The sequence below is a fragment of the Streptomyces sp. bgisy027 genome (genome assembly GCF_057710365.1).
The window spans coordinates 1-81,399 of record NZ_JBYIVZ010000042.1 but is presented as its reverse complement, the minus strand read 5'-3'; the positions used below and the strand labels follow the sequence as shown (position 1 = coordinate 81,399).

Below are 81,399 nucleotides of genomic sequence, written 5' to 3'. Positions count from 1 at the left end.
GCGAGCGTGAGGTCGAGGACCGTGGGCTCGCCCTCTATACCCGCAGGCCCCACCGGCACCAGAGCCTTGGGAAGGCTGTCGGTGTAGGGGCGCAGACGGCGTCCGGCGCCGGCTGCCAGCACAAGGCCGATCATGCGGGTTCTCCTTCATCGTGTACGGCGGGCGCCCCGGAGGACACCCAGAAGCGGATGCTCTCGACGAGCACCACGAGCGCCACGGCCACGGCGAGAGCCGTGAGCGCGACCTTGAACTGCGAGGCGGAGAGCACCGCGGCGAGGACGGTGACGAGCAGCGTCCGCCCTTCGTGCCCCCCGATGGCGCGCACCAGCCAGGCCGGGGGCGCGCCGGCGTCGCCGCGGATGCGGTACACCGTGTCGTAGTGATGGTAGGCGACGGCGGCCACCAGGCCGAAAGCCGCCGGAAGGACTCCGTTTACCCCAGCTTCAACTGCCAGCGCGAGGACGGTGCCGTATTCGGCGGCCCGGAACAACGGCGGGACCAGCCAGTCGAGGGCGCCCTTGAGCGGCCGGGCGACGGCCAGAGCCGAGGTCACGGCATACACCAGCGCGGCCACGACCGCCCAGGGCCCGCCGAAGTCGGTGAGCGCGGCCGTGGCGACGACGACGGCGCCGCCGAGCAGGGCCACGGCGGGGACGGCGAAGCCGGGCAGTCGCCGCGCCCGGCTCTTCAGCGCCCCCGTGAGGCCCTGTGCGAGCGGGCCGCAGTCCGCGAGGTCGGCGAGGGCCTCGGCGGCCCGGTCGGTGCGGCGGGCCTTGCGGGTCAGCGAGCGCAGCACGCGCCCGGCCGTCGTGTACGTGGCGGCGAACGCGCAGCCGACGAGCAGCGCGTAGAAGGTGATGCGCGGCGTCGTGAACGCCGTCAGGATCGCGATCATCGCCCAGCGCTCGCCGATCGGCAGCACGATCATCCGGCGCACCCAGACCGTCCAGCCGACGCTGTCGAGCTTGTCGGAGAGCGCGGCCGTGGGGCTGGTGTTGGCGGTGGCGTCGTGGTTGGCCTCGTTGAAGGAGAAGTCCACGACGTGCCGGCAGGTCTGGAGGACCATCGCGCCGAGGGCGAGGGCCCATACGTCGTCGCCGCCGCGGGCCGCGCCGAGGGCGAGGCCCGCGTAATAGGCGTACTCCTTGGCCCGGTCGAAGGTGGCGTCGAGCCAGGCGCCGAGCGTGGAGTACTGCAAGGAGTAGCGGGCGAGCTGGCCGTCCGTGCAGTCCAGGACGAAGGAGAAGATCAGCAGCAGGCCGGCCGCGACGAACCCGGTCCGGGTGCCGGTGGCCGCGCAGCCCGCCGCGATGAGCGCGGTGATCAGGGAAGCGGTGGTGACCTGGTTGGGGGTCAGGCCCCGGCGGGCGCACCAGCGGGCGATGTAGCGGGAGTAGGGGCTGATGCAGTAGGTCGTGAAGAAGCCGTCGCGGGCCTTCACGGCCGACTTCAGGCGCACGGCCTCGTCATCGACGGACGCGACGGCCTGCCGCGCCTCGTTGCGGGCCTGCGGGTCGGCCGGTACGGCGGCGACCAGGCTGCCGAGTTCGGGGCGGTGGACGTCGGCGCCGTCGTCGTCGAGCGCGGTGGCGACGCGGTCGGCGAGGCTGTCCACGGTGACGGTGGCGGCTCCTCCGTGTTCCGGCGACGCCGGGAACTCGGAGGAGCCGCCCGAGGAGTTCTCGCGGGCCATCGCACGGGTCAGGGCCTGTCGGCCGGCCGCCTGCGCGGTCAGGGCTCCCGGGATCGCCGCCAGCGGGAACCGCGGGTCGGTCAGGCCGAGGCGCAGCGCGTGCTGGTGGCCGACGAAGCGGGCGTCGACCAGGGCTACGCGCTGATCACCGGGTACCTGGGCCAGGAGTGTCTCGGTCTCGGCCGCGTCCGCGGCGACCCGCACGTCGTAGCCGAGGGACCGCAGATCGCCTTCGATCGACGATCCGGGGACCGGCTGACCGGTGAGGATGGCGGTCGACAACCGAACTCACTCCCTGGGTGCCGGCATGTCCGCGCCGGTCGTGTACGTGGGTGGCAGCGCCTGTCGGCGGGGCGGCCGGGCGATGTGTCGGCAGAGGCTATCGGATGATGGGAAGCCAACGTTCACCGGCCGTTTGGCGAAGCGATCAACACGGTTTGCCCGGACCTCCGCCGCGGTCATCATCAGGGATTGCGGGGTCCGCCCACAAACCCGAGCGCACAGAGCGGGGCATCGACGACATTGCGCAGCGTGCGAGAGGCTGCGCATAGGGTGGGCGACCATGACATGGCTGATCACAGGCGGAGCCGGCTACATCGGGGCACATGTGGCGCGGGCCATGACCGGTGCCGGGGAACGCGTGCTCGTACTGGACGACCTCTCGGCCGGGTATCCCGCGCGGCTCCCGCAGGACGTCCCGCTGGTCGAGGGCTCCTCGCTCGACGGTGACCTGCTGAAGCGGGTGTTCGCCGAGCACGCGGTGACGGGCGTGGTGCATCTCGCGGCGCGCAAGCAGGTCGGTGAGTCCGTGGCGCAGCCCACGCGCTACTACCGGGAGAACGTGGGCGGTCTCACCACGCTCCTGGAAGCGGTCGCGAAGGCGGGGATCAAGCGGTTCGTGTTCTCGTCGTCCGCCGCCGTCTACGGCAACCCGGACGTGGATCTCATCACGGAGGACACCGAGTGCGCGCCGGTCAACCCGTACGGCGAGACCAAGCTCGCCGGGGAGTGGCTGGTGCGCGCGGCCGGCCGGGCGCACGGGATCTCCACCGTTTGTCTGCGCTATTTCAACGTCGCCGGCGCCGCTTCGCCCGAGCTGGCCGACACGGGCGTCTTCAACATCGTCCCCATGATCTTCGACCGGCTCACCCGCGGTGAGGCCCCGCGGATCTTCGGCGACGACTACCCGACGCCGGACGGCACCTGTGTCCGTGACTACATTCACGTCGCCGATCTCGCCGAGGCTCATCTGGCGGCGGCCCGGCGCCTCGGCGAGCCGGACGCGAGCGGCGATCTGACGGTCAACATCGGCAGCGGCGAGGGCGTCTCGGTGCGCGAGCTGATCACCGTCATCGGCGAGGTGAGCGGCGACCGGCGACCCGCCGTCGTCGAGCCCCGGCGCCCCGGGGACGCGCCACGGGCCATCGCCTCGGCCGCGCTGGCCGCCGAGCAGCTCGGCTGGACTGCCCGGCGCGGGGTACGCGAGATGGTCGAGTCGGCGTGGGCGGGCTGGCAGCTGCACCACGGCCTCCGATCATGCGCAGCACCCTGACCTGCTTATCGTTTCCGCAGGTCAGGGCAGATGACAACGGTGTTCAGTGCCGCGTTGCCCGATACCCCCCACCCGTAGTTCACTGTGATCCCGGGACGGAAATTCCGATCGCCCGGCGGACTCGGAAGGGCGGCTCTTCATGGGGGCTGGACACGACCACGGGCACTCGCACGCGCCCCCGACCGGTACCGCGGCCGCCGCGTACCGCGGGAGGCTGCGCGTCGCGCTTTCGATCACGCTCGGCGTCATGGTGGTCCAGATCGTCGGCGGTGTCCTCGCGGACTCGCTCGCCCTGATCGCGGACGCGGCGCACATGGCGACCGACGCGCTGGGACTGGGCATGGCCCTCCTCGCGATCCACTTCGCGAACCTTCCGGCGAGCACCAACCGCACCTTCGGCTACGCCCGCGCGGAGATCCTCGCCGCCCTCGCCAACTGTCTGCTCCTGCTGGGTGTCGGCGGTTACGTCCTCTACGAGGCGATCCAGCGGTTCTTCACGCCCGCGGAGACCGAGGGCGGCCTGATGATCGTGTTCGGCGCCATCGGCCTGGTCGCCAACATGATCTCGCTCACGCTGCTGATGCGGGGCCAGAAGGAGAGCCTGAACGTGCGCGGCGCGTTCCTGGAGGTCGCGGCCGACACCCTGGGCTCGCTCACGGTGCTGATCTCCGCCGCGGTGATCCTCACCACCGGCTGGCAGGCGGCCGACCCGATCGCCTCGCTGCTCATCGGCCTCATGATCGTGCCCCGCACGCTGAAGCTGCTGCGCGAAACCCTCGACGTCCTCCTCGAGTCGGCCCCCAAGGACGTCGACATGGCCCAGGTGCGGGCCCACATACTCGCCCTGGACGGTGTCGAGGACGTCCACGACCTGCACGCCTGGACGATCACGTCCGGCATGCCGGTGCTGTCGGCCCATGTGGTGGTGCGCTCCGACGTCCTGAACGCGATCGGCCACGAGAAGATGCTGCACGAGCTCCAGGGCTGCCTCGGCGATCACTTCGACGTGGAGCACTGCACCTTCCAGCTGGAGCCGATCGGGCACGCCGAGCACGAGGCGCGGCTGTGCCACTGACACACCCGCCTCACGCACACCACCAAAACAACCGTACGGTCCGATAAGACGTCAGTACGGACGGAATGCAGCTTTCCGGTGGTCCGTCGCGTCCTCATGCTCACAGCCCCTCGTCGGACGGTTCCGTGCCCGCCGCGCCGGGCACGATCAACTGCCGGGAGTGCCGCATGAGTACGGCACACTTGGGGCGCAAGACCGATGTGAAGGATGGGTATGCCGATCACACCTGCCACCACGACGCACAGTCCGTCGAACGGCACCGCTGACGCGATTTTGCTGGAGCTCGTCGACGAGAACGGTGTGACGATCGGCACCGCGGAGAAGCTCGCCGCCCATCAGCCACCCGGACAGCTGCACCGGGCCTTCTCGGTGTTCCTCTTCGACGAGCAGGGCCGCCTGCTGCTCCAGCAGCGCGCGCTCGGCAAGTACCACTCCCCCGGTGTCTGGTCCAACACCTGCTGCGGCCACCCCTACCCCGGCGAGGCCCCGTTCGCGGCCGCGGCCCGGCGGACGTTCGAGGAGCTCGGCGTCTCCCCGACGCTGCTCGCCGAGGCGGGCACGGTCCGCTACAACCACCCGGACCCGGCCTCGGGACTGGTGGAGCAGGAGTACAACCACCTCTTCGTCGGCATGGTGCAGTCGGCGCTGCACCCGGACCCGGAGGAGGTCGGCGAGACGGCCTTCGTGACGCCGGCCGAGCTGGCCGAGCGCCACGCGAAGGACACCTTCTCGGCATGGTTCATGACGGTGCTGGACTCGGCCCGTCCCGCGATCCGCGAGCTGACGGGCCCGTCGGCCGGCTGGTGACCGTCCCGGGGGTGTCCTGCGGACCCGGGACGGTCCGGTGGGCACCCCCTAGGGCACGTGCACGGGCTTGAGCGGAACGGCGGCCCAGATCACCTTGCCGCCGCTCGCCGTGTGCTCGACGTCGCACACACCGCCCGCCTCGCGGGCCACCTCGCGCACCAGGAGCAGCCCCCGGCCGCCCGTCTGGCCGTGGTCGGCCTCCAGGGCGGTCGGACGGTAGGGGTGGTTGTCCTCCACGGACACCCTGAGCCACTCGGCGCCGACGGCGACCTCCACGGCGAGCATCGGCGACAGCAGCGCCGCGTGCCGGACGGCGTTCGTGACCAGCTCCGACACGATCAGCAACACGCCCTGAACCAGGTCGTCCGGGACCGGCACGCCCTGGCGGTACAGCAGGTCCCGGACGGCGTGCCGGGCCTGCGGGACAGAGGCGTCCACCGCGGGGGCGGTGAACCTCCAGACGCCCTCGTAAGGCAGGGAATTCGGCGGCCGCGGATCGACGGGCTCGTTCGCGCCGTCTGCTGGGCGTGGGCCGGACCCGCGCCCGTGGTTCTCCATCGTCCGGTCGCCACCCTCGCGCTCGATTGTCACCACAGCTCGAGTGTTGGTAACACGCAGGTCCGGACCGTTGAACTGAACAGAAGTCAGCAGATATCGAGCGTTTCTGACCGTTGGCGTATGACGCGGTCAGTTGTGGGACCGCTCCTGTGCCGCTGGTGCAACCTTGCGGAACTATTCGGGTTGTACGGGTTTGCCGGCACCCTTGGAGACCATGCCGACGATCCGGCGGCCGCCGAAGCCGGTCGCGAGCAGGCCGAGCCCGTCGAAGAGCAGGGCGAGCGAGAAGAGCGTGCCCATCACATAGCGGCTGCTGGGCCAGGTGCTCAGCACCAGGATGCCGAGGAACAGGTCGAAGGTGCCCTGGAGCAGGGTCCAGCCCATCTGCGGCCCGCGCACCACCAGACTGCCGGCCAGCCGGAACAGCCCGCCCGTCAGGAACAGCAGGGCGCCGAACATGGCCAGCGCCTCGGCCGTCGCCTCCGGTCTGCGGATCACCACCACGCCGGCCGCGATGTTCAGTGCCGCGACCACCACGCCGAGCCAGAAGAAGCTGGTGCCGCGCGCCTGGACCGCGTGCAGCAGCCCGACGAGCCCGCCGACCAGCAGCAGCCAGCCGAACAGCAGCATCGTCGTCAGGGTCGCGAAGGCGGTGTACAGGAGCCCGATCACCCCGCCGATGACGAGCAGTACGCCGAGGGCGGCCAGCAGGCCGAAGCCACGCCGGAGTTTCGCCGCCTCGCCCGTGGGCTTGGTGGACCTTGCCATCGGCGCCTCCTGGATCGCTCGTCTCCTGCTGTCCCTCTTCGAACCCTGGGTCGTGATCGACTTCACGGCCCTTCGTGATCGGCCGTTCGGCGCAAGCGGATAGCATCCGCCGCATGGAGCCCCAGCTGCTGCACGAGGTCACCGACTCGGTGGCCACCGTCGTCGTCCACCATCCGGCCAAGCGCAACGCGATGACGGCCGCGATGTGGCGCGCGCTGCCGCCGCTGCTGGAGACGCTGGCCGCGGACCCCGGCGTACGGGTGCTGGTGCTGACCGGTGAGGGCGGGACGTTCTGTGCGGGCGCCGACATCTCCACGCTCCAGGGGTCGCCGCAGGAGGCGCAGGAGCTGGCGGTTGCCGCTGAGGAGGCGCTGGCCGCGTTCCCGAAGCCGACGCTGGCCGCGATCCGGGGGCACTGCGTGGGCGGGGGCTCGCAGCTGGCGGCGGCCTGTGATCTGCGGTTCGCCGAGGAGGGGTCGCTGTTCGGGGTGACGCCCGCGAAGCTCGGGATCGTGTACCCGGCGTCCTCCACCCGGCGGCTGGTGTCGCTGGTGGGGCCGGCCGCGGCCAAGTACCTGCTGTTCTCCGGCGAGTTGATCGACGCGGCGCGGGCACTGCGGACGGGCCTGGTGGACGAGGTGCTGCCGGAGGGGGAACTCGGCGAGCGGGTGGCGGACTTCACCCGGATCCTGGCGTCGCGTTCGCAGCTGACGCAGGCCGCGGCGAAGGAGTTCGCGAACGGGCGCACCGGCCGTGACGCCCACTGGACGGACCAGGCACGCGGAAGCGGCGACACCGCGGAGGGGGTCGCCGCGTTCCTGGAGCGCAGGCAGCCTCGGTTCACCTGGACCGTGCCTACGCCAGGCTGAACCTGCTGTTCGTGCGGAACTCCTCGACCAGGTGCGCGGGCGCCTTCTGCGGCGATCCGGCGTCGTAGGGCGGCTGCGGATCGTACTCGGTCAGCAGTTGCACGGCCTGCGCGTGCTCGTCGCCGGCGATCCTGCCGACCAGGGTCAGGCCCATGTCGATGCCGGAGGAGACACCGGCCGCGGTGACGTACTTCCCGTCGGGCACCACCCGCTCGCCCGTGGGTTCGGCGCCGTACTGCGCCAGGAAGTCGAGGGTGAGCCAGTGGGTCGTGGCGCGGCGGCCGTCGAGGAGGCCCGCGGCGGCCAGGAGCAGCGAGCCGGTGCAGACGGAGGTCGTCCAGGTGCTCGTGCCGTCGGCGGTCCGCAGCCACTCCAGGAAGGTCTCGTTCTCGATCTGGGCGAACGTTCCGGGGCCGCCGGGCACCACGACGATGTCGGGACCCGGTACGTCGGCGAGCGCCTTGTCGGCCGTGATGGCCAGGAAACCGGTGTCGGCCCGCACGGGTCCCGCGGTCTCGGCGACGAAGACGACCTCCGCGTCCGGGAGCCGGCTCAGTGCCTCGTAGGGCCCGACGATGTCGAGGGCGGTGAAACGGTCGTAGAGGACCATCGCGATCTGCACGGGTCTGCCTTTCGGTTGTGGTTCCGGTAGGTCGGTGGGTTCAGCGGGCCGGTGCCGGGCGGAACCGGCGGCGGTACTCGGCCGGGGCCGCGCCGAGAGCTTTGACGAAGGCCCGGCGCATGGCTTCCGGGGTGCCGTAGCCACTGGCCCGGGAGATCTCCTCGATGCCGTCGGTGCTGTCCTCCAGGAGCCGGCGGGCGTGTTCGAGGCGGACCCGGTCGACGTACCGGCCGGGGGTCGTGCCGGTCTCGGCCTGGAAGGCGCGGGCGAAGTGGCGCGGCGAGAGGCTCGCGCGGTCGGCCAGCGACTCGACGCTGAGATCGGCGTCGGGGTGCTCGTTGATCCAGCGCTGGACCTCCCTCAGGGGCTCGCGCCGGGCGGTCTGGGCGGCGAGCTGGGCGCTGAACTGGGCCTGGTTCCCCGGCCGGCGCAGGAAGACGACGAGATGGCGTGCGATGCCGAGGGCCACCTCCCGGCCCAGGTCCTCCTCGACCAGGGCGAGGGCGAGGTCGATGCCGGAGGTCACACCGGCGGAGGTGGCGACATGTCCGTCGCGCACATAGATGGGGTCCGGGTCGACCTCGACGTCCGGGTGGTCGCGGGCGAGCTTGTCGCAGTACGCCCAGTGGGTGGTCGCGCGGCGGCCGTCCAGCAGGCCCGCGGCGGCGAGCAGGATCGCGCCGGTGCAGACGGAGACCAGCCGCTCGGCGCGAGGGCCGTGCTCGCGCAGCCAGCCGACCAGGGCGGGGTCCGGGGTGCGGGTGCCCTGGCCGCCGGGGACGACGAGGGTGTGCGCGGCGAGCGGGTCGTCGAGGGCCTGGTCCGGTACGAGGGTCAGGCCGCTGGAAGTGCGTACGGGAGCGCCGTCCAGGGAGGCGGTGCGGATGCGGTACGTGCCCGGAGCATGTTGCTCCGCCCCCATGAAGACCTCTAGCGGCCCCGTGACGTCGAGGCTCTGCACCGCGTCGAAGAGTACGAAGAGAACGGTTCGCTGCGCCATGTCCTCAATTCTTCGGCGCCCACGGAGTGGCCGCAATGACGGGCTTCCCACCTTTCCTGCCATCATGCGCTCGGGCCGGAGCAACGTACCAAGCGGTTGGTAACCTGCCGGGCATGACTACTGCCGCCCTTGAGCCCCGTGCCGGCCGCCGCTGCCACAACATGCTCAACTCCCTGCACACGACGTCGTACTTCGCTCCCGAGCTGGGCAGGGAGCTGGCCGCTCTCGGGATCACGCAGCCGCGGGCCGTCAACTTCGCGGTACGGGCCGCCGCGCTGGGGCCGGTCGGCGCGGGCGCGGTGACGGCGACGTTCTACAACTACAAGCACGAGCTGGTCGCCCGGCACGTCCCTGCCGTGTGGGCGATCGCCTCGCCCGAGGACGTGCTCGCGGCACGCGTGCGTGCGGTCGACTCGGCGCTGCGGCGGCTGCTCGGCGAGGAGACGCTGACGTCCGCGGAGATGGCGGAGGCCGCGGGGCTCGCGCTGCGGGCGACCGAGGCGTGTTCGCGCAGCGCCCGGCCGTTGTACTCGGCGCACGCGGATCTTCCGGTGCCGGAGGAACCGCATCTGGCGTACTTCCATGCCACGACGCTGCTGCGTGAGCACCGCGGTGACGGGCATCTCGCCGTGCTGCTGGCCGCCGGGCTCGACGGGCTGGAGGCGGTGGTCACCCATACGGCGACCGGCAAGGGGATGACGCCGAAGTGGGTCTTCTCCACGCGGGGTTGGACGCAGGAGGACTGGGACGCGGCGGGTGAGCGGCTGCGCGGGCGAGGGCTGCTGGACGCCGGCGGCGAGCTGACGGCCGAGGGCGTCGCCCTGCGCAAGGAGATCGAGTCCGAGACGGACCGCCTGGACCGGGGGCCGTACGAGCACCTCGGGGCGGAGGGTGTCGCGCGGCTGACCGAGCTCGGGGCCGGGTTCGCGGGGGCGGTGGTGACGGCGGGGGCGTTCCCGGCGGATCTGCTCGGCAAGGCGTGAGCGGAGCGGCGATCGAACGGATGGGGCCCGTGCTGCATGACCTGCCCAGGTCGCGGTACCCGGTCCTCCGTCGGCCGCACCCGGCCGCGAGAGGAAAGGTGGACCACGTGTTTCGCGCAATCGCAGATGTCCTTCGCCAGATCGGCGGCGCCATAGCCACCGTCGTGACCCTGCCGTTCCGGGCTCTGGCGCGGCTGTTCGGCGGTGCTTCGAGCAGCACCCGCAGTCGCCGTGTCTGATTCCGTCCCGCCGCGACGGGCCGGGTCGGTGCCCTGATCCCCGGTTGTCGGTGTCACCTGCCACAATTGCCGCGCAACCTCAGTGAGAAGGCGGGACGGGATCGTGACGACACCCCTCGTAGGGTCCATCGAAGGCAGGATCGCCGCGGAGCTCGGCGTACGGGAGCGGCAGGTGAAGGCTGCCGTGGAGCTGCTCGACGGCGGTTCGACGGTGCCTTTCATCGCCCGCTACCGCAAGGAAGCGACCGAGATGCTCGACGACGCGCAGCTGCGCACGGTCGAGGAGCGGCTGCGCTATCTGCGTGAGCTGGAGGACCGGCGGACGGCGATCCTCGACTCGGTGCGCGAGCAGGGCAAGCTGACCGAGGAGCTTCAGGCCCAGATCCGCGGCGCCGAGACCAAGGCGCGGCTCGAGGACATCTATCTGCCGTACAAGCCCAAGCGGCGGACCAAGGCGCAGATCGCCCGCGAGGCCGGCCTTGAGCCGCTGGCCGAGGGGCTGCTCGGGGACGCGACGGTCGAGCCGCTGGCCGCGGCCGCCGCGTTCGTGGACGCCGACAAGGGCGTGGCCGATCCGCAGGCCGCCCTGGACGGCGCCCGGGCGATCCTGACGGAGCGGTTCTCGGAGGACGCCGACCTGATCGGGGAGCTGCGTGAGCGCATGTGGGTGCGCGGGCGGCTGGCCGCGAAGGTCCGCGAGGGCAAGGAGGAGGCGGGCGCGAAGTTCGCCGACTACTTCGACTTCGCCGAGCCGTTCACCGAGCTGCCCTCGCACCGCATCCTGGCGATGCTGCGCGGCGAGAAGGAGGAGGTCCTCGACCTCGTCCTGGAGCCCGAGGAGCCGACCGACGGTCCTTCGTCGTACGAGGGGATCGTCGCCCACAGGTTCCAGATCGCCGACCGCGGGCGTCCCGCCGACAAGTGGCTGACGGACACGGTCCGCTGGGCCTGGCGGACCAGGATCCTCGTGCACCTCGGCATCGACCTCAGGCTGCGGCTGCGCACCGCCGCCGAGGACGAGGCGGTCGACGTGTTCGCGAAGAACCTGCGCGACCTGCTGCTCGCCGCCCCGGCCGGCACGCGTTCGACGCTGGGCCTGGACCCCGGTTTCCGCACGGGCGTCAAGGTCGCCGTCGTCGACGCCACCGGCAAGGTCGTCGCGACGGACGTCATCCACCCGCACGTCCCGGCGAACAAGTGGGACGAGGCGATCGCCAAGCTGGCACGCCTGGCGAAGGAGCACGCGGTCGAGCTGGTCGCGATCGGCAACGGCACGGCGTCCCGCGAGACCGACAAGCTCGCCGGTGAACTCATCACCAGGCACCCCGAGTTGAAGCTCACCAAGGTGATGGTGTCGGAGGCCGGCGCCTCGGTGTACTCGGCGTCCGCCTTCGCCTCCCAGGAACTGCCCGACATGGACGTGTCGCTGCGCGGCGCGGTGTCGATCGCCCGCCGGCTCCAGGACCCGCTGGCCGAGCTGGTGAAGATCGACCCGAAGTCGATCGGTGTCGGCCAGTACCAGCACGACCTGTCCGAGGTGAAGCTGTCGCGCTCGCTGGACGCGGTGGTGGAGGACTGTGTGAACGGCGTCGGCGTCGACGTCAACACCGCCTCCGCGCCGCTGCTGGCCCGTGTCTCCGGCATCACCTCCGGGCTCGCCGAGAACATCGTGTCCCACCGGGACTCCAACGGCCCGTTCATGTCCCGCTCGCAGCTGAAGAACGTGGCACGGCTCGGCCCCAAGGCGTACGAGCAGTGCGCGGGCTTCCTGCGCATCCGCGGCGGCGACGACCCGCTGGACGCCTCCAGCGTCCACCCGGAGGCCTATCCGGTCGTGCGGCGCATGGTGAAGACGTCGGGCCAGGAGGTGGCCGCGCTCATCGGCAACACGGGCGTGCTGCGCTCGCTGAAGCCGAACGAGTTCGTGGACGAGACGTTCGGCCTGCCGACCGTCACGGACATCCTCAAGGAGCTGGAGAAGCCCGGGCGCGACCCGCGTCCGGCCTTCAAGACGGCCACCTTCAAGGAGGGCGTGGAGAAGATCTCCGACCTGACGTCCGGGATGGTCCTGGAGGGCGTCGTGACGAACGTTGCGGCGTTCGGGGCGTTCATCGACGTCGGTGTCCACCAGGACGGTCTGGCGCATGTCTCCGCGCTGTCGAAGACGTTCGTGAAGGACCCGCGGGACGTCGTGAAGCCCGGTGACATCGTCAAGGTGAAGGTCCTCGACGTCGACATCCCGCGCAAGCGGATCTCCCTGACGCTCCGCCTCGACGACGAAGCCGCCGGCCAGGGCCAGCAGGGCGGTGGCGGCGAGCGCCGGCAGCGCGGCGGGCGGCCGCCGCAGCAGCGGCAGGGCCGCGGCGGCGGAGGCTCCGGTTCCCGTCAGGGCGGTGGCGGTTCCCGTCAGGCGCCCCCGCCGGCCAACAGCGCCATGGCCGACGCGCTGCGCCGCGCGGGCCTGCTCGACCCGAAGAAGGGCAAGCGCTGACCCGACCCCCGAAAGGGGCGACGCCGACCCGGCACAAGGGCCCGGCCCCTCCGGTACGACTCGGAGGGGCCAGGCCCTTTCGCGGCTGGGGTGACGGGCCGTCCTAGCGTTCCGTCACCTTGCCGTCGGCGACCTCCAGGCGGCGGGTGACATGGACCGCGTCGAGCATGCGCCGGTCGTGGGTGACCAGGAGCAGCGTGCCCTCGTAGGCGTCCAGGGCCGACTCCAGCTGCTCGATGGCCGGCAGGTCGAGATGGTTGGTCGGCTCGTCCAGGACGAGGAGGTTGACGCCCCTGCCCTGGAGGAGGGCGAGCGCGGCGCGGGTCCGCTCACCCGGGGAGAGAGTGCCGGCGGAGCGCAGGACGTGATCGCTCTTCAGGCCGAACTTGGCCAGCAGGGTGCGGACCTCGACCGGTTCGGTATCGGGGACCGCCGCGCAGAAGGCGTCCAGCAGGGACTCCTGGCCGTGGAACAGCTTGCGGGCCTGGTCGACCTCGCCGATCAGCACACCGGAGCCGAGCGACGCCTGGCCCGAGGTCAGCGGGACGCGGCCCAGCAGGGCGCCCAGCAGCGTGGACTTGCCCGCGCCGTTGGCGCCGGTGACGGCCACGCGGTCCGCCCAGTCGATCTGGAGGGAGGCCGGGCCGAGGGTGAAGCCGCCGCGTCGTACCTCGGCCTCGCGCAAGGTCGCGACCACGGCGCCCGAGCGGGGCGCCGAGGCGATCTCCATGCGCAGTTCCCACTCCTTGCGGGGCTCCTCGACGACCTCCAGGCGCTCGATCATGCGCTGGGTCTGCCGGGCCTTGGCGGCCTGCTTCTCGCTGGCCTCGCTGCGGAACTTGCGGCCGATCTTGTCGTTGTCGTTGCTCGCCCTGCGCCGGGCGTTCTTGACGCCCTTGTCCATCCAGGAGCGCTGCATCTGCGCCCGGTCCTGGAGGGCGGCCTTCTTGTCGGCGTACTCCTCGTAGTCGTCGCGGGCGTGCCGGCGGGCCACGTCGCGCTCTTCGAGGTACGCCTCGTAGCCGCCGCCGTAGAGGTTGATCTGCCGCTGGGCGAGGTCGAGTTCGAGGACCTTGGTGACCGTGCGGGTGAGGAACTCGCGGTCGTGGCTGACGACGACCGTGCCGGCGCGCAGGCCGGAGACGAACCCCTCCAGGCGTTCCAGGCCGTCGAGGTCGAGGTCGTTGGTCGGCTCGTCCAGCAGGAAGACGTCGTAACGGGACAGCAGCAGCGAGGCCAGTCCGGCGCGGGCCGCCTGGCCGCCGGAGAGGGAGGTCATCGGCTGGTCCAGGTCCACGGCGAGGCCCAGCGAGTCGGCGGTCTCCTCCGCCCGCTCGTCCAGGTCGGCGCCGCCCAGGTCCAGCCAGCGCTCCAGGCTGGTGGCGTAGGCGTCGTCCGCGCCCGGCGCCCCGTCCACCAGCGCCTGGGTGGCCTCGTCCATGGTCCGCTGGGCCTCGGCGACTCCGGTGCGGCGGGCCAGGAACTGCCGTACGGTCTCGCCGGGGCGCCGCTCCGGCTCCTGCGGGAGGTGACCGACGGTCGCGGTCGGCGGGGACAGCCGCAGCTCGCCCTCCTCCGGCGCGGTCAGCCCGGCGAGCAGGCGCAGCAGCGTGGACTTGCCCGCGCCGTTGGCCCCGACCAGGCCGATCACGTCTCCGGGTGCGACGACGAGGTCGAGCCCGCTGAACAGGGAGCGGTCACCGTGGCCGGCGGCGAGGTTCTTGGCGACGAGGGTGGCAGTCACAGAGGGCGATCCTAATCGCCCCGCCGGGCCCCGAGCACCTCCGTTTCATCGCGCCATGGCCTCCACCAGCACGCTCCCGGACGTCCGCGCCACGACGAACGACTCTCCCTTCACCGCCTTCGCGTCCAGCGCGATGCGGTGCCGGCCCGCCTCCAGGACGCCGTCGAAGACCTCGTGGGTGTGGGTGCGGTAGAGGCGGTCGAGGCGGTACGCGGTCAGGCGCACTCGGCAGGGCGAGGTGACCTCGACGCCCGCCTCCCCGTCGACCGCGACGAGCCGGGTCAGTCGGCGCTGTTCGACCGGGCTGCGGTCCAGGGCGTGTTCGATCTGCGCGACGAGCAGCGGCACGATGGGCGCGAGGCCGTCGACGTACACCACCTCCACCCCGGCGTCGGTGAAGGCGCGGCGTACGGCGGCGCGCTGTTCCGCGCCGATGGCGCGGCCGAAGGCGACGGCGCCGTAGGCGCGCAGTTCGTCGGCGGGGACGCCGCCGAGTTCGTGGGTGATGTCGGCGCCGATGCCGATGGTGCGCAGTGCGGCGGCGAGCTTGGCGAGGAGGGCGACGCGCGCGCCGATGAGGAGCACCCGGCGGCGGGGGGCCTCCGCGGTCTCCCCGAGCAGGGCGCCCAGGGCGGCGCGGTACTCGGCGCCCTGGAAGCGGAAGGGGCCGATGCCGTGGTAGCCGTTGAGCTCCAGGTCGGCGTGTTCGTCGGTCTGCCAGGCGAAGTCCTGCCAGATGTAGTCGTCGTCCTCCTTGTCGATGACCGCGGTGACGGCGCCGCAGGCGAGGTCGGCGCACTCGGGGCAGCCGTAGATGACGTACCGCCCGCCCGGCAGCGGGGGTTCCGCCTCCAGCAGCAGGCTGCGGACCTGTGCGGTGAAGATGGCGGGCGGGACGTCGGAGGCGAGCGGGGAGACGGCGTCGAGGTCGGAGAGCTGGAACAGCAGCGGGCGTCCGTCGACGATGAAGTCCACGAAGTCCCGGTGCACCTGGAAGTCACCGTTGGCGAGGACGCCACCGGCACGCATCGCCGGTGCCAGGCCGAAGGTCGCGTACTCGGCAGACATGCTGTGAGTATCCCCAGAGCGCGACCGATATGAGCGCGGCATGACATATTCCGCTACGTCCAGGCTTGCGAAACAAACAGGTGGCCGAGGTTGTCGCCGTAAAGAGGGAGCGTGAAGGCGTGCGGGGCGGAGGCGTTCAGACTCGCCTCCGCCCCGCGCGTGCGCGTCACTCAGACGTGGTCGTGCCCCAGCGGGTCGCCCTCCGCCCCGGTGCCCGCGCCCGGACCGATCTTGATCTCGAACTCGCCGTCGTACTCCTTGTGACCGGCGATCACGGCGAGTTCGACGGCCTCGGAGCCCATCTCGCCGCGCACGATGACCGGGTCCCGGCGCAGATCGCGCATGAGGGCGAAGCACATCCCGATCATCACGAGCACGAACGGCGCGGCGGCCAGGATCGTGAGGTTCTGCAGGCCCGTGAGCGCGTCGCCCTGGCCGCTGCCGACGAGCAGCATGATGGCGGCGACCGCGCCGGTCACCACACCCCAGAACACCACGACGAACCGGCCGGGTTCGAGGGCGCCCTTCTGGGAGAGCGTGCCCATCACGATGGAGGCGGCGTCGGCCCCGGAGACGAAGAAGATGCCGACCAGGATCATCACGAGCAGGCTGGTGACCGTGGCGATGGGGAACTCCTGGAGAAGGCCGAAGAGTTGGCCCTCGGGTGTGTCCTCGCCGCCGAGCCCGCCGCCCTCCTTCACCTTCATGGCCGTACCGCCGAAGATCGCGAACCAGATGAGGCTGACGGTGCTGGGCACGAGGATGACGCCGCCGACGAACTGCCGGATGGTGCGGCCGCGGCTGATGCGGGCGATGAACATGCCGACGAAGGGCGTCCAGGAGATCCACCAGGCCCAGTAGAAGACGGTCCAGCTGCCCAGCCAGTCCGCCACGCCCTCGCCGCCGCTGGCCTCGGTGCGGCCGGCGAGCTGGGGCAGATCACCGAGGTAGGCGAAGATCGACGTCGGCAACAGGTCGAGCACGATGATCGCGGGTCCCGCGATGAACACGAAGACCGCGAGGATCAGCGCCAGCACCATGTTGATGTTGGACAGCCACTGGATGCCCCGCTCGATGCCGGAGATGGCCGAGGCGACGAACGCCAGGGTGAGCACGGCGATGATGGCGACGAGCAGGCCGGTGCTCACGTCGTCCATCCAGTCCAGCTCCTGGAAGCCGGAGCCGATCTGGAGCGCGCCGAGGCCCAGCGAGGCCGCGGAGCCGAAGACGGTGGCGATGATCGCGAGGATGTCGATCACCCGCCCGCCGGCGCCGTTGGCGTGCTTCTCACCGATCAGCGGGGTGAACACCGCGCTGATGGTCTGGCGGCGGCGCTTGCGGAAGGTGCTGTAGGCGATGGCCAGTCCCACCACCGCGTAGATCGCCCAGGGGTGCAGCGTCCAGTGGAAGAGGGTGGTGGCCATCGCCGTCTCCATGCGTTCGCCGGAGTTGGCGGGGTCCGTGCCGGGCGGCGGGGTCGTGTAGTGCGCGAGCGGCTCGCTGACGCCGTAGAACATCAGGCCGATGCCCATGCCGGCGCTGAACATCATCGCGACCCACGACACCGTGCGGAACTCGGGCTCCTCGCCCTCGGCGCCCAGGTGGATGCGGCCGTAGCGGCTGACGGCGAGCCACAGCGCGAAGACCACGAAACCGGAGGCGGCCAGCATGAAGGCCCAGCCGCCGTTGTGGATCAGGCCGTTGAGCATCTTCGTGGACGCGCTCTCCAGCGAGTCCGTACCTGCCCAGCCCCAGATCACGAACGCCAGCGTGATGGCGGCCGTGACCCCGAACACCACTTGATCGGTGTGGCGGCCGGAAGCCTCGGCGTGCACTTCCGGCTCGCCACCCCTCTTCTTCAGATCGTCAGTCATCAGCGGCACCTTCCCCTGGAACCCGTGGATACGCCGGCTTCCACGTCGTTTCCCAGGACCTACCACAGATCCCGCCGATCACAGCAGCTCAGCAGTCGGTGTCGGGCTCCCCGGCCGTGAGGTGGTACGGGGCGCGCTCGTCGAGGAGCAGCGGGACGAGGGCGCGCAGGGACTGGCGGAGCGGGACATAGGTGCCGTGGGTCCGTACTCCGTGCAGGGCCAGTTCGTCCTTCACCCGGGCGTACTGGTCGTCGGTGAGCCGGTAGCCGCAGGGCGGGTCCTGGATCACCTCCGTGGTCTCGGGCGGGTCGTTGTCGGCTCCGCCCACGTACACGGGCCCGGTGTCGGCATAGCCGGTCAGGCGGGCCAGGCCGGTCGCCGCCTCGATCCGGCCGCGCCGGTCGTCGGTGAAGTCGAGCAGGCCGCCCAGCGCGGCGAGTTGGGAGTGCACCCGGCGCCGGTTGTTCAGGGCCTCGTCGGCCTTCTCCGCCTCGGTGAGGGGGTCGACGCGGCTCTCGATGAGCAGGCCGACCGAGTGCTTGACGCCGGACATGTTCCGCAGGATGCGTTCCTGGCCGTCACCGGCGACCTGCCGGATCGGATCGCCCGTCTCGGGGTCGGTCCAGATGCCGTAGGTGCCGGTCGAGTAGCCGCTGTCCGCTGCGGCCGGGCGGACGTACGACTCGGACAGGGCCCGCGCCTCGTCGTGGACGTCGCCGTCCGTGTTGAGGTTGCGGGGCCACAGGTCGAACAGGTCCTTGTCGTAGTACGGGGGTGTGGCGCCGTACTCGTGCAGGTCGTAGATGACGTCGGGCCGGCGGTCGCGGACGAGGGCGGCCAGGGCGCGTCCCTCGGCGGTCGCCAGCGCCAGGTGGTCGCGGTTGATGTCGATCCCGTCGCTGTTGCCGCGTGTGTCGGCGGCCCGGCCGTCCGGGTTGGCGGTGGGCACGACCAGCAGGGTGGTGCGCTCCAGGAAGCGCCGGGTCTGCCGGTGCTTGGCGTAGGCGAGGTCGCGGACGGTGGACAGGCACGCCTCACGGCCGGAGGGTTCGTCGCCGTGCTGGCTGCACACGAGGAGCACCTTGTTCGCCGTGGGGCGTTCGCCGATCCGGACCAGTTGGAGGGGGCGGCCCTGCTTGGTCGTCCCGATCCGGTCGACGGAGACCCGGCTGCTCGCCCTGTCGACGGCGGCCAGGAAGTCCTGTTCCTCGGGCTGGCTTGTCCAGCGGGCCCCGTTCGTCTGCTCGAAGCCGGTGCGGGGCGCGGAGTCGGCTGCTTGGGCGGGCACGGTCACCAAGGACGCGGCGAGGGCCGCCGCCGTCAGGGTGAGGGCTCGGACGCGGTTCACCGGGCTCCCTCCGGGATGCGGTGGGCGGGTCGCGGCGCGCTCGTCACGCCGTCGAGGGGCTCGGCCGCGGGTGCGGCCGACGGGGCGCCTGCGGTGGCGCGTGCGAAGGCGCCGGCGCCGCCGACCAGCGGGACGCGGGCCTTGGTGCGGGAGAGGTCGAGGGTGAGGGTCGGCCTGGTCGACGGCGGGTCGATGAGGTCCTTGTCCGTACCCGCGACGATCAGCGCCAGGCGGTGACCGGCCGGCACGACGTGGTCGGTGGCGGCCAGGTCGAGGGTGATCGTGTACGCCTTGCCCGGGGTGAGCGGTACGCCCTGGCGGTCCGAGGCGTGGTTGCCGAGGTCGGCCCAGCCGCGGCTGACGACCGTGTGGTCGACGTCGGCGGTCCTGGCCTTCGTCTCCTTGAAGCAGGCACTGTCGCCCGAGGTGCTCGCGCCCCAGCAGGTGCGGTCGGTGAGCGTGGTGATGCCCTCGCCGCTCGCCGCGTAGTCGCGGATGGTGTCGGGGCCGAGGTCGACCAGGACGGCGGAGAGATGGGCCGTCGAGGTGGACGGGGTGGCGGTGACGGTGACCTCGGAGGAGCCGGACAGGCGCAGGTCCCGGGTGAGCGGGCCGGTCGTGAAGCCCACCTTGTCCGGGGTGGGCGCGTCGATCCGCGTGGCCCAGTCGGTCTCGCTGCGCTGCGGGTCGTCGGTGAAGGTCTCGGTGCCCTTGCCCCGGCGCAGGCCGAGGGTGCCGACGCCGGCCTCGGTGCCCTTGGCGGGCCGCAGGGTGGCGGTGCCGGTGCCGCGCGGCGGCCAGAGAGCGGAGGTGACCCACTGGTCGGGGTGGCGCTCGATGTCGGCCATCGGCTCGCGGTCGATGCCGTTGTCGTAGCCGAGGAGTTCGTGGTCGAACCAGCGGTGCAGGGTCTTGACCCAGTCGGCGCGGCGGAAGTCGAAGGGGTCGACGTGACCGGTCTGGGAGAGCCAGATCTTGCGCTCGACGCCGTTCTTCGCGAGGGCGTCCCACCACTGGCCGAGGTGCTTCATCCGGACGTTGAGGTCCTGCATGCCGTGGATCGCGAAGACGCTGGCCTTCACCTTGCGGGCGTCCTTGACGTAGTCGCGCTCGGTCCACAGCGGCGTCCAGTCGCCGGTGCGCGGGGCGCCGTCGACGAGCATCTGCTGGACGGGGCCGCACCTGGCGCGGGCGTCGGGGCTGTCGACGTAGTCGGAGAGCCAGTCGGGGCCGGAGTCGTAGAGCGGGGCGCCCTGCTGGAAGTAGTAGTCGTACCAGGAGGAGATGGCGCTGATCGGGACGATCGTCTTCAGTCCCTTGACGCCGGTCGCGGCGACGCCGTTGGCGATGGTGCCGTCCCAGCTCTTGCCGATCATGCCGGTTCTGCCGTTGGTCCAGGTCGCCTTGGCGGTGGTGGTGCCGGTGCGGGTCGTGTACGCCTTCGCGCGGCCGTTCAGCCAGTCGACGACGGCCTTGGCGGAGAGGATGTCGGAGCGGCCCCCGACGTCCACGCAGCCGTCGGAGCGGTTGGTGCCGGCGAGGTCGACCCCGACGAACGCGTAGCCGCGGGGCACGAAGTAGTTGTCGTAGTACAGCGGCGCCTGGACCAGGTTGCCGCTCGCGTCGTACGTCTTCCTCTGGCTCTCGTTGCCGCGTCCGCAGCAGGAGTAGTACGGGCTGGCGTCCATGACGACGGGCACCTTGCGGCCCTCGGCGGCCGCTTCGCGGGGCCGGACGATGTCGGTGGCGACGCGGTCGTGGCTGCCGTCGCCGTCGAGGTCGAGTCCGGTGTCCACCCAGACGGCCTCGCGGACGGCGTTGTCGTAGGAGTAGACGGGTGTGCTCTCCTGCGGGCCACTCGCCCCGGGGCCGGCTTGTGCCGTCGTGGGCACGAGGAACATGGCCATCAGGGCGGCTGCGGCCGTCGTCGCGAGCGGTCTCCAGATCGTGAAGCGCGTGCGTTTCGGCATGCGCGGACGGTACATCGGTCAACTCCTGTGCAGAAGAGGGCGACTGACGCCGTATGAGGCCACGGATGGCCGATAAACACCCTTGCGGCGGATCCACTCATGTCGGCCGAATGGCGATCGTGTGACACGGGTGGTCATGGACACGCAGGAGGCACAGGTACTCAATAGGCTCCGGACAGACTCCACCCCCTACGACTTGGAGCTTTCGTGCACCGCAGAATCATGGCGCCGGGCGCACTGGCTGCTGCCTCGCTGATGCTGGCGATCCCGGCGTCGGCGGCGAGCGTCTCCCCCGGAGCCCCGGGCATCGGCGACCCCTACTACCCGGCCTACGGCAACGGCGGCTACGACGTCTCCCACTACGACCTCCGGCTGAAGTACCAGCCGGCCACGGACGAGCTGGAGGGCACGGCGACGCTGCTGGCGAAGACCACGCAGGACCTCTCCCGGTTCAACCTGGACTTCCTGCTGGACGTCAGCGAGGTGCGGGTGAACGGTGCGAAGGCGTCGTTCACGACCTCGGGCGAGCACGAGCTGGAGATCACGCCGAACAAGGCGCTGGCCGAGGACACGTCCGTCACCGTCGTCGTGCGCTACCGCGGGGTGCCGTCGACGAAGGAGGCGTACGGCTTCAACGCGTGGCTGCGCACGTCGGACGGCGGTGTCGCCGCGGGTGAGCCCGAGGGGGCGTGGTGGTGGTTCCCGAGCAACGACCACCCGCTCGACAAGGCGACGTACGACGTGTCGGTGCAGGTGCCGAACGGTACGCAGTTCATCTCCAACGGGACGCTGCAGTCGACGAGTTCGCGGGCGGGATGGACCCGTTACAACTGGCGTTCCAACAAGCCGCAGGCCACCTATCTGGCCACGTTCGCGGCGGGCCGCTTCGACATCACCACGGGGACGTCCGAGAGTGGAATTCCGGTCATCAACGCCTACAGCAAGGATCTCGGCGAGCGGACCGGGGCGGCGCGGGCGAGCATCGAGCGGACCGGTGAGATCGCCGACTGGCTGAGCGAGTACTTCGGGCCGTATCCGTACAACGCGCTCGGCGGGTATGTGCCGAACACGAACACCGGGTACGCGCTGGAGACGCAGACCCGGCCGTTCTACAGCCCTTCGAACTTCGCGAACGGGTCGAACACCTCCGTCGTCGTGCATGAGCTGGCCCACCAGTGGTGGGGCGACCTGGTGTCCGTGAAGAAGTGGAAGGACATCTGGATCAACGAGGGCTTCGCGCGGTACGCGCAGTGGCTGTGGTCCGAGCACGAGGGTGAGGGGACGGCGCAGGAGATCGCCGACCACGTGTACGCGTCGCGGGCGGCCGGCGACGCGTTCTGGTCGGTCGAGCCCGGGGACCCGGGGCCGGCCAACCAGTTCCACATCGCCGTCTACGACCGGGGGGCGCTGGCGCTTCAGGCGTTGCGCAACGAGATCGGGGACGACGCGTTCTTCGCGATTCTGAAGGGGTGGCCGCAGAAGTACGCCTATGGCAACGCCTCGGTGGCCGACTTCGTGCGGTACGCGGAGGAGGTGTCGGGCAAGCCGCTGGCCGCGCTGTTCGACACGTGGCTGTTCCAGCCGTCGAAGCCGACGGCGGGCACGGCGCGGAGTGCGTCCATCGCCAAGTCGGGGGTGGTGCAGCCGAAGTCGTGGAAGAAGATTGCTGCGACCAATGGTGTGCACGAGCATTGAGTCGCCACTGCAGGTGCCGTGTTGTGTCGTCGGGCGACCGCGGGTGCGTTGTGGTCGATCGCGCCCACGCGGCGGAGCCGCATATCGATACAGCCCCGCGCCCCTCAGGGGGTTGCGGTGAGCCGGAGTAGTGCCTTGAGGTCCATCGCGTTCGTTTCTGTCGACGGGATCGTGCAGGCGTGGGCGCCCGCGATCGTGCCGTACAGGGTGCTGCGGGCCGGGGTCTCCCGGTTGAGCCAGGCGTAGAGGAACGCGGCGGCGAAGGCGTCGCCCGCGCCGTTGGAGTCCACCACCGGCGCGGGCGGGGTCGCCGCCGGCACGTGGGTCAGCTCGTCGTCGGCCAGGAGGTACGCGCCCTTCGCGCCCGCCGTGGCCACGACCACCTCGGCCCGGCCCCGGTCGGCGATGCGGCGCATCGTGCGCTCGGGGTCGGCAAGGGCGGTGGCGGACAGGAAGACCACGTCCGCGGCCTGCGCGAAGGGCTCGTGGTACGGGTTCTCGCCGTCCCAGTCGTGCAGGTCGGTGGAGAGCGTCGCGCCCGACTCGCGCAGGAGGGGCAGGGCGTGGGCGCAGGGCTGGGTGATGGCGACGTGGACGTGGCGGCTCGCGCCGGCCAGGGCCCGCACCGTCGCCTCCGGGAGACGGTCGTCGGCGTGGCCGCGGCTGGTGTCGTACAGCGACAGCCTTCTGCCGTCGGGGCTCACGAGGTTGACGGCCCGCTTCGTCCCCGCGGGCTGCGGGATCGCGGTCAGGGCGATGCCCTTCTCGCGGTGCAGGGCACGGACCAGGTCGCCCTCGGGGTCGTCGCCGAGCATGTCGAGGTGGTGGACCCGCAGGCCGAGCGCGGTCAGGCCCAGGGCGACGAAGTCGCCGGTCTGCCCGGCGCGGGTGCGGATGCCCGAATCGATCATGTAGCTGTCGGCGTACGGCAACGGCAGCTGCGGCACGTACACGATGGTGTCGACGCCCGCCCCGCCCAGCACGAGCACGTCGATGTCGCGGCTCAACTCCGGCCCTCCCCATGGTCGTAGACCGTCACGGCGACGGGACGCCCCGCTGAAGGAGCGGGCCGTCTCGCCGCGGTCCACCCGGTTGGTGGTCACGTGATGGTCGCACGTGGCCGGTCGCGCAGTTCCCCGCGCCCCTTTGGGGCGCATCCGCCGCCGGGGCTACTGCGTGAGCTCGGCCAGTTCCTGGTCCTCCGTGCGGTTCACGCGGCGGCGGGCGGCGTACCAGCCGGTGACCGGCATCGCGGCGATCACCGGGATGAGGAGGAGGGTCTTGCGGCCGACCTCGGGGTCGTTCCACATCATGCCGAGGCAGGCGAGCAGGAAGACGATCGTGGCTGTCTCGGTGACCGGGCTGCCGGGGAGGCGGAAGGACGGGCGGTCCAGCAGGCCGGCCCTGGCGCGGCGGACGGAGATCAGGTGGCAGACCATGATGATCACCCAGGTGGAGATGATGCCGAGGGACGCCACGTTCAGCACGATCTCGAAGGAAGATGCCGACGCACATGAAGCCGACGAGCGTGGCGACCTTGATGATCGCGAACCAGAACTCCATCTCGCCGAAGATCTTCACCGAGATCAGGTTCACGGCCGGCACGACCGCGAGCGCGATGAGGGCCAGCACCCACTGCGGGATGTCGGTGAACAGGCTCCAGTGGTGCGTGTAGAGCGCGATCGCGGTGATGTCGGCGATGCCGGTCGTCGACCAGTTCAGGAAGTACATCCAGCCGGCGACATAGGCACCCTTCTCACCGAGGAACTCACGCGCGTACGACACGAACGAGCCGGACGAGGGGCGGTACAGGACAGGCACAGTCCAAGGGGCCGCCTTCCCCCATGGGACGCGCCTCATGCGATGGCCTGCGTCACAGAGCATTACTTCTCACACAGCCGTCCCACTGGTCCCGGCAGGTGTCACAGCAGTGGTGAGACAGCGATACTGCTGCACATGACGACCGGCACCGAGGAACCGACCCAGCCCACCCTCACGATCGACGAACTGGCCGCGCGCGCCGGGACGACGGTCCGCACGGTGCGGTTCTACGGCACCAAGGGCCTGCTGCCGCCGCCGGTGATCGGCCCGCGCCGGGTGGGGCACTACGGGCGCGAGCACCTGGCCCGGCTGGCGCTCATCGAGGAGCTTCAGCAGCAGGGCATGACGCTGGCGGCGATCGAGCGGTATCTCCAGCAGCTGCCGCCCGATCTGGACGCCCACGATCTCGCCCTGCACCGGGCGGTGGTGGCTTCCTGGGCGCCGGAGACCGTGGAGACGGTGTCGCGGGAGGAGCTTGAGCGGCGGGCGGGGCGCGCCCTCGGCGACGACGACCTGGAGCGGCTGGCCGCGATGGGCGTGGTCGAGGCCGGTCAGGGCGACGGCGAGTACCGCGTGGACCTGGGGCTGCTGCGGCTCGGCGTCGGGCTGCTGGACGTACCGCTCTCCCAGGACGCGATCCTCGCGTCACGCACGGTCCTCATCGAGCACTCGCGGGCGGCGGCGCACGAGCTGTCGCAGCTCTTCCGCGGCGAGGTGTCGGAACGCGACGCGCAGGACGTGAAGTCGCTGTCCGCCTACATGCAACCCGTCATCGTGCAGGCCCTGCTGACGACCTTTCAGCGATCCCTGCGCGAGGAGCTGCGGCAGTGGCTGGGCGGCGGCTCAGAGGAACGCGGATCCGCCTGACACGTTGAGCGTCTGCCCGGTGAGGAAGCCGCTGCCCTCGTCGACGACGTAGAGCAGCGTCGACACCAGGTCGGACGGCTCCTGGGTCCGGGGCACGGCCTGCCGCTCGCGGACCGACTCGAAGCCGCCGCCCGCGCCCACCGTGCGCTCGGCCGTCGCCGTGCGGACCATGCTCGGCGCGATCGCGTTGACCGTGATGCCGCTCGGCGCGAGGGCCGCCGCGAGTGCCCGGGTGAAGCCGATCAGGCCCATCTTCGAGGCGACGTACGGGACCATCGTGGGCGGTGCGGTGAGGACGGCCGCCGAGGCGATGTTGACGACACGGCCCCACCCGGCGGCTTTCAGGTAGGGCAGCGCGACGCGGGTCACCAGGAACGGCGCCTCCAGGTTGACGCGCATGATGCAGCGCCACTCCTCGACCGAGGTCTCCTCGAAGGGCTTCGCCGGGTACACGCCCGCGTTGTTGACGACGACGTGCAGCGTGCCGAAGCGGTCGATGACACGCTCCAGGCCGCGTCGGACCTGGGTCTCGTCGGTGACGTCGGCAGTCAGTTCCACGTAGTCGAGAATCCTTCCCGCGGTCTCCGGCTGGGGGACGAGGTCCAGGCCGGCGACCCGGTAGCCGCGCCCCGCGAGCGCGACGGCGAACTCCTGTCCGAGGCCCTGTGCCGCTCCGGTCACCAGGGCGGTACGCGTCTCCATGGGGCGAGTGTGATGACCCGTCAGCGGTCGGGCAAGGGCGCATTCCACTCGCCGGAACGCCGTTGTTGCCGCCCGGCCCGGCCGGGCCGACGCTGCGGGACGACGCCTCAGCGCCACCGCCGACGCCGCCCCGGCGCAGGCCGTACGTACGGGAGCCGTGCCCGATGACCGATACCGAGCGTGCCGTGGACGACGCCTCGCACGCCCCGCGCGCCCGTGAGAGGGACGGCCGGAAACAGTGGCCGGGTCGGCGCGGGCCGGGGCGGGACGAGCTCGGTGTGCTGCTGGTGCTGGCGCTGCTCGTGGCCGGGATCGGCATTCCGTACCCGGACTTCCTCGACAGCGGCAACCTGCTCTCCACCGCGCACAACTCGGTCTACATCTCCTTGATGGCGTGCGGGATGGTGTTCGCGCTCGCCATGCGCGAGGTCGACCTGTCGGTGGGCGGCGGCTATGCGATGTGCCTGGTCGTCGGGGCGCTGCTGGTGCGCGAGGGCGTGCCGCCCTGGCTGGCCGTGCCGGTGGTCCTGCTCACCGGGATCGTGCTGGGCGTGTTCAACGCGCTGGTCACCACGCTGCTCGCGCTGCCGTCGTTCATCGTCACCCTGGGCACGCTGATGCTGTACCGGGGCGTCGGGCTGGCGCTCGCCGACGGCAGGCAGATCACCGATCTGCCGCTGGACGACTCGTTCTTCACCTTCGCGGGCGGCGATCCCGGCGGGGTGCCGTTCGCCCTGTGGGTGCTGCTGACGGTGGTCGTCGTGCTCGCCGTGGTGCTGGCCCGCACCCGGTTCGGGGCACGGGTGCGGGCGATCGGGTCCAATCCGGACGCCGCCGCGTTCAGCGGCATCCCCGTCGTCCGCACCCGGATCCAGGCACTGGCGCTGTCCGGGTTCACCACCGCCTGCGCCGCCGCGCTCGCCCTCGCCTTCTACGGCGCCGGCGACCCCACCCTGGGCCAGGGCTACGAATTGCAGGCCATCGCCGCGTGCATCATCGGCGGCACCCCGCTGGCCGGCGGACGCGGCTCGGTGGTCGGTGCGGTGGCCGGCGCGATGATCCTCTCGGTCGTGGCCGCCGGACTCGTGTTCTTCGAAGTCCCCATCAACTGGACGTCGTTCGCGACCGGCGGGGTGATCCTCGTCGCGGTCGCGGCGGACAGCGCCCTGCGCCGCAGCGGACGCCGTCGCGAATGAGCCTGGAGGCCGTGATGCAACCCCGATTCCGTACGGTGGCCGCCGCGCTGGTGCTGCTCACCGCCGTCGGCTGCGGCGACAGCGGCCCCGGCGAGGGCGACCGGCTGGACATGGGCATCGCCGTCGCCAACATCTCCCTGAACTTCGCCCACGAGATGGTGCTGGGCGCGCAGAGCGCCGCCGAGAACGCGGGCGACGTCGACTTCAAGGCCGTCGGCCCGCCCAACACCGACGGACCGGCCGAGGTGCAGTTGTTCCAGAACCTCACGACCCGCGCCAAGGACGGCATCGTCCTGGAGAACCTGGACCCGCCGATCTTCACGCGCCCCGCCGCCCGGGCCGTCGACCGGGGCATCCCGATCGTCGCCCTGGACACCGCGCCCACCGAGGGCAGCAAGGTCACCTTCTACGTCGGCAACGACAACCACGCGCTCGGCGAGCTCATGGCGAAGGAGGCCCTGAAGCGGCTCGGCGACGACCCGGAGGGCGAGATCGTCATCGGCGTGCCCAACCCCGGCACGCCCGTACTGGACAGCCGGGCCAAGGGGATCGCCGACACCTTCGCGAAGGAGGCGCCGGGCGTGAAGGTACTCGGCCCCTTCCAGACGTACAGCGATCCCGGGCAGAACCACAGCTCCTGGTCGGCGCAGGTGAACGCGCACCCGGACGCGCTCGCCTTCCTCGGCGTCGGTGACGCCGACAGCTACAACCTCGCCAAGATCAAGAAGGCGAAGGGCGGGAAGTGGCTGACCGCCGGTTTCGATGTCGATCCCAAGACGCTCGAAGCGGTCGAGGACGGCTCGAACTTCGTCACCATCGACCCGCAGCACTTCCTCAAGGGCTACCTGTCCACGGCGATGCTGATCGAGTCGGTGCGCGAGAAGGACGGCAAGCTGCCCGACGGCTGGTTCCTCTCCCCCGGCGGCGTCGTCGACTCCGGCAACATCGACGAGATCATCGCCCGGCAGAAATCGGCGAAGGCGGCCTACGACTGGTACCGGCCGGCGATCGACGAGCTGCTCGGCGACCGGGCGGGCAACATGCACCCGCTCGGGGACGCCCGCTGAGATGACATACGACGACGTCCTCGTGGCGCAGGGGCTGGTCAAGTCCTACGGCGGTGTACGGGCGCTGGACGGGGCCGGCATCCGGCTGCGGGGCGGTGAGGTGCACGCGCTGGTCGGGGAGAACGGCGCGGGCAAGTCGACGCTGGTGCGGATCCTGTCGGGGACGCGGGCGGCGGACGCGGGTGCCGTGCGCACGGCCCCGGGGACCCGGATCGGCGTGGTGTCACAGGAGTTGAGTCTCTTCCCGGACCTCACGGTGCGGGAGAACCTCTTCCCGCACCGGCCACCGCGCCGGCACGGCCTGCTCGACCGCGCCGCCATGGACCGGGCGGCCCGGCCCGTCCTCGACGAGCTGGGGCTCGACGTCGACCTCGATGCACGGCTGGATGAACTCCCGCTCGCCGACCAGCAGTTGACGGAGATCACCCGGGCTCTGCTGCGCGACCCCGGGCTCCTCGTCCTCGACGAGCCGACCTCGGCGCTCCCGGCCGCCGCCGTCGACCGGCTCGAACGGGTCCTGCACGCCCTCACCGGACGCGGGATCGCCGTCCTGTACGTCACCCATTTCCTGGCCGAGGTGATGCGGTTCGCGCACCGGGTCACGGTCCTGCGCGACGGGCGGGTCGCGCTGGCGGGGGTGCGCCGGCAGGAGGTCGACGTGCCCGAGCTGGTGGCCACGATGCTCGGCGGCCGTCCCGAGCAGCCGGAGCGCCGGGCCCGGACCGTGGTCGATGCGGCGCCGCCGGTGGCACTGTCGCAGGTGAGCGTGGAGGGCAGGCTGGCGGACGTGACGTTCACGGTGCGGGCCGGCGAGGTGGTGGGGGTCGCCGGGCTGCAGGGTGCCGGGCATCTCGACGCGCTGGAGGTGGTGTGCGGCCGTACGGCCGTCTCGGCGGGCCGGGTGGACGTCGGCGGCCGTGGTCTGCCGCACTCGCTGCGGGACGCGATCCGCGCGGGCGTCGCTTTCGTGCCGAGCGACCGCAAACGGTACGGGCTGATGACGGACCGCATGGTGTGGGAGAACGTCACCGCGGTGAGCTGGCTGGGCCCGGGGCGTGGGGGCGTCATGCCGTCACGGGCCGAACTCGTGCGTCGTACGGCCGAGTTGACGGAGCGGCTCCGGCTGCGCGGCGGCCCGTACGACGTGGTGGCCCGGTTGTCCGGCGGCAACCAGCAGAAGGTCGTCTTCGCCAAATGGCTGGCGACCGAGCCCAGGATCGTGGTGCTGGACGATCCGACGCGGGGCGTGGACGTCGGCGTGCGGGGCGAGATGCACCGCATCATCGGCGAGCTGGCGGCGGGTGGGGCGGCCGTGCTGATCGCCTCGACGGATCTCGCGGAGCTGACGGAGGTCTGCGACCGGGTGCTGGTGTTCGTGCGCGGGCAGGTCATCGGTGAGGTGAGCGGGAGCCGGCTGACGGAGCGCTCGCTGGCGGTCGCGATGCAGCGGCCGGGTCGCGGCTGAGGCGGACGGGCCCCGCACGTGTCGTCAGTGGCGACGGCGTCACGCGCTGCCCTATCTCGGAGACCTGCACGACGCCACCCAGGAGAACGTGCACCTGGCCGTCCCCGACGGCACCGACACCCTGTTCCTGGAGAAGGTCACCGGCCGCCGTGCCACGCCCATCGTGTCCCGCACCGGGGGCCGGCTGCCCGCCCACTGCACCGCCACCGGCAAGGTGTTCCTCGGCCTCGAACCAGGACACGGTGTCGTCGAAGTTCCAGATGCAGCCGTTCTCGGTGCCCGATCCCGAGGCGGAGAGGGACCTCGGTCCGGTATCCCCGCCCCACCCGTCCTGGTCGGTCGCCCGCAGGTACATCCGGGCGCCGTGCGCGTCGGCGTTGGTGTCGCGGACGTTCACCTTGGCGTAGTACCGCCCGCCGGACAGGCTGACGGTGCCCCAGGCGTGCACGCCCGCGGGGCGCCCTGGGTGTACTGGAGGTCCCGGCCCGACGCGGCGTTGGCGGTGCCCGCCGAGACACCGGCGGAGAGTGCGGACCCGGCGGCGGCCACTCCGACTGAACGCGTGATCCCCGCTCAGGCCGACAGCGCCCGGGTCAGTGCCCGTGCCGCCGCGCACACCCGGGCGCCGATGCGGTCCACGTCGAGCCGGCGGGTGCCGCCGGTGACGGAGATCGCGGCGATGGGGCGGGAGTCACGGCCGCGCGCGTAGACCGGGGCGGCCACGGCCGAGACGCCGACCTCGGCCTCCTCCAGGTTGACGCCGAAGCCGCGGGCCCGGGTCAACGCCAGGTCGCGGGCGAGCTGGCCGGGCAGGACGAGGGTGCGCGGGGTGAGGCGGGGCAGGGCGCGGTGCGGTGGACGGCGGTCCTCGGCGAGGGCGAGGAACACCTTGCCGGTGGCGGTGCAGTGGGCGGGCAGCCGGCCCCCGGTGCGGGACACGATGGGCGTGGCACGGCGGCCGGTGACCTTCTCCAGGAACAGGGTGTCGGTGCCGTCGGGGACGGCCAGGTGCACGTTCTCCTGGGTGGCGTCGTGCAGGTCTCCGAGGTAGGGCAGCGCGGCGTCGCACAGCTCGCGCACGGACGGCGCCGACTGGCCGAGGACGAAGAGGCCGAGCCCGATGCGGTAGGTGCCCTCGGGTGTGCGCTCGACGAGGCCGAGCCGGACCAGCTCCCCGATCAGTCGGTGCGCGGTCGGCTTGGGCAGCCCGGTGCGCAGGGCGAGTTCGGCGAGGGTGAGGGCGGTGTCGGAGCCACCGCAGGCGCGCAGCAGCAGGGCGCCGCGCGCGAGCACGGACTTGGGCAGCGGGCCGTCCGTCATGGACCGATGGTGGGGGCTCGGGGGTGCGGTGACAAGGTGCGGGTGCCTGTGAGTCGCCGTCACGCGCGCAGCGGTACGTCGACCAGCAGCGGTCCGCTCAAGCGGCCCGCGCCGCCTACCAGTTCGCGCAGGTGGGCCGCGCTCCGGGCGCGTACCGCGTCGACGCCGAAGAAGCCGGCGGCACGGGTGAAGTCCAGCTGCCCGAGGTCGGTGCCGGGGCAGACGCCCTTGCCGCCCATCGCCTCGTAGGTGTCCTGGAGGGTGCGGTAGGCGCCGTTGCCCATCACCACGAACAGCACGGGAACGGCCTGCCGTGCCGCGCTCCACAGACCCTGGAGGCCGAACAGGGCGCCGCCGTCGCCGAGGACGGCGACCACGGGCCGGCCGGGTTCGGCGAGTGCGCGGCCGACGGCGGCGCCGATGCCCCAGCCGAGTCCGCCGCCGACGGTGTGGGTGTAGCTGCCGGATCGCTCCAGGCGCATCATGCGGCGTAACAACAGGCCGACGGTGATGGCCTCTTCGACGACCACGGCATCGGGCGGCAGGCCGGCGGCCACGGCATGCGCGGCGGCCCAGGGGGCGAGCGGGGCCGGGGAGTAGGCGGCGCGGGCGGCGGCCTCGGCGCGGTCGCGCTCGACGGCGTGCCGTTCGCCCGCGCGCCGGATGCGGCCCTTGGCGGTGTGCTCGGGGACACGGTCCGCCAGCAGCGTGGCGAGCCGGTGCAGGGAGGGGCCGAGAGCGCCGACGAGCCCGGCGTCGGCAGGGAAGTTGCGGCCGATCTCCTCCGGGTCGGAGTCGAGCTGTACGACGGTGAGGCCGGGCGGCAGCGCGGGGCCGGGAGTGTAGTGGTGCGGGGTGAAGGCGTGGGCGCCGGCGATGAGCACGGTGTCGTGGGCGGCGAGCGCGGAGCGGATGGCGTCGTGGCGCGGCGGCAGCATCCCGGCGTACAGGGGGTGCGTGGTCGGGAAGTTCAGGCCGTCGCTCATCGGCTGGTGAAAGACGGTCGCACCGCAGGCCTCCGCCGTGCGCACGAGCGCGCCGAGCGCGTCCTCGCGGCCCACGCCGTCGCCCGCGACGATCGCCGGGCGGGCCGCGTCGCCGAGCAGGAGGGCCGCGCGTTCCAGACCGGGGGCGGGTCCCTGGGCGGGTGCGGGGGTGCGGGCCGGGACCTCGATCTCGGTGTCCTCGGCGAGCAGGTCCATGGGGACGGAGAGGAACACCGGCCCGGCGGGCGGCCGTACGGCGAGCGCGAAGGCCCGGCGCAGGGCGAGCGGCAGGTCATGGGCGTGCCGGAGGTCGTACGCCGCCTTGACCGCAGGGGCCGCCAGGGCCGTCAGGTCGCCGGCGAGCATCGGGTCCTGCTGGAGGTGCCGGCGGTCCTGCTGGCCGGCCGTGACCACCAGCGGGGTGCGGGAGCGGCGGGCGTTGAGCAGGCCGATCAGGCCGTTGGCGAGACCCGCCGCGATGTGCAGGCTGACGAACGCGGGGCGGCCGGTGCCGCGCGCGTAGCCGTCGGCCATCGACACGACGGCGCCCTCGTGCACGCCGAGGACATAATCGGGCGCGTCGGCGGTCTCCGACAGCGCTGCCAGGAAGGGCAGTTCGGTCGTGCCGGGGTTGCCGAAGACGCGGTCCACGCCCTCGCCGCGCAGGATGTCCAGCAGGGCGAGGGCGGGGCGGGATCCCATGGGGGCTCCTCGGGGAAGGGGACCGGTGCGGGAGGACGGTTCGTCCGCCAGCTTCGGTGCCCCGTTCCCCGGGGAGCAAGGTCGGCGTGTCGCTGAACGGTATGGGGCGCTGCGGCGTCAGTCGCCGAAGGTCTCCCCGTTCTGCGCCTTCTCCACCAGCAGCGCGGGCGGCGTGAACCGCTCTCCGTACGTCTGCGCCAGCTCACGTGCACGTGCCGTGAAGCCGGCGACTCCGCCCTCGTAGCCGTTGATGTACTGCAGGACACCGCCCGTCCAGCCGGGGAAGCCGATGCCGAGGACGGAGCCGATGTTGGCGTCGGCGACGGAGGTGAGGACCCCCTCCTCCAGCAGCCGGACCGTGTCCAGGGCCTCGGCGAAGAGCATGCGTTCCTGCATGTCGCGGAACGGGATCTGCGCGCCCTCACGGGTGAAGTGCTCGCGCAGGCCCGGCCACAGGGCGGCCCGCTTGCCGTTCTCGTCGTAGTCGTAGAAGCCGGCTCCGCCGCTGCGGCCGGGGCGCTCGAACTCGTCGACCATGCGGTCGATGACGGCCTCGGCGGGGTGCGCCGCCCAGGTACCGCCCGACTCCTGCACGGCCCGCTTGGACTCGTTGCGGATCTTGCGGGGCAGCGTGAGCGTGAGTTCGTCCATCAGGGACAGGACCTTGGCGGGGTAGCCCGCCTGGGCCGCCGCCTGCTCGACCGACGCGGGCTCGATGCCCTCGCCGACCATCGCCACGCCCTCGTTGATGAAGTGGCCGATGACGCGTGAGGTGAAGAAACCGCGGGAGTCGTTGACGACGATCGGCGTCTTGTTGATCTGCCGGACCAGGTCGAACGCGCGGGCCAGCGCCTCGTCGCCGGTCCGCGCGCCCTTGATGATCTCGACGAGCGGCATCTTGTCGACGGGCGAGAAGAAGTGCAGTCCGATGAAGTCGGCCTGGCGCTCCACGCCTTCGGCGAGGACGGTGATCGGCAGGGTCGAGGTGTTGGAGCACAGCAGCGCGTCCGGCTCGACGATCCCCTGGATCTCCTGGAAGACCTTGTGCTTGAGCTCCGGGTTCTCGAAGACGGCCTCGATCACCGCGTCGCAGCCGGCCACGTCCTGCGGGTCGCCGGTCGGCGTGATGCGGGCGAGCAGCGCGTCGGCCTTCTCCTGCGTCGTACGGCCCCGGGAGACCGCCTTGGCGCACAGCTTCTCCGAGTAGGCCTTGCCCTTGGCGGCGGCCTCAGCCGACACGTCCTTGAGGACGACGTCGATGCCCGCGCGGGCGCAGGAGTAGGCGATGCCGGCGCCCATCATGCCGGCGCCCAGGACGGCGACCTTGCGGACCTTGCGGGGCTCGATGCCCCCCGGGCGGTTCGCGCCGGAGTTGACGGCCTGGAGGTCGAAGAAGAACGCCTGGATCATGTTCTTCGAGGTCTGGCCCGCCGCCAGCTCCACGAAGTAGCGCGCCTCGATGACCTGCGCGGTCTCGAAGTCGACCTGGGAGCCCTCGACGGCGGCCGCGAGGATGTTGCGCGGAGCCGGGTAGGGCGCACCGGCAGTCTGCTTGCGCAGGCTGGCCGGGAAGGCGGGCAGGTTCGCGGCGAACTTGGGGTTGGCGGGCGTGCCGCCGGGGATGCGGTAGCCCGGCCTGTCCCAGGGCTGCTGCGACTCGGGGTGGGCCTCGATGAACGCGCGTGCCTTGGCGAGCAGTTCGTCCTGCGTGGTGGCCACGTCGTCGATCAGGCCGTTCTGCAGGGCGCGCTGCGGGTTGTACTGGGTGCCCTGGAGGAGGACCTTCAGCAGGGCGTCGGCGATGCCGAGGAGTCGGACGGTGCGGACGACGCCGCCGCCGCCCGGCAAGAGACCGAGGGTGACCTCGGGGCAGCCGATCTTGGAGCCGGGCGCGTCGAGGGCGACGCGGTGGTGGCAGGCGAGGGCGATCTCGTAGCCGCCGCCCAGGGCCGCGCCGTTCATCGCGGCGACGACCGGCTTGCCCAGGGTCTCGATGCGGCGCAGCTGGCGCTTGATGGCCATGCCGCCCTCGAAGAGGTCCTGCGCGGTCTCGGGGGTGACCCGGATGAGGTCGCGCAGGTCGCCGCCGGCGAAGAAGGTCTTCTTGGCGGAGGTGATGATGACACCGCGGATGGTGTCCTTCTCCGCCTCCAGCCGGTCCGTGACCACGGCGAGCGAGTCGCGGAACGCCTGGTTCATGGTGTTCGCGGACTGGTTCGGGTCGTCCAGGACGAGGGTGACGACGCCGTCGCGGTCCTGTTCCCAGCGGATGGTGGTGGATTCAGTGCTCATGTGGAGGTGCTCCGTGTGATCCGTCGGGAGGGGGTCAGATGCGCTCGACGATGGTGGCGATGCCCATGCCGCCGCCGACGCAGAGCGTGGCGAGGCCGTACCGCTTGTCCTGGCGCTCCAGCTCGTCGACGAGCGAGCCGAGGATCATGGCGCCGGTCGCGCCGAGCGGGTGGCCCAGCGCGATGGCGCCGCCGTTGACGTTGACCTTGTCCAGGGACAGTCCCATGTCCTTGACGAAGCGCAGGACGACCGCCGCGAACGCCTCGTTGATCTCGACGAGGTCGATGTCGTCGATGGTCAGGCCGGCCTTCTTCAGGGCCTTGCGGGTGGCGGGCGCCGGGCCGGTGAGCATGATGGTGGGCTCGGAGCCGGAGACGGCGGCGGAGACGATCCGGGCGCGCGGGGTGAGACCGCCTCGCTCGCCGGCCTCCTTGTTGCCGATGGCGACCAGGGAGGCGCCGTCGACGATGCCGGAGGAGTTGCCCGCGTGGTGGACGTGGTCGATCTTCTCGACCCAGTGGTACTTCTGCAGCGCGACGGCGTCGAAGCCGCCCAGGTCGCCGATGTCCGCGAAGGACGCCTTCAGCCCCGCGAGGGAGTCGGCGGTGGTGCCGGGGCGCATGTGCTCGTCGTGATCGAGGACGACCAGGCCGCTGCGGTCCCTGACCGGGACGACGGACCGGTCGAAGCGGCCCTCCTTCCAGGCCGTGGCCGCCCGCTCCTGGGAGAGCGCCGCGTACTCGTCGACGTCACGGCGGGAGAAGCCCTCGATGGTGGCGATGAGGTCGGCGCCGATGCCCTGCGGCACGAAGTTGGTGGCGAGGTTGGTCATCGGGTCGTTGAACCAGGCGCCGCCGTCGGAGGCCATCGGCACCCGGGACATCGACTCGACGCCGCCCGCGAGGACGAGGTCCTCGAAGCCCGAACGGACCTTGGCGGCGGCCATGTTGACGGCCTCCAGGCCGGAGGCACAGAAGCGGTTCTCCTGGACGCCCGCGACCGTGTCCGGCAGGCCGGCGGCGATGGCGGCGATACGGGCGATGTCGGAACCCTGGTCGCCGACCGGGCCGACGACGCCGAGCACGATGTCGTCGATCTCCGCCGGGTCCAGGCCGGGGAAGCGGTCACGGATCTCGTGGATGAGTCCTACGACCAGGTCGATGGGCTTGGTGCCGTGCAAGGAGCCGTTCGCCTTGCCGCGGCCGCGCGGGGTGCGGATCGCGTCGTACACATACGCTTCGGTGCTCACTGGAAAGCCTTTCAACGAGGGTTAGCCGAGCAGGGAACGACCGATGATCTCCTTCATGATCTCGGTCGTCCCGCCGTAGATGGTCTGGATGCGGCCGTCGGTGAAGGCCTTGGCGACGGGGTACTCGCTCATGTAGCCGTAGCCGCCGTGCAGTTGCAGACAGCGGTCGGCGACGCGCTTTTGGAGTTCGGTCGCCCACCACTTGGCCATGGAGGCGTGGACGGCGTCGAGTTCCCCGTTGGCGTGGTCCTCGATGCAGCGGTCGAGGAAGGTGCGGGTGACCGCGCACTCGGTGGCCATCTCGGCCACCTCGAAGCGGATGTGCTGCTTGGTCGCCAGCGGCCGTCCGAACGCCTCGCGCTCCTTGACGTACTCGGTGGTGATCTCCAGCAGGTGCTCGGCGGCGGCGATCGCGGCGACGGCGATGCTCAGGCGCTCCTGCGCGAGGTTCGTCATCAGGTGCACGAAGGCGCCGTCGAGGTCACCGAGGAGGTTGGCCTTGGGCACCTTGACGTCGTGGAAGAACAGCTCGGCGGTGTCCTGCGACTTCTGGCCGATCTTGTCGAGGTTGCGGCCGCGTTCGAAGCCTTCCATGCCCCGCTCGACGACGAGCAGCGAAAGGCCGCGCGCGCCGCCCTCGGGCGTGGTCTTCGCCACGACGATCACCAGGTCGGCGAGGATGCCGTTGGAGATGAACGTCTTGGAGCCGTTCAGCACCCAGTGGTCGCCGTGGTCCTCGGCCTGGGTGCGGATGCCCTGGAGGTCGGAGCCGGCACCGGGTTCGGTCATGGCGATGGCGGTGATGACCGAGCCGTCGCAGAAGCCGGGCAGCCAGCGGCGCTTCTGCTCGTCGGTGGCGAGGCTCGTCAGATAGGGGCCGATGATGTCGTTGTGCAGGCCGAGGGCGAGGCCCGGGGCGCCCGCGCGGGTGAACTCCTCGGCGAGGACGGCGCTGTAGCGGAAGTCGTCGGTGCCGCCGCCTCCGTACTCCTCGGGCACGGCGAAGCCGAGCAGGCCCTGCTTGCCGGCCGCGCGCCAGGCGTCGCGGGAGACGATGCCGTCCTTCTCCCACTGCTCGTAGTGCGGCAGCACCTCCCGGTCCAGGAAGCTGCGCACGGTCGCGCGGAACGCGTCGTGCTCGGGGGCGAAGATCTGCCGCTTCATTCGGGGCCCTTCGTGGGTTGCTGGTGCTTCGCAAGGTCGGGTACGTCCCAGTCGCGCGCCACGTCGGCGGTGTCCGCGCCGGGCTGGGCCGGGCCCGTCCGCACGGCCGTCGGGGTCGCGGAGAACCGGGGCGCCGGGGCGGGCTGGATGGTGCCGCCGTGGTCGGTGAAGGTGCCGCGGGCGGCGAGGTGCGGGTGCCGCGGGGCCTCGCGCAGGGACAGGACGGGGGCCACACAGGCGTCGGAGTCCTCGAAGACGGCCGTCCACTCGTCCCTGGTGCGGGACTTGAAGCGGGCGGCGACGGCGTCGCGCAGCTCGCCCCAGCGGGAGAAGTCCTTGCGGGCGGAGGCGAAGTCCTCGACGCCGAGCAGGCGGAGGAACTCGTCGTAGAACTGCGGTTCCAGGGCGCCGACCGCCATGTACCGGCCGTCGGCGGTCTCGTAGGTGCCGTAGTACGGGCAGCCGCCGTCCAGGAGGTTGGCGCCGCGCCGGTCCTGCCAGCCGCCGGCCGCGAGCATGCCGTGGATCATCGCGGAGAGGTGGGAGGTGCCGTCGACGATCGCGGCGTCGACGACCTGTCCGGCGCCGGTGGCGCGCGCGTGGTGCAGGGCGGCGAGGACGCCGACGACGAGGTAGAGGGCGCCGCCCGCGTAGTCGCCGACCAGGTTGGCGGGGACGGCGGGTGGTTCGTCGGGGTCGCCGATCATGCCGAGGGTGCCGGTGACCGCGATGTACGCGATGTCGTGGCCGGCGCGCTCGGCGAGCGGTCCGTCCTGGCCCCAGCCGGTCATCCGGCCGTAGACCAGCGCCGGGTTGCGGGCGTGGCAGGCCTCGGGGCCGACGCCGAGGCGTTCGGCGACGCCGGGGCGGTAGCCCTCGATGAGGATGTCGGCACGGGCGGCGAGGTCGAGGACGCGCGCGGGGCCGTCCGGGGACTTCAGGTCGACGATCACCGAGCGCTTGTTGCGGTTGGTGATGTCGTACTCGGTGTCGATGGCCAGCCCGGTGCCGCCGGGCCGGTCGACGCGGACGACGTCGGCGCCGAGGTCGGCGAGGAGCATGGCGGCGAACGGGCCTGGCCCGATCCCGGCCAGCTCGACCACGCGCACGCCGGTCAGCGGGCCCTGTCCTGGCGTCGTCGCCATCCTGCCCCCAGGGGTTTGACACTACTGCTGTAACACCGGTGATGCTAAGAAAGTGTCCCGGCGGACACAAGAGCAAGCGCTTAGGAAGTTACTCGCCGGAAGCCTGACCGCGAACCCAACCGGCCAATCAGCGCGCGTCGAGCTCCACTGTCAGCCGCTTCGGCGCGATCGTGCCGTAGCTCTCCTCGCCCCAGTCGCACAGCAGGTCAGGGCGTGCGCGTGGGCCGCCGCGCCCTTGAGCTTCACGGTGACGCCCGTCGGACAGCTGCCGTCGCTGACGCCGAGGAAGACGAACACCTTCTTGCTGACCTTCACGACCGTCTCGCCCCGGGCTGTTTCGATATGCGGCTCCGCCGCGTCGCCTCGACCGCGCCGGGCATGCCGAGCGCGAACTCGCGCGCTTTTTCCCACTTCTTCAGGGCAGATCTGGGCACGGCCACCGCATACCTCCGGGCTCGTCGTCGGGCTCCGCACACCTCACGCTAGCCTCGGCCACCGACAACGGCGCGTGGTGCGGGACCGAGGGGTGTCATGAGCAGGCTGAGCAGGACGGACCGTCCGTACGACATCGTGCTCTTCGGAGCGACGGGCTTCGTCGGGGTACTCACCGCGGAGTACCTCGCGCAGAACGCGCCCGAGGACCTGCGCTGGGCGATCGCCGGGCGCAGCGCCGAGAAGCTTCAGCGGCTGCGCGAGTCGCTGCCGGGCGGCGAGGGGGTCGGGGTGCTGGAGGCGGACGTCGCCGATCCGGCCTCGATGCGGCGGCTCGCCGAGCAGGCGCGCGTGGTGGCCACGACGGTGGGCCCGTATGTGAAGTACGGCGGGGATCTCGTCGCCGCCTGCGCGGACACCGGCGCCGACTACCTCGACCTCTCCGGTGAGCCGGAGTTCGTGGACCTGACGTACGTCCGGCACGACGCACGCGCGCGTGAGACGGGTGCGCGGCTGGTGCACGCCTGTGGCTTCGACTCGATCCCGCACGACCTGGGCGCGTACTTCACCGTGCAGCAGCTGCCGCAGGACGTGCCGCTGGCGGTGGACGGGTACGTGACGGCCGACGCCACCTTCTCGGGCGGTACGTTCGCCTCGGCGCTCAACCAGTTCGCGCGCGGGCGCCGGATGATCGCCGCCGCACGCGACCGGGCCCGTCACGAGCCGCGTCTGATGGGGCGCAGGGCGCAGGCGCCGACCGGGGCGCCCCGGTTCGCGGGGGAGGTGGGCGCCTGGGCGCTGCCGCTGCCCACGATCGACCCGCAGATCGTCAAACGCTCGGCGCGCGCCCTGGACCGCTACGGTCCGGACTTCCGCTACCGCCACTACGCCGCCGTACGGACCCTTCCCGTCGCGGTCGGCGGGGTCGCGGCGATGGGCGCGCTCTTCTCGGCCGCCCAGCTGCCGCCGGCCCGGCGCTGGCTGTCGGACCGGCTCAAGCCCGGCGAGGGACCGGGGCCGGAGAAGCGCGCACGCAGCTGGTTCTCGGTCCGCTTCGTCGGCGAGGGCGGCGGCAGGCGCGTCTTCACGGAGGTCTCCGGAGGCGACCCCGGCTACGGCGAGACGGCGAAGATGTTCGCCGAGTCCGCCCTCTGCCTCGCCTTCGACGAACTGCCCCCGACAGCCGGCCAGGTCACCACGGCCGTCGCGATGGGCAACACCCTCATCGAACGCCTGCGCACGGCAGGCATCACCTTCAGGGTGGCCGCCACCCGCTGACCCTCTACAGCGGCCACCCGGCAATGGTGTAGATCATCCCCGCGATCCACCCCAGCCCGGCCAGGGTGGCCACCACCAGCGCAGCCGTCACGGCACGCTCAACGGGACGGTCGGGATCGGCGAGGGGCTTCGGGGAGCGGTGTGTCGTCATGCGCCCCACCCTGCCGATCGCCGCGGGGCGGCGGCATCCGTACGGGTACTCAGTCCCGGTACTCAGATCCCGCCGTGCCGCCCCGTCAGGGAGCCGCCTCCTTCAGCGCCTTCCGGCACAGCGAGTCCGCTCTGCGTGTGGTCTCCGGCAAGCGGTATCGCGGAGTCAGCGCCAGCGTATGGGCGCAGGCGTTGGCGAGGCTCACGCGGTGGCCCGCCGAGACGAAGACCGGCTTGACGGAGTCGCTGGTGCGCAGGGCCCGGCCGACCTCCTCGTCCGCTGCCAGGAGAGGGGTCCAGGAGCCGCGGGGGGCGGCGGGGGCGTCGTAGGTGAAGCTGAAGGGGTTCTTGGCGACGCCGATCGTGGGCAGGTCGGTGAGGACGCCGAGGTGGCTGGCGAGGCCGAAGCGGCGGGGGTGGGCCCGGCCGTAGCCGTCGCAGACGACCAGGCCGGGCGGGCACGGAAGGGCGTCGAGGGCGGCCAGCACCGTGGGGATCTCGCGGAAGGCGAGCAGACCCGGGACGTAGGGGAACGAGATCCGGCCGACTGCCGTGGCCTCGGCCACGACGTCGAGGGTCGCCGCGTCGAGGACGACCGCCGCCGCCGCGACCACGTCGTGCTCGTCGTCGTAGGCCACGTCCACGCCGGTCACGTGCCCGGATCCGGGCGGTGGCCCCGGCTCGTCGAGCACCACCCGCGCCCGCAGCTCGTCCTGGACGGCGCGGGCCTCCTCCTCGGTCGCGGGCCAGCCCGCGGGTATGCGTACGGTCGTCATGGTGGCAACGAGCCTAAGGGCCCCGCTGCAGGGGCCCCGCTGCAGGCTCGCGATCATGTTCGTGCTGGAGCCGACCTGCACCGCACCGCTCGGGGACGTCGACGCCGTGCTGGAGGCCCATGTGGCGTGGCTCGACGAGCAGTACGCGAAGGGGGACTCCTCGCCTCCGGACGGAACCACCCCCGCGACGGCGGGCTGATCCTCGCCGTCGCGCAGGACCGCGCCGCCATCGAGCGGATCGCCGCGTCCGACCCGTTCGTCGGCGCGGGCGTCTGCGTCTACCGCGTCACGGAGTTCGTCGCCACCAAGACGGCGCCGGAACCGGAGCGGTACTGCGAGGCGCTCCGGTGAGTATCACTTGCCCAGCGCCTGCTTGAGCCGGCCCTTGTTCATGTCCGAACGCCCGTGGATGTTGCGCTGCTTGGCCTCTTCGTACAGCTGGTCGTAGGTCGGCCCCCGCGAGCCCTTCCCGGAACGCTGCCCGCCCCGCCTGCCGGAGGACATGTCCTGGGTGGACGTACGGCCGGCGGTGCTCGACTCGCCCGACCGGGCACGCTCCTTGTTCACCGTCCGCGCGGCGATCTCCTCGGCGCGCGAGGTGCTCTCACCGCGGTCCTGGGCGCTCTTCTTGATGTGCTCGTACTGGCGTTCCCGCTTCGGGTTCGAACCGGCCGGCATGTGGATCACTCCTCTCGCCGTCCGCGTCCGGGTACCCACATTCCGGTTCAGCTCTCCAGCCGCGCGATGCGCCCCTTCTCCCCTGCGGCCCAGCACCCCGGGTCGGGCGTGCAGTCCACGGTGTCGTACGAGCCGCCGTCCACGGTCCGCCAGGTCCGGCCGCCGTCGGTCGTCAGGTCGGTGCCCGTCGGGCCGACCGCGAGGGCGGAGCTGCGGCTGTGCGGGAGCCAGGCCACGCCGGAGCGGTATGCGGGCACCGGCGTCACGGCGGACCGCCAGTTGGCGCCCCCGTCGCCGGTGCGGGCGGCTGCCTGCGGGGAGGCCTGGTCGGGGCGGTAGTCGCCACCGACGGCGAGACCGTGCGTGCGGTCGCGGAAGGCGAGCCCGAAGACACCTCGGGCCGGGTCGCCCGCCGGGATCGGCGTGTCGGCGGCGGTCCAGGTCAGCCCCCGGTCGGCGGAGTGCAGCACGCGCGCGCGTGCCGCCCCGCCGGTGGCCAGCCAGACGTCCTTCGGCCCGGAGGCGACCAGGCACTGCCCGCTCGCCGCGAACCCGGCCTCGCCCTGCTGCGCCGTCGGCATCCCGTCACTGGGGAGCACCTTCCAGGTACGGCCGCCGTCGCCGGTCGACAGGATGCGGAACCGGCCGTCGACCGGGTCGCTCATCGCCAGGCCGTGACGGCGGTCGAAGAAGGTGAGGCAGTCGTAGAAGGCCCGCGGATCGGTGTTGCGGAAGGCCTCGGTCCAGGTCGCCCCGCCGTCGTCCGTGCGGTAGACCCGGGACGCCTCGCCCTCCCCGATGGCCAGCACCACGGCACGCCGCGCGTCGAAGGCCTCGATGTCCCGGAACTGGAGGTCGGCCGCACCGGGCGGTGAGACGTTCCGCCAGCTCGCGCCGCCGTCGGTGGTGCGCAGCACGGTGCCGGCGGTCCCGGCCACCCATGCGGTGTTCCGGCTCACCGCGGACAGACCTCGCAAGCGCACCTCCGGCGTGCCGCTGTCCTTGAGCTCCCAGTGCGGCGCGTGCCGCACCGGCTCGCGCGTCTGCGCCGGTACGGCCGTCAGGGCGGCCGGCGCAACCCCGCACGCCACCACCGCGGCCACTGTCCGAAACGTACGCCCCACCCGTCGCGTGCTCCCCGAACGCCTCATGGCGGCCGAAGCTAGTCGACCACCCCGTCACCGTCCAGACGGCCGCAACCACCACAGCCGACCATCCGGTCACAGAAGGACGAACACCCCACTCCCGTGCATGAAGGCGGTGACAGAGGTCACTCGCCCTCCCGGTGCACGGATTGGCCGATTCCGTCGTCTCTACCAGTGCCCCGTCTCGTCCACCCGGATGTTCGTCCAGCCGTCGCAAGGGAGCAAGGCGTTGTCCACTGTCATCGAGCAGCCCGTCGAGGCCCGCCTCGTCGCCGCCGCGCCGCGGATGCAGAGCATTCCGGCCACTCTGCACTACGACCGGCGTGACCCGTTCGCCGTCCGTATGACCTTCCCCGCCCCGGCCACCCTGGAGGGTGTCGAGGTCTGCTGGACCTTCAGCCGGGAGCTGCTGGTGGCCGGCCTCGAAGGCCCCGAGGGCCACGGCGACGTCCGGGTGCGGCCGTACGGCTTCGACCGGACCGTCCTGGAGTTCCACGCGCCCGAGGGCACCGCGGTCGTGCACATCCGCAGCGGTGAGGTGCGCCGCTTCCTGAAGTCGACGAGCGACCTGGTGCCGCTCGGCCTGGAACACCTCCAGCTCGACCTGGACCGCGACCTGGCGGAACTGATGCGGGACGCCTGCTGAGGCGGCCCGCCGGGCTCCCCCGCCGACAAGAGCCGCCCCACGCCGGGCCCGCTCAATCACGTTGACACCGTCGACGCCCCCTCCTACGGTCTATATCGGTCCTGTTGCCGTCGATTGGAGAAGGACGTTGCTCGTCTGAGGTCTGAGACACCGCGTCACACCTGAAGTGTGTGTACGCCGCGTGCGACCTCGGCGTTCGAGCCGTCCCTCACGGAACAGGGCTTTTCTCATGCCCAGGGCCCCTCACCGCCCGTTGGTCGCCGGTGTCTCGATACGCGTTTGCCCCTGATCGTTTCGAGCAACCGCGGAGGCGCTCCCATGCCTACTTCCATCAGCTGTACCTCCCTCTCCTTCGCCTGGCCCGACGGCACCGCCGTCTTCGAGGGTCTGGACGTCGCCTTCGGTCCCGGCAGGACCGGGCTGGTGGGCGTCAACGGGTCGGGAAAATCGACTCTGCTGAAGCTCGTCGCCGGCGAGCTGACCCCGGTCGACGGCGTCGTGCGCGTGACGGGCGAGGTCGGCTACCTCCCGCAGAACGTCACACTCGACACCGCCCTGAAGGTCGACGAGGCCCTCGGCATCGCCGCCCAGCGGGCCGCGCTGCACGCCATCGAGGCGGGCGACGTGGCCGAGGAGCACTTCGAGACCGTCGGCGACGACTGGGACGTGGAGGAGCGTGCCCTCGCCACCCTCGGCGAACTCGGGCTCGGTCACGTCGAGTTGGACCGTACGATCGGCGAGGTGTCGGGCGGCGAGTCGGTGCTGCTGCGCCTTGCCGCGCTGCTGCTGCGCCGACCCGACGTCCTGCTGCTGGACGAGCCCACCAACAATCTCGACCTGTACGCACGCAGGCGGCTGTACGCGGCCGTGGAGTCCTGGCCCGGGGTGATGGTGGTGGTCAGCCACGACCGTGAACTCCTGGACCTGGTCGACCAGATCGCCGATCTGCGCTCCGGGGAGATCACCTGGTACGGCGGCAACTACTCGGCGTACGAGGAGGCGCTCGCCACCGAGCAGGAGGCGGCCGAGCGCATGGTGCGGGTCGCCGAGGCCGACCTGAAGAAGCAGAAGCGCGAACTGGTCGACGCCCAGGTCAAGTTGGCCCGCCGCAAGCGGTACGGCCAGAAGATGTGGGACCAGAAGCGCGAGCCGAAGATCGTCATGGGTGCGCGCAAGCGTGCGGCACAGGAGTCCGCGGGCAAGCACCGGATCATGCACGAGGAGAAGCTCGCCGAGGCCAGGGGACGGCTCGACGACGCGGTGGACGCCGTACGGGACGACGACGAGATCCGCGTCGACCTGCCGTACACGGCCGTACCGGCGGGCCGGAGCGTGCTCACGCTGCGCGAGCTGGAAATGGTGTACGGCGCGCGGGTGGCCGGTGGTCTCGATCTGCACGGTCCGGAGCGGATCGCGCTGGTCGGGCGCAACGGCTCGGGCAAGACGACTCTGCTGCGGACCATCGCGGGTGAGCTTGCGCCGGTGGCGGGCGAGGCGACGGTGCACGTCCCGCTCCGGTTCCTGCCGCAGCGGCTGGACGTCCTCGACGACGGGCTGTCGGTCGCCGAGAACGTGGCCCGGTTCGCGCCGGGCGCCACCAACAACCGGATCCGGGCACGCCTGGCCCGCTTCCTGTTCCGGGGCGCCCGCGCCGACCAGCGGGCGGCGACGCTCTCGGGCGGCGAACGCTTCCGGGCGGCGCTGGCCGCGCTGATGCTGGCGGAGCCCGCGCCGCAGCTGCTGATGCTGGACGAGCCGACGAACAACCTGGACATGGCGAGCGTGCGGCAGCTCACCACGGCCCTGGAGTCGTACGAAGGTGCGCTGATCGTGGCCAGCCACGACCTGCCGTTCCTGGAGTCGATCGGCATCACGCGCTGGCTGATGGTGGAGGAGGGAGAACTGAAGGAAATCACGCCGGAAGCTGTCGGGTATCCCGCCTAGCTTCGGGGGCATGCCCGATTTCACGCCCCAGTTCATCACCATCACCGGAGCGAGCGAGAACAACCTGAAGGACGTCACCCTCCGCATCCCGAAGGGCCGGCTGACCGTGTTCACCGGCGTTTCGGGATCGGGGAAATCGTCGATCGTCTTCGACACGATCGCGGTGGAGTCGCAGCGCCAGCTGAACGAGACGTTCACCTGGTTCGTGCGCAACCGGCTGCCCAAGTACGAGCGCCCGCACGCCGAGGCCCTCGAGGACCTCTCCCCCGCGATCGTCGTCGACCAGCGGCCGATCGGGGGCCACTCCCGCTCCACGGTCGGCACGATGACCGACATCCACCCGGTGATGCGGGTCCTGTTCTCCCGGCACGGCACCCCGAGCGCCGGGCCGGCGACCGCGTACTCCTTCAACGACCCGTCCGGCATGTGCCCCGAGTGCGACGGCCTCGGGCGGACGGTACGGCCGGACTGGGACCGCATCCTCGACCCGGACCGGACGCTCGCCGACGGCGCGGTCCGCTTCCCGCCGTTCGCCGCGGGCACCTGGCAGGGGCAGGCGTACACCAACAGCGCCGACCTCGACCCGCACACACCCGTCGGCCGGTTCACCGCCGACGAGCGGGAGTTCCTGATGCGGGGCCGCCCCGGCAGCAAGGTCACCGTCAACGGCACGGGCGGCACCTGGACCACCGACTACGAGGGGCTCGCCACCCGCTTCGAGCGGCTGTACCTGAAGCGGGACCTGTCGGCGATGAGCCAGAAGACCCGGGACCTGGTGCGGGAGTACCTCGTGGAGGGCACCTGCCCGGTCTGCGACGGCGCCCGCCTGAACGCGGCGGCGCTGGCGACCCGGATCAACGGCCTGGGCATCGCCGACTGCGCCCGTATGCAGATCACCGACCTGATCACCGCGCTGGCGGACATCGACGACCCGGTCGCCGGGCCCGTCGCCCGCGCCGCCGTCACCGCCCTCGAACGCATCGACGCCATCGGCCTCGGCTACCTCAGCCTCGACCGGGAGACGGCCACCCTGTCCGGCGGCGAGGGGCAGCGCCTGAAGACCGTGCGCCACCTGGGCTCCAGCCTCACCGGCATGACGTACATCTTCGACGAGCCCAGCGTCGGACTGCACCCGCGCGACGTCGGCCGGCTCGGCGATCTGCTGCTGCGGCTGCGCGACAAGGGCAACACCGTGCTGGTCGTCGAGCACGACCCGGACGTCATCGCGCTCGCCGATCATGTCGTCGACATGGGGCCGCGGGCCGGCGCGGGCGGCGGACAGGTCGTGTTCGAGGGCACGCCGGACGCGCTCGCCGCGTCCGGCACGGTGACCGGGCGCTGCCTGCGGCGGCGTACGGCGCTCAAGGAGGCGGTGCGGCCGGCGCGCGGCGGGCTGTGGGTGAAGGGCGCCGACCGGCACAACCTGCGGGACCTCACGGTCGAGTTCGCGACCGGTGTGCTCACCGTGGTGACCGGGGTCGCCGGGTCGGGGAAGAGCACGCTGGTCCGGGAGTTCACCGCCGCCCACGCCGACGCGGTGGTCGTGGACCAGTCGTCGATCGGGATCTCCGGACGGTCGACCCCGGCGACGTACCTGGGGATCATGGACACGGTGCGGAAGATCTTCGCGCGCGGGACGGGCGCCGACGCGGGCCTGTTCAGCTTCAACTCCGCCGGCGCCTGCGGCACCTGCGAGGGCCGCGGGTTCATCCAGACCGACCTCGCGTTCATGGACCCGGTGTCCACGACCTGCCACGACTGCGAGGGGCGCCGTTTCAAGGACGCGGTGCTGGGGCTGACCGTGGACGGCAACTCCATCGCGGACGTCCTGGCGATGACGGCGGACGAGGCGCTGGCCGCCTTCGAGGACAAGGGCGTACGACGGCGGCTGCGGGCGCTGCGGGACGTGGGGCTGACGTACCTCACGCTCGGACAGCCGCTGTCCACGCTCTCCGGCGGCGAGCGCCAGCGGATCAAGCTGGCGACACGGCTGCACCGCACGGGAGCGGTGTACGTCCTCGACGAACCGACGACCGGACTGCACATGTCGGACGTCCACGGGCTGCTCGGGCTGCTGGACCGGCTGGTCGACGCGGGCAACACGGTGGTGGTCGTCGAGCACAACCTGGACGTGGTGGCGCACGCCGACCGGATCATCGACCTCGGCCCGGACGGCGGCCGGGACGGAGGGCGGGTGATCTTCAAGGGAACGCCACGAGAGCTCCTCGAAGTCCGCGAGTCCTTCACGGCGGCGCATCTCAGGAGGGCCACAGCCTGACCCGGAGGGTTTTGTACGGGCGGGCAGGCCCTGCATCATGGCGGGTCGGTGCCCCGTGCAGCTCGGGCGCCGGACCCTGCCACCGATCCGGAGATCCTGTCGTGCCCAGCAAGAAGGCCCTCGTCCGCCGCCCCGGCCCGCGCCTCGCCGAAGGGCTGGTCACTCACATCGAGCGCGAGAAGGTCGACCTCGATCTCGCGGTCGAGCAGTGGGAGGCGTACACCGAGGCCCTGCGCACGCACGGCTGGGAGACGATCGAGGTCGAGCCGGCCGACGACTGCCCCGACTCGGTGTTCGTCGAGGACACCGTCGTCATGTACCGCAACGTCGCGCTGATCGCCCGCTCCGGGGCCGAGTCCCGGCGCGAGGAGACCGCGGGCGTCGAGGAGGCCGTCGCCTCGCTCGGCTGCTCCGTGAACTGGATCTGGGAGCCGGGCACGCTGGACGGCGGCGACGTCCTGAAGGTCGGCGACACGATCTACGTCGGCCGGGGCGGGCGCACCAACACGGCCGGCGTCCAGCAGTTGCGGGCCGCGTTCGAGCCGCTGGGCGCCCGGGTCGTCGCGGTGCCCGTCAGCAAGGTGCTGCACCTGAAGTCGGCGATCACGGCACTGCCCGACGGAACCATCCTGGGCCGCATCCCGCAGCTGGACGCCCCGTCGCTGTTCCCGCGCTTCCTGCCGGTGCCGGAGGAGTCCGGGGCGCATGTCGTGCTGCTCGGCGGGGACAAGCTGCTCATCGCCGCGAGCGCGCCGAAGACGGCGGAGCTGCTCGCCGACCTCGGCCACGAGACCGTACCGGTCGACATCAGCGAGTTCGAGAAGCTCGAAGGGTGTGTGACTTGCCTCTCGGTCCGAATGCGGGAACTGTACGTCTGACCGGCTGAGCAGGTCACCTTTTCAGCCCCGGGACCTGCGGGTCCTGGGGCTGCGCGTGGCTCCGTGAACCTCCGGTGACAGGGCAGCTGATCAGCGGTCTTTACATCGCTCTTAACCTACGGCTTCGTAACCTACGGGTTCGTAGCCTACGATCCCGTAGGTTCCGGCAACCGCTCGCCGGTCATGTTCCCTGTGTTGCGCGTCCCCCTGGAGTTCCCGTGACGATCACTTCCCCTCACCTCGGCAGCTCTGCCGGCTGGACCGACGCCCGTCTGCTGTACGCGCTGGAGGAAGTGGTCGAGAAGGAACTCAACCGGCATCTGAAGGTCGCCAAGGACTGGATGCCGCACGAGTACGTCCCTTGGTCGGACGCCCGCAACTTCCCCGGCATCTTCGAGGACGGCGAGGCCTGGGACAAGGAGCAGTCCAAGGTCACCGAGATCGGCCGGATCGCCCTGGTGGTGAACCTCCTGACCGAGGACAACCTGCCTAGCTACCACCACGAGATCGCCTCGCTCTTCGGCCGGGACGGCGCCTGGGGCACCTGGGTGCACCGCTGGACGGCCGAGGAGGGCCGCCACGGCATCGTGATGCGCGACTACCTGCTCGCCTCGCGCGCGGTGGACCCGGACAAACTCGAGCAGTTCCGCATGGCCCACATGAGCGAGGGCTTCGAGTCGGACAACGCACACTCGATGCTGCACTCGGTCGCCTACGTCTCCTTCCAGGAGCTCGCGACCCGCATCTCGCACCGCAACACCGGCCACCAGTCCGGCGACCCGGTCTGCGACCGCATGCTGGCGCGCATCGCGACCGACGAGAACCTCCACATGGTCTTCTACCGGAACCTGCTGAAGGCCGCGTTCGAGATCGCCCCCGACCTCACCATGCAGGCCGTGCGCGACGTCGTGGTCAACTTCCGCATGCCCGGCCACGGCATCCCCGGCTTCGAGCGGGCCGCCGCCCAGATGGCCATCGGCGAGGTCTACAACATGCGCATCCACCACGACGACGTCCTCGAGCCGGTCCTGCGCTTCCTGAAGATCATGGAGATCGACGGCCTCGGCCCCGAGGGCCAGAAGGCCCAGGAGGAGCTGGGTCTGTTCATGGGCGGACTGAACGCCGAGGCCCTGAAGTTCGACGAGAAGCTCGCCGCGCGCAAGGCCCGCATGGCCGCCCGGGCGGCCGGCTGACCGCCGAGCCCCACGGTCACCGACGGCCGGCCCGCTGCGCAGCGGGCCGGCCGTCGTTTTTTCCTGTGCGCGTCGGCCCTGGCCTGCGGCATCATGCTCGCCATGCGTGAGAACAGCAGGGTGGAGCAGGCCGTCGGCTTCCTGCTCCACCTGGTCGATGCGGAGACCGCCGAGCGGGTCCGGGCGCGCACCGGGCTGCCCGGGCCGGAGGACCCGAGGACGTCCCGGCTGCGGCTCACGCGCGCGTGGACGTGAGCACGGCGTCTGCCGTCCTCCGTGGCGCTGTGCGTCCTGGAGAACGACCCCCCGGCGCTCAACGGCCTGGGGTGGCCCTACCGCACCACCGACCCGGGACTGCGCCGGGCGGTCGCCCGTGGCGTGCCCTTCGGGACCGGCCGCACCGGCCCCCTGCGCGTGGACCGGGCCCCGCGGGAGCGGGAGCCCGAGGTGCCCGTCGGCTACGTCCGGCACGGCCTCGTGGGCGCGCTGCGCGCCGTCACGTCGATGGGCCAGGCACGCGCCGCCGCGTCCATGGTGCTGCCGGCCGACGGCTGGTGGGCGGTCGGGGAGGCCGACCTCGACCGTCCGCTGCCCGGCTACGCCCGCTGGGCGCTGTCCGTGCGCCCGGACGGCCCGCCCCTGGGCGCCAAGGGTGCGGCTCGCACGCCAAGTTCACGCATCGACTGCGGCAGGCGGGCACCACAGTCGGCGCTCGCCACCTGCCCGTCGGCTGCCGGGACCCGGAGCTCAGCGCGAGGTACGGCCGGGACCCGGGGCTCAGCGCGAGGTACGCCTGAGTTCCAGGCGTTCCTTCTCCGACAGGCCGCCCCAGACGCCGAAGCGTTCGTCGTTGTCGAGGGCGTACTCCAGGCAGGCGGAGCGGATCGGGCACATGCCGCAGATCCGCTTCGCCTCCCGGACGGAGCTTCCGGGTTCGGGGAAGAAGAAGTCCGCCCCGGTCTGTGCGCACAACGCCTCCTCCTGCCAGGTCAGGTCGGGCGAGGTGATCATCGCGATCGTGTCGATGTGCATGCGCAGGATCGTGCCGGACGGCGCAAAACGTTCGATCAACGCGGGATCAACGCCGCGGCGCAGGGCCCCCGGCCGACTCGATGGTCCCCTTCGGCGCTCCGCGGCGCACGGCGGCGCGCGGGCCCGGAGGAAAACAACGAGGCGCCTGGCCATCACTGTGAGTGATCGAACGGCGGTCCCGGCAGACGGCGGTGTTCCGGCAGCGATTGTCAGTGGGCGGTGCAAGACTCGGCAGTGCAGCAGACAGCGGGACCCTTCCGAGGAGGGCGATGATGCTCACCACCCGTTTCGTCACCGGCGCGCCGAACTGGATCGACCTCGGCACACCCGACATCGAGGGCGCCGCTTCCTTCTACGGCGGTCTGTTCGGCTGGCGATTCCAGCCAGGCGGGCCCGAGACCGGCGGTTACGGCCTCTTCCAGCTCGACGGGAAGACGGTGGCCGGTGGTATGCAGACGACCGAGGAGCAGGGTCCGCCGTCCTGGACGGTGTACTTCCAGACGCCGGACACGGACGCCACCGCGAAGGCGGCGGAACAGGCGCACGGCTCGGTGCTGGTGCAGCCCATGGACGTGATGGACCTGGGCCGCATGGCCGTCCTCGCCGACAAGGCGGGCGTCTCCTTCGGCCTGTGGCAGCCCGGTACCAACAAGGGCCTGGACATCGTGCAGGAGCCCGGTTCGCTGTGCTGGCTGGAGCTGTACACACCGGACGTGCCGGCCGCGGCGGGGTTCTACAACGCGACGCTGGGCATGGAGACCTTCGCCCTCGACTTCTACGGCGGCACGTACACGACGTTCAGCCCCGGCGGTCAGGGTGAGGACGCCATGTTCGGCGGCGTCGTCGACAGGGCGGACGACCCGGCGGAGGCACAGGGCCCGCCGTACTGGCTGCCGTACTTCGAGGTCACCGACACGGACGGGACGGTCGCCAGGGCCCAGGAGCTGGGCGGCACGGTCCGCATGCCGGCCACGGACCTCCCGGACGTCGGCCGTGTCGCCAAGCTCACCGACCCCTACGGCGCCCGCTTCGCGGTGATCAAGAGCGCGCCCGCTCGGAGCTGACGGGCCGTCCGAAGCCGACGGGACGTCCGGAGCCGACAGCCCTTGCAGAGCCGACGGCCCGTGCGGAGCTGACGGCCCGTGCGGAGCTGAGGGAAGGCACCGGGGTTCGGCCTACGCGGAGGCCCGCCGTATCAGCGTGGTCGGCAGCACCACGCTGGACGGCGCGGCCGCGATGCCCTCGTCGGCGGCGTTGCGTTCGAGGCCGCGCAGCAGCAGCCGGGCCATCAGCCGCCCCATCTCCTCTATGTCCTGACGGATCGTCGTGAGCGGCGGTTCGGTCTGCTCCGTCACCGGCAGCATGTCGTCGAAGCCGACCACGGCGACATCGTCCGGCACCCGCCGCCCGGACTCCCGCAGCACCCGCAGCGCCCCGGCGGCGGTGAGGTCGTTGGCGGCGAAGACGGCGTCGAGGTCCGGGCAGCGCGTCAGCAACTCGCGCATCGCCCGCTCCCCACCGGCCGGTGTGAAGTCGCTCTCGACGATCAGCCGGGGATCGGCGTCGACCATGACGTCCCGGTACCCGTCGAGCCGGTCCACCGCAGAGGTCTGGTCGAGGGCGCCGGTGATGTGCGCGATCCGGGTACGGCCGAGGCCGACGAGGTGCCGCACGGCGTCGCGGGCGCCGCCGCGGTTGTCCACGTCGACGTAGGCCACCCCTCGCCCGTCGCCGCTCCAGCCGGGCCGTCCGCCGAACACGGTGGGCACTCCGGCGCGCTGGATCAGTTCGGGCAGAGGGTCGTCGAGGTGCAGGGAGAAGACCAGCGCCCCGTCGACATGTCCGCCGGCGAGGTAGCGGCCGACGCGCGCGTGGTCGTCCCGTCCCTCCGTGAGCAGCAGTACGAGCTGGTTGTCGTGGGCCGTCAACTCCTTGCTGATACCGCGCAGTTGCAGGGCGAAGAAGGGGTCGGCGAAGACACGGCTCTCGGGTTCGGCGACGATGACCGCGATGGCGTCGTGGCGCCGGGTCACCAGGCTGCGGGCGGCCTGGTTCGGCACATAGCCGAGCTCTTCCACGGCCTTGCGGACCCGCTCGACGAGCGGCTCCCTGACTCCGTCCCCGCCGTTGACGACGCGCGACACGGTGGCCCGCGAGACCCCGGCCCGCTCGGCGACGGCCTCCAGAGTGGGGCGCGGGGCTGTACCGGTCACTGCGCGGCTCCTCATCGACGGTTGCCGATCAGGATAGCCCGGCCGCGAGCTGCACGTGAGAGCGCTCTCGTCCTCTCGTCCTGCTGTGATTCCGTGCGCCCCGTGCTCGGTGTCCGTGCGGAGCCACGCCCACCAGGATGCCGACCGGGAACGGAGCTCGCTCGGCGTCGCTCCAGGGGGGAGCGGCCTTCACGCCGGCAGATCGACCCGCCGCCCCACCCGCTCCGCCGCCCCGTACGCCGACCACGCCGGCGCCAGTTCCTGCCCGGGCAGTCCGACCGGCGCCTAGACGCTGCGGCTTGCCGCGTTCACGCGCCCAGGGCGCTCGCCCCGCAAGACGTCCGCCGGCTCGGCGTCGGCGGCGGTCGCCGGCAAGCCGGCCGCCGCCAAGGCGCCCGTGCTCGCGGCGTGTTCACGGTCGTCCACGACGAGGATCGCGGCGCGCAGCAGGTCGGCGGAGAGTTCCTGCCTGCCGGGCTCGTCCGCCCCCAGGCTCGTGAAGTGGTGGCCGTCCCGGGTGTCGGACAGCCGCAGCAGGGGCTCCCGGGCCCAGGTGGCGAGCAGTACGGTGTCGGCGGCCGCGGCGACCTCCTGCGCCGAGGCCGCCGTCCGGCCGGTGTGCCGTGCGGCGAAAGCCTCGGCGCGCCCGGCGTCCGTGTCATGGACGACGAGGTCGCTCCAGGGCCGTACGCCTCGATGCCCGGCAGCACGCCGGGGATCAGGGCGGTGGCCGTGCCGGGGAACGGCAGTTCGGTGCGCACCCGCTGCCCGGCGACCGTGGCGTCCCGCGCCCGGAGGAAGCCGTCGCGCAGCGCCGCCGGACAGGCCCCGGGCGCCGGCACCGCTTCCTGGTCACCGCGTGTCAGAACAAGGGTCACCCGTCCATGATCCGTCAGTGTCCGTGGGCGGACCCCGAGGCCGTCTCCTGAGCGTGTTCGTGCGGTTCGTAGCCGGGAATGGTGCCGTCCTTCTTCTTCACCAGGAAGAGCCCCACCATCCCCATGTCGGAGTGGCTCTGCACATGGCAGTGGTACATCCACGCACCGGCTCCGACACCTTCGCCGGCGATCACCTGGAAGCCGAACGAGTCCGCGGGTCCGACGATCTTGTTGTCGATGACCTGGCTGGGGTCGTCGGGGCCGGTGAGCATGCCCGTGCGGTTGTCCGCCCAGCGGTGACCGTGCATGTGGAAGGTGTGGTAGTACTCGCCGTGCGTGATCATCACGATCTCGACCCGATCGCCCACCGTGGCCTCGAAGTCGGGGCCGGTGTGCGCGGGCTTGTTGTTGATGAGCATGTCGTTGAAGACGATCGTGTGGGTCGCGTCCGGGAGGATGTCGCCCTTGCGCCGCACGATCACCGGCCCGTACAGGCCCTTGCGGATGCCGACGGTGCCGTGCTCGGTGCCGACGACATGGTCGTGGTAGTGCCAGTAACCGGCGCTGCCCGCCCGCCAGGTGCCGTCCTTGCGGCGGCCGGGGGCGTGGGTGCGCCAGGTGTAGGTGCGGGTGCCGCCCGGTTCGACGTCGCTCTTGTTCATCCTGGTTCCGTCGCTGGTGATCTCGTAGTCGAGGCCGTGGACGTGCAGGCTCACCGGTATGTCCATCGTGTTCTCGAACTCGATGTGCAGGGTGTCGCCCTCGTTGAGTTCGATCAGCGGCCCGGGAATGCTCGCCTTGCCCTTCTCGAGGCCGTAGCCCATCTGCCCGTCGGCGAGCTTCTCGGCGTACAGCTTGAGATGTCTGACCTCACCTCCGGCCGGGGCGGCCCGCGACGGTGTGTCAGCGCCGACGGCCTCGGGTACCGATGCCAGCGACAACGATGTCGCCGCGGTGGCGCCACCCAGCAGTACACGTCTGTTGAAGCTGCGTCTGTCCATGCCGAACTCCCCACGGCGGTACGGAAATTACGGGGATGAACCGCTGAGACGGTACCGGCCGCTCCCCCGTTTATCCACACCCAGGACAAAGTTCGTCCCGATGCGGTCATAGGTATTGGCCTGTCGGTCAAAGGGGTCTAGCTTCCTTCTCGCTGTTGCTGTGACCGTGGAGGTGCCCATGCACTTACGAGGGTTGAGCACGAGAAGACAGACCTGGGTGGCTGCCGTGACGGCAGGGATCGTCGGCGCCGGGCTGATGGCAGCCCCGGCGGCCGACGCGCGCCCTGCTCCGGAACCGCCCCTGACAACGATGTCCATCAAGTCGCCTCCGGGCGGCGCCAATGTACGGGTGCTCATCTTCTACGGGTCCGCTGCCTCCGGCGAGGAGTCGCCGCTGGTGAACGCCGGCATCGAGGCGATCGAGAAGATCGGCCTGTCGGGCCCGGCCGACCGGCGTTTCAGGACCGAGGCCACTGACGACGCCTCGGTGTTCACCAATGAGAAAAGGCTGAGCCGGTTCAATTCGATCGTGTTCCTGACCGGTGGCGGTGACGTCCTCGACCCGGAGCAGGAAGCGGGCCTGGAGTCCTACATGGAAGCGGGCGGCGGCTTCGTCGGCATCCATGACGCGGCCCGCGCCGAGCCGTACTCGGACTGGTTCACCGGACTCGTCGGCGCCCGTCCGGCGGCCGGCGGCCCGACGAACGCGCAGCGCGCGGTGGTCGAGGTCGGCGACCGGCGCCACCCGGCCACCAAGGACCTGCCGGTTCAGTGGAAACGGCCGGACAAGTGGCTGAACTGGGCGAAGAACCCCTCGGGTTCGGTGCACACCGTCGCACGGGTGCGGGAATCCAGCTACCAGCCGGGGTCGAGCGCCAACGGCTGGGACCACCCGGTGAGCTGGTGCCGTGACTACGACGGCGGCCGCTCCTTCTACACGGGCATGGGCGGCACGGTGTCGTCGTACGACGAGACCGACTTCCGCGCGCATCTGCGCGGCGCCCTGCAGTGGACGACCCGGCTGTCGCAGGCCGACTGCAAGGCCACCGTCACCGGCAACTACAAGGCCGAGCGCCTCACCCAGCCCAACCAGGCGGGCCAGAACGACCAGATCGGCGAACCGCACGGCCTGGTCACGGCCCCCGACGGGCGGGTTCTGTACATCGGCCGGGGCGGCGCCGACTCCTCCCAGCCGGTGGTGACCGACTGGAACGACCCGGAGATCGGCAAGGGCAAGGGCGAGGTCCACGTCTACGACCCGAAGACCAAGAAGGTCACCCTGGCCGGGGCGCTCACGGTGTTCGGCAACAAGGGCGGCGGCGGCGAGCTGATCAAGGTCGAGGAGGGCCTGCTCGGCATCGAGCTCGACCCGCGCTTCGAGGAGAACGGGTGGGTGTATCTGCACTACACCCCGCACTCGCAGCTCGACCGCGACAAGCAGATGGCCGAGCGGCGGGTCTCCCGCTTCACGCTCGACCTCGCAACGAACAAGCTGGACCTGGGCAGCGAGAAGGTGCTGCTCAAGTGGCCGGTGCAGGTGCACAGTTGCTGCCACGCGGGCGGCGGAATGACCTGGGACTCCAAGGGCAACCTGTACATCGCGACGGGCGACAACAACTCCAGCGGGTTCAGCAGCGGTTACTCGGGCAACAACCCCGAGCCCAGCTACAAGGGTGTGTCCTTCGCCGACGCCCGCCGCACCGCCGGCAACACCAACAACCTCAACGGCAAGATCCTGCGCATCCACCCGGAGCCGGACGGCACGTACACACTGCCGGCGGGGAACCTCTTCACCGGCCAGGAGCCGGACGAGGGCGGCGGGAAGACGCGCGGCGAGATCTATGTGATGGGCGTCAGGAACCCTGCGCGCATCTTCGTCGACAGGCAGACCGACATCCTGTACGCGGGCTGGGTCGGCCCCGACGCTGGCGCGCCGTCGACGACGTGGGGTCCGGCCAAGTACGACACGTTCGCCGTGATCACCAAGGCGAGCAACCGGGGCTGGCCGTACTGCATGGGCAACAAGCAGCCCTACCGGGACCGCAACCTGCCCGATCCCAGCAAGCCGCTGGGCTGGTACGACTGCAACGCCCCGAAGAACGAGTCGCCGAACAACGACGGTCTCGTCAACCTTCCGCCGGTCACCGGCAACAACATCTGGTACTCGCCCCAGGGCGGTGCCCCGGACTTCCCGCGCGACGCGAACGGCGTGCCGTCGTACAAGCAGGAGGAGGCCACCTACTCGCTGCCGTGGCTCAAGGGCGGCGGCCAGGCCGCGATGAACGGGCCGGTCTACCGGTACGACACGGCGAGCAGCAGTGACACCAAGTGGCCCGCCTACTGGGACGGCAAGTGGTTCGTCGGTGACTTCTACGACGCCGACCAGCCGCGCAACGCGGTGCTCACCGACCCCAAGACCCACGGGGACGGCGGTCTGCCGGTGCACTCGGAGTCGCTGAAGAAGATCGTGCCGATCGGCAACGACGGCATCAAGAACCTCATGGACTGGAAGTTCGGTCCGGACGGCGCGCTGTACGTGCTCGACTACGGCCGGGGCTTCTTCACCTCGGACGCCAAGTCGGCGCTGTGGCGGGTCACCTACACGGGCGGCGGGCCGACCCCGGCCGCCGACCAGCTGGCGAGGGGGGCGCAGTGACCCGGCAACGAAGAATGTGGGCGGTCCTGCTGGCCGCGCTGATGGTGGTGCTGGGACTGCAAGCGCTGCCCGCGAACGGACAGCCGCAACCGCAGCCGGAGGCGGCGGCAGCCGCGCAGGTCCTCACCTGGACGGCCGGCGACGACATCACGAAGTACGGCTCGGCGCCGACGACCGCCGTGGCCGGCGCGACGACGATCGTCTTCGAGAACAGCACGGCGACCGGCAACACCACCGGGATGCCGCACACGCTGACGTTCGACATCGCCGACCCCGAGTACAACAACGACGTCCAGCTGAACATCCTCGCCAACCCGAACGACGACCAGGGCGGCAAGCACACGGCCGAGGTCACGCTCACCCCCGGCCGCTACCGCTACTACTGCACGATCCCCGGTCACGGGCAGATGCAGGGCATCCTGGTGGTGACCGAGGGCAACGGCGACGACACGACGGCGCCCGAGGCGTCGGCGACGGTCAGCGGGACGCAGAACGCGCAAGGGCAGTACGTCGTTTCGGCGAGCGTGGCACTGCACGCCACCGACGACGAGGGCGGCTCCGGGGTCGACCGCGTCGAGTACGCGGTGGGCGACGAGGGCGCCTGGCAGCCGTACACCACCCCGGTCGTCGTCGATCAGGTCGGCGATCACAAGATCCGCTACCGGGCGCTCGACAAGGCGGGGAACGTCTCCGCGGAGAAGAGCGTCTCGTTCACGGTCGTGGCGCCGCAGAGCGACGACACGACCGCGCCCGAGACGTCGGCGACGGTCAGCGGCGAGCAGAACCCCGACGGGACGTACGTCGCCATGGCGACCGTCACCGTCTCCGCCTCCGACACCGGTACCGGCGTCAACACCATCGAGTACGCGATCGGCTCCGGCGCCTGGCAGCCGTACACCGCGCCCGTGATGGTGCACGAGGTCGGCAGCCACACCGTGCGCTACCGCGCCACCGACAAGGCGGGGAACGTCGCGGCGGAGAAGAACGTGCAGTTCACGGTCGTGGCGGCGCCCCAGCCGGACACGACCGCGCCGGTGACCGGGGTGACCGTCGAGGGCGCGAAGAACTCGTCCGGGGCGTACATCGGCAACGCCAGGGTGACCGTCACGGCGACCGATGAGCACCACGGCTCGGGCGTCGACCGGATCGAGTACTCGATCGACGGCGGGCCGTATCTCGCGTACACCGCCCCGGTGGTGGTCGACCGCGCGGGCACGCACACCCTCGGCTACCGGGCGACGGACAAGGCGGGCAACACCTCCGCGGCCCGTACGGTGACCTTCACCGTGGTGTCCAGCGAGGTGCCGGCGCCCAGCTGTGCCGAGTTCGACGAGCGGTTGACGGTGATCGTCGGCACGGTCGACTCGGGTGTCCCGAACCGGCTGACCAACAGCAGGTGCCGGATCAACGAGCTGATCGAGGACGAGAAGGAGTGGACGTCCCACGCGCTGTTCCTCAAGCACGTGACGGCCGTCCTGGACAAGCTCCTGAAGGACGGGGTCGTCGACCGGCGCGAGTACAAGGCCATCCGCAAGGCGGCCCGCCAGTCCGGGATCGGCAAGCCCGGACAGACCGAGGGCTACCGCACGATCCTCGACGGCAGCGCGGCGTCGTTCGCGAAGTGGCAGCAGGTGGGCGGTGGTTCGTTCGCACCGAACGGCGACGGCTCGATCACCTCGGGGACGACGAAGGCGGGCCTGGGGATGCTGTGGTTCCCCGAGCGCAAGTACGGCGACTTCTCGCTCAAGCTGCAGTGGCGTGACGACGCTCCGGGCACCGGCAACGCCAACTCCGGTGTGTTCGTGCGCTTCCCGTGGGTCCACGACCATCCCGAGGAGCCACGCCCGGAGTGGGCCGCCATCAAGTACGGGCACGAGGTGCAGGTGTTCGACCGGCCCGACGGCGACATGTACAAGACCGGTTCGGTCTACGGCTTCGACCGGGTGGGGCTCGCCGGTGCCGGCGTCACCCAGAAGGGCACGTGGAACGACTACGAGATCCGGGTGGTCGACCAGCACTACTCGGTCTACCGCAACGGTGTGCTGATCAACGAGTTCGACAACACCGGTGGCCAGGACTTCGTCCCGCCCCGCTCGGACGACCCGGGCACGGACGGGCGGCGGTTCGCCTCCGGTTACATCGGGCTCCAGGTGCACGGCACGACGGACGTGGTCTCGTACCGGGACGTCCGGATCAAGGAGCTGTAGGTTCCGGCGGCGTCTGCCCGGGCTCGTCCTCGGGAGGCGCCGCCTTCTTGGCGCGGCTCGGCTGCACCCGCCTGGGCTCACCCGGCATCTTCGGGTACTCGGGCGGGTACGGCAGATCGCCCAGCCCGTGGTCGCGCTCGTCCTTGTCGGCCAGCTCCAGCAGCGCGTCCAGGGCGAAGCGGTGGTCGTCCATGTCCGCGTGCACATCGCCGAGTTCGGCGAAGCGGGCGGGCATGGTGGTGATGTCGAAGTCCTGGGGGTGCGCGACGCCGACCTCGTCCCAGCGCAGGGGTGCGGAGACCGGGGCGTGCGGGCGGGGGCGTACGGAGTAGGCGGAGGCGATCGTGCGGTCGCGGGCCGTCTGGTTGTAGTCGACGAAGATGCGCTCGCCGCGTTCCTCCTTCCACCACTTGATCGTGACCTGCTCCGGCATCCTGCGTTCCAGTTCCCGGCCGACGGCGATCGCGGCGCGCCGGACCTGGGTGAAGGTCCAGCGTGGCTCGATGGGCACGAAGACATGCAGACCGCGGCCGCCGGAGGTCTTCGGCCAGCCGCGCAGGCCGCCGAACTCGTCGAGGACGGCGCGCAGTTCATGGGCGGCGCGGACGGCGTCGTCGAAGTCGGTGCCGGGCTGCGGGTCGAGGTCGATGCGCAGTTCGTCGGGGCTGTCGACGTCGTCACGGCGGACCGGCCACGGGTGGAAGGTGAGGGTGCCGTACTGGGCGGCCCACAGGACGGCGGCCTCCTCGGTGGGGCACATCTCGTCGGCGCTGCGGCCGCTGGGGAAGGTGATGTGGGCGCGGGGGATCCAGTCGGGCATGTTCTTGGGCGCCCGCTTCTGGTAGAACCACTCGCCGTTCAGGCCGTCCGGGTAGCGCTGCAGGGTGGTGGGGCGGTCGCGCAGGGCGCGCAGGATGCCGGGGCCGACGGCGATGTAGTAGCGGGCGAGATCCAGCTTGGTGTAGCCGTGTTCCGGGAAGAAGATCTTGCCCGGGCTGGACAGGCGTACCGTCCGCCCGGCCGCCTCCAGTTCCACCGCTTCGCCCATGCGAGCCACGGTAGGCGCACGGCACACCGCGCGCACACCGGGCGGCGGCCGTCGTGTGCGAGCAGAATCGACAGCATGGACCTTCCCGTGATGCCGCCCGTGAAGCCGATGCTCGCCAAGTCGGTGGCGAAGATCCCGCCGGGCATGCAGTACGAGGCGAAGTGGGACGGGTTCCGGGCGATCGTCTTCCGCGACGGGGACGAGGTCGAGTTGGGCAGCCGTACCACGAAGTCGCTGACCAGGTACTTTCCCGAGCTGGTCGCGGGGCTGAAGGAGCGGTTGCCGCAGCGGTGCGTGCTGGACGGGGAGATCGTGATCGCCCGGGAGGGGCGGCTGGACTTCGACGCGCTCACCGAGCGCATCCACCCGGCGGACTCACGGGTGCGCACGCTGGCCGAGCGGACCCCGGCGTCGTTCGTGGCCTTCGACCTGCTCGCGCTCGCGGACGAGTCCCTGCTGGAGACCCCGCTGGCGGACCGGCGGGCGCTGCTGACGATGGCGTTGTCCGGGGTGTCGTCACCGGTGCACGTGGCGCCGGCGACGACCGACATCGAGACGGCGCAGGGCTGGTTCGAGCAGTACGAGGGGGCGGGGCTCGACGGGGTGATCGCCAAGCCGCTGACGCTGCGCTACCTCCCGGACGAGCGGGCCATGTTCAAGATCAAGCACGAGCGCACGGCGGACGTCGTCGTCGCGGGCTACCGGCTGCACAAGAGCGGGCCGGTCGTGGGTTCCCTGCTGCTCGGCCTGCACGACGACCGCGGCACGCTCCAGCACGTGGGCGTGTCGGCCGCGTTCTCGATGAAGCGGCGGGCCGAGCTGATCGAGGAGCTGGAGCCGCTGCGGATGGCGGATGCCACCGGGCATCCCTGGGCGGCGTGGGCCGAGGAGGCGGCGCACGAGTCGGCCCGGCTGCCGGGCGCGCCCAGCCGCTGGTCGGGCAAGAAGGACCTGTCGTGGGTGCCGCTGCGTCCGGAACGGGTGGCGGAGGTGGCGTACGACCACATGGAGAACGGCGTGCGCTTCCGGCACACGGCCCGCTTCCGCCGCTGGCGCCCGGACCGCACGCCGGACAGCTGCACGTACGCGCAGCTGGAGGAGCCGGTGCGCTACGACCTCGGGGCGATCTTCGGCCCGCAGGCCTGACCGCGCGGGGCGTGCTCACCCGGCCCGTCAGGGCTTCATCAGCACCTTGACCGCGCCGTCCTGCTTCTGCTGGAACATCTCGTAGGCGTGCGGGGCGTCGCTCAACGGCACGCGGTGGGTGGCGAAGTCGTCCACGCCGAGGGGGTCCTCGTCCGTGAGGTACGGCAGGATGTCGTCGGTCCAGCGGCGCACGTTGGCCTGGCCCATCCTTATCTGGATCTGCTTGTCGAACAGGGTGAGCAGCGGGATCGGGTCCGCCGTGCCGCCGTACACGCCGGACAGCGAGATCGTGCCGCCGCGCCGCACCAGGTCGATCGCGGTGTACAGGGCGGCGAGCCGGTCGACGCTGAAGCGCTCGGCGAGCGGCGCGCCCAGTTTGCGGGGCAGCAGTGCCGAGGCCTGCTGGGCGAGGCGGGCCGCGGCGCTGCCGTGGGCCTCGGTGCCGACCGCGTCGACGACCGCGTCGGGGCCGCGGCCGTCGGTCCGGTCGCGGATGGCGGCGACGAGTTCCTTCTCGTCGTCGAAGCTCCTCAGGTCGAACGTCTCGACGCCCCGCTCGCGTGCCCGCCGCAGCCGCTCGGGCACCAGGTCCACGCCGAACACCCGCTCCGCGCCCGTCACCCGGGCGACCCGGCAGGCCATGTCGCCGATGGGACCGAGGCCGAGCACCGCGACGCTGCCGCCCTCGGGGACCTCGGCGTAGCGGACCGCCTGCCAGGCGGTGGGCAGTACGTCGGAGAGGTAGACGAACCGGTCGTCGGCCGGCCCGTCCGGGATCTTGATCGGCCCGTACTGCGCCTGCGGGACCCGCAGGTACTCGGCCTGGGCGCCCGGCACCGCGCCGTACAACCGGGTGTAGCCGAACAGGGCGGCGCCCATGCCCTCGCCGGTGACCTGGGTGGTCTCGCACTGGGTGGGCAGCCCGGTCAGGCACATCCAGCAGTTGCCGCAGGCGATCTGGAACGGCACCACGACGCGGTCCCCGGCCTGGAGGTCGGGGACTCCCGCGCCGACCTCCTCGACGACCCCGATGGGTTCGTGCCCGAGGATGTCCCCCGGCGTCATGAACGGCGTGAGCACCTCGTACAGATGCAGATCGGAGCCGCACAACCCGCTGGAGGTGATGCGGACGACCGCGTCCGTCGGCTCCTGGATCCCGGGATCGGGCACGGTCTCCACCCGTACGTCCCGCTTGCCCTGCCAGGTCACTGCCCTCATCGCCCGCGCTCCCTCCGGTCGTCCGCGCACGGCGCTCGTACGGTGGGCGATCCGGGTACCCCGGCGCTCCCGGGCCGAATCGCCGACGGCCGGGCCCCGGCTCCTGGCATCCCCGAGGCGCGGCCCGTGAGCCGACCGGCTGCCGGTGCCAGGGCCGATCGGCGCAATGGCGAGGAGCGTCGGGGCCCATCGGGGTATGCAACCTATGAACAGATAAGCGCACAATTGATGACATGAACCGGGCGGGTGGCTACGGGTGACGACGGTGGGCAGGCAACGACCGGCGCGTGCAAGACGCGCCTCGACCATGACCGGACTGCTGGCCGCCGCCCTGGCGGCCTCCCTGGCCGCGGGATGCACGACGTCCGACGGCCCCCGCGACGACGGCCGCGGCCGGAGCAGTTCGCCGGCGGGCGACGGCGAGAGCCGGGCGAAGGGCGGCTCGGTACTGGCCGTGAAGATCGACAACTCCCGCAACGCACGGCCCCACACCGGCCTGAACGAGGCGGACATCGTGTACGTCGAGCCGGTCGAGGGCGGACTCAGCCGTCTGATGGCGGTGTACGCGCAGAAGCTGCCCAAGGCCATCGGGCCGGTGCGCAGCGCTCGTGAGACCGATCTGGAGCTGCTGCGCCAGTTCGACCGGCCCACGCTCGCCTTCTCCGGCGCCCAGCGCAAGCTCCTGCCGAAGATCGACAAGGCGCCGCTGGAGGCTGTGCCGCCCGGCGAGGCGTCCGCCGCGTACTTCCGCAGCAAGATGCGGCCCGCCCCGCACAACCTCTACCTGCGGCCCGACCGGCTGATGGCCGAGCCACCGGGCACATCCGCCCTGACGACCGGCTTCCGCTTCGGTTCCGCCCCCGCCGGAGGCAAGCCGACCACCGTGCAGAGGGTGAACTACGACGCCGCCCGGTACACCTTCGCCTGGTCCAGGAGCCAGCGCCGGTGGCTGGTCGGCATGGACGGCAAGGTCGCCGGCACGACGGACGGCAAGCGGGTCATGGCCGCCACCGTCGTCGTGCAGTACGTGAAGGTGCGCAAGTCCACGTTCCACGACAAGCTCGGCCACTACACGCCGTACACCGAGACGGTCGGCTCCGGAAAGGCGCGGGTGCTGCGCGACGGGCGGGCCTACGACGTCAAGTGGAAGCGCGCGAAGGCGTCGGACGGCACGACGTTCACGACGAAGAGCGGCAAGCGGATGAACTTCCAGCACGGCCAGGTGTGGGTGGTGTTCGCGAACGCGTCCTGAGGGTCCGGGCCGGGCGTGCCGGGCCGGGATCAGGGTTGGGCCGGGCGTGCCGGGCCGGGATCAGGGTTGGGCGACGAGGGGCTCCGCCGGGTGGCGCAGCCCCTCGGCCGCGTCCGCCACCCGCCGGATCAGGTCGAAGAAGAGCGTCTGCTCCTCGGCGGAGAGCGGGGCCAGGAAGACCTGGTTCATCCGGGCCGTGCGCACGGTCAGCTTCTTGTGGGTGCGCAGGCCCTCGTCCGTCAGGCGCAGCAGGAAGCGGCGGCCGTCCTGGGGGTCGCGGACCTTGTCGAGCAGCCCGCGCCGGCCGAGCCGGCTGATCACCTCGGCGATCGTCGACCGGTCGAGCCCGACGCGCTCCCCCACCGTCCGCTGGTCAAGACCCGGCTCGGCGACGAGGGTGTTGAGCACGGCGAACTGGGGCGAGGTGATCTCCTCGGAGACCATCGTGTTCCACAGCAGGTAGTGCGCCTGCTGGAGCCGCCGGGCCAGGTGCCCGGGGTGGGTGGTGAGGTCCACGGCGGCCATGCGCGCTCCCCTGGTCGTTTTCGTCGGTGCACTGAACAATACCCGGCCTCGTGGTGACTGTCTGCGGCCCGACCGATCCGGCGAGCCTCACATTTTCCGAGGTCTTGACGGGTCACCGCTCCGGTGGCAGCGTGAGGAAAGACTTCGCGGAAATAATCAGTGCCCTGACTAACTCGGGTGCTGGGAGCTCGGAAGAGATGGGGCTTCTCGGATGGACAAGGTGGTCGCCACGGCCCTGGAGGCGGTGGCCGATGTCGGCGACGGCGTGTCACTCGCGGTGGGTGGCTTCGGGCTGAGCGGTGTGCCGAACGTGCTGATCCAGGCGCTGTACGAGCGTGGGGTGTCCGGGCTGTCGGTCGTCTCGAACAACTGCGGGGCGATGGAGTCCGGCCTCGCGGTGCTGCTGTCGGCGGGGCGGATCGCCCGGGTGACCGGCTCCTACATCGGCGCGAACAAGGAGTTCGCCCGCCAGTACCTGGCCGGGGAGCTGGAGGTGGAGATGATCCCGCAGGGCACGCTGGCCGAGCGGCTGCGGGCCGGCGGGGCCGGGATCCCCGCGTTCTTCACGCCGGCCGGGGTGGGCACCCAGGTCGCCGAGGGCGGGCTGCCCTGGCGCTACGACGGCTCGGGCGGGGTCGCGCTCGCCTCGCCGCCCAAGGAGGTGCGGGAGTTCGACGGCACCGAGTACGTGCTGGAGCGCGGCATCCGGACCGACTTCGCGCTGGTGCGGGCCGCGAAGGGCGACCGGCACGGGAACCTGGTGTTCAACAAGTCCACCCGGAACTTCAACCCGCTGGCCGCGATGGCCGGGCGGGTGACGATCGCCGAGGTCGAGGAACTCGTGGAGCCGGGCGAGATCGACCCGGACGCGGTGCATCTGCCGGGGATCTTCGTGCAGCGGGTCGTGGCGCTCACCCCGGAGCAGGCCGCCGACAAGGGCATCGAGCAGCGCACGGTTTCCGTGCCCCAGGCACGAGGGACGGAGAACTGATCATGGCGTGGACGCGGGAGGAGATGGCCGCGCGGGCCGCTCGCGAGCTCGAGGACGGCCAGTACGTCAATCTCGGCATCGGACTGCCGACCCTGATCCCGAACCATCTGCCCGAGGGCGTGGAGGTGATCCTGGAGTCGGAGAACGGCATCCTGGGCACCGGCCCCTACCCCACCGAGGACCAGGTCGACCCCGACCTCATCAACGCCGGCAAGGAGACCGTCACGGTCCTGCCCGGCGCCTCCTTCTTCGACTCGGCGCTGTCGTTCTCGATGATCCGCGGCGGGCACATCGACGTCGCCGTGCTGGGCGCCATGCAGGTGTCGCAGACCGGCGACCTGGCGAACTGGGCGATCCCCGGCAAGATGATCACCGGCATCGGCGGGGCGATGGACCTGGTGCACGGCGCCCGCACCGTCATCGTCGCGATGACCCACACCGCCAAGGACGGCTCGCCGAAGATCCTCGCCGAGTGCGCGCTGCCGCTCACGGGCAAGGCGTGCGTGAACCGGATCATCACCGACCTCGGCGTCCTGGACGTCACCGACGACGGGCTGCTGCTGGTGGAGACGGCACCCGGCGTGAGCGCGGACGAGATCGTCGCGAAGACCGACGCCAAGCTCACCGTCACGGAGGGCCTGCTGTGAAGACCGTCTACATCGTCGATGCCGTACGCACACCGTTCGGCAAGTACGGCGGTTCACTCGCGCCGGTCCGCCCGGACGACCTGGCCGCCCACGCGATCCGTGAACTGATGATCCGTACACCCGACTTGGAGCCGTCCCGGGTCGAGGACGTGTACTTCGGCAACGCCAACGGCGCGGGCGAGGAGAACCGCAACGTCGGCCGGATGGCCGCCCTGCTCGCCGGACTGCCCACCTCCGTGCCGGGTGTGACGGTCAACCGGCTGTGCGCCTCCGGCCTCGAAGCGGTGATCCAGGCGGCCCGCGCCATCGCCGTCGGGGACGCCTCCATCGCCGTCGCCGGTGGCGTGGAGTCGATGACGAGGGCGCCGTACGTGCTGCCCAAGTCCGACCGGCCGTTCCCGGCCGGGCACACGGAGCTGTACTCCACCACCCTGGGCTGGCGCATGGTCAACCCGCGCATGGAGCCGCAGTGGACCATCCCGCTCGGCGAGTCGGCCGAGCTGATCGCGGACAAGCACAAGATCGGCCGGGAGCAGCAGGACGAGTACGCGCTCACCTCGCACCACAAGGCCGCGCAGGCCCGGCAGGCCGGCCTGTTCGACGCCGAGCTGGCACCCGTGTCGATCCCGCAGCGCAAGGGCGACCCGGTCGTCCTCGCCGCCGACGAGTGCGTACGCCCCGATGCCTCCCTGTCGGCGATGGCCCGGCTGAGGCCGTCGTTCCGGGAAGAGACCGGCACGGTCACCGCGGGCAACGCCTCGCCCCTCAACGACGGCGCAGCCGCCCTGCTGCTGACCGACGAGGAGGGCCTTGAGGCCACCGGCCGCGAGCCGCTCGCCCGGATCTCCGCCACGGGCGTGTCCGCGCTCGACCCGCACTACTTCGGCCTCGCGCCCGTCGAGGCCGTGGGCCGGGCGCTCGCCAAGGCGGGCAAGGGCTTCGGCGACCTGGACGTGCTGGAGCTGAACGAGGCGTTCGCCGCCCAGGTGCTGGGCTGTGTCGCCGAGTGGCCCGAGTTCGACCCGGCGATCCTCAACCCGCAGGGCGGCGCCATCGCCCTCGGCCATCCGCTGGGCGCCTCCGGTGCCCGGCTCGCCGGCACCGTCGCCCACCAGTTGGCCCGCAAGGGCGCCGGGACCGGCGTCGCCACCCTCTGCATCGGCGTGGGCCAGGGCCTCGCCCTCGTTCTGGAGCGTTAGGAACCCGAGGAACTCCCATGACTCTCACCCAGCACGACATCGACCGGGAGATCGCGGCCGAGCACGCCGCGTACGAGAAGCGGGTCGCCGACGGCGCCCCCGTCGAGCACCAGCCGCGGCGCGACTACGCCCCCTACCGCTCCTCCGTACTGCGCCACCCGAAGCAGCCGCCGATCGCCATCGACGTCAGCAAGGACCCGGAGCTGGTGGAGCTGCACTCCCCCGCCTTCGGCGAGCGCGACATCACCGAGATCGACAACGACCTCACCCGGCAGCACACCGGGGAGCCCATCGGGGAGCGCATCACCGTCGAGGGCCGCCTCCTCGACGGCACCGGCCGCCCCATCCGCGGTCAGCTGATCGAGATCTGGCAGGCGAACTCGGCCGGCCGCTACGCCCATCAGCGCGAGCAGCACGACGCCCCGCTGGACCCGAACTTCACCGGCGTCGGCCGCACGCTGACCGACGGCAGCGGCTGCTACCGCTTCACGACCGTCCAGCCGGGCCCGTACCCCTGGCGGCAGCACGAGAACGCCTGGCGGCCGGCCCACATCCACTTCTCGCTGTTCGGGACGGCGTTCACCCAGCGGCTCGTGACCCAGATGTACTTCCCGAGCGACCCGCTGTTCCCCTACGACCCGATCATCCAGTCGGTGACGGACGACTCGGCCCGGCAGCGGCTGGTGGCGACGTACGACCACAGCCTGTCCGTGCCGGAGTTCTCGATGGGCTACCACTGGGACATCGTGCTCGACGGGCCCGCCGCCACCTGGATCGAAGAAGGGCGCTGAGCTGCCATGACGAAGATCGACACGAGCCGCCCGGAGACGGTGCTCCCCACTCCGTCGCACACCGTCGGCCCCTTCTACGGCCATGCGCTGCCCTTCCCCGGCGGCGGCGACATCGCCCCCGTCGGCCATCCGGACAGCATCACGCTCCACGGGTACGTCCTCGACGGCGAGGGCCGGCCGCTCCCGGACGCCTTCGTGGAGCTGTGGGGCGCCGACCCGGACGGCCGCGTCTCCCAGGTCGACGGCTCGATGCGGCGCGACCCGGCCAGCGGCGGCTTCCTGGGCCGCAACGGCGTGGAGTTCACCGGCTGGGGACGCGTCCAGACGGACGCGGCCGGCCACTGGACGGCCCGTACGCTGCGGCCCGGGGCGCGGGGGCGGAGCGCGCCGTACATCAGCGTGTGCGTGTTCGCGCGCGGGCTGCTGGTGCACCTGTTCACCCGGATCTATCTGCCGGGCGACGACGGGGAACTGGCCGCCGACCCGCTGCTCGCCCGGCTGGACGAGGCGCGACGCGACACGCTGATCGCCGAGGAACAGGGCCCGGGCGCATACCGTTTCGACATCCGCCTTCAGGGCGAGGGCGAGACGGTCTTCCTGGAGTTCCAGTGAGTTCTGCCGACGGCGACGACACCGGCCTGCTCGCCCCCGGGTGGGCGGGCTCCCCCGCGGCCACCGCGACCGGCGACACGGCCTGGCTCCAGGCCCTGCTCGACGCGGAGGCCGCCCTCACCCGGGTGCAGGCCGCCCTGGACCTCGCCCCGGCCGGGGCCGCGCAGGCGGTGACGCGGGCGGCGGACGCCGGGCGGTTCGACGTACGGTCCCTCGCCGAGCGCGCCCGCGCCGGCGGCAACCCGGTCATCCCGCTGGTCGGCGACCTGACGAAGGCCGTGGGCGAGGAGTACGGCCCCTACGTCCACCGGGGCGCGACCAGCCAGGACATCATGGACACCGCGTCGATGCTGGTCGCCGCGCGCACCCTCGACCTGGTCCTCGGGGACCTGGACCGCACGGCGGGCGCGCTCGCCCGGCCGGCCGCCGAGCACCGCGACACCGCGATGCCGGGGCGGACGCTGACCCAGCACGCCGTACCGACCACGTTCGGGCTGAAGGCGGCCGGGTGGCGGGCGCTGGTGCTCGACGCCCGGGACCGGGTACGGACCGTGAGGGATTCGCTGCCCGCCCAACTCGGCGGCGCGGCGGGGACGCTGGCGGCCTTCGAGGCGTACGGAGCCGGCGATCCGACCGCGCTGCCGGCCGCGTACGCCCGTGAGCTCGGCCTGCGGGCGCCCGACCTGCCGTGGCACACCCTGCGCACACCGGTCGCCGATCTCGCCGGATGCCTCGCCTTCACGGCGGGCGCGCTCGGCAAAGTCGCCGTGGACGTGCTCACCCTCTCCCGCACCGAGATCGCCGAGGTCGCGGAGGGCAGCGGCGGCGGCTCGTCCGCCATGCCGCACAAGTCCAACCCCGTACGGTCCACCCTCATCGCCTCCGCCGCCCGCCGGGCACCGCAGCTCGCGGCCACGCTGTACGGGTCGCTGGCCGCGGAGGACGAGCGGCCGGCCGGTGCCTGGCACGCCGAGTGGGAGCCGCTGCGGGATCTGCTGCGGCTGGTCGGCGGAGCCGCCCGGGACGCCGTGGAACTGGCGGAGGGACTGCGGGTCAGGGCCGATGTCATGCGCGAACACCTGGACCTGACCCATGGGCTGATCGTCTCCGAGCGGCTGTCCGCCGAACTGGCCCCGGTGCTGGGCCGGGCCCGCGCCAAGGAGCTGCTGACCCGGCTCGCCGCCGAGGGGCGTCCGCTCCCCGAGGCACCGGAACTGGCGGACGTCGACCTCGACCCCACCCACTACACCGGCTCCGCCGGAGCCCTCACCGACCGTGCCCTGGAGCGACGTTGAAACTCCTCGACCACCGTGCCGAAGGGCCCGCCTCGGCACCGCCACTGCTGCTCGGACCCTCGCTCGGCACGTCGTCCGCCCTGTGGGACAAGGTCGCGCCCGAGCTGTCGGTCACCCATCGGGTGGTCCGCTGGGAGCTGCCGGGGCACGGCGGTTCGGCCGCCGATCTCATCGGGGCCGGCGCGACCGTCGCTGACCTCACCGGACTGCTGCTGTCGCTCGCCGACTCGCTCGGCATCGAGCGGTTCGCGTACGCGGGTGTCTCGCTCGGTGGTGCGGTCGGGCTGCATCTCGCCGTGCACCACCCCGAGCGGATCGACTCGCTGGCCGTGATCTGTTCTTCGGCCCACTTCAATGGTGCGAAGCCGTGGGAGGAGCGGGCCGCGCTGGTGCGCCGCGAAGGGCTCGCCGGGCTCGCCGAGAGCGCGGACGCCCGCTGGTTCACACCCGGGTTCACCGTGCCGGAGCTGGTGCGGGACCACCGCGACGCCGATCCGGGTGCCTACGCCGCCTGCTGCGACGCCCTCGCCGCCTTCGACCTGCGCGACCGGCTGGCCGGGATCTCCGCCCCGACGCTGCTGATCGCCGGACGCGAGGACCCCGCGACCCCGCCGGTGCACCTGCGGGAGATCGCGGACGCCGTGCCGGGTGCCGCGCTGGTCGAGATCCCGGGAGCCTCGCACCTGGCGCCGGCCCAGTGCCCGGAAGCGGTGCTCACGGCGCTGCGGGCGCACTTCGACGGCGGCGCCCGGCGCGGCATGGAGGTGCGGCGCGAGGTGCTCGGCGACCCGCACGTGGACCGGGCGCAGGCACGGCAGACGCCCTTCACCGCACGCTTCCAGGACTTCATCTCGCGTTACGCCTGGGGCGAGATCTGGACCGACCCGACGCTCACCCGCCGCGAGCGCAGCATGATCACCCTGACGGCGCTGGTCGCGCACGGCCACTACGACGAGCTGGCCATGCACGTCAGGGCGGCGCTGCGCAACGGTCTGACGCCGGACGAGATCGGCGCCGTACTGCTCCAGACGGCCGTGTACTGCGGGGTCCCGGCGGCGAACTCGGCGTTCGCGACGGCCCAACGGGTGCTCGCCGAAGAGGAAGGGTGACCCTGCTGGTCGTAGCTTCAGCGGCACCTCGCACATTGCCTCCGCCCGTGTCTACGGTGGGGGCATGTCCACGATTCTGATCACCGGCGCCACCTCCGGTCTCGGCCGCCACGTGACCTTCGAGCTGGTCCGCTCCGGGCACCGTGTCCTCGCACACGGACGGGACGCGGGCCGGGTCGAGCAACTCGTCGAGGAGCTGCGGGCCGAAGGCGAGGCCGAGGGGTTCGTGGCGGACCTGGCCTCGCTGGATCGGGTGCGGCAGCTGGCGGCGCATGTCGCCGGGGAGCATCCCGAGCTCGACGTGCTGATCAACAACGCCGGGGTGGGCTTCGGCTCACCCGGCTCGCGCCGTGAGCTCAGCGCCGACGGGCATGAACTGCGGCTCGCGGTGAACTACTTGGCACCGGTCGCGCTGACCCGGGCCCTGCTTCCCGTGCTGCGCGCGAACGCGCCCGCGCGGATCGTCAACGTCGGTTCGGCGGGCCAGGAGCCGATCGACCTCGACGACCCGGAGCTGTCCCGCGGCTACGACGGCACCGCGGCCTACCGGCGCAGCAAGTTCGCCCTCGCGGCCCACACCTTCGCCCTCGCCGAGGAGCTGGCGGGCACCGGGGTCGCGGTCAACGTGCTGCACCCGGCGACGTACATGGACACGGGGATGGTCCGCGAGGGCGGCATCACACCGTGGAACACGGTGGCCGACGGAGCACCGGGCGTCCTGGCCCTGGCGACACAGGACCTGGGCACGGGCAGCTACTTCGACGGCACGACCCCGTCCCGGGCGCACGAGGGAACGTACGACGCGAGCGTCCAGCGCCGATTGGCCGCGGTCACCGATCAACTCCTCAAGCTCTGACGCGCCCCGTCAGGGGCGTGGGGCGCTATCGATGTGCGGCTCCGCCACGTGGGCGCGACCAGCCCCCACGGCGCCGCAGCCGAAACCCAACCCCCCTCCCGGCCCCCTAGCGGAGCGCCAACGCCGCCTCGGCCTGAAGCACCAGCCCGTCCGCCCCGCACGCCTGCGCAAGCGTCATCCCTCGCCGCAACTCCGTGGCAGACCGCGCAGCGATCCCGTACTCGACTCGGGCCGCCGCGTGTTCGTACTGGCACGGCGAGGCTTCCAGATAGGTGACCGCCTGCTCGGCCAGACGCACCGCGCGCTGCCCGGTCTCCAACGCGGCGGCGCACCGCAGGGCCTCGCCGATCGCGGTGTCGGTGCCCAGGCGCTCGGCGTTGCGGCGGACCTCGGTGGCCAGACGGGCGGCACGCTCCGGGTCCTCGCTCGCCAGGACCCGGGTGAGGTCGACGGCCCAGGGGGCGAGCACCGGGTTGTGGTGGCCGCGCGCTTCGGCGGCCTTCTCCGCCGCCTCCAGTTCGTTGATGCCGTCCTTGGTGCGGCCGACGGCCAGGAGCAGCCGGCCGCGGACGGAGCGCGGGTCGGGCAGCACGATGGTGGACGGGTAGGGCGGGGCGAAACCGTACTGGTCGGCGATGTCCCAGGCCTCCTCGACATGGCCGCGGGCGAGCAGCGTGTCGACGAGGTTGCAGGTGGCCGACCAGTGCAGCGGCAGCCGTCGGCCGACGCGCTCGGCGAGCGCCAGCGACTTGCGCAGGGACGCCTCCGCCTCACGGAGCCGGCCGCGCCGGCGCAGCCCGAGTCCGACGTAGGCGTGGGCCAGGGAGAGGTGGCCGCCGCTCCAGCCGGCGGACTCGTACGCGCGCAGCGCCTCGTTGTAGAGGGCCTCGGCCCGATCCAGCCGGTCCGTGTAGGCGTAGGCGCTGGCCAGCATCATCGGCAGTTCGATGCCCCACTCGGGGTCGGTCCAGCCGAGTCCCGGGGCGAGGCGGCCGTTGACGAGGGCGCGGTCGCACACCTCGACGACCTCCTCGGCGTTCTCGCCGCGGGCCATGGCGTCGAAGCCGCGCAGTATGAGCAGGGCGCGCTCGGGGTTGTCGCGTCCTGTGCAGGTCTTGGCGAGTTCGGCGAGGCGGGTCGAGCGCCCGGGTGAGGTCGTCTCGCCCGCGTGGATGCCCTCCCACATGAACTGCACGGCCTGGAGCCGCAGCCTGGCCGGTCCGGCCGGGTGCCGGGCGGCCTCCGCCTCGACGGTGCGGACGGCCTCCTCCAGCTGGTCGTTGTGGAGGAGGGCCTGGGAGAGGCGGTAGACGGCGTCGACGCGTTCGTCGCCGTCCAGGCCGGGCATGGCGAGGGCGGTCTGGAGGTGGTCGATGGTCCTGGCGGGTGCGGTCAGCAGGGTGGCGCAGCCGAGTTCGTGGAGCACGCGCGCGTGGACCGCGGGCAGCGGCGGCTCCAGCAGGGCGCGCTCCAGACAGCGGCGGGCCGCGTCGGGGGCGCCGACGGCGAGGTGCTCGCGGGCGGCCTCACGCAGCTGCTCGACGAGTTCCTCGTCGTCGTCCGGGTGGACCTCGAGCAGGTGCCGGGCGGCGGCCGCGGCGCCGTGGCCGTTGTCGGTGACGACACGGGCGGCGATGCCGTGCATCGCGGTGCGCAGGGCATCCGGTATGGAGTTGTAGACGGCGGTGGCGATCAGCGGGTGCACGAACTGCAGGTCGCCGTCGTCGGGTTGGACGCCCGCCGGGTCGGACTCGGTGAGGATGCGGGCGGTGCGCAGCTTCTCGGCGCAGCGCACGGCCTCGTCCAGGTTCATGGTGGCGAGTTCGGCGACCAGGTCGACGGAGATGCCGGTGCCGAGGATCGCGGCCGCCCAGGCGAACCGGGTGGCCTCGATGCCGAGGGTCTCCAGGCGGGCGACGAGGCCGCCGCCGCGGGCCGCGCGGTTCAGGGCGCGCAGCTCGGCGGCCGCGGACTCGGTCGGCTCGAACTCGCTGTCCTGGACCTTGGCGAGGAGTTCGACGGTCTCGTAGGGGTTGCCGCCGGTGACCGCCCAGACCTCGCGGCAGAACGGGGCGTCGGCGTGCGCGCCCAGGGTGGCGCGGGTCAGGCCGGTGGTGGCGTCCGGGGTGAGCGCGCTCAGCGTGGCGACGGAGGAGCCGGCGGCGGCGACCGTGTCGAGGTGGCGGGCGCTGTCGCCGCTGCTGGTCTCGCCGGGGCGGCGGGCCACGACGACCAGGACGTTCTGTTCGCCGACGTGCTCGGCGAACGCGGCGAGCCAGCGCAGGGTCTCCTGGTCGGCCCAGTGCGCGTCGTCGATGAGCAGGACCAGCGGCCAGTCGCGGCGGACCAGCCTGCGTACGGCGGCGACCAGTCCGTCGCACACGCCCTGCGGGTCGGCCTGACGGTCCCCGGGCTCGGTAATGCCGAGGGCGGGACCGGCGATGTCGTACCAGTCGCCGAGGTACTCGCGTGCCTCCTCCGGCATCAGCGACAGCAGCGCGGGCTGGAGCAGCTGCCGTACGACGTTGAAGGGGACCTCGCTCAGCGTCTCGCTGCCGCGGGCGGACCACACCGTGCAGCCGCGGGTCTCGGCGATACGACGGGTTTCGGCCAGCAGCGCGGTCTTGCCGAGTCCCGCCTCGCCCCGGAGCACCAGGAGGCTGCCCGAGGAGGAGTTGTCCGCGCACAGCGCGTCGAGGGCCTCCTCGACCGCGGCGAGTTCCTCGTCGCGCTCCCAGAGGAAGGCCGAGGCGGCCGGTGTGGGCCGTACCTGCGTCATCCCGCTACCTCCCCAATGTCGCCCTGACGACGTACAGACCTCGAGCGTAGCCGTCCGGGTGACTGAGTGGAGGCCGGTCGGGGCAGCTGTTGCCGTGATGGGTGACAGCGAGTGCGGGCAGGCGACGCGAAGGGCCCGCGACCTGCCCCTGAAAACCTAAATGACAGTCAAAGACCAGCGGTCGAACCGGTATTCAGTCGACATCCGCGCGACGTCCGGCCGGCCCTTCGACGACTTGCGAAGGCACGGGGACGACGTTGGCCATCCATGAGCGAGGCACGGTCAGGTCCCGCAAGGCCCTGGTCGCGGGGTCGGTGGGCAACTTCATCGAGTGGTACGAGTTCGGTGTCTACGGCTACTTCGCGACGATCATCGCGGCGCGGTTCTTCACCCCGGAGGGCGGCAGCGAGGTCGAGGCGCTGGTGAGGACGTACGCCTCGTTCGCGTCGGCGTTCTTCTTCCGACCGGTCGGAGCGGCGCTGTTCGGCCGGCTCGGGGACCGGATCGGGCGTCGTCCGGTGCTGATCCTGGTGATCACGCTGATGACCGTGGCGACGACGCTGATCGGCGCGCTGCCGACGTACGCGACCGCCGGAGCCCTCGCGCCGTGGCTGCTGACGTTCCTGCGGGTGCTGCAAGGACTCTCGGCGGGCGGGGAGTTCGGTGGCGCGGTGTCGGTGATGACCGAATTCGCGCCACCGGGGCGACGGGGGCTGTACGGGTCGTGGCAGTCGTTCACGGTCGCGCTGGGGCTGCTGGGCGGCGCGGGGGTGGCGGCGCTGCTCGCGGCCGTCCTGACCGAGGAGCAACTCGGCGGCTGGGGCTGGCGCCTGCCGTTCCTGCTGACGCTGCCGCTGGGTCTCGGCGCGCTGTGGTTGCGGCTGCGGCTGGACGAGACGCCGGTGTTCCGGGAGGAGCGGCAGGCCGAGCGGCCGCCCGGGCGGGAGGTGGCGGGGGCGATCGCGCTGGGGGCGGGGCGGATCATGGGGTGGGCGGCGGCCGGCTACACCTTCCTGGTCGTACTGCCGTCGTATCTCCAGTCCACGCTGGACGCGTCCTTCCAGCAGGCGTTGATCGCAACGGTGCTGGCCAACTTCGGCTTCGCGGTCACGATCGTGCCGGCGGGCCTGCTCAGCGACCGGTTCGGACGCCGGCCGGTGATGCTGACGGGCGCGCTGCTCGTGGTGGTGCTCGCGGTGCCGCTGCTCAACCTTCTCCAGGACCCGGGCGTTTCCCTCACCGTGAAGGGTGCGGCAGTGTGGGGCGCGGGAGCCGTGGTGGGGCTGATGGCGGGCCCGGGGCCGGCGATGCTCGCGGAACTGTTCCCGACGAATGTCCGCTACACGGGGCTGGGACTCGCCTACGCGTTGTCCAATGCGGTGTTCTCGGGCTGCGCCGGCCTCATCATCACGGAGACGATCGAGCGGACGGGGAGCGCGGACATCCCCGCGTACTACGCGGCGGCCACGTGCGCGGTGAGCGTTCTGGCGCTGGCCCGGACCCCCGGGGCCGTGGCCGGCGGGCGCGGGTCCCGGGCGACGAGCGACCCGGTGGTGAAGGACACGAAGGGAAAGGCGAGTTGATCGGATGCGGGTGATCTGATGCGGGTGATCGGCCTGATGTCGGGCACGTCGTACGACGCCATCGACGCCGGCGCCGCCGACCTGGTCCTCGACGGCAACAATCTTGTCCTCAGGCCGCTGGGGCTGGTGAGCGAGCCCTACGACGAGACGCTGCGGGAGGCGCTCGCGGCGTCGCTGCCGCCGGGGACGACCTCGATGGCCGAGGTGTGCCGGCTCGACACCCGCATCGGGCGGGCCTTCGCCGCGACGGCCGTGCGCGCGGTGCGTGAACTGTGCGACGGGCGGGCGGAGTTGATCGCCTCGCACGGGCAGACCGTGTACCACTGGGTGGCGGACGGCCGGGTGCACGGCACGCTCCAGCTCGGGCAGCCCGCGTGGATCGCCGAGGCGACCGGGCTGCCCGTGGTCGCCGACTTCCGCTCGCGCGACATCGCCGCCGGCGGCCAGGGCGCGCCGCTGGTCAGCCTGGTCGACCTGCTGTGGCTGCGCGGCCGGCCGGGCACGCCCGTGGCGCTGAACCTCGGCGGCATCGCCAACCTCACCGCGCCCGACGGCACCGCCTTCGACACGGGACCGGGCTGCGCGCTGATCGACGCGGCGGCGCGGGGGTTCAGCGGCGGCCGGCTGTCGTACGACGTGGACGGGGCGCTGGCCGGTAGCGGCGCCGTCCATGAGCCACTCCTGCTGCGACTGCTGGAGGAGCCGTACTACGCGTTGCCCGCACCGAAGACGACCGGCAAGGAGTTGTTCCACCTGGGGCATCTGCGGGACGCGCTGTCCGGTGTCGGCACCCTGCCGGCCGAGGACGTGGTCGCCACGCTGACCATGCTCACGGCACGGACAGTCGCCGACGCCGTGGGCGCGCTGGGCGCGACCGAGGTCATCGCCTCGGGGGGCGGGACGCGCAATCCGGTGCTGATGCGGATGCTCGGGCAGCGGCTGCCCGGGGTGGCGCTGCGCACCTCCGACGAGCTGGGTCTGCCGTCGGCCGCGAAGGAGGCGTACGCCTTCGCCGTACTGGGCTTCCTGACCGCGCACGGTCTTCCCGGCACCGCACCCTCGGCCACCGGCGCCCGGCACGCGCGCGTGCTGGGTTCGATCACCCCGGGCCGGGACGGACTGCGGCTTCCGCCGCCGGCCGGGCGGCGGCCGGTGCGGCTCGTCGTGGAGTGACGCAGGGCCGTGTGCCGCGGCGCGGCGGGCGAGATCAGCACCCCCGGGGCCGACATTCGGGACTTCGGGCCGGGTCCTCTCATCCCGCTTTCACCGACGCCTCATACGGTGGGTCCATGACGCAGGCGACTCCTCCCGGCTGGTACCCCGATCCCGGCCGGCAAAGTGACGGTCCGCCCACCGAGCGCTGGTGGGACGGCAAGGCATGGACGGACCAGGTCCGGCCCGCGGGGCCGGCCGACGGATGGAGCCCTCCGGAGCAGCCGGCGGCCGCCGCGCAGCCTTCGGCGCATCCGGACCAGCCGCATCCGGACCACCCTCACCAGCCGGCCCTTCCGGTGTATCCGGGCCATCCCGTGCACCCCGGGTATCCCGGCCAGGTGCAGTCCGGCGGGCGGCGAGGTCTGCGCACGGGCATAGCCGTGGGGGTGGCGGCCGTCGTCCTCGCGAGCATCGGGGTCGGCGTGTACGCACTGACCGCGAACGACAGCTCGAGCGGCGCCTCCAACTCCCGGCAGCGCTGGGTGGACCTGGTGGACAGGAAGGTCCCGGTGGCGGGCAGGGCGGCCCCTTCGGGGACTCCGGCGGCGGTGACGGCGGGTCCGGTGGGCAGTCGCCCGCGCCGGAGGGTTCCGAGGCGCCGAGGATCGAGAGCGGTTCGGTGGCCGACGCGGTGAACGGGATCAGCGTCCCCGTGCCGGACGGCTGGTACGGCCAGGAGATCACCGTGGGTGCACAGGTGTCGTCGAAGGAGTCGTACAAGTGCCCCGCCGACACCTCCCAGACCTGTATGAAGGGCGGCGCCTACTCGGCACCGGCGCTCGCGCTCGGCACCAAGGGCGACACCGCCGAGGAGGTCGCCAAGGCGGACATCGCGGCGAACGCCGACGAGTCCTACGGCAAGGGGTACGGCAAGATCACCTCGCACGAGGTGCTGGCCTCCAAGGCGGTGACCGTGGCCGGGCAGAAGGGCTATCTGGTCCGCTGGAAGGCGGTCACGAGCAAGGGCGCCGACGGCTACGTCGAGTCGCTCGCGTTCCCCTCCCCCACCAACGAGCGGCAGATGGTCGTGGTCCGCTTCGGCGTCGACGTCGGTGAGAAGCAGTCGGTCATCGACGAGATCACCAAGGGCATCAAGGTGTCCGCGGGCGGCGGCAACGGCCAGGACGTCTGACCCACCCCGGCCCCGCCCGGTCCGCCCCGGTCCGCCCCGGACACGAGGCGGCCGGGCGGGACTCCTCTCCGCTCAGGAGGAACCCCACCCGGCCGGGGGGTGCGCGCCGCCCCCGTCCCCACGGTGCGGCGCGGAACAGGTCACCGTCCAGTCATCCCGTGGACGGCGGCCTGGGTCCTATCCGAGTCCGAGCGTCGGAAGCACGGCGGCCTCCACGAACCGGACGATGTACTCGGGGTCGGCGTCCTCGCCCTCCAGCACGGGCCGGGCACGCAGCACTCCGAAGATCTGGGCGGGGATGTACTCCAGGGCCGGATTGTCCGCGGCCACCTCTCCGCGCTCCACGCCGCGCTTCAGGATCTGCCGCAGCGCGTCGATCTCGGGGTCGATGAGCGCCTCGCGCAGCGCCTTCTTGAGCTCCGGGTCCTCCATGACGGCGTGCCCGAGTGCCTGCAACAGCCGCGTGTCCTTGGCCGACCACGCCCCCGCGGCCCGCGCGGCTTCGCGCAGGTCGTCCGCGAGCGTGCCGGTGTCGATGCCGTCGAAACGGGTCTGCCGGCTGGCGCGCAGCGCGGCCGCCACGAACTGCGGCTTCGTCTTCCACTGCCGGTAGAGCGTGGCCTTGCTGCACCGCGTGCTGGCGGCGACGCCCTCCATGGTCACGGAGTCGTAGCCGCAGGCGCGGACCTGTTCGAGGACGGCGTCGAAGAACTCCTGCTCACGCTCGGGCGTGATCTTGGAGCGGCGCGAGGCGGCGACCGTCTCCGGTCCGTCCGCGGCCTGCGACGTCATCTGCTCGTCTCCTCGCTCTGGTGCCACGCCCCGCCCTGTCCCGGGGCCCGTCTTCCAGTGTGTCGCACGTCTATCGAAACGCCACTGTACCGGAACGCCAACGTATCGGTACAGTGACGTATCGGTACAGACGCGTTTCGGTACGCGTCCGTACCGATGAGTTCGCCGAACCCGCGGAGTCATCAGCTCGACAGCACAGCCAGCACCACCCACGTCAGCGAAAGGGCCGGGGGAATGAATGCCCGCACCGAGCCTTCAGAGGCGAAGACCGCGACAGCGCGGCCTCCGCTCGTCCGGGAGCTCCTGCTCGTCGCAGGGCTCTTCCTCGTGTACAAGTTCGGCCGCCAGCTGGCCACGGGCCACACCGCCGAGGCCTTCCGCAACTCGGACCGCGTGTGGGACCTGGAACGGACCCTTCAGCTGCCCGGCGAGAGCTCGGTGCAGAACCTGCTGCTGCACGGCGACACGCTCATACACCTCGCGAACACCTACTACGCGACCGTCCACTTCCCGGCCACCGTCGCCTTCCTGGTCTGGCTGTATCTGCGGCGCCCCGCTCACTACGTCTGGGCCCGCCGCGTCCTCGCCGCCGTCACCGCCTCCGCCCTGGTGGTGCACCTGACGTTCCCGCTCGCCCCGCCGCGGATGCTCGCCGCGACCGGACTGCTCGACACCGGGCAGATCTACGGCCCCTCCGTGTACGGCTCACCACAGACCGACCACCTGTCGAACCAGTTCGCGGCGATGCCGTCGCTGCACTTCGGCTGGGCCCTGATGGTCGCGATCGGCCTGATCGCGGCGACCCGCTCGCGCCTGCGGCGGCTGTGGCTGCTGCACCCGCTGCTCACCCTGCTGGTCATCGTGGGCACGGCCAACCACTACTGGCTCGACGCGATCGTGGCGACGGCCATGCTCGGCATCGCACTCGCCGTGATCAAGCCGCCGAGGCACACCGCGACAGCGGCCCGGCGCGGCACCGAGAAGCCCGTGCCGGCGGCCCGGGGCGAGGCAGCCGTCGACGACGAGTCCGCACTCGTGGGAGCGGCCCGATGAGCGCCACCGTCCTCGCCGTCGTCCTGTCGCTGCTCTCCGCCGTCGCCTACGCCGCCGCGGCCGTCGCCCAGGAGCGGCTGGCCTCCCGCGCCCCCGGCTCGGGCCTGCTGCGGCTGCTGGGCTCCGGCGCCTGGTGGGGCTCGGTCCTGCTCAACGGCTCGGGCGCGCTGCTGCACGTCGTGGCCCTGAAGTACGGTCCGCTGACCGTGGTGCAGCCGCTCGGCGCGCTCACCCTCGTGGCCGCGGTGCCGCTGGGCGCCCGCCTGGCGGGGCGGCGGGTCAGCGGGGTGGAGTGGCGCGGTACGGCGCTGACGCTGGCCGGCCTGGGCGCGATCCTCGTCACGGCGTCCGGGCCCGCGCCCGACGACGTGCTGAGCGCCCCCGAGGCGCTGGCGGTCGCGGCGGTGACCGCGGCCCTGATCGGCATGCTGTCGCGGGG

At 71.7% G+C, this 81,399-nt stretch carries 67 protein-coding genes and 6 pseudogenes; 39 read left to right on the top strand and 34 right to left on the bottom strand.

The annotated features are described in order from the left end of the window. On the bottom strand, positions 1 to 134 hold a 134-nt coding region (locus tag AC3ETA_RS34525), incomplete at its 3' end, for a sugar phosphate nucleotidyltransferase (RefSeq protein WP_432196837.1). After that, the gene (locus AC3ETA_RS34520; protein WP_432196830.1) at positions 131 to 1,975 is read right to left on the bottom strand and encodes a DUF5941 domain-containing protein; all 1,845 of its coding nucleotides are present in this window, start codon (positions 1,973 to 1,975) and stop codon (positions 131 to 133) included. The genes AC3ETA_RS34520 and AC3ETA_RS34525, both read right to left, overlap by 4 nt. A gap of 280 nt (positions 1,976 to 2,255) precedes the next feature. On the opposite strand from AC3ETA_RS34520, the gene galE reads away from it, so the two are divergent. The 3 genes from galE (at position 2,256) to idi (ending at position 5,127) form a co-directional block, all read left to right on the top strand. Continuing rightward, complete coding sequence (gene galE, locus AC3ETA_RS34515) at positions 2,256 to 3,245, top strand: UDP-glucose 4-epimerase GalE (RefSeq protein WP_432196829.1); 990 nt, start codon at positions 2,256 to 2,258, stop codon at positions 3,243 to 3,245. A 139-nt stretch (positions 3,246 to 3,384) separates the two neighbouring features. Continuing rightward, on the top strand, positions 3,385 to 4,320 hold the full coding sequence (locus tag AC3ETA_RS34510) for a cation diffusion facilitator family transporter (RefSeq protein WP_432196828.1): 936 nt from the start codon (positions 3,385 to 3,387) through the stop codon (positions 4,318 to 4,320). A 213-nt stretch (positions 4,321 to 4,533) separates the two neighbouring features. Next, positions 4,534 to 5,127, top strand: coding sequence for an isopentenyl-diphosphate Delta-isomerase (idi, locus tag AC3ETA_RS34505; protein ID WP_432196827.1), 594 nt, complete (start codon positions 4,534 to 4,536; stop codon positions 5,125 to 5,127). Between the two features lie 48 nt (positions 5,128 to 5,175). On the opposite strand, the gene AC3ETA_RS34500 is transcribed toward idi, so the two are convergent. Together AC3ETA_RS34500 and AC3ETA_RS34495 are read right to left on the bottom strand one after the other, a co-directional pair. Continuing rightward, the gene (locus tag AC3ETA_RS34500; protein ID WP_432196836.1) at positions 5,176 to 5,685 is read right to left on the bottom strand and encodes an ATP-binding protein; all 510 of its coding nucleotides are present in this window, start codon (positions 5,683 to 5,685) and stop codon (positions 5,176 to 5,178) included. Between the two features lie 174 nt (positions 5,686 to 5,859). Further along, a complete protein-coding gene (locus AC3ETA_RS34495; protein ID WP_432196826.1) occupies positions 5,860 to 6,453 on the bottom strand; it encodes an HdeD family acid-resistance protein in 594 nt (197 codons plus the stop codon). A gap of 113 nt (positions 6,454 to 6,566) precedes the next feature. Here AC3ETA_RS34495 and AC3ETA_RS34490 point away from each other — a divergent pair, with 113 nt between their 5' ends. After that, entirely contained in the window at positions 6,567 to 7,322 is a 756-nt protein-coding gene (locus tag AC3ETA_RS34490; RefSeq protein WP_432196825.1) for an enoyl-CoA hydratase/isomerase family protein, read from the top strand. On the opposite strand, the gene AC3ETA_RS34485 is transcribed toward AC3ETA_RS34490, so the two are convergent. Together AC3ETA_RS34485 and AC3ETA_RS34480 are read right to left on the bottom strand one after the other, a co-directional pair. Continuing rightward, positions 7,309 to 7,944 carry a DJ-1/PfpI family protein gene (locus tag AC3ETA_RS34485; protein ID WP_432196824.1) on the bottom strand — a complete coding sequence of 212 codons (636 nt, stop codon included), beginning with the start codon at positions 7,942 to 7,944 and terminating at the stop codon, positions 7,309 to 7,311. The two genes, AC3ETA_RS34490 and AC3ETA_RS34485, sit on opposite strands and share 14 nt — an antisense overlap. A 40-nt stretch (positions 7,945 to 7,984) precedes the next feature. Then, entirely contained in the window at positions 7,985 to 8,944 is a 960-nt protein-coding gene (locus AC3ETA_RS34480; RefSeq protein ID WP_432196823.1) for a GlxA family transcriptional regulator, read from the bottom strand. Between the two features lie 113 nt (positions 8,945 to 9,057). Between AC3ETA_RS34480 and AC3ETA_RS34475 the strand changes: the two genes are divergently transcribed. The 3 genes from AC3ETA_RS34475 (at position 9,058) to AC3ETA_RS34465 (ending at position 12,657) form a co-directional block, all read left to right on the top strand. After that, the gene (locus AC3ETA_RS34475; protein WP_432196822.1) at positions 9,058 to 9,927 is read left to right on the top strand and encodes an SCO6745 family protein; all 870 of its coding nucleotides are present in this window, start codon (positions 9,058 to 9,060) and stop codon (positions 9,925 to 9,927) included. Positions 9,928 to 10,034: 107 nt separating this feature from the next. Beyond that, a complete protein-coding gene (locus AC3ETA_RS34470) occupies positions 10,035 to 10,166 on the top strand; it encodes an LPFR motif small protein (protein WP_010042827.1) in 132 nt (43 codons plus the stop codon). Between the two features lie 103 nt (positions 10,167 to 10,269). After that, positions 10,270 to 12,657: a Tex family protein gene (locus tag AC3ETA_RS34465; protein WP_432196821.1), complete on the top strand. Its 2,388-nt coding sequence runs from the start codon at positions 10,270 to 10,272 to the stop codon at positions 12,655 to 12,657. A 103-nt stretch (positions 12,658 to 12,760) separates the two neighbouring features. Here AC3ETA_RS34465 and AC3ETA_RS34460 read toward each other — a convergent pair whose 3' ends face one another. The 5 genes from AC3ETA_RS34460 to AC3ETA_RS34440 form a co-directional block, all read right to left on the bottom strand. Then, entirely contained in the window at positions 12,761 to 14,401 is a 1,641-nt protein-coding gene (locus AC3ETA_RS34460; RefSeq protein WP_432196820.1) for an ABC-F family ATP-binding cassette domain-containing protein, read from the bottom strand. Positions 14,402 to 14,446: 45 nt separating this feature from the next. Further along, positions 14,447 to 15,469 carry an oxidoreductase gene (locus tag AC3ETA_RS34455; RefSeq protein ID WP_432196819.1) on the bottom strand — a complete coding sequence of 341 codons (1,023 nt, stop codon included), beginning with the start codon at positions 15,467 to 15,469 and terminating at the stop codon, positions 14,447 to 14,449. 170 nt (positions 15,470 to 15,639) lie between these two features. Then, positions 15,640 to 17,343 carry a BCCT family transporter gene (locus AC3ETA_RS34450; protein ID WP_432196818.1) on the bottom strand — a complete coding sequence of 568 codons (1,704 nt, stop codon included), beginning with the start codon at positions 17,341 to 17,343 and terminating at the stop codon, positions 15,640 to 15,642. A gap of 88 nt (positions 17,344 to 17,431) precedes the next feature. Next, complete coding sequence (locus AC3ETA_RS34445; RefSeq protein WP_432196817.1) at positions 17,432 to 18,691, bottom strand: M14 family metallopeptidase; 1,260 nt, start codon at positions 18,689 to 18,691, stop codon at positions 17,432 to 17,434. Beyond that, positions 18,688 to 20,661, bottom strand: a complete 1,974-nt coding sequence (locus AC3ETA_RS34440; RefSeq protein ID WP_432196816.1) for a Xaa-Pro dipeptidyl-peptidase — start codon at positions 20,659 to 20,661, stop codon at positions 18,688 to 18,690. The genes AC3ETA_RS34445 and AC3ETA_RS34440 overlap by 4 nt, the downstream gene beginning before the upstream one ends. A gap of 207 nt (positions 20,662 to 20,868) precedes the next feature. On the opposite strand from AC3ETA_RS34440, the gene AC3ETA_RS34435 reads away from it, so the two are divergent. Beyond that, the gene (locus tag AC3ETA_RS34435) at positions 20,869 to 22,356 is read left to right on the top strand and encodes a M1 family metallopeptidase (RefSeq protein WP_432196815.1); all 1,488 of its coding nucleotides are present in this window, start codon (positions 20,869 to 20,871) and stop codon (positions 22,354 to 22,356) included. A 104-nt stretch (positions 22,357 to 22,460) separates the two neighbouring features. Here AC3ETA_RS34435 and AC3ETA_RS34430 read toward each other — a convergent pair whose 3' ends face one another. Both AC3ETA_RS34430 and AC3ETA_RS34425 read right to left on the bottom strand, forming a co-directional pair. Beyond that, a complete protein-coding gene (locus tag AC3ETA_RS34430; protein WP_432196835.1) occupies positions 22,461 to 23,363 on the bottom strand; it encodes a PfkB family carbohydrate kinase in 903 nt (300 codons plus the stop codon). A gap of 162 nt (positions 23,364 to 23,525) precedes the next feature. Beyond that, positions 23,526 to 24,171: pseudogene (locus tag AC3ETA_RS34425) on the bottom strand (amino acid permease); the annotation flags it as partial. A 141-nt stretch (positions 24,172 to 24,312) separates the two neighbouring features. On the opposite strand from AC3ETA_RS34425, the gene AC3ETA_RS34420 reads away from it, so the two are divergent. Beyond that, complete coding sequence (locus AC3ETA_RS34420; protein ID WP_432196814.1) at positions 24,313 to 25,044, top strand: MerR family transcriptional regulator; 732 nt, start codon at positions 24,313 to 24,315, stop codon at positions 25,042 to 25,044. Here AC3ETA_RS34420 and AC3ETA_RS34415 read toward each other — a convergent pair. Further along, a complete protein-coding gene (locus AC3ETA_RS34415) occupies positions 25,021 to 25,746 on the bottom strand; it encodes an SDR family NAD(P)-dependent oxidoreductase (protein WP_432196813.1) in 726 nt (241 codons plus the stop codon). The two genes, AC3ETA_RS34420 and AC3ETA_RS34415, sit on opposite strands and share 24 nt — an antisense overlap. A 164-nt stretch (positions 25,747 to 25,910) precedes the next feature. On the opposite strand from AC3ETA_RS34415, the gene AC3ETA_RS34410 reads away from it, so the two are divergent. The 4 genes and pseudogenes from AC3ETA_RS34410 to AC3ETA_RS34395 form a co-directional block, all read left to right on the top strand. Next, a complete protein-coding gene (locus AC3ETA_RS34410; protein ID WP_432196812.1) occupies positions 25,911 to 26,942 on the top strand; it encodes an ABC transporter permease in 1,032 nt (343 codons plus the stop codon). Between the two features lie 14 nt (positions 26,943 to 26,956). Further along, positions 26,957 to 28,009: a sugar ABC transporter substrate-binding protein gene (locus AC3ETA_RS34405; protein WP_432196834.1), complete on the top strand. Its 1,053-nt coding sequence runs from the start codon at positions 26,957 to 26,959 to the stop codon at positions 28,007 to 28,009. A gap of 1 nt (position 28,010) precedes the next feature. Continuing rightward, a complete protein-coding gene (locus tag AC3ETA_RS34400; protein ID WP_432196811.1) occupies positions 28,011 to 29,474 on the top strand; it encodes a sugar ABC transporter ATP-binding protein in 1,464 nt (487 codons plus the stop codon). Positions 29,475 to 29,520: 46 nt separating this feature from the next. Further along, positions 29,521 to 29,697, top strand: a pseudogene (locus AC3ETA_RS34395) (IclR family transcriptional regulator domain-containing protein); the annotation flags it as partial. Between the two features lie 350 nt (positions 29,698 to 30,047). On the opposite strand, the gene AC3ETA_RS34390 reads toward AC3ETA_RS34395, so the two are convergent. From AC3ETA_RS34390 to AC3ETA_RS34360, 7 genes and pseudogenes are all read right to left on the bottom strand, one after another. Further along, positions 30,048 to 30,794, bottom strand: a complete 747-nt coding sequence (locus AC3ETA_RS34390; RefSeq protein WP_432196810.1) for an IclR family transcriptional regulator — start codon at positions 30,792 to 30,794, stop codon at positions 30,048 to 30,050. A gap of 59 nt (positions 30,795 to 30,853) precedes the next feature. Beyond that, entirely contained in the window at positions 30,854 to 32,482 is a 1,629-nt protein-coding gene (locus AC3ETA_RS34385) for a thiamine pyrophosphate-binding protein (protein ID WP_432196809.1), read from the bottom strand. Between the two features lie 117 nt (positions 32,483 to 32,599). Next, positions 32,600 to 34,774, bottom strand: coding sequence for a 3-hydroxyacyl-CoA dehydrogenase NAD-binding domain-containing protein (locus AC3ETA_RS34380; protein WP_432196808.1), 2,175 nt, complete (start codon positions 34,772 to 34,774; stop codon positions 32,600 to 32,602). 34 nt (positions 34,775 to 34,808) lie between these two features. Further along, the gene (locus AC3ETA_RS34375) at positions 34,809 to 36,023 is read right to left on the bottom strand and encodes an acetyl-CoA C-acetyltransferase (RefSeq protein ID WP_432196807.1); all 1,215 of its coding nucleotides are present in this window, start codon (positions 36,021 to 36,023) and stop codon (positions 34,809 to 34,811) included. A 21-nt stretch (positions 36,024 to 36,044) separates the two neighbouring features. Continuing rightward, on the bottom strand, positions 36,045 to 37,187 hold the full coding sequence (locus AC3ETA_RS34370; RefSeq protein ID WP_432196806.1) for an acyl-CoA dehydrogenase family protein: 1,143 nt from the start codon (positions 37,185 to 37,187) through the stop codon (positions 36,045 to 36,047). After that, entirely contained in the window at positions 37,184 to 38,332 is a 1,149-nt protein-coding gene (locus tag AC3ETA_RS34365; protein ID WP_432196805.1) for a CaiB/BaiF CoA transferase family protein, read from the bottom strand. Before AC3ETA_RS34365 ends, AC3ETA_RS34370 begins: the two co-directional genes overlap by 4 nt. A 127-nt stretch (positions 38,333 to 38,459) precedes the next feature. Further along, positions 38,460 to 38,772, bottom strand: a pseudogene (locus AC3ETA_RS34360) (MmcQ/YjbR family DNA-binding protein). Between the two features lie 91 nt (positions 38,773 to 38,863). Here AC3ETA_RS34360 and AC3ETA_RS34355 point away from each other — a divergent pair. Then, positions 38,864 to 40,042 carry a saccharopine dehydrogenase family protein gene (locus AC3ETA_RS34355; protein ID WP_432196804.1) on the top strand — a complete coding sequence of 393 codons (1,179 nt, stop codon included), beginning with the start codon at positions 38,864 to 38,866 and terminating at the stop codon, positions 40,040 to 40,042. A 4-nt stretch (positions 40,043 to 40,046) separates the two neighbouring features. On the opposite strand, the gene mmpA is transcribed toward AC3ETA_RS34355, so the two are convergent. Then, entirely contained in the window at positions 40,047 to 40,193 is a 147-nt protein-coding gene (gene mmpA, locus AC3ETA_RS34350; RefSeq protein ID WP_432196803.1) for a morphogenic membrane protein MmpA, read from the bottom strand. An 85-nt stretch (positions 40,194 to 40,278) separates the two neighbouring features. After that, positions 40,279 to 40,968 carry an endonuclease V gene (locus AC3ETA_RS34345; RefSeq protein WP_432196802.1) on the bottom strand — a complete coding sequence of 230 codons (690 nt, stop codon included), beginning with the start codon at positions 40,966 to 40,968 and terminating at the stop codon, positions 40,279 to 40,281. Between the two features lie 55 nt (positions 40,969 to 41,023). Between AC3ETA_RS34345 and AC3ETA_RS34340 the strand changes: the two are divergent. Further along, a pseudogene (locus AC3ETA_RS34340) lies at positions 41,024 to 41,319 on the top strand (YciI family protein). A gap of 3 nt (positions 41,320 to 41,322) precedes the next feature. Here the strand turns inward: AC3ETA_RS34340 and AC3ETA_RS34335 are convergent. Together AC3ETA_RS34335 and AC3ETA_RS34330 are read right to left on the bottom strand one after the other, a co-directional pair. Then, a complete protein-coding gene (locus tag AC3ETA_RS34335) occupies positions 41,323 to 41,646 on the bottom strand; it encodes a plasmid stabilization protein (protein WP_432196801.1) in 324 nt (107 codons plus the stop codon). A 47-nt stretch (positions 41,647 to 41,693) separates the two neighbouring features. Further along, positions 41,694 to 42,797, bottom strand: coding sequence for a WD40/YVTN/BNR-like repeat-containing protein (locus tag AC3ETA_RS34330; RefSeq protein WP_432196800.1), 1,104 nt, complete (start codon positions 42,795 to 42,797; stop codon positions 41,694 to 41,696). Positions 42,798 to 43,020: 223 nt separating this feature from the next. Between AC3ETA_RS34330 and ssgD the strand changes: the two genes are divergently transcribed. The 6 genes from ssgD to AC3ETA_RS34300 all read left to right on the top strand — a co-directional run bounded on the left by ssgD (position 43,021) and on the right by AC3ETA_RS34300 (position 49,985). Next, positions 43,021 to 43,437 (top strand): spore wall synthesis regulator SsgD, encoded by a 417-nt coding sequence (ssgD, locus tag AC3ETA_RS34325; protein ID WP_432196799.1) that lies wholly within the window; start codon positions 43,021 to 43,023, stop codon positions 43,435 to 43,437. A 318-nt stretch (positions 43,438 to 43,755) separates the two neighbouring features. Next, a complete protein-coding gene (locus AC3ETA_RS34320) occupies positions 43,756 to 45,381 on the top strand; it encodes an ABC-F family ATP-binding cassette domain-containing protein (RefSeq protein WP_432196798.1) in 1,626 nt (541 codons plus the stop codon). Positions 45,382 to 45,391: 10 nt separating this feature from the next. Next, the gene (locus AC3ETA_RS34315; protein ID WP_432196797.1) at positions 45,392 to 47,659 is read left to right on the top strand and encodes an ATP-binding cassette domain-containing protein; all 2,268 of its coding nucleotides are present in this window, start codon (positions 45,392 to 45,394) and stop codon (positions 47,657 to 47,659) included. A gap of 101 nt (positions 47,660 to 47,760) precedes the next feature. Beyond that, positions 47,761 to 48,537: a dimethylargininase gene (ddaH, locus tag AC3ETA_RS34310; RefSeq protein WP_432196796.1), complete on the top strand. Its 777-nt coding sequence runs from the start codon at positions 47,761 to 47,763 to the stop codon at positions 48,535 to 48,537. A 218-nt stretch (positions 48,538 to 48,755) separates the two neighbouring features. Continuing rightward, complete coding sequence (locus AC3ETA_RS34305; protein WP_432196795.1) at positions 48,756 to 49,730, top strand: acyl-ACP desaturase; 975 nt, start codon at positions 48,756 to 48,758, stop codon at positions 49,728 to 49,730. Between the two features lie 102 nt (positions 49,731 to 49,832). Then, the gene (locus tag AC3ETA_RS34300; RefSeq protein WP_432196794.1) at positions 49,833 to 49,985 is read left to right on the top strand and encodes a hypothetical protein; all 153 of its coding nucleotides are present in this window, start codon (positions 49,833 to 49,835) and stop codon (positions 49,983 to 49,985) included. Between the two features lie 522 nt (positions 49,986 to 50,507). Here the strand turns inward: AC3ETA_RS34300 and AC3ETA_RS34295 are convergent. Next, positions 50,508 to 50,762, bottom strand: a complete 255-nt coding sequence (locus AC3ETA_RS34295; RefSeq protein ID WP_176574620.1) for a WhiB family transcriptional regulator — start codon at positions 50,760 to 50,762, stop codon at positions 50,508 to 50,510. A 272-nt stretch (positions 50,763 to 51,034) separates the two neighbouring features. On the opposite strand from AC3ETA_RS34295, the gene AC3ETA_RS34290 reads away from it, so the two are divergent. Continuing rightward, a complete protein-coding gene (locus AC3ETA_RS34290; protein ID WP_432196833.1) occupies positions 51,035 to 51,826 on the top strand; it encodes a VOC family protein in 792 nt (263 codons plus the stop codon). Between the two features lie 111 nt (positions 51,827 to 51,937). On the opposite strand, the gene AC3ETA_RS34285 is transcribed toward AC3ETA_RS34290, so the two are convergent. The 3 genes from AC3ETA_RS34285 to AC3ETA_RS34275 all read right to left on the bottom strand — a co-directional run bounded on the left by AC3ETA_RS34285 (position 51,938) and on the right by AC3ETA_RS34275 (position 54,854). After that, entirely contained in the window at positions 51,938 to 52,975 is a 1,038-nt protein-coding gene (locus AC3ETA_RS34285) for a LacI family DNA-binding transcriptional regulator (protein ID WP_432196793.1), read from the bottom strand. Between the two features lie 285 nt (positions 52,976 to 53,260). Next, complete coding sequence (locus AC3ETA_RS34280) at positions 53,261 to 53,800, bottom strand: hypothetical protein (protein WP_432196832.1); 540 nt, start codon at positions 53,798 to 53,800, stop codon at positions 53,261 to 53,263. Between the two features lie 67 nt (positions 53,801 to 53,867). Beyond that, positions 53,868 to 54,854 (bottom strand): multicopper oxidase domain-containing protein, encoded by a 987-nt coding sequence (locus tag AC3ETA_RS34275; protein WP_432196792.1) that lies wholly within the window; start codon positions 54,852 to 54,854, stop codon positions 53,868 to 53,870. Between the two features lie 178 nt (positions 54,855 to 55,032). Between AC3ETA_RS34275 and AC3ETA_RS34270 the strand changes: the two genes are divergently transcribed. Then, positions 55,033 to 57,510, top strand: a complete 2,478-nt coding sequence (locus AC3ETA_RS34270) for a ThuA domain-containing protein (protein WP_432196791.1) — start codon at positions 55,033 to 55,035, stop codon at positions 57,508 to 57,510. A gap of 14 nt (positions 57,511 to 57,524) precedes the next feature. After that, entirely contained in the window at positions 57,525 to 59,717 is a 2,193-nt protein-coding gene (locus tag AC3ETA_RS34265) for an OmpL47-type beta-barrel domain-containing protein (protein ID WP_432196831.1), read from the top strand. On the opposite strand, the gene ligD is transcribed toward AC3ETA_RS34265, so the two are convergent. Continuing rightward, positions 59,704 to 60,765 carry a non-homologous end-joining DNA ligase gene (gene ligD, locus AC3ETA_RS34260; RefSeq protein WP_432196790.1) on the bottom strand — a complete coding sequence of 354 codons (1,062 nt, stop codon included), beginning with the start codon at positions 60,763 to 60,765 and terminating at the stop codon, positions 59,704 to 59,706. The two genes, AC3ETA_RS34265 and ligD, sit on opposite strands and share 14 nt — an antisense overlap. A 75-nt stretch (positions 60,766 to 60,840) precedes the next feature. Here ligD and AC3ETA_RS34255 point away from each other — a divergent pair, with 75 nt between their 5' ends. After that, on the top strand, positions 60,841 to 61,911 hold the full coding sequence (locus AC3ETA_RS34255; RefSeq protein ID WP_432196789.1) for an ATP-dependent DNA ligase: 1,071 nt from the start codon (positions 60,841 to 60,843) through the stop codon (positions 61,909 to 61,911). A gap of 27 nt (positions 61,912 to 61,938) precedes the next feature. Here the strand turns inward: AC3ETA_RS34255 and AC3ETA_RS34250 are convergent, their stop codons facing one another. Next, complete coding sequence (locus AC3ETA_RS34250; protein ID WP_432196788.1) at positions 61,939 to 63,129, bottom strand: zinc-dependent alcohol dehydrogenase; 1,191 nt, start codon at positions 63,127 to 63,129, stop codon at positions 61,939 to 61,941. Positions 63,130 to 63,436: 307 nt separating this feature from the next. Between AC3ETA_RS34250 and AC3ETA_RS34245 the strand changes: the two genes are divergently transcribed. Continuing rightward, the gene (locus AC3ETA_RS34245; RefSeq protein WP_432196787.1) at positions 63,437 to 64,381 is read left to right on the top strand and encodes a DUF3048 domain-containing protein; all 945 of its coding nucleotides are present in this window, start codon (positions 63,437 to 63,439) and stop codon (positions 64,379 to 64,381) included. A 60-nt stretch (positions 64,382 to 64,441) separates the two neighbouring features. Here AC3ETA_RS34245 and AC3ETA_RS34240 read toward each other — a convergent pair whose 3' ends face one another. Continuing rightward, a complete protein-coding gene (locus tag AC3ETA_RS34240; RefSeq protein WP_030952916.1) occupies positions 64,442 to 64,906 on the bottom strand; it encodes a MarR family winged helix-turn-helix transcriptional regulator in 465 nt (154 codons plus the stop codon). Between the two features lie 211 nt (positions 64,907 to 65,117). On the opposite strand from AC3ETA_RS34240, the gene AC3ETA_RS34235 reads away from it, so the two are divergent. The 8 genes from AC3ETA_RS34235 (at position 65,118) to AC3ETA_RS34200 (ending at position 72,406) form a co-directional block, all read left to right on the top strand. Next, positions 65,118 to 65,897: a CoA transferase subunit A gene (locus AC3ETA_RS34235; protein ID WP_432196786.1), complete on the top strand. Its 780-nt coding sequence runs from the start codon at positions 65,118 to 65,120 to the stop codon at positions 65,895 to 65,897. Positions 65,898 to 65,899: 2 nt separating this feature from the next. After that, the gene (locus tag AC3ETA_RS34230; protein ID WP_432196785.1) at positions 65,900 to 66,544 is read left to right on the top strand and encodes a CoA transferase subunit B; all 645 of its coding nucleotides are present in this window, start codon (positions 65,900 to 65,902) and stop codon (positions 66,542 to 66,544) included. Continuing rightward, the gene (locus tag AC3ETA_RS34225; protein WP_432196784.1) at positions 66,541 to 67,743 is read left to right on the top strand and encodes a thiolase family protein; all 1,203 of its coding nucleotides are present in this window, start codon (positions 66,541 to 66,543) and stop codon (positions 67,741 to 67,743) included. The genes AC3ETA_RS34230 and AC3ETA_RS34225 overlap by 4 nt, the downstream gene beginning before the upstream one ends. A 17-nt stretch (positions 67,744 to 67,760) precedes the next feature. Next, positions 67,761 to 68,534 carry a protocatechuate 3,4-dioxygenase subunit beta gene (gene pcaH / locus AC3ETA_RS34220; RefSeq protein ID WP_432196783.1) on the top strand — a complete coding sequence of 258 codons (774 nt, stop codon included), beginning with the start codon at positions 67,761 to 67,763 and terminating at the stop codon, positions 68,532 to 68,534. Positions 68,535 to 68,540: 6 nt separating this feature from the next. Continuing rightward, positions 68,541 to 69,146: a protocatechuate 3,4-dioxygenase subunit alpha gene (gene pcaG / locus AC3ETA_RS34215; protein WP_432196782.1), complete on the top strand. Its 606-nt coding sequence runs from the start codon at positions 68,541 to 68,543 to the stop codon at positions 69,144 to 69,146. Next, on the top strand, positions 69,143 to 70,441 hold the full coding sequence (gene pcaB, locus AC3ETA_RS34210) for a 3-carboxy-cis,cis-muconate cycloisomerase (RefSeq protein ID WP_432196781.1): 1,299 nt from the start codon (positions 69,143 to 69,145) through the stop codon (positions 70,439 to 70,441). The genes pcaG and pcaB overlap by 4 nt, the downstream gene beginning before the upstream one ends. After that, positions 70,438 to 71,550: a bifunctional 3-oxoadipate enol-lactonase/4-carboxymuconolactone decarboxylase PcaDC gene (gene pcaDC / locus AC3ETA_RS34205; RefSeq protein ID WP_432196780.1), complete on the top strand. Its 1,113-nt coding sequence runs from the start codon at positions 70,438 to 70,440 to the stop codon at positions 71,548 to 71,550. The genes pcaB and pcaDC overlap by 4 nt, the downstream gene beginning before the upstream one ends. A 64-nt stretch (positions 71,551 to 71,614) precedes the next feature. Beyond that, on the top strand, positions 71,615 to 72,406 hold the full coding sequence (locus AC3ETA_RS34200; protein WP_432196779.1) for an SDR family NAD(P)-dependent oxidoreductase: 792 nt from the start codon (positions 71,615 to 71,617) through the stop codon (positions 72,404 to 72,406). 106 nt (positions 72,407 to 72,512) lie between these two features. Here AC3ETA_RS34200 and AC3ETA_RS34195 read toward each other — a convergent pair whose 3' ends face one another. Further along, positions 72,513 to 75,185 (bottom strand): ATP-binding protein, encoded by a 2,673-nt coding sequence (locus tag AC3ETA_RS34195; RefSeq protein WP_432196778.1) that lies wholly within the window; start codon positions 75,183 to 75,185, stop codon positions 72,513 to 72,515. A 257-nt stretch (positions 75,186 to 75,442) separates the two neighbouring features. On the opposite strand from AC3ETA_RS34195, the gene AC3ETA_RS34190 reads away from it, so the two are divergent. From AC3ETA_RS34190 to AC3ETA_RS34180, 3 genes and pseudogenes are all read left to right on the top strand, one after another. After that, positions 75,443 to 76,768 (top strand): MFS transporter, encoded by a 1,326-nt coding sequence (locus AC3ETA_RS34190; RefSeq protein WP_432196777.1) that lies wholly within the window; start codon positions 75,443 to 75,445, stop codon positions 76,766 to 76,768. Positions 76,769 to 76,786: 18 nt separating this feature from the next. Beyond that, positions 76,787 to 77,941, top strand: coding sequence for an anhydro-N-acetylmuramic acid kinase (locus tag AC3ETA_RS34185; protein WP_432196776.1), 1,155 nt, complete (start codon positions 76,787 to 76,789; stop codon positions 77,939 to 77,941). Positions 77,942 to 78,057: 116 nt separating this feature from the next. Further along, positions 78,058 to 79,115 (top strand): annotated as a pseudogene (locus AC3ETA_RS34180) (DUF2510 domain-containing protein). Positions 79,116 to 79,292: 177 nt separating this feature from the next. On the opposite strand, the gene AC3ETA_RS34175 reads toward AC3ETA_RS34180, so the two are convergent. Then, positions 79,293 to 79,907, bottom strand: coding sequence for a TetR/AcrR family transcriptional regulator (locus AC3ETA_RS34175; RefSeq protein ID WP_432196775.1), 615 nt, complete (start codon positions 79,905 to 79,907; stop codon positions 79,293 to 79,295). A gap of 234 nt (positions 79,908 to 80,141) precedes the next feature. Between AC3ETA_RS34175 and AC3ETA_RS34170 the strand changes: the two genes are divergently transcribed. Both AC3ETA_RS34170 and AC3ETA_RS34165 read left to right on the top strand, forming a co-directional pair. Beyond that, the gene (locus AC3ETA_RS34170) at positions 80,142 to 80,960 is read left to right on the top strand and encodes a phosphatase PAP2 family protein (RefSeq protein WP_432196774.1); all 819 of its coding nucleotides are present in this window, start codon (positions 80,142 to 80,144) and stop codon (positions 80,958 to 80,960) included. After that, a pseudogene (locus AC3ETA_RS34165) lies at positions 80,957 to 81,399 on the top strand (hypothetical protein); the annotation flags it as partial. The gene AC3ETA_RS34170 and the pseudogene AC3ETA_RS34165, both read left to right, overlap by 4 nt.

What these genes read in the sequence shown, in the direction of transcription:
- AC3ETA_RS34455 (WP_432196819.1), bottom strand. Translation starts at nt 15,469, where the DNA reads ATGTCTGCCGAGTACGCGACCTTCGGCCTGGCACCGGCGATGCGTGCC.
- AC3ETA_RS34265 (WP_432196831.1), top strand. Translation starts at nt 57,525, where the DNA reads ATGTGGGCGGTCCTGCTGGCCGCGCTGATGGTGGTGCTGGGACTGCAA.
- AC3ETA_RS34385 (WP_432196809.1), bottom strand. Translation starts at nt 32,482, where the DNA reads ATGGGATCCCGCCCCGCCCTCGCCCTGCTGGACATCCTGCGCGGCGAG.
- AC3ETA_RS34510 (WP_432196828.1), top strand. Translation starts at nt 3,385, where the DNA reads ATGGGGGCTGGACACGACCACGGGCACTCGCACGCGCCCCCGACCGGT.
- AC3ETA_RS34275 (WP_432196792.1), bottom strand. Translation starts at nt 54,854, where the DNA reads ATGGACAGACGCAGCTTCAACAGACGTGTACTGCTGGGTGGCGCCACC.
- AC3ETA_RS34315 (WP_432196797.1), top strand. Translation starts at nt 45,392, where the DNA reads ATGCCCGATTTCACGCCCCAGTTCATCACCATCACCGGAGCGAGCGAG.
- AC3ETA_RS34170 (WP_432196774.1), top strand. Translation starts at nt 80,142, where the DNA reads ATGAATGCCCGCACCGAGCCTTCAGAGGCGAAGACCGCGACAGCGCGG.
- AC3ETA_RS34335 (WP_432196801.1), bottom strand. Translation starts at nt 41,646, where the DNA reads ATGCCGGCCGGTTCGAACCCGAAGCGGGAACGCCAGTACGAGCACATC.
- AC3ETA_RS34480 (WP_432196823.1), bottom strand. Translation starts at nt 8,944, where the DNA reads ATGGCGCAGCGAACCGTTCTCTTCGTACTCTTCGACGCGGTGCAGAGC.
- AC3ETA_RS34415 (WP_432196813.1), bottom strand. Translation starts at nt 25,746, where the DNA reads ATGGAGACGCGTACCGCCCTGGTGACCGGAGCGGCACAGGGCCTCGGA.
- AC3ETA_RS34320 (WP_432196798.1), top strand. Translation starts at nt 43,756, where the DNA reads ATGCCTACTTCCATCAGCTGTACCTCCCTCTCCTTCGCCTGGCCCGAC.
- ligD (WP_432196790.1), bottom strand. Translation starts at nt 60,765, where the DNA reads ATGGGCGAAGCGGTGGAACTGGAGGCGGCCGGGCGGACGGTACGCCTG.
- AC3ETA_RS34365 (WP_432196805.1), bottom strand. Translation starts at nt 38,332, where the DNA reads ATGGCGACGACGCCAGGACAGGGCCCGCTGACCGGCGTGCGCGTGGTC.
- AC3ETA_RS34185 (WP_432196776.1), top strand. Translation starts at nt 76,787, where the DNA reads ATGCGGGTGATCGGCCTGATGTCGGGCACGTCGTACGACGCCATCGAC.
- pcaG (WP_432196782.1), top strand. Translation starts at nt 68,541, where the DNA reads ATGACGAAGATCGACACGAGCCGCCCGGAGACGGTGCTCCCCACTCCG.
- idi (WP_432196827.1), top strand. Translation starts at nt 4,534, where the DNA reads ATGCCGATCACACCTGCCACCACGACGCACAGTCCGTCGAACGGCACC.
- AC3ETA_RS34380 (WP_432196808.1), bottom strand. Translation starts at nt 34,774, where the DNA reads ATGAGCACTGAATCCACCACCATCCGCTGGGAACAGGACCGCGACGGC.
- AC3ETA_RS34230 (WP_432196785.1), top strand. Translation starts at nt 65,900, where the DNA reads ATGGCGTGGACGCGGGAGGAGATGGCCGCGCGGGCCGCTCGCGAGCTC.
- AC3ETA_RS34475 (WP_432196822.1), top strand. Translation starts at nt 9,058, where the DNA reads ATGACTACTGCCGCCCTTGAGCCCCGTGCCGGCCGCCGCTGCCACAAC.
- AC3ETA_RS34235 (WP_432196786.1), top strand. Translation starts at nt 65,118, where the DNA reads ATGGACAAGGTGGTCGCCACGGCCCTGGAGGCGGTGGCCGATGTCGGC.
- AC3ETA_RS34200 (WP_432196779.1), top strand. Translation starts at nt 71,615, where the DNA reads ATGTCCACGATTCTGATCACCGGCGCCACCTCCGGTCTCGGCCGCCAC.
- AC3ETA_RS34410 (WP_432196812.1), top strand. Translation starts at nt 25,911, where the DNA reads ATGACCGATACCGAGCGTGCCGTGGACGACGCCTCGCACGCCCCGCGC.
- AC3ETA_RS34175 (WP_432196775.1), bottom strand. Translation starts at nt 79,907, where the DNA reads ATGACGTCGCAGGCCGCGGACGGACCGGAGACGGTCGCCGCCTCGCGC.
- AC3ETA_RS34295 (WP_176574620.1), bottom strand. Translation starts at nt 50,762, where the DNA reads ATGCACATCGACACGATCGCGATGATCACCTCGCCCGACCTGACCTGG.
- AC3ETA_RS34400 (WP_432196811.1), top strand. Translation starts at nt 28,011, where the DNA reads ATGACATACGACGACGTCCTCGTGGCGCAGGGGCTGGTCAAGTCCTAC.
- AC3ETA_RS34250 (WP_432196788.1), bottom strand. Translation starts at nt 63,129, where the DNA reads ATGAGGGCAGTGACCTGGCAGGGCAAGCGGGACGTACGGGTGGAGACC.
- AC3ETA_RS34240 (WP_030952916.1), bottom strand. Translation starts at nt 64,906, where the DNA reads ATGGCCGCCGTGGACCTCACCACCCACCCCGGGCACCTGGCCCGGCGG.
- galE (WP_432196829.1), top strand. Translation starts at nt 2,256, where the DNA reads ATGACATGGCTGATCACAGGCGGAGCCGGCTACATCGGGGCACATGTG.
- AC3ETA_RS34345 (WP_432196802.1), bottom strand. Translation starts at nt 40,968, where the DNA reads ATGACGACCGTACGCATACCCGCGGGCTGGCCCGCGACCGAGGAGGAG.
- AC3ETA_RS34450 (WP_432196818.1), bottom strand. Translation starts at nt 17,343, where the DNA reads ATGACTGACGATCTGAAGAAGAGGGGTGGCGAGCCGGAAGTGCACGCC.
- AC3ETA_RS34245 (WP_432196787.1), top strand. Translation starts at nt 63,437, where the DNA reads ATGACCGGACTGCTGGCCGCCGCCCTGGCGGCCTCCCTGGCCGCGGGA.
- pcaH (WP_432196783.1), top strand. Translation starts at nt 67,761, where the DNA reads ATGACTCTCACCCAGCACGACATCGACCGGGAGATCGCGGCCGAGCAC.
- AC3ETA_RS34495 (WP_432196826.1), bottom strand. Translation starts at nt 6,453, where the DNA reads ATGGCAAGGTCCACCAAGCCCACGGGCGAGGCGGCGAAACTCCGGCGT.
- AC3ETA_RS34355 (WP_432196804.1), top strand. Translation starts at nt 38,864, where the DNA reads ATGAGCAGGCTGAGCAGGACGGACCGTCCGTACGACATCGTGCTCTTC.
- AC3ETA_RS34440 (WP_432196816.1), bottom strand. Translation starts at nt 20,661, where the DNA reads ATGCCGAAACGCACGCGCTTCACGATCTGGAGACCGCTCGCGACGACG.
- AC3ETA_RS34300 (WP_432196794.1), top strand. Translation starts at nt 49,833, where the DNA reads ATGCGTGAGAACAGCAGGGTGGAGCAGGCCGTCGGCTTCCTGCTCCAC.
- AC3ETA_RS34270 (WP_432196791.1), top strand. Translation starts at nt 55,033, where the DNA reads ATGCACTTACGAGGGTTGAGCACGAGAAGACAGACCTGGGTGGCTGCC.
- AC3ETA_RS34490 (WP_432196825.1), top strand. Translation starts at nt 6,567, where the DNA reads ATGGAGCCCCAGCTGCTGCACGAGGTCACCGACTCGGTGGCCACCGTC.
- AC3ETA_RS34405 (WP_432196834.1), top strand. Translation starts at nt 26,957, where the DNA reads ATGCAACCCCGATTCCGTACGGTGGCCGCCGCGCTGGTGCTGCTCACC.
- AC3ETA_RS34390 (WP_432196810.1), bottom strand. Translation starts at nt 30,794, where the DNA reads ATGACGGACGGCCCGCTGCCCAAGTCCGTGCTCGCGCGCGGCGCCCTG.
- mmpA (WP_432196803.1), bottom strand. Translation starts at nt 40,193, where the DNA reads ATGACGACACACCGCTCCCCGAAGCCCCTCGCCGATCCCGACCGTCCC.
- AC3ETA_RS34370 (WP_432196806.1), bottom strand. Translation starts at nt 37,187, where the DNA reads ATGAAGCGGCAGATCTTCGCCCCCGAGCACGACGCGTTCCGCGCGACC.
- AC3ETA_RS34290 (WP_432196833.1), top strand. Translation starts at nt 51,035, where the DNA reads ATGCTCACCACCCGTTTCGTCACCGGCGCGCCGAACTGGATCGACCTC.
- AC3ETA_RS34195 (WP_432196778.1), bottom strand. Translation starts at nt 75,185, where the DNA reads ATGACGCAGGTACGGCCCACACCGGCCGCCTCGGCCTTCCTCTGGGAG.
- AC3ETA_RS34255 (WP_432196789.1), top strand. Translation starts at nt 60,841, where the DNA reads ATGGACCTTCCCGTGATGCCGCCCGTGAAGCCGATGCTCGCCAAGTCG.
- AC3ETA_RS34330 (WP_432196800.1), bottom strand. Translation starts at nt 42,797, where the DNA reads ATGAGGCGTTCGGGGAGCACGCGACGGGTGGGGCGTACGTTTCGGACA.
- AC3ETA_RS34500 (WP_432196836.1), bottom strand. Translation starts at nt 5,685, where the DNA reads ATGGAGAACCACGGGCGCGGGTCCGGCCCACGCCCAGCAGACGGCGCG.
- AC3ETA_RS34420 (WP_432196814.1), top strand. Translation starts at nt 24,313, where the DNA reads ATGACGACCGGCACCGAGGAACCGACCCAGCCCACCCTCACGATCGAC.